We start from the raw sequence: 115343 nt of genomic DNA on the forward strand, positions 1-115343 counted from the left end.
AAGATGATGATGGTCAGCGCACTGTTCGCTGCAATCATCGGGATACTTGCACAAGTCGTCATTAAAATTCCACCAGTGCCGATTACCGGCCAAACATTCGCCATCGGACTGGCAGCTACGATTTTAGGGAAACGCTATGGCACCCTTTCTGTTCTTGTCTATATCTGCATGGGGACCATCGGGATTCCCGTCTTCTCTGCAATGACTGCAGGAATTGGCATCCTATTCGGACCGACCGGTGGGTATATCATCGGCTTCCTCCCTGCCGTGTTCATTATGGGTTGGTATATGGAACGATTCGGTTTCACTGCCACACATGCAATCATTGCAAATTTAATCGCGATGGTCGTGACACTTGCATTCGGGACTGCTTGGCTAAAAATTTCAGCTGAACTGACATGGACCGCCGCAATTGCCGGTGGCGTGACGCCATTTATCTTAGTTGGCATCTTGAAGGCTGTCGCTGCCGCACTGATTGGACTGAAGATCCGAAACAGCTTGATCACTGCCCGCTTGCTGAAGCCCGCAATGCCGCAACTCGGAAGTCGCTGAACAATTGAAAAAGAGGAGGAGACGGATGCTTCTGTCTTCTCCTCTTTCCTTATTATTCGACCAATCAGAACAAGCGCGGTGTCGGTGGCGTAGCCGTTTTCTTCTCCGCCTCTTCATGGAACTTGCGGTCATCACGCGGATTAGTCGAATGCTCGAAATCCGAGCGGTGGTCATCACTCATGAATTTCTTCCCATCCAGGTTGTCTCCATCGTCCACGTTCTTCAATTCACTCGTATCTTCATAATGATCGTTCTCATTGAAATCGGCATCCAATAGATGTTCTTCTTCCGAGTCCCGGCCGAATGGAGCTGGCCCAAGATTTGGATCTACGCCTGGTGATTGTTCATCCATTCGGCGATTGATGCCATCTTCCCTGTTCATTTCATCTTCTGCAAGTGGCGGCTCGTGGTCCATTTCCTTCTCGGACAAGGCAGCCTCGTTGCGGTCAATACCGTCTGTTGTCGGATGGATCGTTTCTCCGTCCATACGGGAATCCTTCAATTTTGTATTCAAGCTCGGGTACCCATGCTGATCTTCGCGCCGGACATCGCGTGTATAAATCTCATCTTCACTCGGCGTATCTGCCGAACCATACTGTGGTTGTATATCCGGATCCGTTATTTTCGGATCGTTGAATTTCTCACCGTCACGTTCCACATCCCGGCCGAACGGGACAAATGCAGTGTTCCTCGGTTCTCCACCCCGATTCAGCTCTGCAAGGTCATGGTTGCTCATTGCCTTGTCTGTATACATAAGAATTGCACCGTTCCGAATTTCATGTTCATAAGACTCAGCCGTCGTTTCACCCAGTCTAAGTGAATTCAACTGTTTCCGGATTTCTGACTCTCCGGAAAAGATCGATTTGAATTTGTCTGCGATAGAACCGCCTGCATGTGTATTCGCATTGCCTTTTCCTCCCACCGCGCCTAATGCGTCTTCATCTCTGGCGATCAGATGGATATCACCTTCACTGTAGCCCATTTCCTTCAATTCAGTCATACGTCTAGAAAGTTCTTCTGCACTGTATACCATTTCGAATTTTCGGTCTGATAATGTCATGATTTTCATCCTCCTGTGTTTGGGTGTCTTAATTTCTATGTACCCGTCCGGAGTAGAATTTAAAACACGCTACACGCGCGTAAACACTTCCTCATACTCAAGCATCTTCAATCAAGGATAATAGGCCCGCCCTAGAGCATCGATAGTCCTGTATAAAATACTAGAAAAACTCTTGTCATTATTAGGTATTTCCTCTCCTTTTTTAGAAATAACTGAAAACTATCTATTTACAGAAGTTTATTTCGAAAAATGATGCTATCATAGATGAAAACGCTTAAGGATACAGTATAATCAAGATATGGAGGCGGAAATTATCGTTCTAAGAAATTCTTTTATCCACTATCTTTCTGAGACCGATTTTACAGACGAAGCCACCTCTCCTACATGGATGGTAGATCTTCTACCAGCGCAAGATGAAAGGAGGGATGTTATGGAAACGGGGAAGCGGATAAAATATCACCGATTGAAGCAACGGATGAGCTTAGATGTACTTTCTTCCGACATCCTCCCACAAAGGGAACTCAAAAAAATCGAGGGAGGTGAAAAAGAGCCTTCGTTGGAAGTTTTGAAGGCACTGTGCAACAGACTCTCAATTTCTTTGGCACCAAAGAACAATCCTGTGGGAACCGTCCTCGTGAAGAACTTCAAAAACTCCCTTTTGCATCCACAAAACAAAGGGAAGATTATGGAACAATATGCGGACATCCACAACCACCCTCTTCTTCATGCGAATGAGGAAATTGAACTGGAATACAGCATCCAGCAAATCCGCTACTTTATCATCACTGGCGACCTTGACAGTGCAGAAGAAAAAGTGAAGGAACTGGATCGCTTCAAAGAGTTCATGAACCAGGAGCAATTTTATCTTTACCATAAATTCATCGGGAACTATCATTATTTGCTAGGTGATTATGAGAATGCCTTGAAAACATATTTAATGGCTGAGAAAATTATTCCTTCTAATTTGCAGATTCTTGAAAGAGCAGATCTGCTTTATTCGATTGGGATATCTTCAACGCAATGTTGGCAAACTGATATGGCCAATCGCTATTCAGAGCTGGCTTTAAAAATATACCAACAAGAATTTGTGCCTAAACGAATCGTTGAGTGTCACTCTAATATCGCATTAACTGAATTTCAATTCGGTAACTTTAAGACTTCTTTGGAACACTATCGAAATGCTTTTACAATTGGCAGCAAACTCGATAATGATATACTTCTATTTACAACTGAATACAACTTAGCTTACAGTAATTATATTTTACAACAGTTTGATATTTCCATTGTGCATGCGGAACATACTTTGAAAAATATACCTGCCGAATATACTTCTGATTTATTAGCTTGTTATATACTTTTGGTTAAATGCAATATAGAAATTGACCGGCTTGATGATGCACAGATTTGGATCGAGAAAGGTCGACTAATTACTAACTCTTCCAGCTTTGATGCTGATTCAATTACAAATTTGTCATTAAGAGAAGCCTACTTTGAATTCGTAGTCTTAGAGCATCTCATTGACAAAGATTACGCGATGTTTGAACAAGTTTTCAATAATAAACTTTTCCCTATATTGAATGAAAAAAATAATTTTAATGAAATTGGTTATTTCTGTTCCCATTTAGGGAATGTTTACTGTGAGTTAGGTAAGTTTGAAGAAGCTGCCGCTGCATATAAACACTCTAGAAAAGCATACCAAAAATTGCTTTCAAATATGACTAGGAGCGTGAACTCATGAAAAAGTTAGTTACTTTCACCTTTGCTACAGCATTGTTATTAGGAGGTTTTTCTTCACTAAATAATTCTTCAACTGATAATGACGTCGCTGTCGGACACCGCGTCACTGAGCCGTGGGCCGTCATCAACAGCAATGATGTCGCTGTCGGTCACCGCGTCACTGAGCCGTGGGCCGTCATCAACAGCAATGACGTCGCTGTCGGACACCGCGTCACTGAACCTTGGAACGTTATCAACAGCAATGATGTCGCTGTCGGTCACCGCGTCACTGAGCCGTGGGCCGTCATCAACAGCAATGATGTCGCTGTCGGTCACCGCGTCACTGAACCTTGGAACGTCATCAACTCAAACTTGAATGCTTAATCAATTTTCCCATAGAAAAACCCATCATTTGATGGGTTTTTCTTTTTGTTCATAGCCTGGCTTTCCAAGCAATTCGAACATATTCTGCTTATACAACTCCACGCCAGGCTGGTCGAACGGGTTCACGCCGGATAAGTAGGCGCTCATCGCACAGGCTTTCATGAAGAAGTAGATCAAGTAGCCTGTATGGAAGTCATCCATGCGCTCGACTTCGAGTGAGATAACCGGCACGCCGCCTTCCATGTGGGCAAGTGCTGATGCTTTCAATGCTTCCATATTGACTTCGTGCAAGGTCTTATCCGCCAAATAATTCAAGCCGTCGTCGTTTTCTTCATCGAATGCGATGGTGCTTTCGTATTCGTCTTCGGCGAAGCTGACCATCGTTTCAAACAGGGAACGTCTGCCATCCTGAATAAATTGGCCCAATGAATGAAGGTCCGTTGAGTAGACGACGGAAGCCGGGAAGATTCCTTTTCCTTGCTTGCCTTCACTTTCTCCGAACAGTTGCTTCCACCATTCGTGGAAGTCCGACATAGCCGGCTCATAGCTCGCCAGGATTTCCATCGAATAGCCACGCAAGTTCAAAATCTGGCGATATGCTGCATAAAGGTAGGCGTCGTTTTCTTCGAGTGAAGGATTCGCGAGCTCTTTTTCTGCCTGAACGGCCCCTCTCAATAATTCACGGATATTTACACCGGCTACCGCGAGTGGCAATAGTCCGACCGCAGTCAAGACGGAATAACGTCCGCCGATATCACGTGGGATTTCGAATGACGTATAGCTATTCTTGTCCGTCGCTTTCCGGAGGGCGCCTTCCGATTCGTCCGTCGTCACGAAAATCCGCTCCGCCGCTTGTTCTCCGTACGTATCGTACATCCATTTCCGGATCGTCCGGAAAGCGATCGCCGGCTCTGTAGTCGTCCCGGATTTTGAAATGACGTTCACTGCGACATTTTTGCCTTTGATGTAGGAAAGGAGATCTTCCATGTAGCGGCTGCTCAAGTTTTGGCCCGCATAGATGATCTGGATCTGATCCAGTCCGAATGATGGGCGCAATAATTTCTTGATTGCTTTCGCACCTAAATACGAGCCGCCGATGCCGACAACGATCAGCACATCCATCGTATTCCGGATGGATTCTGCAGTCGCTTCGATCCGCTCCAGCTCCGCTTCCGACATCTTCGATGGCCAATCAAGCCAGCCAAGGTATTCCGAACCGGCTCCGGTACGCTCATGGATCCGGTCGTGGACCACTTCGACAAAATCCTGAAACGCATGGATTTCCTCTTTTTCGATGAAGCGATTAATATAAACTGTGTTTAATTTTACAATCGCTATGGTAATCACCGTCCTCTATAGAATGAATTTAATTTTACCATATCCATCGAAATTTAGGAGATGTTGTTTGGAAGATATTTGTCGATTTCATCAGCTTCCATCATATCGAAATCGCTCCAGGTCTACTTTTCCATTCAATCCGATCACGATACCTTCACGTTCCAGTAGCTCCTTTTGCGTTTGGCCTGCTTCCATATCTTTCAGTGCGATTTCCCCTTTCGCATTGATGATCCGGTGCCACGGGAGCTGATATGCACGGCACATACTGTGAAGGATGCGTGCAACTTGCCGAGCACCACGTGCGTTCCCGGCCTCACCCGCAACCTGTCCATATGTCATGACTTTTCCTTCAGGGATGTTCTTGATGATGTTTAATACGTTCTTCGTATACTGTTCCACGTCGACCTTCCTTCACTTTCCTCCGCTGCGATGTCGTTTCCGTTCCTAACGTCAAATGTCCTACTGTCTCCACTAACTCTTCGAACAGCAGATTCTTGCTCTCCATCCTGTAATCGGCTCGCCAGGAAACGAAAATCTCACGTGCGATTCCAAGGTGTTTTGCGCCTGATGTCGCATCCATCCTTTTTTCCACACATAATTCCCGCATGATTTTACGTACGGATTTTTTATACTTTCTCTCCATTAAACCTTTATATTGCACATATTCCAAGTCATCACCCCTTTTCAAGCTATCAACCCCGTTCATCGATGCTCAATTGTTTCGATATCTACGAATCATTTCACTCTCGCTCTCAGGCACCAATCTTCTGAAAGTCGGATGATCGAAGATTTTTCGACCGATATAAAATTCCCGTGCGCTTTCAGGACTCAAGTTTTTCTTGAGGAAAGACTCTTGTAATTCATCCAGTTGATCATCGCCACCGATATGGAAGTTGTCAAAATCATTTTCTATCGCCCAGTCACTGATTGTCAGCAATAGCTGCTCCATTGCCGGCTCCCCTTCTTTCCCTAAAGAACCCTCGACAAGCAGGAATAATTTGCGATCGGATGCAAGCACGTAGCTTGCTGCCATTAATTTTTCGCCCTTATATGCCCCGAACAGATGGAGATCCGGGCCGAATGCACTGACCAATGTTTCAAAATAATCGTTCGTAAAAAAATAAAAACTATGCGTTTTTTCCCTACGCCGTATGGTGGAGTAATACAAGATGAGAAATTCAAATAGATGCCGGACCGTTCCCAGCTTTTTCACAAAAATCGTGGCGTCCTTCTTTCGCTCCGTCATTGCAGCCCCAAGGTCAAGTGTGTAAGTTTCGTAGACCGGATAAAGGTCCAGCTCTTCCGAAAAATATGCAACATTGCCGGTCAATGGATGAAACCGGATATACTCGGCGATAATCCGTTCTTGCCTGCAGTAATCCACAAAGGCCGCACGGAAACTCGCTGTCAACTCTGCCAGGTCATTTCTGTTGTTCATTAACGGACCGCCATAACCGAAAGGCGTTGTAATATCATAAAATTCAAGGTCCTCGTCATCTTTCAGTTTCCTTTTGATGAACGGATACGCAACTTCTCCCCACTGTCCCTTGAAATAAAAGAGCAAAGCCTCTCCCGGATCCAATTTCAAGGCGCTCTGAAAATAATCAGGTGTATAGAACACATCCGCTTCCAGGAATAAACAAAGGACCTGCCGCCAGCGTTCCGCATTTTTCAAGGATACTATCTCATACATCGGCTACCCCCTGCTCTCTTTGAAAATCATTTGAACACTGTTTGCAGTTCCCCGCTTCCTTCCGGTCCTTCATCAGTCAATTTCGAATAAGTACTTCTCATTTCCAGCAGCAACAATAAAAGAACGGGGAACAAGACTGCTATGAAAACGGCCACTGCCATAGAAACTAAAACAAGCTCCTGGAAAATAGAAGAAAGACTCGATTTTTCAGCAGGGATGAATAAAATATTGTCCACCTTCAGTTTGCTACTAATCTCTTCCATCCCTGCAAGCGCGACCGTATCGGCAATCTCCACCGAGAGCCGTTCATCAGGATGACGGACCTTGATCTTCAATAGATGCGAGGACTCCTGATAGTTTACATCTATTCGTCCATACAATTCTGTGACAGTGAAAGGAAGGGCCAGCTGTGAAATCGTCTTCTCCAGCACTTGCTTGCTTTTCATCAATAAGGTGTAAGCTTCAGCGACTTTCGGATCCTTCTTCTCGAACGGCAGCAGTCGATCGTGTTCATCAGCATTTCCAACCAAATGCAATTGGCTTATTGCTTCGTAATCACTCACAGTAATCAAAAACAATGGCAGTCCCATCAGCAGCAATGACAATAACATGGAAGCCAAGGCGACTTTCTTCTTGCTGATCAGCGCTTTTTTTAATCGCTGAAGAAAACATGTCTTCTGCATAACTCATTCACCCTTTGTTTAGTTTTTAAAAATTCTGATAATAGTTAGTTCATTTATATCACACTTAAATGGTTCTTTCTACACTTTTCAATGAATATTTAAATTATTTTTTTATTTTCTAATAGTCATTAAGTCCTTTCTACTAAATAAAATAAATGTATAGTCTCCCTATCTTGATTTTTCGCACAAAAAAACTCCCCATCAAGAGGAGTCAGTTTCATTATTTTATAATTCTACTAATCCGATAATGCCATTTCTTCTATAAATGATTTGTTTTTTCTCCATGGTTTTCAAAACTTTTGTCAAGGTCTGGTGGGGAATATTAAGATCTTCCGTGATTTCACGGATCGTTTTAAAAAGAACCCCCTCATCAGAAGCATGTTCTAAAAAGTAATGGATGAAATTCTCAGCTGTTACATAAAGTTTTTGATTTCCTTCTGCAAAACATTCCGTGCATTCACTGATTATTTTCTGTTCCGTGAATGGACGAAGTTGTTCTTCAGGTCCTTTTTTCAAAGATAGCATATGTCTCCACCTCCGATATGCACGCATATTTGAAGTTCTATTCACTTTATACCCTTTTTGCAGGACATTATACCGCCAAAATGTAAATTTATACGAGTATTTTCTTCACAATCCCCAAAACAACTAACTTTTCGGAAACTTTCTCCACGAACCATTTTGAATGGCTGCATTGATGGGTATACTAAGAGCGATGAAGTTTTTTTAAACAGAGGAGGAATTCATGTTGGACGGCAAACATTACATTAATGGTGAATGGTTATCAAGCGGCGATGGCGTGATTGAAGTGAAAAATCCGGCGACCGGCGAATTATTCGGTACGGTTCCGAACGGCGGAAAGGATGAAGCGACACGTGCAGTGGAAGCCGCTGCTGCAGCATTTCCCGAATGGAGCCGCAAGACGGTGTATGAGCGTAGCGCCCTGTTGATGAAATGGCACGATTTGCTGCTTGAACAGAAAGAGGAAATCGGCCGGATCTTGACGATGGAGATGGGAAAACCGCTCTCTGAAGCAATCGGCGAAGTTGAATATTCCGCTTCGTTCGTCCATTGGTTCGCTGAAGAAGCGAAACGGATGTACGGCCGCACAATCCCGGCAAGTAAAGAAGGAAAACGTATTCAAGTGAACAAGCAGCCTGTTGGCGTTGTCGCATCGATTACGCCTTGGAACTTCCCTGCTGCGATGATCGCGCGGAAGATTGCCCCTGCTCTCGCGACTGGTTGTACATTTGTTGCGAAACCAGCAAAATTAACGCCACTTACGGCAGTGAAAATGGTCGAGCTTGCTGAACAAGCAGGATTCCCGAAAGGTGTTATTAACCTTGTCACGGGAAGTGCGAGCGCAATCGGCGAAGTGTTCACGACACATCCAGATATCCGCAAGCTGACATTCACCGGCTCGACTGAAATCGGAAAAGAGCTGATGAAGCAGTCTTCCGAGCGGATGTTGAACTTGTCTCTTGAACTTGGTGGCCATGCGCCGATTATCGTCTTGGAGGATGCCGATCTTGATTTGGCAGTCGCTGGCACGATGGCTTCGAAATTCCGCAACGCCGGACAAACGTGCGTCTGTGGGAACCGTATTTATGTACAGGAAAGCATTTTGGATGAATTTACAGAGAAGCTTGCACAAGCAGCTGGGAAATTGAAGGTCGGGAACGGTTTGGATGAAGGTGTCGAAATCGGGCCATTAGTTGACCAAGGCGGCTACGAGAAAGTCGATCAGCATGTACGCGATGCAGTCGACAAAGGCGCGAAAATTGTCGTCGGTGGCGAAGGGAAGGCGGAGAACGGCTCTTACTTCTACAACCCGACCGTCTTGAGCGGCGCAAGCTCAGACATGCTCGTAATGAACGAAGAAACATTCGGCCCTGTTGCTCCTGTCATGCCGTTCAAGACAGATGAAGAAGCAGTGAAGTTAGCCAATGATACGAGATTCGGTCTTGCTGCTTACTTCTTTACGGAAAGCATGTCACGTGGCACGTACCTTGCGGAGAATCTCGAGTATGGAATCGTCGGCTGGAACGACGGTGCTCCTTCCACTGCACAAGCACCATTTGGCGGGATGAAGGAAAGCGGCATCGGCAGAGAAGGCGGACAAGAAGGGCTCGAAGCTTTTCTGGAGACCAAATATATTTCGATCCAAGTTTAATCTAAAAGAGAACGAGCCGCTGCTCGTTCTCTTTTTTTGCATTGCACTTATCCTATTTTCTCAGATACTTGAACGCCTTCATCTGATGGCGACAAAGCAAGCGAGTGGTACGCCGGAAAAAGAAGCATTAATTTTTCCGCCAATGACTTCCCTTCGCCTTCTCTACACAACACGAAAATCGACGGGCCTGCTCCGCTGATGGCACTGCCATATGCACCGTATTCACGACAAGCATTCCTGATTTCATCAAAGTTCGAGAATTGGACGCTCCGGTACGGCTCATGGAATGCATCACACTCCATCATTTCGCCTGCAAGCTCCCAATCATTCAGTGCAGCTGCTGTACAAAACATATTCGCTGCAGCGCTGCTTTGGATCGCATCAGCATAAACCAACTTTTCTGGCAGTAAGTCTCTCGATTCTTTCGTCGATAGCACCGTCTGCGGGACGAGTAGCACCGCTTCGACACCCTTCACGGGGACGCGGATAACTGACACTTCTTCCCCTTGTCCGATCGACACCGTCAAGCCGCCCATGATGGAAGCCGAGACATTGTCCGGGTGGCCTTCCAGCATGCAACCGATCTGGGTCTTTTCATCCGCAGAAAGCTTCAAGTCAAGCACGTAATCTGCGAGTTCGATCCCTCCGGCAATTGCGGAAGCACTGCTACCAAGCCCCCGACCAAGTGGAATATCCGTCTCGACGACGAGCTGGACAGGCGGTAGTTCCTTACCGTACTGTACAGCCGTCGTACGCGCCGCCTTGAAAATCAAATTGCTCTCTACATCATCAAACTGCTTGTAGTCTTGATGCTCATAGCTGATTGCGGATATTTCCGCAGCCCTCACATGAATCGTCATGTACAAGCCGAGCGCTAGTCCGAGTGAATCGAAACCAGGGCCAAGATTCGCTGTCGAAGCCGGTACTTTTATGGAGAATTCGTTCACACTCATGATTTCGCTGTTTCCTTCAACGATTCCCAAAACGCAGCCAAATCTTCCGGTGCAATTTGTTTGACGTCTTTATTGACCGAAATTGCTGTATCAGGATCTTTCAATCCATTCCCTGTCAGGACAGCAACAACCGTCGCGCCTTTTTGGATCGACCCGTTCTTCACTCCATCATGGACACCTGCAATCGATGCACATGAAGCAGGCTCTGCGAAGATCCCTTCTCTGCTCGCAAGCAGTTGGTAAGCAGCAAGCAACTCATCATCGGTGCGGGACAAGATGTTCCCTTTCGATTCTTCCAGCGCAGTAAGAGCCGTCTTCCAGCTTGCTGGGTTCCCGATGCGGATTGCCGTTGCAACTGTCTCAGGCTCTTCAAATACGCGGCCTTCAACGATCGGTGCAGCACCAGCTGCTTGAACACCTAATAGTTCGGGCTTATCAGCACCTTGCTTTTCAGCGTACTCTTTGAAGCCTTTCCAAGCTGCTGAAATGTTCCCGGCGTTTCCGACCGGTAAAGCAAACAGATCCGGCACGCGGCCTAATTGTGAAATGACTTCCAGGGCAATCGTCTTCTGGCCTTCGATGCGGTATGGATTGACCGAGTTGACGAGCGCGACGCCCGGTTCTTCTCCAATTTCACGGACCATCCGGAGTGCTTCGTCGAAGTTCCCTGGAATCTCCACGATTTCCGCTCCGTACATTTTCGCCTGCGCTAGCTTTCCGAGGGCGATGCGGCCTTCCGGAATGACAACGACTGTACGCATCCCAGCACGTGCGCCGTATGCAGCTGCTGAAGCGGATGTGTTCCCTGTCGAAGCACAGACAAGTACTTTCTTGCCTTCTTCTTTCGCTTTTGCGACAGCCATGACCATTCCACGGTCTTTGAACGATCCGGTCGGATTAGCCCCTTCCACTTTCACGTACAAGTCGATCCCCCACTCTTCCGACAAGTTCTCTAGACGAATCAGTGGTGTATTCCCCTCTTGTAGTGTCAGTGCAGGTGTCTCTTCCGTCACCGGTAACCATTCTTTGAATTCCTCGATTAGTCCTTGCCATCTCATAATGTGTCCTCTCCTTCGATGCGATAGTGGCTGAGTACTTCAGCGTGCTGTTCAAGCTGTTCCATAATGTCTAAATGTTGTTTCCGTGAAATCGAATGCGTCAGTAAAATCAGTTCCGCTTTGCCTGCTTGTTCCGCCGGCTCCTGGATCACTGATCTCAAGCTCGCACCGCTTCCACTGTAAATTGCCGTCAGCTTCGTCAATACGCCTACTTCGTCTTCTACTAGCAGACGGTGGAAGTACTGTGAATAACGAAGCTCCGGCGATTTCACGCGGTAGTCATACTGCAAATCGTGCGGGCGTTTGCCGCTGACGCCGAGAAGCAGACTACGGCAAGCTTCGATGATATCTGAAACGACAGATGTCGCTGTCGGTAGTGATCCAGCACCTGGTCCGTAAAGCATTGTCTCACCGACTGCATCTCCGTGGATGTACACTGCGTTGTATTCATTATGTACTCCGGCAAGCGGATGGCTTTGCTTCATGAACACTGGCTCAACACTCATCTCGATGCCTTCTTCATCTGCTTTCGATGTTCCGAGCATTTTGATCGTATAGCCAAGTCGCGATGCGATCTCCATATCTCCGTTGCGGATTTCTTTCATCCCCCGGACAAAGACATCTTCAAGACGGGCCGCAGACGAATATGCCAGCGACGACAAGATCGTGATCTTTCTCGCTGCGTCCAGTCCATCGACGTCCGCACTCGGATCTGCTTCTGCATATCCGAGTTCTGTCGCTTTCGCCAGCGCTTCGTCGTAAGTCATGCCTTCCTGGTCCATCTTCGTCAATATGTAGTTGGTCGTGCCGTTGACGATGCCCATCAATGCAGAGATGCGATCGGACGCCAATCCGTCTTCCAATGTACGGATGATCGGAATGCCGCCTGCAACACTTGCTTCATAGAAGAGATCACATTGCTTTTCATCTGCCAGCTTCAGTAGCGGCTGACCGTACATCGCCATGACATCTTTGTTTGCAGTGACGACTTGCTTCCCTGCTTTTAAGGCACGTTCTATAGCGTCATGTGCTTCCTCAATGCCCCCCATCACTTCAACAATGATCTGAATAGAAGGATCATCGAGAATTTCTTCCATGCTTGTCGTGAAAACGGATGGATCCAAATCGGTATCGCGTTGCTTGTCCAAGTTTTTCACCAATACTTTACTGATCGATACTTTTGCACCGAGTTTATGCTGCATACTTTCCCGATGATTCTCAATGATTTTCGCTACACCGCTTCCTACTGTACCTAAGCCTAGCAGCCCGATTGATATTTCTCGATTCATTCAAAAACGCCTCCAGTAAATGTTCTCTCTAAAAAAACAGTTGTATTTCCAATAAAGACATTATAGTATTATATTAGTTCCGAAACAAGTGAAAAGCGAAAATATTCGAAAGATGGGATTTGATTATTTTATGAAGGTAAGCAAATTTGGCGGCACTTCCGTTTCGAATGCCCAGCAGATTCGGAAAGTGGCAAAAATTATTCAAAGCGATGCCAGGCGCAAGATCATTGTCGTGTCAGCTCCAGGTAAACGATTCAAAGAAGATTTTAAAGTGACGGACCTTCTCATTGACTTAGCTTCACGTTCCTTACAGAGTGAGTCAGTAGAAGAAACATTCGGACTCGTCATCGGCCGCTTCAGCGAAATCGCTGCAGAACTCGGTCTCCGTGATGCAGTCATGGATGAAATCAAGCAAGACTTTATAAGACGATTGCAGGAAGATAAAACGTCGCCTGCATTTTATACCGATCAAATGAAAGCAGGCGGCGAAGACAACTCGGCACGGCTGATCGCTGCTTACTTGAACCAGACCGGGACCTCGGCTGTGTACGGCGATCCGAAAGGCGGCTTGATCGTCTGCGAAAGTCCTGCACGTGTACAAGCACTTCCGGAAGCATACGAAGCGCTCGGTAAGCTAGCGGACGCATCAGCTGTCCACGTATTCCCAGGATTTTTCGGCTATACGAAAAGCGGTGTCCTGCGCACATTCGAGCGCGGCGGCTCAGATATCACGGGCTCTATTCTTGCGGCTGCAGTAAAAGCTGAGCTATACGAGAACTTTACGGATGTCGACAGTGTCTTTGCAGCGAATCCCACTGTCATCGATCAGCCGATTGCGATTGAGGAAATGACGTACCGTGAAATGCGCGAGCTTTCATACGCGGGATTTGCAGTCCTGCACGACGAAGCACTGATGCCGGCATTCCGTGCATCTGTCCCCGTCTGCATCCGCAATACGAACAACCCGGAAGCACCAGGTACGATGATTATCAAAGAGCGGACGAAGCGTTCCGAGCGTCCGGTCGTCGGGATTTCTGCCGACAGCGGCTTCTCGACGTTATACGTCAGTAAATACTTGATGAACCGCGAACTCGGATTCGGCCGTAAGCTGCTGCAAATGCTTGAAGAGGAAGATGTTTCTTATGAACACATCCCTTCCGGCATCGATAATTTATCGGTCATCATCCGCAGCCACCAGTTGACTGGCGGGAAAGAGCGCCGTATCATCGAGCGCATCCAAAACGAACTACACGTCGACGATGTCCATATCCGAAGCGATTTCTCGATGGTCGTCCTTGTCGGAGAAGGCATGAATCATATGATCGGCCTCGCTTCCCGCGCGACTGCGGCGATTTCAAGAACCGGTGCCAACATCGAAATGATCAACCAAGGTTCTTCTGAGGTCAGTTTGTCGTTCGGTGTGAAAAAACAGGACGAGACAAAGATTCTCCAAGAACTATACAAAGAATTTTTCCAGCCGTCTCTCGCATCGACTTGCTGAATAGGCGTGTACGAAAAAGACGATTCCCCTCTGAACTGTTCAGAAGGAAATCGTCTTTTTCAAGTTTTCCACTTTGCATGCACCGGACCTGCATCCCCTTGGACTGGATCCGTCAAAGGCTTCGGCACATCCGCGATTTCTTCCAGCACAAACGGCCGCTCGCCATCTTTCCCTGTCTTGATATTCGGTGAAAGACCTCCGGGGTATGCACCGACGATTTGGAAATCTTCACTGCTGTTCAATTTCTTATGGCCGGTTCCCGCAGGCAAAAGTGCGACATCACCAGTCTTGACAGTCAACGTTTCCCCGTTTTCCCCGCCAAGCTGTATCGTCGCTTCACCGGAACGGACGCCCAGCACTTCGTGTGTATTACTATGGTAATGATGATACGTGAAGACATCCCCTTGCCAGCTGTTGGTCCAGCCGTTCATATTAAATGTCTTCTCGATTTCTTCAGGATGTTCCGCGAAACAAGCAGGATAAAGAATGACAGGCAAATCCGGATTGTTCGGAATATGTCCGTCATCCGTAAAGGTCATGGGACGTATTTTCTCCATTGCCGACAGCTCCTTTTCCCATCTGTACCCTCAGAAACTGTCTCATAATCACGAAATTTTGGAGAGAAATGCTTCCAGACGATCCAATCCTTGCTCAAGTACCGGCATGCTGTAGGCATAGGAAATGCGTAAGAATCCTTCGCCGTATGCGGTAAATGCAGATCCTGGTACAGCCGCCACGCCGCCTTCTTTTAACAAACGGCTCGCGAAATCAAACGAACTCATTCCGAATTTTTCAATCGAAGGGAACATGTAAAACGCTCCTTCTGGCTTCACGACGTCAATCCCCATCGTAACAAGACGGCCGTACACGTAATCACGGCGCTTTACATATTCCCCATTCATCTCACCCGGAATATGTCGCTGATTCGTCAATGCTTCCAGTGCACCGTACTGGCCTGGAACAGAGGCACACACCGTATTGTATTGATGCACTTTCAAGACGTGTTGCATAACCGCTTCCGGCCCGAGAACGAAGCCAATGCGCCACCCTGTCATCGAATGTGACTTCGAGACTCCGTGGACAAGGATTGTCCGGTCTTTAAGCGACGCGTGCTTCGCAAACGTCGCGTGCTGTCCGTTAAATGTATTTTCACTATAAATTTCGTCCGTCACGATGAAAATTTCGTGGCGTTCCAATACTTCTGCCAGTGCCCCGACTTGTTCAGCGGAAAGCGTGACACCTGTCGGATTCGACGGGAAGTTCAGCAAGATCGCTTTTGTCCGGTCCGTAATGAGCGCTTCAAGCCGCTCCGGATCTGGTCGGAATTCCGTATCACTCATATCTAAGTACACCGTCTTTGCTCCGCATAGTTCGAAAATCGGTGCATAGCCCGCATACGTCGGCGCTGGCAAGATGACCTCATCGCCTTCTTCCAAAATCGTTCGGAAGACGGAATCCAATCCTTCACTCGCCCCGTTCGTGACGATTATATCTGTTGCTGCTTCGTATGTAAGTCCATAGCTGTCTTTAAAGAAATTCGCAATCGCGTCGCGCAGTTCGATGATGCCTGCGTTATGCGAATAATTCGTCCGGTTCTCCTCGATGGCTCGGATGCCCGCCTGCTTCACTTCTTCCGGCGTCGGAAAGTCCGGCTGTCCGACCGTCAAATTGATCGCCTCCGGATAGTTAGCCATCTGGTTGAAAAATTGCCGGATCCCCGAAATCTGGATCGACTGTGCGCGTGGATTAATCGAAATGCTCATGGAACAACAACCTCTTCCCCAAAATTTTGACGCATCTATCCCCGTCAGTTATCCATAAGTTTACTGCAAGTTCAGCAGTGCGACAAATATTCCCTTCGCTTAAAATTCCAAGCGCTTCCGGACGGCTGAGACAAAACTTTGACTAACCGGCAGGACCGCTCCGTCTTCCATCGTCACCAAGTACCCGGCACCGATGTCTTTTGAAATCTCTACTATAGAGTGGAGATTTACGATATACGAACGGTGGACCTGCAAAAACTGATGCGGAAGACGCGGCATCAATTCTTTCAACGTTTGTGTGGCACAGTAGCTTTCATCTCCTGCATAAAACCACGTCTTCTTTTGGTTACTTTCTATATAAGCAATGTTTTCGACATGCACAGGCCGCCATACATCTTCCGATCGTCCAGTCAGGAAATGAAGCGGTTCACACGAGACGTTCACAACAACCGCTTCCTGTTCCGTGATGATTTCGAGCGCTTTCGAGCCTTCCACCTTGATAATCGTCCCTTCTGGCAACCAATCTTCAAGCTGTTTCCCGATTCTTTGCAGCAATGTGTTTTGCATATCCAATCCCCTCTCCAGTCGCTTATCGTGAAATAATAGCGTTCATCCCGTCTTAAAACCCTTTTGTCAGAATTTAAAGACAGTCAAAATAATCTGTTATATAGTAATATACATCAACTACAACTGTATTAATACAGTTAAATCAAATTTTTTCGGAAAGGGATGGATAAAATGGTCAGCAAACAGCAGCAAATCGAGGAATTGCAAAAGAGTTGGGAAGAGGATAGTCGTTGGAATGGAATTGAACGCCCGTACGGTGCAGAAGAGGTCGTGAAGCTGAGAGGCTCTGTTCTAATCGAACATACATTGGCGAAGCGAGGGGCTGAACGACTGTTCCGATCCATTCATGAAACCGATTTTGTCAACGCACTTGGCGCTCTTACCGGGAACCAGGCAGTCCAACAAGTGAAAGCCGGACTTCAGGCAATCTACTTGAGCGGCTGGCAAGTTGCCGCTGATGCCAACTCAGCTGGCCAAATGTATCCGGACCAGAGCTTATACCCGGTCGACTCGGTACCCGCGGTCGTCAAGAAAATCAACCAGGCGCTGACACGCGCTGACCAGATCGACCAATTGGAAGGCCGCGAAGGATTCGATTGGTTCGCACCGATCGTGGCAGATGCTGAAGCAGGATTCGGCGGTCCGTTGAACGTCTTCGAACTGATGAAGTCGATGATCGAAGCCGGCGCTTCAGGCGTCCACTTCGAAGACCAGCTTGCTTCCGAGAAAAAATGCGGCCACTTAGGCGGGAAAGTTTTACTGCCGACACAAAACGCGGTCCGCAATCTCGTATCCGCTCGTCTCGCTTCCGATGTACTCGGCGTACCGACACTGCTGATCGCCCGGACAGACGCAGACGCTGCTGACTTGATCACGAGCGACATCGATCCGGTCGATCATGAATTCATTACAGGCGAACGCACACCGGAAGGTTTTTACCGGACGCGCTCAGGAATCGATCAAGCAATCGCACGCGGTCTTGCTTATGCACCATATGCAGACCTTGTCTGGTGTGAAACTTCCCACCCGAACTTGGAGGAAGCACAAGCATTCGCCGATGCGATCCATGAGAAATTCCCTGGGAAGCTGCTTGCTTACAACTGCTCTCCTTCCTTCAACTGGAAAGCGAAGCTGGACGACGAAACGATCGCAAATTACCAGCGCGAGTTAGGGAAAATGGGCTACAAGTTCCAGTTCGTTACACTGGCCGGCTTCCATGCGCTGAACCACTCGATGTTCGAACTTGCGCATGACTATAAAGATAATGGCATGGCTGCTTACTCGAAACTGCAAGAAGCAGAGTTCGCAAGCGAATCAAAAGGCTACACTGCGACACGCCACCAGCGCGAAGTCGGCACAGGCTACTTCGATGAAGTTTCACAAGTGATTTCAGGAGGGACCAGCTCGACGACTGCAATGCAAGGATCGACTGAAACAGCTCAATTCCAGACAGTGAAAGGATGAAGGAATTTGATCACTGAATCGAACATCCGCATCCAGGCGGAAGAGCTTCCTGGAATGGATAAGATTTTGACACCTGAAGCACTCGCATTTATCGAAAAACTGCATGAACAATTCAACTCACGAAGATTGGAGCTGCTCGACAAACGGCAGCTCCGCCAAAAAGAACTCGATCAAGGCGGCACACTCGACTTCCTGTCAGAGACGGAGCACATCCGGAACGGCGATTGGACGATTGCCCCCTTACCGGACGACTTAAAAGACCGACGCGTAGAAATCACAGGCCCGACCAACCGGAAAATGCTCATCAATGCATTGAATTCCGGTGCGAAAACGTTCATGGCAGACTTGGAAGATGCCACTGCCCCGAACTGGCACAACGTCATCGACGGCCAGATTAATTTGTACGATGCCGTCCGGCGCGAAATCGATTTCAGTGTCCCGGAGACAGGCAAAGCATATAAGCTGAACGACGAGACCGCTGTCTTGATGGTCCGTCCGCGCGGCTGGCACTTACCGGAAGAGCACATCGAAATTGGTGACACGATCGCCTCTGGAAGCCTCGTCGATTTCGGTCTCTACTTCTTCCACAATGCGAAGGAATTGATCAAGCGTGGCAGCGGCCCTTACTTCTACTTGCCGAAGCTCGAAAGCCATCTAGAAGCACGCCTCTGGAATGATGTCTTCAACTTTGCGCAGGACGAACTCGGAATCCCACGCGGGACGATCCGGGCGACCGTCCTCATCGAGACCATTCTAGCCGCATTCGAAATGGATGAGATCCTTTACGAACTGCGCGATCACTCAGCTGGTCTGAATTGCGGCCGTTGGGATTACATTTTCAGCTTCATCAAACGGATGCGCAATAAGCCGGAATTCATCGTTCCGGACCGTGCACAAGTGACGATGACCGTGCCATTCATGCGTGCTTATACACTCCTTTGCATTCAGACGTGCCATAAGCGGAACGCACCGGCGATCGGCGGCATGGCCGCACAGATCCCAGTCAAGAACGATCCGGAAGCGAACGATGCAGCGTTCCAGAAAGTCGCCGAAGACAAACGGCGTGAAGCGACGGATGGCCACGATGGCACATGGGTTGCGCACCCTGCACTCGTTCCGGTCGCGATGGAACAGTTCGATGCGGTCATGAAAACACCGAACCAAATCAATCGGAAACGTGAAGACGTCCAGTCTACTGCCGAACAGCTCGTGGAAATTCCGACGGGTACCATTACCGAAGACGGACTCCGCGGCAACATTTCTGTCGGCATCCAGTACATCGCCTCCTGGCTATCAGGAAACGGTGCAGCACCGATCAACAACTTGATGGAAGATGCGGCAACAGCCGAAATCTCCCGCTCCCAAGTTTGGCACTGGATCCGCCACTCAGAAGGGAAACTGGTGGATGGACGTGACATCGACTTACCTCTCGTTGAGCAGATTATGGAAGAAGAAGACAATGTAATCAAACAAACAGTCGGTGAAAATTACGAACGCGGCAACTTCGCAGAAGCCCGTGAATTGCTTTCGAACTTGATTGTGAATGATGAATTTGCTGAGTTTCTGACATTGCCTGGTTATGAAAAACTAAAATGAGAGTGGAGGAGATTGTAATGAAAACGACAACTAATACGATCAAACGCCATAAGAAAGAGTGCTGTGAGTGTGGAGCTGAAATCAAAGAACAACGCGAGTCGATCATCTACGAATGTGAGCGGTGCATGACGCAGAAAGCTGAATAAGAGAACAAGAAAGAAACTGGCGGGACGTCCCAAATGAGACGTCCCGCCAGCTTCTTCTTATGCACCTTCATTATTCTGCTACTTCTTTCTTCGATTGATCGGATGAACGGATCCGGTAGCGTGAATCCTCTTCCAGCTTATTGAAAATCTCGATGTAGCGGTCCCCTTCACCGATCTCCTCACGCGGCGCTTCGTCCACGACTCCTGCGAGTGGCTGGTTCACAGGCTCGATGACACGTGAATCGAAATCGTTCATCAATCCTTGCAAGGCATCGTAATCCGTTACTTCTTTATCCTTCTCCACTTGCTTGAACAAGCGCTTCGATTCTTCTTCGGTCAACTCGACATAGCCAACAGTAATCCGTTGCGACATACGTTCGTCCTCCTTCTGGAATCTATATTAAGTTGAGATTAAGAAACAGGATACCCGATATTCCGCAAAACAGCTCCGCATCCAGTGGGCTGGCACCAGGCTAATTCTGTATCGCTTCGCTCTCCAGAATGGATCTCGGCACTGCGCTAGCCCACAGGAGTCTCTGCTATTTTGCTCCATATCTCTTCATCAATGATGAGGAGCGATACTTTTCATCACTACACTCCATTTAGAAGAAAGAGCGGAATAAGTCCGCCCTGAGCGGTTTCTTCCAACCTTTTTTGTAATGTCCATTCCTTATTTCAACTTATCTAGTTAGTCTTCTATACCCCAGCTGCGGAGAAAAACGCACTCACTTCTCGGTTTCGGCTGTTTTTCCGGCTTCCCAGAAAAGCGGTGCTTGTTTCGGCAATTTCCCGAACATGAAGCTTGCCCCTGGAATGAAGCGGTGGAACCACCAAATAACGAAGTAACAAATAATGACGACCAATGCATACTGCAGCGCAATCATCACATGCCACGACAAGCCAAATGTCTTAATCGGGAAGTAAATGTTCACTTGTGTAATCAAGTAAGGGTGCATCAAATAAAAGCCGAATGAATACGATGCGATCGCTTTGATCCGGTCCGTCGTCCGGACTTTGAAGCGCGTCACGAACTGCTCGCACAAGTACAGGAAGAATAAGCCACCGATGACGATGAAGAAAATGCCCATGCTTTTATACAGCTCTTCCGGAATCGCTACACGCGTATCCGTGAAGGCGTTTTGGTAACGGATCGAGACGTAGATCGTTCCGGCCGTCAAGAACAACACGCCGAGAACAGCTGTCTTCTTCCCCGTCACTTTCGCTTTGATTTCCTCGTAATGCAAGCCGATCCACGCGCCTAACAAGAATGCTGACAAGTTACTGACGAAGAACGGTCCGGTCACGACTTGATACTTCCAATTCCACATATAATACACGAGTTCAATGACGACTCCGAACGCCCATAGGTACTTTCTCAGGAACGCCGATGTCTGGACGATGTACATCAAGACCGGGAACACGAGATATAGCTGCACGACAAGCATGATGAAGTGCAGTTGATATTTACTGCCACCTGTCAGAATGTTCTCGACGATGCCACCGAGGTCGAACAGTTTATGTCCGTAGTGGATCACATCCATCTCATAGATGATCGACCAGATGACGAACGGGACGAGTATGTAGACGACGCGTTTGCGGAAGTAATCGAACAACACTTTACCTGTCCACTCACGGTCTCTATAGTTATAGAAAAAGACGATTCCGACAAGCATGATGAACAGGCCGGCCTCGATACGGACGATATTATTGAAATAATGATACACTTCATGCTGAATTGTGAATGGCTGGAATAAGTGCGTATATGGCGCAGTGACGTGTACGAAAACAACCATCAGCATGGCGAAGATACGGATATAATAAATCGAGCGGATTTCTTTTTTCACTTGGTCACACCTCTAATCTCATGAACCTGGCTCTCTTGTTAACCTACAGATTATGCTATCACATATCGCAAATTCTTGTTTAGTTGGCACTAGTGCTCTTGCCCTTTTTCCGTTACGATAGATGGAGATAGATTAAACAGATAGGCGGAGTGATTTGAATGCGCATAGCAATTTTCGATTTTGACGGTACTTTGTATTCGAAAGAAACATTCCAATTGATGATGGACCATTTAAAGGAGCACCCGGTGCACGGTTACCGCTACCGGATCTTCTTCAAGAAGATCATGCCTTCCTACCTTGGATCAAAAATCAAGGTCGTGCCTATGCATGTCATGCGCGCACGTTCTGTAGAGGCTTACTTAGCAGCACTGAACACGCTGTCCCGCTCAGAAATGGAAGAGTACTTCTCCGACATCGCTGCGAAAATGACGGATGACTTCAACCAGTCGGTCGTGGACAGATTGAAGAAGCATCACGAAGACGGCGATCACGTCATGGTCGTTTCGGGTGCGTTCACACCACTTCTCAATACGGTAACGGCCGGATTGCCGATCGATACAATCATCGGCACCGACATCCCATATACGAATGATAAGTACGATGCGGCACAAAAAGTCGCGCACGTACAAGGCCGTATGAAAGTCGAGAAGATCACAGAATCCCTCGGCGAACAACCCATCGACTGGGACAACAGCTTTGCTTATGGCGACAGCCACTCGGATCTCCCCGTCCTTGAGCTCGTCGGACAGCCGGTTGCCGTCCAACCTGAGCAGAAGCTACGCACCATCGCAGATAAGCGCAGCTGGGAGATCCTATAATACGGCTCCGACAAAAAAGGAACTGTCCATCACTGTCATATAGATGACAACTAGGATAGTTCCTTTTCATTTTCTTCACTCCATCATTTCGGCTAGTAGCTTGTAAGAATGGAGACGGTCTTCCTGATTGAAGACAGGTGTCGTGACGATCACTTCATTCGCTCGTGTATGATCGATGAATGCTTGAAGTTTCTCTTGCACGACTTCCGGCGTTCCGATGATGAAAGATTGTCCTTGCATCTTCTCTTTGAACTTCGCCACTTCGTACGATGGCCACGCATCCTCCCAGTCTTCCACCGGCGCTTGGAATTGTTCCGGCATGCCGCGCATCAAACTGTTCATCTGCAATTGACTCGACGTGGCAAGCATTTCCGCTCGTTCCTGCGTATCCGCTACGATGAGCGTCACACCGACCATTGCATACGGCTCAGCGAGCGCTTTCGATGGCTTGAAGTTTTGATGATACAGCTGAAGCGCCTGCAAGACAAAGTCCGGTGCGAAATGGCTCGCGAACGAAAAAGGCAACCCTTTAAGCGCAGCCAACTGTGCACTGAAGCCACTCGAACCAAGTAGCCAAAGCGGAACATCCGCGCCGGTACCCGGAAATGCCTTCACACGTCCAGATCCTTCAAAGTACGATTCCAGTTCCGCAACCAATTGCGGGAACTCATCGCCAGTCGTATGTAATGTCCGGCGAAGTGCGTACGCTGTCGCCTGGTCACTCCCTGGCGCTCTCCCAAGTCCTAGATCGATACGTCCCGGATACATCGCTTCGAGCGTACCGAACTGCTCCGCAATGACCAGTGGCGCATGGTTCGGCAGCATGATACCTCCTGAACCGACCCGGATTTTCTCAGTTGCGCCGGCGATGTGGCCGATCAATACAGACGTTGCTGAACTCGCAATGCCCGGCATACTATGATGTTCAGCTAGCCAAAAGCGGTGGAAGCCGAGCTTTTCGACCGTCTGCGCCAGCTCCACGCTACGGCTGATTGCTGCTGTCATGGTCGTTCCTTCGTTCACTGGTGTCAAATCCAATACTGAAACAGGGACTCCCCTGAAATGTTTTGTCTTCATGTCCTCACTCCTCCTGTCCATTTTAGCGCGACGGATGCAGAAACACATGTTTCCTGCTCAACTTCGAGCCATCAGAAAGAGGACGGCACAATCCTCCGTCCTCACGACTGGCACAATATGTTATTCAATCGATTCCAAAGCAGATGTGACGATGAAGTCCATCTCTCCTTCCTCCGTATCCATGATGAATTCACGTTTCACTTCACCATAGCCTTCCACGAAGTAATACCGGTTGATGGAACCTTCTTGCTCTTCAGATTCGAAGATTACCACTTCCTCGAATGTGCGGTAAGGAGTTTCCACCGTGCCATCCGTCTCCATGATTTCCCCTAAACTACTCGTCTGACCGACTTCAAGCGGGAACTTCAAGTAAGTGCCGATGACATCCAGTCCAGTAGGATCGTCTTCATACATTTCATAAAACTCCGGCTGCTCCAGAACAAGATCAATTTGCTGTTCTGAAATTCGGTAAATCCGCAACACGCGCGTTCCGCCGTTGTCTTCGTACATGGCAATATGTTTTTCATCCAAGTGTTCGACCTCGATGGTCAGCTCAGCATATTCATTTCCTTCTCCTTTGAAATTCTTCACTGCACCGTCTTCAGGTAAGTATGCCATCGGATCAGCTTCCGGTGTTTCCTGCGGCTCTTCCACTTCTTGCTCATCCACTTCGGCCGGCTCTTCTTCTACTCCGTCAATTTCTTCTTCCATCACTTCCGGATCAAGCTCAGGAACTTCCACTTCAGGCTCTACCGGTTCATCGTTACAGCCCGTCAATAAAAAGAATAAAGCGAAACAAGCACCAACTAGCTTTGTATTCATCGTTCCGCCCTCCCCTTATTTTTCCTATTTCTTTTCTTTACCCGCCATTCTAAAGCGGAAAACAACAACTGGCGGTTTAGAAATTAGCTCTTGACGAATTTATAACCAAAGCCCCTGACCGTCTGGATATACTTCGGAGTCGCCGGGTCTTTTTCGATTTTCCTTCTTAAATTACTGACATGCACTTTCACGGTCTGAATATCGCCTTCCGCGTAATACCCCCAAATGCGATCGTATAATTGCTCGGAAGTCCAGACGCGGTTCGGGTTCTCTGCCAGCAATAATAAGAGCTGAAATTCTTTGTGGAACAGCCGCACTTCCTTGTCGCCCACATACAATTCACACGCATCGACATGAATCGTCAAGTTATCGAACCGTAATACTTCCAACGGTTTTTCTTCACCGCTCACCCATCCAACTCTTCGCAGTGCAGACCGGATGCGCGCTTCCAGTTCACTGAAATCGAACGGCTTCGTAATGTAATCATCTCCTCCGACCTCAAGTCCTCGAACCTTGAACCTCGGTTCTTTCTTTCCACTGACAAAAAGAATCGGGACTTTTTTATGGAGGCGAATCTGCTTGCACAGTTCGAAGCCATCCATCTCCGGCATCTCGACATCCAGCAAAATGAGATCCGGGTTATGATGGTTCAATTTGGAAAGTGCATCCATTCCATTCGTTGCTTCCATCACTTCATAACCTTTTTTCTGTAAAAATAACCGCGTCATCTCACGGATTCCAGATTCATCTTCAACGATCATGACATTGGCAACTTTCATCTTTAGCTCCTCCTTGGATCATACTTTCTTGACGAGCGGCAATGCAACATGGAATACGCTTCCTTTATTCGGTTCACTTTCAGCCCAAATACGCCCCTTATGCGCTTCTACAATTTCTTTCGCAATCGCCAGTCCGAGTCCACTTCCCTTTTTTGCAGTATTTTTTTCGAATTTATAGAACCGGTCGAAGATGAACGGCAACACTTCCGGATCGATCCCGTCGCCTGCGTCTTCCACTTGGACGATGAGAAAGGCTTCAGTAGAACTTTCCTGCATGGAGTTCGAAAGGGAAATCGCCTGATCACCAGCTGGTGTATGCTTTACGGCGTTCAATAGGATATTTGAAAAAACTTGATCCAGCCTATCCGAATCTGCTATCAAGTCGTACCGTTGAAGTGGTTCCCAATTGATTTGAGTATTCAAAGCCGCCTTCCTTCCGCTTTTCTCTGCGTCCTGAAGAAGCGATTCGAGCAAGTATTGGAGCCACTGCGCCGCATCCAGCTGCTCGAACTTCAAGGTAATGTTACCAGATCTGTACTTCGCAAGATCTACAAGATCTTCAGTCAGCCTTTCAAGCAGCATCAATTTATTATGGATCATCGATAAATAGTGCGGATTCCTTTCTTCGATCAGATTTTCCTGAACAGCTTGAATGTATTGGTGAATCAACGTAATCGGTGTGTTCAATTCATGGGAAATGACCGATAGCATCTCATTACGGATTTGTTCGATTTCCTTGATCTCGTCCGTCAGTGTCGTCAATGTATGGTTTGAAATCTCAAGGGCTTCCGCTTGTTCCTGTAAATTCTTCTCGAGGAACTGGTTCATATTTACGATTTCCGTCGTCAGTCCACTCAGGCGCGATAAAATCGAGACCCTTAGCAGGAATTCCTCCTTCTCGCAAGGCGTGACAAGGTAATCATTCGCTCCCGCGGTGAACGCGGCTTTCTTCGATTCCAAATCATCATTTGCCGAAAGGAGAAGAATCGGCAATTCCGTCATCGAATACTTCACACGGATCCATCTGCAAAGCTCCACTGTATCCAAGTCCGACAATCCGGATTCGATAATCAGTAAAGCGACCTGCTGCTTAGCAAGCCTAATCGAAATTTCCGAGCTGTTTGAAGCCGCTCCTACCTTATAGGGCGCCGTATCTAATTGTTCCATAAGTGCCTGACGGTTCAGTCCTTCCGCCCCCGCGACCAATAGATTCAGCGCCCCACGACCAGCCACCGAATCTTGCGGCAATATCGACAGATTTAAATTCCGGATTAACGGCTCATCCGCTTTCATTGCATCAACACCCCCATCTTCCAGTGCCAGCGTCAACGGTTCACTGATTTCACCCGATGTCAACTCCAATAATTCGTCTTTTTGTCTGATGGCTTCCCTTAAGCTGACGAGCATCTTATCTTGTCGCCACTTCTCTTCTAAAATCCTCTCGCTTGTTTGCTGATTCTCCATATGTTCTTCAGACTGGAGGGCCAGCATAAATAAGATGAGTCCCGCTATCGCCAAAATAATGGCGCTAAACCGCAACATATTCAAGTAAGGTAAATAGCCTAATATAATCAGTGCATATCCTGCAGTTCCGCTGAATAACATCAGTTGAGCGGCTGTATGGAAATGAAGCCGCTTCCCTGTCTTCCTAGCGCTGTACAACGTCGCAGCAAGGGTACTGAAAGAAACTGACAGAAAAGACCACGGAAGTAGGTACCTGGCAACATCATAGTAAATCTGCGAATAAATAAGAAATAGAACTTGAATCGCGACAAGCCATCGGAACAATGTCGACACCCATGGAATCGTGTTCCAGAAGTTCAGCGCATGACTCGTATAGGCGAGTAGCAATAAACTTGAAACACCGATGAAGAACAAGACCGAGTAATTGTTCCAGACCGGAAATGGTCTCCATACATAAGCAAATGTAAGTCCTGACATAGACGCCAATGTAATGAGGATTGAAACATTCAGTCCAGCCAGATAAAGGTACTTCCGTTGTTTCAAATATAGTCCTCGGTACAACAAATACCCGACGAAAATCAAAGCCGCTCCCGTCAACAACCCGAGAATAGCGGTGACCCCTCTCGTCCTCTGTTCGAAAGCTTTTTCTTCCCACAGATGAAGTGGAATCTGAAGAGGCCCTTCTGTCGAAATACGAAGAAGTATTTCCGCGCCCTCTTCGTCAGGCAAATCTAGTGGGAGCACATAATTCCAATGGAAGTAGGGACGCTCTTCCATCGGTTGGATGTGCATCACTTTCGTTTCCTTGAATCCTCCTCCTGCAACCGGCTCGTATAAGACGACTTCATCCAGGATCGGTGCCGCCAATTCCAGCAGCCAATTGCGTGTTGCATCCGCATTTAGAAGATTCATCTTCACCCAATAAACGGAAGACGAATATCCGATGTTCGGTGCACCCACTTCGATGGGTAAAAAATCCCATGACCATGGAGGCGATGTGACGTCTTCAATTCCGAGCTTCCCTTCTTGATCTTCCAATATCTCTGATTGTGCTGATATTTTCAGATGATTGGAACGGGCCGACAATACAATCGGTTCTCCACTACTTGGTTCAGAAGCTTGTTCGGAAACTGAACAGGCAACCAGCATACAAGTTAAACAAAGAAAAAGCAGTATCCCAACTGAATATCTCAAGATATGGCTTCCCAAAAAGGACACCTTCTTCCGAATATTCTGAATTTTGCATTTAGAGGAATCTCTTGTCTTTATAGGATAGAGCTTATGTCAGCTCATTTGTTCCAAATCTTAGGTTATACCGTGCCGTTTGGATCATTTTTAATCATACCATTTTAAGGAGAAAAGTAAAACCTTTTGAATTCTGAAAATTCAACCAAAACTATTGACCTATCTTTTTTTATAATATAGTATGGAGTTATAAACAATATAACTTTATGCCTACTCCATAGAAATGCAATTACTATTTTAAGGAGGATTCTCATGCGAAGGTGGTCTCGTCCGTCTCTGTTGCTGAAGAAGAAATGGCTCATGGTGAAAATCGTATTGATAATTTTTGCAGTTGCGCTCACTTATCCACTTCTCCTCGTCCCGAAAACCATTCAGACGTATGAAGCAGTCCATGAACCCCTTGTCAGAGAAACGGCACAAAAACGTTCCGAAACGGTTTATTTAGCGAAGCAGGATCCTGTCTCCTTTCTTCTGCTCGGCGTAGATCAGCGTGAGAATGACCGTGGCAGATCCGATACGATGATTGTCCTGACCATTAATCCCGGACTGGATTCAGCGTTAATGCTCAGCATCCCCCGGGATACGTATGCGGAAATCGTCGGCTACGGATTCAGCGATAAATTGAATCACGCTTATGCTTTTGGTGGTGTTACGACAGCTGTCAGCTCAGTGGAACAGCTGCTTGATATCCCGATCGATTATTTCGTCCAAGTGAACATGGAGGGGTTCAAGGATGTCGTCGATCTGATCGGTCCGGTCGAAGTCGATAATCCATTCGCATTCGATGAGTTCCCGGAAGGTCCACAAACGCTGAACGGAAACCAAGCGCTTGAATTCGTCCGGATGCGCTATGAAGATCCGGACGGTGATTTTGGCAGACAGGAACGCCAGAAGCAGGTCGTCAAGAATTTGATTTCCCGGGCTTCCGATTTATCTTCTGTGCCCCACTATTCCAGTTTGCTCCAATCACTCGGCAACAATGTCAAAACCAATCTTGACTATGAATCCATTCTTCCCTTGCAACGGCATTACCGGAGCGCTGCAGAGTCACTCGAGTCATTGAGATTCTACTCCGGATATGGAGAAATAATGGGTGGGGTCTGGTATTACCGCGTCGATCCGGAAGAACTCGATAAGATTTCGGCACAGCTGAAGAATCACCTAGAAATTTCGCCTTGAAAAATAACCCGTTAAGCCGGTGCTTCCAGCTTAACGGGTCACAATAATTTCATGAATTCAACATCCTGCTTTTCGGTGCTTCCAAGTATTTCTCTTCGAACAAGTTCGGCAGCATCGGTTTGTCATAAAAGTATCCTTGGAACAGCGAGCATTGATGCTTTAGAAGGAAGTCTACTTCCACTTGCCGCTCCACCCCTTCTGCAAGCACGTCACATTCGATGCTCTTCGCCAAATTGATGATGGAAATCAGCAGTGCTTCCGCTTTTTTATCCTCCCCAATTTGACGCAGGAAGAACTTATCGATCTTGATTTTGTCAATCGGAAAGCTCGTCAAATAGGAGAGCATAGAAAATCCAGTTCCAAAGTCGTCGATTGCAACACAAATCCCTTTACTTTGGCACGCTTGCAGATTTTCCAGCACATGTTCCGAGTATGCAAGTTCGACTTGCTCCGTCACTTCCACTTCCAACAGTTTTGTCGGGATTTGATGCAGATCGATCAAGTCGAAGAAATTCCTGAAGAAAACCGGACTTTCAAGCAACGCCGGAGAGATATTGATCGCCACTGTGAAATCCCAGGCATAGCGGCGTCTCCATTCGCTGATCTGCGTGAATAACCGATCCAATAAATGAAGAGTCAGCGGCGCAATGGTTCCGGAACGTTCTGAGATGGCAATGAACTCTTCCGGTGAAATGAATCCGATTTCCGGATGATTCCATCTTGCCAGCATCTCTACCCCTTTGACTTCATTTGTCGCACCATCGATTTGCGGCTGCAGATGGTAATGAATTCCACTATCCTCCGATAAATCCCTCAAACCCGATTCGATGATCGAATGGCGGTTTTGGGACACACGCATTTGAGGTCGGAAGAAAGCATAGCTGAAGCCCGGTAACTTCTTCGCTTCCGTCATGGCATTTTCCGCAAACGACAGCAAATTATCTAAACTTGTCGTATCGTAAGGGAAACAACTGATCCCGACGCTCGCAGTGATGTGAACTGACTGGAAGTCATTGATCCACACTTGCTCTTCAAAGATTTTCTCGAGCTTCTCGGCAAAGAGATGCAACTTATCGGAAGGTGCAGGCTGCAGTACAATCAGGAATTCATCTCCAACCAACCTGCCGACCTGTATTTTGTCCCCTTCGAGGAGACGAAGCTGTCCGCTAATATTTTTCAGTACTTCATCGCCTATTTTGTAATGATAGATGGAATTGATCGTTTTCATATTGTCCAGATTCAGGAAATACACTGTGAACTTCTTTTCCTTCGCGATGAGTTCTTGACACACCTCAAGCATCTTCTGCCTATTCGGCAGCCCTGTCAAGGAGTCGTAATAGGCGAGTTCCTTCAATTTCTTCTCGTTCTCGATCGATGCTGTAATATCCCGGAAATAAACAGCCAGTCCTCCTTCTGTGATAGGATAGACGCTCACATGGAACCAGCGTCCGAGCGGCTCATAATATTCCTCGAAAAAACATTCTTCTTTCGAGGTTAAGGCGATTTTGTATTCGGCAAAAAACCTTGATTCTTCAAATCCTGGGAAAGCGTTCGTAACTTTTCTTCCGATGACATCCCGACGCTTGATTTCCAATATTTTTTCACCGTTCAGATTCATATAGACGAAGCGCAACTGGCTGTCCAATTGATAGAAGCCATCCCCCATCGTCTCCAGCACGCTTTCCGCAGTGGACTGCTCGACCGTATCGAGTGTCACAGCATGAAGGTAAACAAGTGCCACCGCCCCTTCTCCTCCATCTAACTCAAGGCTCTTCACTTTCGCAGAAAACCATTGAACGTCGCCGTCAGGCAGTGTGAACGGATACACTTGTGAATATTCATGCATTTGTCTGAGCGCAACTTGACGAATCGTTTCCATTTCCCGTATCCGGCCTCTGTCTCTGAATTGATTGAAGAAGTTTCCACCGACTACGTATAAATCAGGATCGATTTTGTGCTCTCTGCAAAAGATTTCCCACCTCTTATTCACTTGAAGGATACGGCCGGAACTATCCACGACAATCGCATTTTCTTCGATCATATTTATCCAACTCCGCATCCCCATCTCCCCTTTCGAATCTCCTGGTCTTTAGTTTATCATAACTGATCGGCTTTTGATTTTCCTCCCCATTTTCCATTCTCCTTGCACCACGCTTATCCAATCAAGTGACTTTCCTTCCCTCACAGCACGCATTCGCTATAATGGAAAACAAAGGGGGCATTACGATGTGTTTGATCGCTTTTCGATTTCAGGATCACCCGAAATATAAATTGATTCTAGCAGCCAACCGGGATGAGTTTTACGCACGTCCGACCGCGCCTGCCGATTTCTGGACAGACGAACCTACAATCTTGGCAGGACGTGATTTACAGGGCCACGGAACATGGCTCGGCGTCTCGAAGGAAGGACGGATCGCTGCATTGACCAACTACCGGGCGCCCGCCCATATGGCCGCCGGGAAAAAGACGCGTGGCGCCATTGTGCGCGATTTCCTCATGAGCTCGGATTCACCCGCTGAATATATGGCCAAACTTGTGCCAGAAGATTATGCAGGCTTCAATTTCCTCTGCGGCAGTGCCGACGAGCTATTCTATTTCAACAACGTGGATGGGCATTCCGAAACGGTCAGCCCAGGAGTCCACGCCCTCAGCAACGCCTTCCTGAATACACCGTGGCCGAAAGTCGAAAAGGCGAAAGTCTCAATGAAGACAATCACGGAACAGAACGGTCAGATTAATCCGGATGAACTGTTCGGCATCATGGCTGACGCAGACCAAGCACACGAAACCACATTACCTGATACCGGTGTCGGACTGGAGCTTGAACGTTCACTCTCTTCCTTATTCATACGCTTGCCTGATTACGGCACGCGTTGCAGCACTGTTCTTCTCGTCGAAAACGATGGCACGCTTCATTTCGCGGAACGGCGATATGAGGAAGGCGAGAAGGTCGGAGAGAATCACTATATGCTCCAAACACCATCCATTTAAGCGAACCTGCTTATTCCGAGTGATCTTGTCCCTTCTCTATTCCCTTTTGAAGGAAAAACATTCATTGTAAAGGAGCGTATTTTATGAGACTCGGCTATGCATGTATGAACACTGAATTAAAAACCGTCTTTCGCACAGCCCGGCTTGCGAAGATCGAAAACGAAGGCAATCAGAAAATCAAAGAATTGACCCTTCAAAACATGAGGACGACATACGAGATCCTTAAGTGGAATCTGCAACACGACATTTATTTCTACAGAGCTTCCAGTTCAATCATTCCACTCGCTACACATCCGATAAATGACTGGATTTACTGGGAAGACCCGGACTTTTTGGCAATCGCTTCAACAATCCGTGCTTTTGTCGAAAAACATCGGATGCGCATATCGGTTCATCCTGGACAATACACGGTATTGAACTCACCGAAAGCCGAAGTCGTCCGTAAATCCATTTTGGACTTAACGTACCATGACCGTCTCATCCGCTTGCTTGGTGGAAGGGATATCATCGTTCATACCGGAGGGGCTTACGGAGATAAGGAAGAAGCGAAGAAGCGGTTTGCTGCAACTTATTTGACGCTGCCAGAAAGCATCCGGGAAGGGCTCCGCCTTGAAAACGATGATAAAACCTTTACCGTTCGGGATGTACTTGATATACATGCACTTTGCGGTGTCCCGATCTGTTTCGACATTCACCACCACCGCTGTAACTCCGGTGGCGATGCAGTTGATATTTCAGAAGTACTAGCGACTTGGGACGGCTTCGGAATCCCTAAAATACACATCTCTTCTGGCAAGGAATTTTCGACCGATTTGCGTCACCATTCGCTGATCACAGAAGAGGATTTCGACGAATTGATCCAATTGTTGGCTGGTGAAGATGCGGATATTATGTTCGAAGCAAAATTAAAGGAGCAGTCTGTACTCCCGTTCCTCAACAGGATAAAATAAAATAACATCCCATTCCATTTAAACAGACGGTCCGGCAAGTGCTATTCAATAGCTCTTGCCGGACCGCCTGTTTTCACTTTATCCAGTTAATCATAAAAAGCCGGGAAGATGAGCCGGAAACACGTTCCTTTATTCAACTCGGACTCAATTTCGATCTCTCCGTCCATTTGGCGGATGATGCTATAAGTGACCATCATGCCAAGACCGGTCCCCTTGATTTTGTTGGAGAAATACGGTTCCCCTATCCGCTTCACTTGTTCTTTCGTCATGCCTACGCCTTCATCCTTCAGCTCGATCCTGATATTTCCTAAAACGAGCGCCGTGGTAATCCGGAACACACCACCTGAAGGCATCGCCTCAATTCCGTTGCGTAAAATATTGATGATCGCCTGGTGAAACTTTCTCGGATCGCCTTTGATGATCAATTCCGTATGCGATTTATCCACATGGAAATCGACATTTTGCCAACTTGCAAATGGATTCATGACTTTCAATACTTGGTCGATTTCGGAATCGACATCGATTTTCTCCACTTCGCCGTACGTCGGTTTTGCGAATAAGAGATAATCATCGATGAGCCGCTCTGCTGCCTCGACTTCCTCCAAGATAGTCTCATAGAATTCCAGTTGCTTCTCACGTGGATAATCTTTCGTCTCCAGCAACTGGACGAATCCTTTGATACTTTGCAGCGGATTACGCAATTCGTGTGACACAGATGCCGCAAAGTGGCTAACGGTCTCGAGCTTCTCGTGTTTCATGACAGTGTTCAACAACATTTCCTGCCTGCCGAAATGCTCGATCAAAAGGGCCGTCACAATGATCAGCACCCCTTGATTCAAGATGATCATCGTCCAGATCCCCATCATTTCATGAAGCTCATGACCAAAGAAAATATATCCGCTCAACATATTGAACAGTAAGGAAAAAATGGAAATGACAAATACTAGAACCGCCTTATTTAAGCGGTTAATCCGCATGTATAGCGGGCGAAGAAATGGTACGATCAATGCAATCAGGAATAGATTGGCGATCGCGATATACATTCCATCCCCGCCAATGAGGATTCGGACCATTGCTGAAACAATGAACAAAGTGGCGCTGACCGCAAAGCCGCCGTATAGTGCACCGACGATCATCGGCACTTGGCGCAAGTCGAATATATATTCCTCTGCAAGGATTTGATATGGAAACAATAGGCACAGAACGATGGAGATCGAAAACATGATCGTCAGCTTGATGCGGTGACTGACGAAATAATTTCGGGTTCCTGCTGTCGAGAACACTTGATAGATAATGATCGGAAATATAATGAAGAAGATATTATTGATCATTCCAGTAACCATCACTTGCACCCAGCTCACTCCTTCTATCCATTCATTTCCATTATACAGAAATCATCTTGAACAACTAGAGTTATTTTCCAATTCCTTTCTAATTTTGTTCAAAAGTCTTTCTCGCCGCTTTTTCATTCCAGCCAATGTCAAAGAACTTTCCTGTGCCAATTCTGCGACCGACACACCATCGATAAAAAGCGACTCGAGCAAACTTTGTTCATGCTGACTCAACTGACACTCGTCGAGCCAATCCGGCAGATGATCCTCTACAGGTTCTTTCGCAGCGAACGCTTCCAACACATCATCCCCAACACCTACCATCTTTTCACTGACCTTCGCCTCTTTTTTCAAATCGTCGAGCATTGCGCCATACATGCTTCGATAAGCGAATGGCGCGAATGACCCTCGCTCTTCCTCATAACGGAGCCATGCCTGCCAAAGAGCAATCGCCGCTGTCTGCCGGAAGCATGCAAAGTCACGGTAAATATGGAGCTTCCGGATGATCGCTGACGCCATCGGTTCATATTGCTTCCAAACTTGTTCAAACTGATCCATCGTTAGTCCTTCTGAACGTTCGTTGTATTCCCGGGTACAGCCATCATAGCGAGCCAGAAAAAATTTCTCAGAATCCATTTGAAGGACTTCCCATACAAATGCTGTAAGTTCAGACCTCCCATTTCATCAGCAAACCCATATGCAGCAAAGTTTCGGCCATAATTCCAAGTACCGTCCCACCTGTCTTCAGGATGTAATCTTTCCACCTTTTTCTCGCTGATTCCATCGCCACGAAACTGACACAAAATGTGAGCACCAACAAATTGACAACGTCGGGGCGAAAGACGTAAAGTAAGCTCGTGACCAAGTGTCCACTATTAATGACCGACCAGTTCGCAGGAGGAGGAAGAATGGACAAAAAGCAACAATTACTGTATGAAGCGATGCAACTGTTCTCTTCCAAAGGCTTTCACCAAACATCGGTTCAGGAAATCGCTGCAAGTGCCGGCATTTCGAAAGGTGCTTTCTATAAGCATTTCCAATCGAAAGAACAGCTATTCATCGAAATCCTGAAATTTTGCCAATCGGAGATTTCCCATATTCTCCTTCATCCGGAATTCATCGAAGGTTTCTCGAAAAAAGAGAACTTCGTGCACGTGCTGGAAATTCAAATCCGCAAAACGTTAGCAAATAAAGAATTTTTCATCATGGCTTTCATGGATCATCCGAAAGAGCTGTTGAAAGAAACCGAAGAATTGATGCACGACATGCGAGAGATGCAAAAGATCTTTTACAGGGAAAATTTAGAAGCGATCTACGGCCCGCGTATCCAGCCGTTTTTGGCAGATTTAGTCGTCTTGTTCGAAGGCATGCTGAACGGATACATTGGACATCTTATCTTAGAGGACTACAACCTGGAGCCGAAACGCCTGGCAACATCGCTCGTTGAATATATCGAAGCGGTCGTCGCAAGGCTCGATTCATTGGAGCCGTTATTGCAGCCGATTACTAGTGAAGTCTCAAAATCCACGCAGTTGTTCGATTTACTCGAAATGAGATTGAGCCACGCCGGTTTTTCAGAGAACACGAAGCAATCCATCAGCCTATTAAAAGAGGAAGCGGAGCAATCACAGCCGCGCATCTTTTTATTGGAAGCATTATTTACTTATTTGCACCAGGAGGACCGCCTCCAACCAGAACTCGGACAGCTAAAGAACATCATTTTAAAAGGAGTGTAACCAGTGAAACAAATCATCAACTTTTCCTTGAACAATAAATTCGCAGTTTGGATATTGACGTTCATGGTTGTCGTAGCAGGATTATTCTCAGGTTTGACGATGAAGCAAGAGTCGATCCCGAACATCACATTACCTGCATTGACAGTCATCACCGTTTATCCAGGAGCCGCGCCTGAAGAAGTCGCGGATGAAGTGACGATTCCACAAGAAGCAAGATTACAGAACCTTGCCGGACTGGAGACGATCACCTCTTCTTCCATGGCGAATGCCTCCTCATTGCAGCTCCAATTCTCATTTGAAACGGATATGGATGAAGCAGCAAGTGAAGTGGAAGACGCACTCGGTGAAGTCGGCTTGCCTGATAGCGCACAAGAGCCGAGCGTCATGCGTATCAGCCTTGACGCACTTCCCGTCTTGACATTGAGCGCCAGCAGCGCGGGCAACTCGATCGAAGAATTGACGGAAATCGTCGAAACTGAAGTATTGCCTGAATTCCAAAGCATCGATGGCATGCAGGACGTCCAGATCACTGGGCAACAAGTCCAAAGCGTGTCCATGCAGTTGAACGAAGAGCAAATGGCCCAATACGGCCTAACGGAAGAAACGATCACTCAATTGATCCAAGCTTCCAATATCACGTTCCCTCTTGGCTTGACGAATTTCGACGGAGAACTGAAGAACCTCGTCATCGACGGGAACTTCGCAACAATCGATGACCTGCGCAACCTGCAGATCCCAGCTGTACCTGCTGGAGCACCTGGAGCTGACGCTGGCGCACCGGGGGGACAATCACCTGGCGCTGGCATGGAAGCACCTGAAGGAACTCCGCCTGGCGGAGAACTCGCTGCTCCGGCACTGCCGACCGTTCCACTGAGCGACTTGGCAGAAATCGAAGTGGTCAGTGAAGCAGAGTCCATTTCACGAACAGACGGCGAACAATCGATCGGGATCCAGATCATCAAAGCTCCCGATGCCAACACGGTTGAAGTCGTCAACAAAGTGAAAGATGCAGCAACACAGCTTGAAGAAGACTTCGGCATCACGCTCACATCAACATTCGACCAGGCTGAACCAATCGAACAATCGGTTGAGACGATGCTGTCAAAAGCATTGTTCGGTATTTTGTTTGCGATCGTCATCATTCTCTTGTTCTTGAGAAGCTTTAAAACGACATTCATCGCAGCGATCTCGATCCCGTTGTCGCTTCTCATGGCGATTTTCCTGTTGGATCAGCTTGATATCACACTCAACATCATGACGCTCGGCGCGTTGACGGTCGCGATCGGCCGGGTCATCGATGACTCGATCGTCGTCATTGAAAACATTTATCGCCGAATGTCATTGCCTGGCGAAAAACTGCGCGGCAAAGAATTGGTTCGCGAATCAACACGCCAAATGTTCATCCCGATCTTCTCATCTACGATTGTCACGATCGCAGTATTCCTACCGCTAGCACTTGTCAGCGGACAGATCGGCGAATTGTTCCTGCCATTCGCACTTGCTGTTGTCTTTGCATTGTCCGCTTCCCTTCTTGTCGCGATCACGATCGTACCGCTTCTAGCGCATACGATGTTCGGCAAGAAATTGCAGGCACTTGATGAAAAAACACAGAAGAATGCTGAACACAAACCTGGCAAACTGGCTGCTTCATACGAACGTATTCTTGAATGGGCGTTGAACCATAAGGTCATTACATTCGGTAGCGCAACAGTTCTTCTCGCAGCCAGCTTCTTCCTTCTTCCGGTGATCGGCGTTTCCTTCCTGCCTGAAGAAGAGCAAAAAGTCGTCATTGCGACGTACAGCCCGGATCCGGGTCAATTGCTTGAAGATGTAGAACAAACTGCTCTTGATGCAGAAACGATGATTAGTGAACGCGAAGGCGTCACAAGCTATCAATACTCACTCGGCGGCGACAATCCGATGAGTGCAATGGGCGGCGGCGGAGACAATTCTGCATTGTTCTTCATTGAATATGATAGTGAATACGAAAACTTCGATGGCGAAAGCAAGCGCCTGATTGAAGAATTGAACGCTTCAGCCGAAGCTGGCGAGTGGGGGTCACTCGATTTCACTTCGATGGGCGGCAACAACATGGAGCTCTTCGTATACGGCAACAACCTTGAAGATCTGCAAACAGCAATCGACCAGATCCAGCCGGTACTTGAACAGCACGAAGAACTTGAAAACATCGAATCCGGTTTGAACGAAGCCTACGATCAATACACGTTGGTTGCAAATCAAGAAGCACTTAGCCAAAACGGACTAACGCCTGCCCAGATCGGCATGGCCCTCAGCAGTCAAAGTGAAGCGCCTGTCTTGACGACGGTCCGCAACGATAACAAAGACTTGGATGTTTACATTGAAGTCGAAGAAGCGGAATATGCCAGCATCGACGAAGTAACGGATGTCCAAATTCCGACGGCTCTTGGTACAACTGTTTCCATCGGTGACGTCGTCGACATCGAAGAGGGGAAATCGCCAGACACGATTACACGTCGTGACGGCAAGATCTACACTTCCCTATCTGCTGAAATTCTTGGCAACGACCCGACGACTGTCACAAGCGAAATCGACAAAGAAATCCAAGAACTCGATCTCCCTAGCGGTGTCACTGTCGATTATGGCGGAATCACTGAACAGATCAACGAGTCCTTCACTCAACTCGGACTTGCGATGCTCGCAGCGATTGCGATTGTCTACTTTGTCCTAGTGGTTACATTCGGCGGAGCACTTGCTCCATTCTCGATCCTGTTCTCCTTACCGTTCACGGTCATCGGGGTACTGGTCGCACTATGGATCACAGGTGAATCATTGAGTGTCAACGCATTGATCGGAGTATTGATGCTGATCGGTATCGTAGTCACGAACGCCATCGTACTGATCGACCGCGTCATCCACAAGGAAAAAGAAGGCATGACGACGCGCGCTGCTTTGATTGAAGCTGGCGGTACACGTCTACGCCCGATCTTGATGACGGCTCTTGCAACAATCGGGGCATTGATCCCGCTTGCGATCGGAGCAGAAGGTGGCGGCGGTCTTATCTCGAAAGGCCTCGGCATCACAGTTATCGGCGGTCTCATCAGCTCAACGTTGTTGACGTTGCTGATTGTGCCGATTGTCTATGAAGTCACTGCGAAGTTCCGCAAAAAAGAATTGAAATAAAATCAAGCCGCCCAACAAGTCTACCTTGACTTGTTGGGCGGCTTTTTCTTTTGGATTTTGTTTCTCGAAGGGATGGCGAAAATTGGAGTCCGGCTGACCTGCATTCCAGAGATCGCGAGCTAGAGGCGCGGTACCGAGCCTCCTCGGTATCGCTTTAACCCTCCAGCACGCTCACTCTTCCATTCCGGCTCAGCTCGTTCGATAAAAGGAGTGATGTAGAATGCTGGTGATTTGGATAATCAAGCATAGTAGCCATCTTCACATTCTATTAGAAGGTGTTGGGTGGTAGTTGGGGATTTCATTTTTAATGCGAATTCTGGATTTAGTCGCGACTCGCATTTTCTTCAAATCCTAAAAATAAGAAAAAGGCGGCCTACGCAGTCAGTCGCCCATACATTTAACTCAACACTAACAGTAGAAAGAATTGAAAATTGCATCTCGCCCCTACTTCTCCCACACCCACAGCGAAGGAGGTGGTTTGGACTGGGCGGAGGAAGAAGACAAGCGCCCTTCAGCTTGGATTCTTCCGGGAGCCCTGTCCGAAGCGACGAAGCGGACTCCCACGCGGCACCCGATCTTTCTCTTTCTCTCACTAAATTAAAACCACAGCGGCCCACGCAGTCAGCCGCCCGAACATTTAACTCAACACCAACAGTAGAAAGAAATGAAAGTTGGAACTCATCCCTACTTCACCCACACCCAAAGCGGAAGGGATGGTTTGGACTGGGCGGAGGAGGAAGACGAGCGTTCCCCAGCTCGGCTTCTTCTGGGAGCCCTGTCCGAATCACCGAAGCGGATACTCACGCAACACCCGAACTCCCTCACTATGTCACCCCTCTACCCAACCAGCACAAACGCCCCGCTCAAAATCAGCAACACACCGATGATTTTGCGCATGCCGATCCGCTCCTTCAATAGCCAGAACGACAACAGCATCGTCCAAATATACGTAATCGCTGTCAGCGGGAAAACCGTCGTATACGGCAAATACTGCAGCGCAATAATATTCAAAATCGCGCCGAGCCCGTATAACCCCACACCAAGCAGAAGGCGGATAATCACCGCCCGCCGCTCTGTCTCGAAACTGAATTCGGATACTTTTTTCAAGAAAAAGCCGCCAAGCGCCCCGAGCCACGTCATCGTAATCAGCAATAATACAAGTAACCCGTTAATTGCGATCACCTCCGATGATAACGACGCCGATCAAAATCAAGAGCGTTCCGAGTGTAACATTCATCGTCATTGCTTCATTCAAAAAAGCAGCGCCATAAAAAACTGCGATGACATAACCGATACTAAGTAACGGGTGTAACACAGACAGTTTGCCGAAACGGAAGGCGACCGTCATCAGGACCGCCCCCATGCCATATAGCATGAATCCGAGCCACAATTCCCAATCCCAGACCGAATCCGTTAGCTTCCAGAACAACTGGCCGGTTGCCGTAGATCCCGCGGCGGCAATCATCAAAATGATGCCGATCCAGGAAGTTCCTTGTTCCTGCTTCATACCGCATCCCTTCCTTTTTCCTGCCTGAATGACAGCAATGCAATGAAGATGGCGGCATAAAAGAATAAACTATTTCCGAATAGATAACGGAAGTCTTGTGCCGGAATCGCCGCCATTACAGCAGCAGTATTCAGTGCAACTGGAAGCAGCAGGAGCCAAACACGCCAATTGTTACGTAAATAAGCAACATAGATCAGAAGAACTGCAAAAAATGTATACACGGCTGGACGCCAAATGTACTCCTCAGCCGGCGTATCCACTTGTAGATAGTCGAGTGAAAATTGTTTCAGATCCGGGGCGATGATCGTATTGACGAGACCGAATTCGTTGCCGAGATAAATATTTGTGACAAAGCGGTTCATTTTATAATCTTCCGGCATCGTCATTTGCCAGACGATCGATGTTTCGTCCAAGAATGCTTCAATGGCGAGTCCAGGATTTTGAACGACCAGTGAACCCCATGTTTTGAAATACAGCGGCCAATCATTATAGATGACCCATCTGTCGTAATCACCCCATGAAAACTTGATCGGGTCGACAGCATATGGATTGTATTTCTCTTCCCATAATTCGAGTGCCATCAGATTGTCGACATACTTACGTTGGTCGTCCGTCATGTCCCCGTCACTCACCACGATATTCGCGATTTGCTGTGTCGGGATGCTGAGGGCTTCTTGCGGATCCGAATCCACTATTTCGAGCGCTGTAAAAACAGGGCCCGTGACGACTTCATGTAAGATGATGACTGCCAAGAACAGTGGTAATAGCCGCTTCCACATATGCCGGTACATGATCAGGACCGCAATCATCGAAATGACGAAGACTGGGAAGCCATTATGCCGGAAGAAAACGAGTACGAAGGAGCCCAGGAGGAACAACGCGACAAACGTCCATTTCCGCATTTCTTCTCCGCCTGTCTTGACAATTACCACAAGGAGCAGCGTGAAGAACAGAAGCGAAATGCTGTAAATGACATCCTTCCAAATGATGATTGCATACACGGCATTGACTGGCATGATGGCGAAGAAGATGAGCACGCCCCAGATGATTGCCTTGTGGACGCGGAAACGTTCCATTACATATCCCATATAGCCTATAACAAGTGCAAAGAGAAGCATCTGGAACAAGACGATGATGCCCGGGCTATCCCAAATCTGCGTCAGTCCCATGATCGTCCATGTGAACATGACCGGATGCCAGTTCGTGAATTCCTGTGTCTTCGACTGCTCCCACTGCTGGAGCGAGTCGGGCGTCATGGCACCCGGGAAGAATGCGATGAACATCAACGTCGTCGTCATGACGATCGGTAAACTGTATAAGAGTATTTTCCAAGCGGAAGTTTTCCGTTCTCCCACTTTTGCAGGAACCATCAATAAAAGACGGATAAGAACGATCACAAGAAGCGCGATTGCAGCTGACATGCCGAGGAACACCCCCGCGATGACAAACCAGTGGTTATCCATCAGGAAATGCTGTTCCGACCGGATCGAAAAAGCTGTCAATACGGAAAACAGCGGTAAGAAAATGAACAAACTCACTTTCTTCCCTTTCGTCCAGTGTTTGATTTCATCCAGAAAAGGAAGAGCTGCATAAAACAAACCGAACAAAATCAACGCCACCAAAAAGATTACGGGGATTCCGGCATTCCGGACCGGATAAAAGAAGAAGATCACCGGTAAACTCAACAAGAGGGCTGCCACGATCAGCAGCCCCATTCTCAAAAATGTATTTTTCATCATAAGGTCTCCTGCTTTGCACGTGCTCCAGCAGATTTCTCATGATTGATGCGGTCCATGATGGCGTTCAGTTCCAATTCATAATGCTTGCGGTGCGTTCCGGCTACCGTATCAAGGATCAGGCCACTCGCGAAGGATAACATCGAGAGCATAACGAGTCCGACCGCAAGAATCGCTGACGGAACTTTGGTGATGAAAGTCGATTGCACATACTCGACGATGACCGGGGTTCCAACTGCGAGACCGAGCACGAAGAAAATTGCGGCCCATGTCGTGAAGAACAGGAGTGGCTTATAATCTTTAAACAAAGTGAAGATCATCTTCAGTACTTTTATCCCGTCCTGGACTGTATTCAGCTTTGATTCGCTGCCTTCCGGGCGGTCGCGGTAATCGATTGCGACTTCCTTGATCAAGAATTTGTGATCGAGCGCATGGATGCTCATTTCCGTCTCGATTTCGAAGCCCGGGCTCGTCACCGGCATCGACTTGACGAATAGGCGGTCGAACGCCCGGTAGCCTGTCATGATGTCGGTGATGTTGCTTTTATACAACCTGTTGATCAAGTTTTTGACAAGTGTGTTGCCGAAACCGTGGAATTGGCGTTTGTTTTCGTTGAAATAGGTCCCATTGGATAAGCGATCACCAATGACGAGGTTGGCCTTCCCTTCCACCACAGGGCGAATGATCTCGTGGACGAACTCCGCAGGGTATGTATCGTCTCCATCAGCCATGACGTAGACGTCCGCATCAATGTGACGGAACATCGAACGGACGACGTTCCCTTTCCCTTGTCTCGGTTCAAAGCGGACGATTGCGCCATGCTCCCGTGCCACTTCGGACGTCCGGTCACTCGAGTTATTGTCGTACACGTAAATATCGGCTGTCGGCAATTCGCGCCGAAAATCATTGATGACTTTGCCGATTGTTAATTCTTCATTATAGCAAGGCAGTAAAACTGCAATTTTCATTCGTATGGCTCCTTCGATATAGAAATCTTTTCCTATCATAGCATATTAAATCAGACGTGAACGCTTATCAAAAGGTTACATACATAATATTTACAAAAAAATACCTTACCAAACTTTCGGCAAGGCAATTCAAGGTTCATTCCATATCCGTTTGTTCGAACGTCGCTTTGACAACACGCGTCAAAATTTCCACACCTGCCATCAAACTTTTTTGATCGAAAGACATTTTCGGGTGATGGAGCCCCGGTCCGAGATCGCAACCAAGCCCCAGCATGGTCGCTTTGATGTGCGGTCGTTTCAGCGTGTAATAGTGGAAGTCTTCTCCGCCTGGTGTCACCGAGCGCGGTAAGATCCGCTCAGCTCCCAGCGTTTGTCCAATCGCTTCAGCCATCCGCTCGACTGCACCTTCATCCACTTGCGCAGCTGCAATTTCTGCAGTTAATGTTGTTTCGATTTCAACTTTGAAATAAGAAGCGACAGACTGGATCGCCCCTTGCACTTCTCCGTAAAGCCGGTCCATCACTCGATTCGTCTGCCCGCGCATATCCACTGAGAACACGCCAGTTCCGGGGATGATGTTCGCCGATTCCCCGCCCGCTTGGAACATCGTCACTTTCGCGGAATGTGGAATCATCGGATCAAGGTGAATCGAGTGGATTGCCTGGACGAGCATCGCCATCACTTCGATTGCATTTTGCCCTTGATGCGGCCGTGCGCCGTGTGCATCCGTACCTTTGATTTTCCCGTTCATCAGCTTGGCTGCCCCGTTCAGGATGGCTGGTGTCGCATAACCCGTGCGTGCTTCTTCTTGCGGGCGAAGATGAACGCCGTACAAATGATCGATGTCATCCACCACACCTTGATCGATGAAGGAAAGCGCGCCGCTCCCTTTTTCCTCGGCCGGCTGGTAAAGCACTTTCAGTGTTCCTTTTTTCGGGATCCCAAGTTCCTTCAGCATCAGCAAGGCGCCTGTCACCATCGCCATATGTGCATCGTGTCCGCACGAATGGTTCGCTTGATACACACCGTCAACTTCCTGCCAAAGCGCATCGATGTCTGTACGCAAGCCAACACAAGGGCTGCCGCTTCCGACCGTCACAACGAGCCCTGTCGTATCCGGGAACGTCTCGACCATAAAACCTTCGTTCTCAAGAAATGCTTTCAAATAGGCGGTCGTCCCGATTTCCTTCCAACTGACTTCCGGGTGTGCATGAAGATACGCAAATAATCCCTCTACAACCGGCTGAACTTTTCCAACGATCGCTTCCATGACATCGCCCTCCATCTTCTATCTGTAGAATAATCCAATTATTCCGCTTTCCCGACAGTTTGGCAAGCTCGTGTAAAAAAAAAGACCTCCTGGAGAAGTCATCAACTTCCACAGTAGGTCCGTTTCATTCACTGAAGGCCGAGTACGTCCGCCAACGCACGCCACATCACAGCATGTCCCTGTTCGGTCGGATTCGCATTTTCGGTATTCATCAACTGTTCATAAGGGAGGCCCTGTTCAGCCAGTTCTTGATTGATTGCATCGAACTGGGAAAGGAATAAATAATCATTGTCCATCGCGATTTCCTTCAATACCATATCCGCTTCCGCCATCGTGTAATTGTAATCATACAATTCCTGTGTGGATGGTGGCGGCGATACGAGGATCAACTGGTTTGTGCGCTCAGCGATCGATGAAGTCAATTCACGCATCGTCACTTCGAACTCCTCGATCGAGCTGTTGATCCGGTCGTCAGTCCCGATCATCAAGATGACCACATCCTCCTGCTGATCGATCAAATGCGGCAAATAGTTCAGCACCCAAGCAGCTGTCTTGTCGGTAATGCCAGCGTTGATCAGTTCAACTTCGCCGAATGCTGGATCACTGAGATAATCACGGAGCTGATTCGCCCATGACGGTGACTCACGCCCTGCTTCCCGGTGCACTTCTCCGTAAGCATCGAATATGACGTCTCCCCCTTGTGTCGTGTAGCCAGGCAGCCCAGCGCCAGCTGTGATGTTATCACCGACCAGTTTGATGCGCGAGATTTCCTGGTTGCTCAAGCGCTGATAAAAATCGGTCATCTCGATATTCTCATCAGTCACTTCAGTGTCGGTGGACATCCCATCCTTCTGTTCTTTCGGTTGTGGCACAGTAGCCTCGCTATCTGCACGTGCGTGTTTTGCAATATTTTCATTCCATGTTCCTCTCGCCATGATAAGGATGACCATGCCGGCGATCAAGATCATGACCATTACAATCCGCAATAATTTCACTACATTTGCCTCCTGAATAGGGTTATTTCTTCCATTTTACCTTATTTCAGAGTCTTTTGGTGTAAAAATCTCCACTTAAATATAGGAAAGAAGCCATCCTCCGACTGCACCGATAACGACGATCATCCACGGTGGCAACTTCCAGTAGACCAACAAGCTGAATAATACCGCTGCCAGCGCGAAGTCATGCACTTCGATGATGCTGCTCGTCCAGATTGGTGTGTAGAAAGCGGAAATCAAAATGCCGAGAACCGCAGCGTTAATCCCCATGATTGCGCCTTTCACTTTCCGGTTCATCCGGAGTGCGTTCCAAAATGGCAATGCCCCGAGAATCAGGAGCATCGCAGGCAAGAAAATTGAGGCAGTCGCGAACAAGCCGCCTTGCCAGCCTTCCATCACCGCTCCTAAGTAAGCCGCAAACGTGAAGAGCGGTCCCGGCACCGCTTGTGTCGCACCGTATCCTGCAAGAAACGCCTCTTCCGTCAGCCAGCCTGTCGGAACGAATTCCTGTTCCAATAGTGGCAAGACGACATGTCCTCCACCAAACACAAGCGCACCTGCGCGGTAAAAGCTATCGAACATCGCGACCCAATTAGAGCCTGTCAACTCGCGAAGTAATGGCAGTAATGCAAGAAGTCCGAAGAACAATGTCAGGCAGATTACCCCGAACCGCTTCGACACCGGAAACTCCATCCCGGCTTCCTGTGTATCCGCTTCGTTCCGGTACAATAAAAATCCAATGACCGCTGCGATTAAAATGACACCTGCATGGGTAAAAGGTGCTTGCCAAAAGAGTGTCAACGTCAGCGCGAATAATACAATCGCTTTCCGCTTCAAATCCGGTGCCAAATTTTTCGCCATCCCTAAAATCGCATGTGCGACAACAGCTACAGCGACAATTTTCAATCCTTGGATCCATCCAGCGTCCGCCACGTCGAATGTCTCGACGAACAGCGCAAAGATGATTAACGCAATAACTGATGGCAAAGTAAAACCAAGAAATGACACGATGCCCCCAGCGACGCCGCCTCTTAACGCGCCGATTCCGATGCCGACTTGGCTACTTGCAGGTCCCGGCAAGAATTGTGCAAGCGCGACGAGATCTGCGTAACTCTTTTCATCGAGCCACTTCTTCCGTTTCACGTACTCTTCATGAAAATAGCCAAGATGCGCGACCGGTCCTCCGAATGAAGTCAAACCAAGACGCGTTGACACAATTAAGATTTCCAGTAATGTTTTGAAGCTACTTTTATTCTTCATGGAATGCCCCTTTAAATTCAGTCTTTTATTTCCTTGAACAGTTCATATGCCTTATCACGTGCTTCCCGCAAAATGACTTCCCCTTTTTCGGTAGCACTATAATACTTCCGGATTTTCCCGTCCACATTCCGATCTTCCCTTACGAGGAGTCCATCGCTTTCCATCCCGTGCAAGATCGGATATAATGTGCCTGGCCCAATGGTATAGCCATGCTCGCGTAATTCTTCGAGCATCCATGCACCGAAGATAGCTTCTTCCTTCGCATGATGCAATATATGGATATGTATGAATCCTGAAAACAACTTGCGCAGCACTTTATCGTCCATCCAGCTTCTCCTTTCATTTTTGATATTGGAAATCGATATCGACTTCCGTTATGAACAGTCTACCATAATGATTCTCATGAATCCCCCACTTTACACACTCTTTACAAACATGTAAAAAACCTTCCGCTCCTTTTTGTAAGGCAAAACGGAAGGCTTCCTAATCAATATGCATTTTTCGACCCAAACAAGACCAACACCGTTCTTAAAATTAATGATACATCGAGCCAAAACGTACGGTCCCGAATATAGCTCAAGTCCATTTCGACCCATTCGGCGAAACTGACCATCCCTCTTCCACTTACTTGCCAATAGCACGTCAACCCTGGGACAACAAAGATGCGTTGCCGTTCATAAAGCGTGTATTGCGCCACTTCATCCGGAAGTGCAGGTCTCGGCCCGACAAGGCTCATCTGGCCCTTCAGCACGTTGATGAGTTGTGGAAATTCGTCAATGCTCGTCCGCCTGATAAAGCTTCCGACTCTTGTCACACGTGGATCATGGCGCATTTTGAACACTGGTCCTGACGCTTCATTTTTCTGTATTAAACAAGCTTTCAACTCTTCTGCATTACACACCATGGAACGGAACTTGAACATGTCGAACCGTTCACCATCCTTCCCGACACGTTGCTGCTGGAAAAAGACACTGCCTTTTGGGTCTTCCAATTTGATGCAGATACCGACGATAAGGAAGATCGGCATCAAAACGATCAATCCGATCAATGCACTGACAATATCCAACGTTCGTTTCGCAGCTAAATAGCGCCGTGTTGAATTCGGATCGACGATGCTTTTGACTGGATATTTCACTTCTTGAGTCAAAATTTGTTCCTCTTTCTTTGGAGCAGAGATTGTCAAGAGAATCACCACTTTCTTACCAGTATTTGAATGATCATAGCGGAATTGTTTCAGCTGCCACCAAGGCAGTTCTTCCAATCGAATGATACGTAATACCGTGTCCTTGCATTACTGCTGGTTCATAACAATTCCGGCCATCGATGACAAGCGGCCGTTTCATGCTTAGGAAAACATCTGGTTTCAACTGCCGGATTTCCGGCCACTCCGTCAAGATCAAGACTGCATCGGATGCAACGATTGCTTCTTCGGCATTTCGTGCATAAGTGATGGATGAATCCAATAGAATCCGTGCATTCCCCATCGCAATCGGATCATACGCCACGACTCGCGCGCCTCTACTCACTAGCTCGTTCGTCACGAGGATGGAAGCCGCTTCGCGCATATCATCAGTTCCTGGCTTGAATGCAAGGCCAAGCACCGCGATTCGTTTATGTGCAAGTGACGGGAAACAGGCGTTCAGTTTTTTCAAGAGAATGCCTTGTTGTTGCTGGTTCACACTGATGACACCTTTCAGTAGACGGAAATCGTACGCAACATTCCCTGCGATCTGAATCAGCGCTTTTGTATCTTTCGGAAAGCAGGAACCCCCATAGCCGATACCAGCCTTCAAGAAATCAGCGCCGATCCGCTTGTCCATTCCCATGCCGACTGCGACATTCTCGACGTCCGCTCCGAGCAGCTCACAAATATTCGAAATTTCATTGATGAAACTGATTTTTGTCGCCAGAAAGGCGTTCGATGCGTATTTGATCATTTCTGCACTTTTTCGGTCCGTCTTATAAACCGGCAGGCCGAATGGTTGATTGATCCGTTCCACTATACGTGCGGCACGTTCATTCTCTGCGCCGATGATGATCCTGTCTCCATTGAAGGAATCCTTGATGGCGTCTCCCTCCTTTAAAAACTCAGGGTTCGAGACCACATCGACTGTGAATTGCCCGGCCGTGTTCTCCCTGATGATTTTCTCCACTCGTTCATTCGTTCCGACCGGCACGGTGCTCTTCATTACCACTACCGTATCGCAATCGACGTTCTTTGCAATTTCAAAGGCTGCACTGTCCACATACGTCAAATCCGCCGAACCGTCATGCCGCTCCGGTGTACCGACAGCGATGTACGTCACCGAACTGCGGTGTAAAGCTTCAGCCGGATCGCTTGTGAAGAAAAGCCGACCACGCTTCATATTATCCTTCATCATTTCTTCGAGGCCAGGCTCATAAATCGGTGATTTCCCGGTCTTCAGCATTTCGACCTTGAGCGGATCGATGTCCAGACAAATCACTTTATGGCCAATTTCCGCCAAACAAACGCCCGTTACAAGTCCAACATATCCAACTCCTATGATTGAAATCTTCAACTGGATCCCTCCTGCTAAATGACCTTTTCTCTTCCCAACAAAACTAATGCATAAAACAAATACTTTGTACCCAGATTTAATGGGTATTATTCAAAATTCAATAAAAAAACTATACAATTACATGACTTTAAAACCATTATATTTTCCTTAGGTTAAAGTAAAGTTAAATTATTAGTAAATTCTATCTATTTAGAAGAAACATCCCCGGGATAAAAGCGCGTAAATAAAAAAGCCACCTTTTTTAGCAAGGAGGCTTCATAGCGGCAAGTCTTTTTTGCCGATTCCAATATTCGAATTGAATTTATACTTCGCAATGTGCTTGAAGAAGACGATGTTTCCCCACAAGTAACGCTTCCACATCCGCTTCGGCTCTACCAGCAGTCGAAATATCCACTCCGCTCGCGCTTTCCGGAAAAGCATTGGTGCACGCGGAACTTTTCCCGCAGTAAAATCCAGGAACGCGCCGACAGCCATGACCGTCTGGACGTCCAGCCTGTCGAGGTAATCCGTGATCCACTTCTCCTGAAGCGGCACGCCGAGCCCGACAATGAGCAAGTTTGATTTACTACTATTAATCCGGTCGACCAACTCCTTGTCATCCGAGAAAAACCCATCGCTTACGCCCGTCACTTGAATTCCTGGATAGGTGCCCTCGATGTTCTTGCCAGCAGTTTGCGCAATGCCAGGTTCTCCGCCAAGTAAATACACACGGCCTCCCAGCTTCGCTAACGACTTCAACACTTCCGGTGTAAAATCCGTGCCGTTCAAATTCTCTTCCAGCGGGACGCCGAGTATTTTCGCTCCGATCTCCACCCCGACCCCGTCATTCAAGACCAATTCCGCATGCTGCAAACTACGCGCATAGACCGCATCTTTTTGTGCCGTATTGAAGCAGTGGGCATTCAAAAAGAATATCCGCGTCTTCTCCCCCCTCACAGCACGTTCAGCGAGCTTCTTCAACACTCGTTCTTTTGCAATTCCATGAAGAGGTACATTGCCGAACATCCGATTCTGCATGTTTCAGCCCTCCTTTACTTTGCGCGGTACATTGCTTCCACTTTCTCGAAATACAATTGCTCATCGAATTTCTGTTTTGCCAGTTCTCTAGAAACCGCTCCCATTTTCTCGAGATTCGATTCATCGAGACAACTCACCAATGATTCCGTAAGTGCTTCCCGGTCACCTGGTTGGATCAAGTAGCCATTTACGCCATCGATGACCGCTTCATCCACACTCCCCACATCTGTCGAGATGATCGGAATGCCGAAGCTCATCGCCTCAAGTATGGATAGCGGCAGCCCTTCGTTATAAGACGGCAAGACGAACAAGTCAGCCTGTCTCAACAATTCTTCCTTCTTCTCTGGGCCAATCCATCCGTGGAACGCAAATTTCTCTCCGATCCCTAACGTTTCAGTTAACCGCTTCGCTTGCTCCATCAGTTCTCCGTCTCCCGCAATATTGAACTGAACCTCTTTTCCGGCACGTTCCGCTTCTGGCAAGAATTCCACTGCTGCTTCAATCAAATCTAAAATCCCCTTGCGCTCGATCAACACTGCTAGAAAAAGAATCGATAGGACAGCTTTATCCGTTACATTCCTCAGATGAACCGGTATCGGGACAGCGTTCATCAAGATCTCAGTATTGGTAGCAGGTTCGATTTCCTGCAAAATGCGTTCCCAGCTTTCGCCTAGGACAATGACGCGATCAGCTTCTTTCAACAATCGAAGGATCTGCTTTTTCCTATTTAACGACGCTTCCAAATAATATTGCTTAAACTCAGCGCCATGCGTATGCACGACGACCTGGCTATCTGCGCTCTTCCCAAGATGGAATAAAATATATTTTCGGATGAAGCTTCCCCGTTCGGACATATGGAGATGAACGTATGCCGGCTGTCTCAAAACAAGGTGCGCTGCCACCGCAAATAATTTCACCCCGAAATAGAATGAGTTGAACACTTTTCCTTTTTCCGTGTGCGTCGGGATGTAAGTCAGCCGGATTGCACTGTTGAATTCATGTCGGAGGAATGATTCGACGACAGTAGTAATCCCCCCCTTGACCGAAGTTCTCGATCCACACATCAACACTTCGATTGGTCGCTCCACTTTGTCCACCTCACTTCATCAATGAATGTTTTTCGTATTCCGGAAACAATTCCCAAATGATTTCTTTTACCTGTTCTCCGTAAATCGGGCTGTTGACCGCAAAGTCGATTGTCGTCCGGATGAATCCGAGCATCTCTCCGACGTCGTAACGCTTCCCGACAAAATCATAGGCAAAGACAGATTGGATTTCATTCAACTTCTGGATTGCATCCGTCAGTTGGATTTCCCCGCCCGCTCCTACTTCATGCTCGCCAAGGAAGCCGAATATTTCAGGTGTCAAAATGTAGCGTCCCATGATCGCCAAATTGGAAGGAGCCGTTCCAAGTGACGGCTTCTCGATGAAATCACCGACTTTGTAAAGCCTCCCATCTTGTTGAATAGGATCAATAATGCCATAGCGAGGGGTCTCTTCGTCCGGAACGGATTGGACACCGATGACTGAATTCCCGGTTTCCTCATATTGCTTGATCAACTGCCGTAACGAAGGTTCTGGCGACTGTACAATATCGTCGCCGAGCAGGACAGCGAACGGTTCATTTCCGATGAATTTGCGTGCGCTCCAAACGGCGTGGCCAAGCCCACGTGGCTCTTTTTGACGGATGTAATGGATTTCGACTTTCGAGCAGCTTTGCACTTTTTTCAGCAGCTCGTACTTCTCCTTCTTGATTAAGTTCTCTTCCAGCTCGAAATTCGTATCGAAATGATCTTCGATTGCCCGCTTTCCTTTCCCGGTTACGATGATCAAATCTTCTATCCCTGACTCGATCGCTTCCTCGACAATATATTGGATCGTCGGCTTATCCAATATCGGCAGCATCTCCTTCGGCATCGCTTTTGTCACTGGCAAAAAACGGGTTCCAAGGCCAGCCGCCGGAATGATTGCTTTCGTCACTCTTTTCATTCAAATCTCGTCCTTTCCATCTCAGATTCTTGTTTCAGCGCATCTGCTTTTTATAAGATTCGAAATAGGATTTGTTCTGCTGCTGCATTAATTTGTTCATGACCACCCCAAGAAGCGAACAGCCTGACAATAAAATCATTTCTTTCGCTTTGATCGCATCATCTCTTACGGTTCTGCCGGAATGGACAACAAGCAATGCATTTTTGCATTTGTTTCCGATGATCTGGGCATCTGAAAAGGAAAGGATCGGCGGCGCATCAACGATGACAAGATCGTAGCCGACTGTCAATTCTTCGATTAATCGGTCCATAACCGGTTGTGTCAGCAATTCTGCCGGATTCGGTGGAATCGGACCAGCAGGAAGGAGGTCCAAATTCGGAATAGCGGTTCCTTTAATCGTATTCTTCAAGGCCGAATGTCCACTTAGTATAGTCGAGAGCCCTAAATTATTTCTGACCGGAAAGATATAGTGCATCGTCGGCTTCCGCATATCTGAATCGATGAGCAATACCTTTTTCCCTTCCTGCGCATAAATTGAAGCCAGATTGGATGCCACGGTCGACTTTCCTTCTGCTGGTCCTGCCGATGTAATCATAATGGTCGACAATTCTCCTTCTATGGCCGAGAAACTGAGATTGGTCCGCAATGCACGAAATTGTTCTGCTGCAAATGATTGAGGCTGATCGATATTGATGACCATCCGCTTGGTGCCACTCGGTTTTTGTTTACGGAATTGCGTCATTGCGCTTCCCTCCTCTTCAACGCAGGATGTACGACTTGCCCAGCCTCTTTTTCCATAACAAATGGAGAAATGACCCCAAGCACAGGAACGCCGAGCGCCAGTTCCACATCTTCTTCACTCTTCAACGATTGATCCAGGAACTCCATCAAGAATGCGATGATTGTGCCGAATATGAAGGAGACGAACCCGGCAAGGGCGATATTTAAAATTGGATTCACATTGATCGGTTCCAAGTCACTCCTCACAACAGCTGGAGACAGAATATTGACGTTATTTGTATTCATCAGCGTTTGGATCTCCTCCTGGAACGTTTCTGTGATTGTATTCGCGATTTCTACAGCCCGTGACTGATTCTCATCGACGATGAAAATATTCACCACCTGGGAGTTATCGTTCGTGCGAATCGTGACTTTATCGAAAAGCGCTTCAGGCGTCATGTTCAAGTTTTCCTTGTCGATCACTTTTTCCAGGATTACAGTGCTTTTGATGATGTCCCGATACGTATCGATCAAACCTAGATCCAGCTGAATATCCCTCTCTTCCCGGTCGCCGGGGATTGTGCGCTCTTGATTGACCAGGATCTGGGTAGACACTTCGTAGACCGGTACAATCGCATAAGAAGAAATGATCGCAGCTGTAATGACCGCTAAAAATACAAAGCTGATTACGAAACTGATTCTTTTCCTAAATATTTTGAACATTTTCTTCAGTTTTTTAGAATCCTCCACGTCCATCACTCCTTTCGTCTGGTTGTCTGTAAATCGAAGCCATCGCTGATAAATATAAGCAGAATGGAACGATGAAATGAATTGTCGATAACGTATTGTCTACAAACGAATAAACAAATACACCTGCGATCAATGCGAAATGGTAATAGCGTAAAGCACCCGGTATACTCCTCCCAATTCTTGAAAATACTAGGATCAATGCTAGGAAGAACAGAAGCGCCCCGACGACCCCCGTGTCGAAATAGAAACGGATGTATTCATTATGGGGTACGGTAAATCCTGAGAATAAAGAACCATCATTGACGACAAGTGAAGCTCCTAGCCCTTGACCGAACACTTCAGACCCATCTGCTTCTGTCAAGAAAAATCCCCAAGCTACTTCCCTGCCTGATAGATTCACTCCAAGTTCACTGCTTGCATGTTCGTTGAATGTCCGTTCCAAGATGTTTTCCCACTGGCTCACCATGACAGCAGTCCCGACAGACAGGAGCAGGACGAGCGGCACAATCGCCAAAATACGCCCTTTCAAATAATCCTTCAAATAATCCAGGACGAACAAGACAATCAGAAAGAGACAAGAAATCAATGCTCCGCGGGTACCGGTAGCGAACATGACAGTAAAATTGATGCCCGCCAGCATAAGAAAGAAAATCCGCATCTCCGGTCGTCTTTTCATTTCAATCAGACTCACGGCAAATCCCATGAAGGCAAGCATCGCCAAGTGCGCCCCCATATTAGCACCCTGCAGCCGGTTGGCGCCCAAATACTCTTGGTGGAAAATGGTATGCATCCCTAGCAACTCCAATAAAAAGCCGGTACCGATACTGACAAGTGACAGAAGTGGGATAAGCAGCAGAAAAAGGTTGGCGATTTTTGCGTCCCATTTGACTGTGAGCAGGAGGAATGGTGCACCGACTCCGAGCAAGACGACCAGTGGGCTGATACTGCTCAAGTTCGGGTGGAAATCGGATAGTGTATAACTGATCACCATCGCTCCCCCCAACACGATGAGTGGTTCAATGTTTATCAGTGTATAGCCATACAGCCGAATGGAAAGTGCCACCGTCAACAAGATGCCGATTTTATAAAAGGTGACTGCATCAAAACCGGCGACCGTAAAGTTGATCACGACATCCAATGAAATGGCCGATAACAATAAAAGGACGAGCGGCACCATTTCAGGCTTCAGCAACAAAGCTCCTCCAAACAGCAGCACGCCGCACAATAATAAAACCAGCGCCGATTCGTAGCTTACTACAGCTCCGATTGCAACAGCGCCTATGATGACCGGCAAGGCACCCCACCTCAAGTGTTTCCTTTCCAAGCTTTGTAATTCATTCATCCGCCACACCTTCTTTTCAGTCGATGTCTATCTACCCTCTTCAGGAAGCTGAGCCAAAGAATTGGAGCATCCCTTTCGCCCGTTTCTTACTGAATACGTACAGCATGTTCAATAAGGCAAGATGAACGAACGTGGAACCGTAAAGCAATAGATGTTTCGGAGAGTAGCCACCAGTCACCAACGCTTCTTTCAGCACTTCCCGCGATAGTTTAACGGTTTTTTTATCGCGGCTGATCATGCCATTTTTCAGTAGGATTTTCCCGACGGTCAAATTGAATTTCCCGAAGACATACTTTCCACGCTCTCGTGCGAGTTGCTTATGCTTATCGTACATTAATAAGTGTCCTCTGATGACAGCCGAGTTGTTGGTCGTAATCCGTTCTCCTGGGTGCTGTTGGAAAAGGACGAGCGGCTCTTTCACGAAATCGATCCGTGTTCGTCCCGCGAGCCGAATGTAGAGATCCCAATCTTGACAGCTCGGCAAGCTCTCATCGAACCCCTCGATCTCACAAAGCAGTTCCTTCTTTACAATGATGGAAGATGTCGTATCGATACAGTTATACGCCATTAACCGATCGATCAATTGCCCGCGATGAACCGGAATAGATTTCCATAGAAGAAGATCTCCATTCATTGCATTGAATCCGGCATAGACCGCGCCGATTCCAGAATCTCTGGAAAATACTTGAAGCTGCTTCTCAAGTTTCTCAGGGCACCACTGATCATCGGAGTCCAAAAAGGCGATGAATTCACCTGTAGCTGCGCAAATCCCTGTATTACGCGCGCTTGCACCACCACTATTCTTATCGTGACGGATATAAAGAAGTCGGGAATCCGCGATTTCTTCTATTACTGATTTCGTATCATCTTCCGAGCAATCGTCCACTACAATGATTTCGAAATCTTGGATTGTCTGCATCTGCAAGCTTTTCAAGGCTTCTCTGACCATCGCTGCCCGATTATATGTTGGAATGACAATACTCACACGGTAACCTCTGGTTGCGGCAAAGCCCACATTGAGCCCGTTGTTTGTTCGTGAGTCCATCATCTGATTCCTCCTCCCGCTTGCTGGTCAACCGTTTTCTTTCTGACCAGCCCTTTTATATCCCCCACCAGATCTTTTTCGAAGAATAGGAGCAAGACGCTATAAATCACTGCGCCGCTCACGATGGTGATCAATAACAACTGTATATTTCCTGTCTCCGGCATCAACCAAAGCATGCCGGAGAGCGAGATCGCCATGATACATGCATGCAGTAATGGCATTGCGATTGTTCGCGACAGTTCCCCTAAGCAATCCCCGATGATCAAGCGGATCCGGATCGCATAATTGAGATAGAACAGGAAAATCCGCAATGCGGCCATTGCGACTGCTACGACCGCGATATCACCTGTCAACGCTGATACGTAGACAACTGCAGGGACGACGACCAACAACGACAGTTGCCAATAGAAGCTCCAACGAACTTTTCCCACCGCGATGAACAAGCTTCCACTTGGATTGCCGAGCGAACGGAATAGCGCGTAAATGCAGAGGATCTGTACAAGCCCGATGATACTCGTCCACTCTTCTCCCAATAACAGCGGGACAGCAAATGGCGCAAGAAGCGCAAGCCCTGCATATAACGGCGCATTCAAGACCATCAGCAGATGGATGACGAACAAATACCATTTCTTCAACCGTTTTTTATCATTTTGGATTTGGGAAAAAATCGGTAACGATAATTTGGTGATGACAGGGTTCAACTTTTGGACCGGCTGCATGACCAAGTTGATTGCCATGCTGTAAAATGCCAGCAATTGCGGTCCCAGCATCACACCGATGACAATTTGGTCGATTTTCGTGTTGACCGTATTTGCAGCTGTCGCGCCGAGACGATACATCCCGAACGACACGAGTTCTTTTATTGCACTCCAGGAGAATTCAATATCCGGCTTCGATTCTATATCCCGGAAGCCGATGATGATCCATGGAATTGTCTTGGTCACCACCATCGCCAAGTATCCCCAGACGACCGCCCACACCCCGATGTGGAAAAAGATGACGAGTGACAGCGTGACAACCGTGCCACATACAGCCGCAAAGACTTCAACTTTCGTCAAGTCCTTGAATTCCATCCTTTTGACGGCAAGCGTCTGAAATTGGAGTCCGAATGGGATGATGATAAAGCTGATGCCCACGACCTGGATCATCATCGTCAGTTCCGGCGCCCGAAAAGCACCAGCGATGAACGGCGCAGCCGCCAGCAATAAGCAAAATAGGACGACCCCCGCTACGATCGAAAACCAGTACAGGCTCGATAAAGAAGTACGGCTGATCTTTTTCTTGTGGACGATCGCATCCGTGATGCCCATGTCCATAAGCAACTGGGAAAACTGGATGACGATTTGAATCAATGCAATCAAACCGAATATTTCCGGTCCGAGCAGTCGGCCAAGAACAATCAACTGGATTATCTGCAAAAGACTGACTGATGCAACTGATAATGAAGTGAACTTCACTCCCGCTGATGCTTTTGTTTTTAATTCAGACATGGCGCACCCTCATCACGAAGTTAGTATAGGATTTTCCTCCACATTTTTACTCGCTGCCTTCCTTCGATTCCAAATGGCCGATCTTCCGGGAAGTCTTCCGGAAACCCAAGAAGGTCGAACGATTCGCTGCTGTTTTCAGGAAGCTGTTCATATTGGTAAAGAAATTCGAAGTCGATCACTTTCAGTCCTTCATCCGTAAGAAGCAAGTTACCCGGGTGAAAATCGATGAGCGCATAGCCCCGCTCATAAAAGAATTCCGTGATTGCGAGCACATCCTTCTTAAACCGCAGTTTCAGTGCCAACTTCTTCAGCTTTTCCACCTTCGTCCATCTCCGTGTTTCGTAGTATGGAGTGATGATGTAATTCGCACCTTCATCAAGAAGAGGCGGAATGTAAGGACTCTCCCCGCCCAGTTCGCCGTATACAAGCTTCTCGCGCATCAGAAAACGTTCATTTCCTGCTTTGTACGTTTTCTTCACTGCCTTGATGCCGTCAAAGTCGATCAGTTCGACTTTCGCCCTTCGGCGGAGTTCGGACAAGTCCCCCAGTACCGTTTCTTCCGTTTCATAGTCTTGGTCCCACTGCATGATTTTGGTTATTATTTGCGGCATCAGTTCTGGTGCGACAGCATCAATGTATTCAAGTGCTTCTGTTTCGTCGTCCGAACTGTGGATTGCATTCGCCCGCTGCTCTGGTGCAAATTGATGATTGATTTCATCGCGTAATCCGAACTTCAAAAAGTAATTGGCATTCGTCACATACGGATGTTCCATCCTTCGCTTCGCCACGTGTTTCTGCGGATGATAATCATACAAGACGAGTAAAACCGCAGGTTCTCCGCCGCTCACTTTCCACGGACCACTTCCCCAGTTTCCCCCGCGGATGTTTTGCTTCGCTTCCTTACGCTGTCGCTCATCCAGATGAACAGCTTCCACAAGCTTCAGTCCCGCCTTGTCCAGCCAGTCCATGATGAACTCTTCTTTTCCGTTTTGCACAGCCCAGTCCCGGATGACAAACGTCATCAGCTCCCCACTTTTTACGAACTGACGTGTCTGCTCAGGCTCGAGCGTTTTCAACCACGTGTTCCGGACACTTAGTTTTCGAATCGTATCCGTCGCTGGCGCCCACCCTTCCGCTTTTAAGAAGCGGTGCAAATAAGGCAGATTCAGCTGCTCGAACTCCATACTATTCATGATCGACAGCTCATACAACAACGTCGGATAATCATGGTCCGCCTTCTCGATCGACGGCTTGTCCCGTTCTGTCAGCGGAAAGCCTGATTTGAGCCCCTTATGATAAACCGCATGGTACAGCAAACTCAGGAAATAGTTCCTTAAATCCGGAATCGGAAATGCACTTTTCCACTGCACAGGATTCTCCAGAATCTTCTCAGCCAAATGCGGTGGATAGTAAGCCATCTGTTCGTAGCCACTTCCTTCCATGCCGCTGACGCTGTAAAGGTCGAATGGTACGATTCCGACTTTTTCATCCAACGCATTCCGGATCGCTTCCAAATCACAGTCAGCCACAAGCAGATCGATATCTTCATCTAAGCTAGTGAATGGAATCTCTTCATGCCAGCGCAGGACTACAAAGGAAAGCTCAGCATCCAACAGTTCTGCCAGGAAAGGCTTCACCGGGACGAACGGAGACAAATAAGAGCGTGGCGCTTTTTGCACCTCATGCTCCCTTATCAAGACGATGAAATTCTGTGAACGACCTTCGTGTACAAGGTTTCTATATTGAAATCCCCAGTTTTTCCTCCGCCCCCTTTTATACGCCACCAAGCCTAGGAAATTCACGTAATCAAATGGCAAGGTCGGATGAAAAAGAATGAACGTTGCTCCCGAATTCATCGCTTGTCGCACTTCCTCGATTCGCGCGTTCTCTAGTACAATCACTTCGGCATTGTTCGCGCGAATGACTCCTGAATCTTCCGTATGGTAAAACTTATCGGACCGCTCCGTTTCGATCTCTTCCGTTACTGTCCCCAAGTAGTTTTGATTCCCTTTCTGCTCCAACTCATCGCACAACCGATCAGAAACAGCACCAACGTGTAAGACTCTTGGCGACTTCCGTTCCACATAAAGCCCTTCGATAAAAGCCGCAACCGTTGCCCCCTGTCCCATCGTTCCCGCTCCCTTCTTCAACTATACGATGACTCAAGTCCGAACCGATCGCCAGGTAACAGCGCGTCATCTTGCGTCAGCACATTCCGCCACCAATCTTCGTTCTCCTGATACCATTCCACCGTCTGCTTCAGCCCTTCCTCGAAAGCGTAGCGTGGTTTCCAGCCAAGTGCTTCGATTTTGGTCGGATCAATCGCATACCGCTGATCATGTCCCGGTCGGTCCTTGACGAATTCAATCATCTCCTGCACATTCCCGAGCAATGCCAAGACCGAATTGACTACTTCCAGATTGGAACGTTCATTTCGGCCACCAATATTGTAGACTTCACCAGCCTCACCCTTTCGCAGTACTAAATCCAATGCAGCACAATGATCGAATACATGAAGCCAGTCACGGATGTTGCGTCCGTCACCGTAGACCGGAATCTTCTCCGCATGTACAGCCTTTGAAATAGTGAGCGGAATCAATTTCTCCGGAAAATGATACGGACCATAATTATTTGAGCAGCGCGTGATGCACACAGGCATCCCGTACGTCTCATAATAAGATCGCGTCAACAGATCGGAAGCGGCCTTGCTCGCGCTGTACGGACTATTCGGATTGATGGGCGTTTGTTCCGTAAACAGCTCATCACCTTCAAGCGACAACTCCCCATATACTTCATCTGTCGACACATGAACAAATTTCGCCACGCCGTTGATTCTCGAAGCTTCTAATAACACTTGCGTCCCGACTACGTTCGTACGTACAAACGATTGCGGGTCAGCGATCGAGCGGTCTACATGGCTTTCTGCCGCAAAATGAACGACCGCATCGAACGATTCCCGCGCAAACAACGCTTCGATCTCATAACGATCTGCGATATCCCTCTGAAAAAACCGGTAACGCCTGTCGCCTGCCAAATGTGCATGCTTCGTGAGATCCCCCGCATATGTCAGCAAATCCAGATTACACACTTGGACATCCGGATCATTCGCCAAAAGATGATGGATGAAGTTCCCTCCGATGAAACCCGCTCCGCCTGTGACAAGAATCTTTTTCATAATCTCGCTCCTCTATATTTGCATTTGCAGTCCAACGATACTTCGGTCAACGGCGATCTCGACCAAGTACTGTCCGTACCCCGTTTTCTTCAATGGTGCCGCCAGTTGGAGCAACTCATGTTTCCCAATGTAGCCACGCCTGTAGGCGATCTCTTCTATACAAGCCACATACAGACCTTGCCGCTTTTGGATCGCCTCCACAAAATTAGATGCTTCAAGCAGCGCTTCGTGCGTTCCCGTATCGAGCCACGCCAAGCCTCTCCCCATGATGTTAACCTTCAGCTCCCCTCGCTTCCGGTACACTTCGATTACATCTGTAATCTCCTTCTCACCACGTGCGGAAGGTTCGATCGAACGCGCAATCTCTACAACATCCGGTCCAAAGAAATACAAACCTGGAACGGCATAGGACGATTTTGGATCCTTCGGTTTTTCTTCGATGGACACGATGTTCATATCTTCATCCACTTCGACCACTCCATAGGCACGCGGATCTGCGACATGGCAACCGAAAATGATTCCGCCTTCTTTCAATTCCGCCGACTCCTTCAAGCGGTTCCCGAAATCCGAGCCGTAAAAGATATTATCTCCAAGCACAAGTGCCACAGGTGAATCCCCGATGAATTGCTCCCCGATGGTAAAAGCTTCTGCCAGTCCATCCGGCTTTTCCTGAATGGCGTATTCCAACTTGATCCCGAGCTGCTGTCCGTTGCCGAGCAATTCGAGAAAACCGGCAATATCCCGCGGAGTCGAGATGATCAGGATTTCTTTGATTCCTGCCAGCATTAGCACCGAAAGTGGATAATAAATCATCGGCTTATCGTACACTGGAAGCATTTGCTTCGAGATCGACTTAGTTAATGGATACAGACGCGTACCGGAACCACCAGCCAAAATGATGCCTTTCATTTTTTACTCCTCCTCATTGTGCAATCAACGCCTGCGCATTTAGTTGTTTCAAGAAAGAACAAATCCGCTCGACCTCCCACTCGCCCAGCGCTCCGTAAAAGGGAAGTGCAAGCGTCCGGTCGACTGCCATATGGGCGTTCGGCAAATGTTCCGGTCTGCTGGACTGCAATCCGGAATACCACTCGAAACCGCTGCACAGCGGATAAAAGTATTTGCGGGCACTGACATTTCTTTTCAGCAGCTTATCGTGGACGTCATTACGCGAACAGCCGAAACCTGCTTCATCTATTTCGATGACGAAATATTGATAGCTGCTTTCCTCACCCTCCAGATTTGTGATAATCCGGAGACCAGGCACCCCGGTCAACTCCCGCTCATAAAGCTCTTTCAGCCGTTGTCTTTTCTTCCGTTCTCTTTCGACTAGTGGCAGCACTTCAAGTCCGACTGCCGCCTGAAGCTCATTCATCTTGCCATTCAATCCCGACAGCGCTACTTGATCCGGTCCAGTGATACCGAAGTTCCTTAGCATTCGCAGTACTTCCGTGATCCGCTCATCCTTGAAGGCCAGCGCTCCGCCTTCCACCGTATGGAAAAGCTTTGTCGCATGAAAACTGAACATCGTCATATCCCCGTAATTAGCTACCGGTACTCCGCCCGATTTGGTGCCGAAGACATGCGCACCGTCATAGATGACTTTCAAGTTGTATTTGTCGGCGATTTCCTGGATCCGCTCCACATCGCATAAATTCCCGAACACATGAACTCCGAGAATCGCTGTCGTCTTCTCCGTGATCAATGCTTCGATTTTTTTCGGGTCGATATTGAGCGTATCCGGCCGGATATCACAGAAGACCGGGGTCAGTCCATTCCAGTCAAGTGCCTGTACAGTCGCTGGAAACGTGAAAGGAGTCGTAATCACTTCACCTGACAGGCCAAGCGCTTTCAACCCAAGCAATAGTGCTATCGTTCCGTTATTGAACAATTCAAGACGGTCAATTCCTAAAAACAGCTTCAATTCCTTCTGCAGCAACTCATGCTGTCCACCTTGATTGGTCATTTGACCACTTTCCCAAATATCTTCGAGACGCTGGACTATCCCGTCCAACGCTGGAAGCAAAGGCTTCGTCACATATACAGGCTTCGTCAATCCTTCCATTTGCCATCCTCCTGAAGAAGTCAGCCCAAACGAGCCAGCCTCCATTTTTTCATGATCGGGAGTAATAATTTCCATAAGATGTGGAACTCCTCTCTTTTCGCCCATTTAGCCATTCCACTGTAACAAGCGATACCCACAACCACTTGGATGATCAATGTCAATGAATCCGCCGAATCGAGCAAGTGGCCGACTATATACGTAAGTGTCCCCATTCCCACAGCCAGCAGGAATGACGGGAAGAGATCCTCCAGCTGGCGGCGTACGGTATAGTTGATTTCCTTTCCTGAAAAATACATATTCAACAGTAATGCACTGTAGGAATCAACAACGATCAATGCAACCAAACCGATCATCCCGAGGTCCAACCAAATTGCGAGGAACACGAGTCCAAGCGTCATCGAAAACTTTCCGACCTCCAAATACAGAAATATATCGGACCGCCCTTTCACTTGAAGGATATTTAAGTTCAATGCATGAATCGGATAGAGCATGCCGGCGATACAAAGCAACTGAAAATAAATGGTCATTGGTTCCCATTGGCTGCCGAAGACAATCCGCACCATCGGCTCTGCAATCGCTGCAAGGCCGAGCATCATCGGGAAGATGAGAAAAGCGGATAACTTAACGAGTGTCCGGTAATTATTCTTCAGCCGTTCATCTTCATCCTGGATTCTGCTGAGAACAGGATATGTCACGCGCTGGATTGCAGCTGTCAGACTCTGTGTCACCACGTCACTGAACTTCGAAGCATTCATATAATAGCCAAGCTGCCCGGCCGAGTAATTTCTACCAATCAAGACGGCGAATAGATTCTGCCCAAGCGTATCGATCAATCCCGACACAAGGAGCTTCCAGCCGAAATGATACAGTCGGCGGAAGGAGCGAAAACTGAATGTCCATGAAGGGAGCCACTTCTTCATGACAAAGAACAAAATCGATTGACTGGCATTCATCACTAACAAGCGAACGATCAAGCTCCAAATTCCGAATCCGCTGAATGCCATGAAAATCGCGATCAAACCTGAAAAGAGACTAGCAATCACATTGACTGTCGCTTGCGTCTTGAAATCGATTTCCTTCGATAAAATCGCGCGCGGCACAAGCTCGAATGACTTGATGATGATTGAAATCGCCATCACCCGGATGAGCATCGTCAATTGTTCTTCACCGAAGAAAGCGCCGATTGCCGGAGCCGTTAAATAAATGCACCCATACAATACGAGTGACATGGCCAGATTGAAGTGGAATACAGTAGAATAATCGACTTGCGTCGGTTTCCTTTCCCGGATTAGCGCTTGTGTAAAGCCACTGTCAACGAGTGAATTCGATAACGCTACAAAAATCAGGACGATTCCGATCAAGCCAAAATGTTCCGGTAGGAGCAGTCGCGCCAAAATGATCTGGATGAGGAATTGCACCCCTTGATTCCCTGCGAGGTCCCCAAAACTCCAAAGTAACCCGTTGATTGTCTTTCCCTTTAATCCTCTTTTCTTTTGCATCTCCTGACTCCTCAATGTCCTTTGATGAACTTCTTGTAATCTACGTTTTATTATCAAACCCAAGAAATCAAGAATTATAGACTAAAGTCACTTTCCATTTAAATTAACCCATCATACAACACCACCTTTTTTACTACTATGAATATTTAGTCTGTACTTTTTTGATAGTATAGCATACAATATACCTATTAGACAGATTTTTTAGAAAACTTTTATTTTTTATTTACCTATTCTTATTTGAAAACACTTTTTATCGACTAAAAAATAGAGGTATTTATACCCATTAGGAGGAAACTCGATATGACAGACGTCTTCTTTTCCCCGCATTATGGTAAATTGTATGAAGAAATTGAAAATGGCACATGCGAACAATTCGAGTTTCGCCATCCCTTTGGGAAAATTCGGCATGTATTCATTAAACGGCCGCTCCCATTCCGGACAAACGGTCAAATTTTCTATGAAATTCTCACTCCTTATGGCTATGGAGGTCCCGTGATCGAAAAAGTCGTCCAAGGGCGAGAAAAAGACTTGGTCCGTTTGTATGACGCAGCGTTCAGTGACTACTGTGAAAAGCATGCAATCATCCGTGAGTTCATCCGTTTCCATCCATTGGTAGGCAATGCAGACCATTTTAAAGATGTGTATAACATACAGTTCAGACGGATGACCATCGGGACCGATTTGACCAAGTCAGCGGATCCTTTCCAAACAGAGTTCTCCAAGTCAGCACGGCGCAACGTACGGAATGCGTTAAAGCAAGGTGTGACGTTCCGCGTAATCGTCAATCCGTCTTCGCTTGGCGCATTTCCTTCTATATATTATCAAACAATGAAACGCAACCAAGCCTCATCCCTTTATTACTTTGATGATCGATATTTTGCTGAATGTTTAACCTCTCTCGGGAAAGCAATTGTTTTCGTAGAAGTGTTATACGAAGGAAAAGTGATCGGAGCGGGAATTAATTTTTCTTCCAACGAATGGATCCACACACATTTGTCAGGTACGCTTGCAGAGTTTCATCATCTTTCACCCGCATACATTCTGCAGTATGCACTTGTGCTTTGGGGCAAAGAAAATAATAAAGAACTCATCCACGATGGTGGGGGACGGACTGCCGATGAAGATGACCTTCTTTATTTGTTCAAAAAGCAATTCAGCAAGAATACGGACTTCCGCTACGAAATTGGTTACAAGGTCCGAAATGCTGAAGTGAATGCGAAAGCACTCCAGCAGGACGAAACGGAAGACGCGTTGTTCCGCATGTTCAGTGCGACTTCGTAGCCAAAAGACGGACCCAATTCGAAAAGGTGAAGGAGAGATCTTCAATCTCTCCTTCACCTTTTCGAATTATTCTTGGAGACATTTACTCCTCTGTCTCCTGTGCCGTTTCTTCGGCTTCTTCTTTTTTCCTGGCCAAAAGCTCTTCCCTATGAGCTTCAGCTTCGCTTTCGGCTCTCGAAGAAGCCTTTGCCAACGCTAGGAATACACCCGTTACAGCGAGTATGCCCCCGGAAATGATCATCCACATAAGATTCCCCTTTTTCCTTTTTCATGTGTCACTTTGTTTGAATCGATCTCAAGTTGATCTCATCATACCACATGCTTGGGGCACGGAAATGCATCTTCACGCTCGAGAAACCCCAGCAATTCCCCTCTAATCGACGGCAAAAAAGAAGACGGGACTTTTTATGCGGACGAACTGCAAATATTTTTCAACTAAAAGGCCTTTAGTCGCAAGAACACATTCTTCCGACTGTGGATTGGTCTTCAATTCCTTCAAAAAATCGTTCATTACGCGTTCTTCTCCTTGTTACCTTCCAACCCTTTTTGTTAATTATATTGCAAAAATTTTTATTCATTTGTACACTAATCCATGTAACTGATCATCAAACCATACACACCGGAGGGAATTTATTTTTATGCTCAAACAGTTTACAACACTCATTAAGAAACCCGCATTGGCGGTAACTGCTACTGTTCTGGCTGCAAGTGTCTTTCTCTATGATTTCTCGCATGCCGAAGCAGCTTCGGATGTCCGTTATGCTCATCTTCAGCCGTTCAGCCCAGAGTCCATCTGGAACACGGCAATGGGCAGCGGAGCGAAGTTCGACCCAGCTGACAGTTCACGGATGAAAAACTTCTTCAATGAAAGTGCTTATATCAATTCAAATAACGGATATGGCATTGCACTCAATATTGCAGAGCCGAGTGATCCCGTACGTTCTGTAACATTCCAAGGAAAAACGTATACACACCGGATTCCGGCAGAAGCAACAGTCATCTCAGGAACCGATGGAAACTTGAATGTAATCGACGGTCAATACGTTTATGAATACTGGCAAGTGAAAAAGAAGTCTGATGGGAATTACACAGCGGGATACGGCGTGAAAACCGACTTGCTCGATTCTGGCATCGAAGGCGGAATTCGCGCTGGCCAATTCAGTACGAACGGCGGCTTGATCCGCAAGCATGAATTGGAGAACTTGCATATGCCGCACGCACTTGTCATGGCTTTGTCTGCACAGCAGCTGAAGTCCGGATGGGTTTTCCCTGCAATCTCTGAAGATGGTGGGAACAACGGCTATTCTGGTACAATCCCGATGGGCAGCCTATTTGCGATTCCACCTGAAGTGGATATCGACAAACTCGGACTGAGCCCGGAAGGTCATATGCTCGCTGAAGCAATGCAGGATTATGGAGTGTATGTAGGAGATCGCGCTTCACAAATCACACTTTATGCGTCAAACGATGTCGAACGAGAACTTCCCGATGCGTTCAAACGGATGGTGAAAGATTTTCAATCCATCCTGAAAAACGAGCTGCGCTATGTCACGAATAGCTCAAAGAACTCGATCGGTGGCGGCGGTGAGCCACGTCAGCCGAAGCAAGCGGAAGTTGTCATTGCAGACAACCCGAATAAAATCGAAAATCCTGCAAATGTTGCAGGAAAACCGAATGAAGGGGAAAAAGAGCGTGTCGAAGAGCCAACCCCGAAGCCTAAAGGGGTATTCACGGACGTTCCAAACAACCACCGATTCTCAAAAGAAATCAAATCGATGGTGGAGCAAGGATTGATTCACGGTTATACCGATAGAAGCTATCGTCCCGATGCTTCCATCGAACGCCGTCATGTCGCGGAAATCATCTCACGCTCCAATGCAGACTTGACGCCTGTCCGTCCCGGTAAAGATTTCCAGGATGTCCCAAAAAGCCATCCGAACTACGATGGCATCCAAAAATTATACCGTGCAAAGATCATCGATGGATCGAACGGCAACTTCCATCCGTCCGCTCGATTGACACGTGCGGAGTCTGCGAAAATATTCGTCCAGACTTTTAACTTGAAGGAAAAACCCGGTGCTGCCAATATATTCTCGGATGTGTCCGGATCTTATTGGGCAGCTGACTATATCCGCGTGCTTTCATCGCATGGTGTCACACTCGGATCAAATGGTGCATATATGCCGCACCAAAGCTTGACGCGCGGTCAATATGCAGCATTCCTCTCCAGACTCTTGGATTGAGTGAATGGACACATACAGACAGGAAGAGAAAATGATCCAATTTTCTCTTCCTGTTTTTTTACTTGTCCAAATCCTGGAATCACTCCATCACCTGTGCCAATTCCACCACACGCGGCTGCAAGGCCGGGATAGGGACTCCATATCCTCCAGGGTTGCGGGTTTGCCAATTCCAGGAGTCCCGGCAAATGTCGATTAGCCCTCTTCGCACTTCCCAACCAAGGACCGCTCTTGCTTTCGTCGAGTCTGCACAATAGATGGCCACATCACCTGCTCTTCTTGGAACGATCTCGTATGAAATGTTTTTTCGTGTGACAAGACTGAATGCGTGCAGGATTTCGAGGACGCTGTAGCCTCTTCCTGTCCCGAGGTTGAAAATCTCCACGCCTTGCTGGAATGGTAAATGATTCAACGCTTTAATATGACCATCCGCTAGATCCATGACGTGCACATAATCGCGGACTCCTGTTCCATCAACCGTGTCGTAATCCGCTCCGAACACAGATAGCGACTCCCTTCTTCCGATTGCCACTTGTGTAATATAAGGCATCAAATTATCCGGGATTCCTTCAGGATCTTCACCGATCCGTCCACTTTCATGCGCTCCTGCAGGATTGAAATACCTGAGAATCGAAATTCTCCATGACGGATCGGAGGCATGGACGTCCTCCAGCACTTGTTCCACCATACTTTTAGTCCGGCCATAGGGGTTGCAGGCGTTCCGCACACACGTCTCGGAAATCGGTACTTGTTCTGTCTCTCCGTAAACAGTCGCAGAAGAGCTGAATACAAGGTTTTTGACGTGATGCCTCTTCATGATCTCGCACAAGTAAAGCGTTGCAGAAATATTATTGCGGTAATACAGCAACGGGTTGTCACTCGACTCCCCCACTGCCTTCAGCCCGGCAAAATGCATGACCGCTTCGATTTCATGATTTTTGAACACCTCGTCCAAAGACTTCTGATCCAGCAAATTGATTTGGTAGAAAGGAAAGTCTTTGCCTGTTAGCTCGTTGATCCGAAAAATCACTTCCAATCGACTATTGCAGAGATTGTCGATGATGACGATATCCCGCCCTTGCTGAAGCAAGGCAACCGCCACATGACTGCCAATAAACCCTGCTCCTCCAGTAACAAGAATCATTTGAACTACCTCCCGCTTTCTTTAGGTGGCTTTTAGACTATATGTCTAAGGTTAAAGTTAGGTTAAATATCTAAATATATCGAAAATTTAATTTTATGTTTTGATTAAAAATGGAGTATTCCCTCTAACGACCAGGAAATACTCCATTTTTTATATTATTTCTTTCGCTTAAAAGCTTAACTAGAAGCGCATACAATAAAAGCCCCGCAGCCGCTCCCGCACTATCAATCGCGACATCGCGCACTTCTCCGCTACGCCCTTCGATAAACAACTGGTGGATTTCATCCGACATCGCGTACACCACTGAGCCCATAAAAGCTAAAGCGAAACTCTGCCAGCCTGTCACACCACTCCTGCGAAGTGCATTCGTCAGCAAGATCCCAAGCAGCAAGTATGCGAAGAAATGGGCATTCTTCCGGACGATCGTGTGAAATTGCTCGACGCCCCCGCCGGAGTCCGGTACGATCGTCTCGATTGCTTGGATGATCACCTCCGTTACGCTCGAACTTAACTGGCTCGACTGCGAACCGGGCTGATGGGACAGCATGAAAATGACAGCCATCCAGAGGATAGCTGCCCCCCAAGCAATCTTTGCTCCATTCTTCATGAACATCTATTCCTTTATCTGCGTTTTTTCACTTTCCATCCGGTCGCTCAAACGTTTCGCATGCTCGATCACTTCATTGATCGTATAAGCGATAGCATCAGCCGATTTGACGAGAAACAAATTGGTCGCTTCTTGATGCGGATCGAAGATGATGACAGGTTTCCCTGCTTTAGACATCCAGCCGATTTCCACATACGTGCCTGGGTCATCGTTCAATAATACGGCGATCAACATGGACGTCTCTTCAAGAAGCCGGACATCGTTATCGAAAATTTCCTGGCGCTGTTCGTCGGTCTCATTCCCTGTGAACAAACCATTCTCCTGAATCGGTCTCCTGGACACGAAACCTTCCTGATTAAGCCGGTCGTGCAATTCGTCAATCCACTTGGTGTCGATATGTGGAAAGTCAGGTCCTGCTAGATACACTTGAATTTTTCCTTTCACAAACAATCTCTCCTTTACGTTCGATTGCTCACGTTCAGCTTGATTCCATTTTACCTTACTGGAAATTAATTGCATAGTCCTGCAACAATTCGGGAATAGAAAAGAAAATTCGAATAAGATGATAAGTCTCTCAAAAATAGATAGAATATATAATAGAGAGAAAGAATGAATGGACCGCATTATGGCATCTGACATGGACGCATCATATACCTAGAAAGGAAGATAGCCAGTGCAGAGTCGAGAAGATCTTCCTTTACAGACAATTTTAATGCATACAATTAAAGACATGGTCTTCGTGGTCCGCTCAGATGATGCAGACTTCCGCTATGCCTTTATCAACGAAGCGGTAGTTGCCAATACAGGACTAGACCAATCTGTTATCGGTAAAACGTTGGAAGAGACGCTACCCGATGCCCAAGCCCGCTTCTTCAAGAGCATGTACAGCAAAACGAAACTATTGAAGCAGAAAGTCACGTATGAAGATTCCTACTTAACTACAACAGGCGAATGGCATTACGCCAAAAGCGAAATGAATCCGCTGTTCGATGATGCGGGGAACTGCAATTTCATCGTCTGCGTGACCAAAGATTTGACGACCGAAAAGCTCGCACTGCTTGAGAAGAAAACAACCGCCAGACATCTTCAAGAAAAACAAGCACATTATCATTCCTTGTTTGAAAATAATACGGATGCCGTCTTCACGCTCGATCTCGACGGCTTAATCCAGGAAGGAAATATGACTGTCACGAATTTGAGCGGCTACCCGATCGATGCGATTATCGGCAAGCACCTGTCGTATTTCATCGATATAGACGCTGAAGAACTACTGGAATTTCTTCATCAATCCGCAAACCATATTTACACGAGCGACAAGCGCGTGATGTTCCTCCACCGCTTAGGAATGAAATTCGGCGTGTTATTGAAAGTCATCCCGATCAAGGTCGAGTCTCGCCTCGTCGGACTGTTTGCGGTATTGAAGGATATGCGCGAATTGGATAAGCTCGCAAGCTTGCTTATCGATACCGAAGAGAAGTTCCGGCTCATCGCGGAGTATCTCAACGATACGATCTTGCTCACGGATGAAACCGGAAAAGTTTCCTACGTAGCCCCGTCGGTAGAGAAGACATTCGGATATAAACCAGAGGAAATCGTTGGAAAGTCAGCCATTCCGATCATCCCTCAAGACGTTCTTCCGATCGTCTTCAATGAGTTCGAACGGGCTTCGGTGGACAGGACAACCACGACATTCCAAGTACCGCTTTATCATCAAAAAGGGCATCTCGTTTGGTCCGAAGTCAGCATTACGCCAGTATTCGATAAGCAGAATCATACACTGATCATCGCAAGAGACTTCACATTGCAGAAAGACCGGGAAACACAGCTGCATCATTTTGCATACAACGATTATTTGACCGGCATCCCGAACAGACGCCTATTTACGGAGCGTCTGACGCAACGGATCCTTCAGCACGACGAACGGCAATCCCCTTTTGCCATCGCGCTTTTTGATGTCGATCATTTCAAAAATATCAATGACGAGTTCGGACATGAAGTCGGGGATTATGTCATCACTGAACTTGCCGACCGGCTGCAAAGTCAGATCGGCGATGACAATCTCGTGGCGCGCCTAGGCGGGGACGAGTTCGTCATCATGCTGGAAGCGGTCGATGATGCCGATCAAGTACTGGCGATGTATGAAAAAATAAAAGTTGCATTGAAAGAACCATGGATCTTCAACGACCAACTGCTTACAGTCTCTGTAAGTGCCGGCTTCACCTTGATCGGCGAAGGGAAAAAACCGACTGTCTCGGAAGCGCTACACGACGCAGACAGAGCGATGTACCGCGCGAAGAAAATTGGGCAGGACGGCATGACCATCAGGCACTATAAATGAAAAAAGTGGCGGAAATCACTATTGATTTCCGCCACTTTTTTATTGTTTTTACAAATACTCTTTCTCGATCGTTTTCGTGCTGCGTACAGTATCAATCGGTCGTACCATGCTTTCGATCGATTCGCGTTTCGGCTCCAAGAATGGCGGCAGCGATAGTTTTTCACCAACCGTCTCATATGGCTCGTCACCCATGAAACCAGGACCATCAGTCGCCCACTCGAAGAGGATCCCTGGTGCAACGCGTGCGTACAATGACTCGAAGAAGAAACGGTCGACGTAACCGGACGTACCGAATCCGAAGCTTTGCATCCGGTCGATCCACTCATGCAAGACTTCCGTATCAGCTACGCGGAATGCTGCGTGGTGAACGGTACCGAACCCTTGTCGTCCATCCGGCATCAACGTATTGTGCTCGACAATTACTGACGCACCGTTCCCGCCTTCCCCCACTTCGAATAAGTGCAGTGAGCCTTCCTTCGCAACTTCACGCATGATCATTACTTTTTCTAGCATTTCTTTAAAGTAGTCGAATTCTTTGATGCGGATGTGGATCGGCCCGAGTCCTGTGATTGCGAACTCCAATGGTACTGGACCGTTTTGCCAAGGCCTACCGGATGCAACGCCTTCGTTTCCTTCATCTGAAATCAGCATGTACTGCTGATCATCGAAATCAGTGAATGAAATCGTATTTTTTCCGAACAATGACTTGATGCCCGAATGCTTCACATCGTATTTATCGAAACGTTTCACCCAATAGTCTAGTGCAGCATTGTCCGGTACGCGGAATGCTGTTTTGTAGATTTCATTTGTCCCGTGTGTTCCTTTAGGGATGTTCGGGAAGTCGAAAAACGTCATGTCTGTTCCTGCAGACCCTTTGTCGTCTGCGAAAAACAGGTGATAAGTTTGAATATCATCTTGGTTGACCGTTTTCTTGACGAGTCGCATCCCGAGGACATATGTGAAAAACTCATAGTTTTTTTCTGCACTGCTTGTGATTGCCGTTACGTGATGAATCCCTTTTAGTTCATTCATGATCGATTCCTCCATTTTTCTCTTTTGGTTTCGGACAGTTCTTTGAAAGGTCCTTCGCCCGGTACCCGATTTTTTTCATCAGCTCTTGCACTGTTAGTTGTTCTTCCTCCGACAACTCCTCAAAAACTTCCTGGATTAACGCTTCATGCGGCGGAAAAATCCGCTCCATCAATTCCTGCCCTGTTTCGGTCAATGCGGCGTAAATGACGCGGCGATCTTCCGGTGAAGCGGTCCGCTTCAAATACTTTTTATCTTCTAACTTGTCTACCACATAAGTCGTGCTGCCACTTGAAATGAGCGTCTTTTTCCCAATCGTCTGGATCGGCTGTTCCCCGCGGTGATAAAGAAGCTCCAATACCGAGAATTCAGTAGGATTCAGCCCATAACACGCGACATCTCGACGAATGATATCTTGAATGGCTTGGGAAGCACGTAAGATGATGGTCCATGTCTTCAATTCCCTGCTAAGCTCTTCCACTCGGTTCTCCTCCAAACTTTTACTTCAAAACTATTAATCTTTAATTCAAGATAATAATAACACAGATAAATATTCGCGTCAAAAGATAAACTTTGAATTCGAGATATAATAGATAAAAGAAAACCGCCCATAATGGACGGTCTTTTTAGAAATCGTTTTAAGCAAGAGAATCAGAAAATGGTTTCGTGACATCCATCGCATAGATGGCGATGCGGTTCATGAGTAAATCTCCTAGCGCATAGATTGGACGCTCTGCTTGTTGCACTTGTGCGATACGATCATTCATTGCTGCCAGAACGGAATCCGCTGAGAATTCCCCGCCTGCTGCTTGCGTTTTAAACGTTTCTTTAAAGAATAGGTTGGTGACTTCAAGTGCCTTCACCTTGTCCCCGTCCTTTTGCACCGCAAGCACTTCATAATAATTGCCGTACTCGTCGTGCAGGATATCCTGTTCTTTGATCTGTTGCATACTCAAAATCAATCCTCTCCTCTCTCTTAATCCTTTCTGCAAATATCAGAAAGTTCCTGCTAAACAATTGTGTTGAACCCTTCCACATGGCGGTGCTATAATGGTGCAGCTTGCTTCATTTCATTCAAACGGGAGCGCTTTACGTTAAAACCGAGTAAACAACCCTGATTTGTTTTGTTTGTTTCAATTTTCATGAATAGGGTATTTTATATCGATTGCATAACGGGCTTTCCGGCAGCACATGAACACGGAAGTAAAGACAAAAATATATAGACAGAAGGGAAGTGTGAGTCGGCATCATTCCATGCCGATTCGAAAAACATGAAAAAACTACATTTATTCCTATTATTGATGATCGGGGCGCTCATTTTGGCAGCGTGTACCGGCTCACCCGAAGAAGATCCGACAACGGACGACGCAGTGGAAGATAGCGGTGAACAAGATCTTCTTGCAAAAGTAAAAGATGAAGGAACATTGGTTGTCGGAACTGAAGGAACTTACCCTCCATTCACGTTCCATGATGAAACTGGCACATTAACTGGCTTTGACGTAGAAATCGCGCGCGAAGTCGGCGAACGTCTCGGCGTTGAAGTCGAATTCCTTGAAACACAGTGGGATGCCATTTTCGCAGGTCTTGATGCCAGCCGTTTCGATATGGTCGCAAACCAAGTCGGGATCAACCCTGAACGTGAAGAAAGCTACGACTTCTCGGATCCGTACATTACTTCTACAGCAGTTCTTGTCGTAGGTGCTGACGAGACGGAAATCGCTTCATTCGACGATCTTGAAGGAAAGCTTTCCGCACAATCTTTGACAAGTAACTACGGCGAGATTGCGCGTTCATACGGCGCTGAGCTTGAAGGCGTCGAAGGCTTCAACCAAGCAATCGAGCTTTTGAACTCTGGCCGCGTCGATGCGACGATCAACGATAACTTGACGGTTCTCGACTTCTTGAAGCAACGCCCTGACGCAAACATCGAAATCGTCGATGAGTCTTCAGACGCAGCGCAAAGTGCGCTCTTGTTCCGTAAAGGCAGCGGCGCAATCGTCGAAGAAGCAAACAAAGCACTTGCCGACATGATTGAAGACGGCACGTACGATGAAATTTCCGAAAGATGGTTCGGAGAAAATGTACTTGAATAGTATTTTCACCGATCCGGTCCAACAGGAGCGCCTCTGGAATATTTCACAGACTTCCTGGATGCCTTTATTGGAAGGTTTGATCCAATTCACGATCCCGTTATCGATCATTTCGTTCATCATCGGACTCGTGCTTGCCGTCTTGACGGCACTTGCACGCATCTCGACGATCAAGCCGCTGCAGATCATCGCACGGGTTTATGTTTCGATCATTCGCGGTACGCCGCTGCTCGTCCAGCTGTTCATCCTGTTCTACGGACTTCCGGCATTAGATATCGTCATTGATCCATTCCCAGCTGCTATCGTTGGATTTTCATTGAACGTCGGAGCTTACGCATCCGAAGTCATCCGTGCATCGATCCTGTCGATTCCGAAAGGCCAGTGGGAAGCTGCAGATACAATCGGAATGACGTATGCGCAGTCGTTGCGGCGCGTCATTTTGCCGCAGGCTGCCCGCGTATCGGTCCCACCCCTTTCGAACACGTTCATCAGCTTGGTGAAGGATACGTCCCTCGCCTCCATGATTCTCGTGACGGAAATGTTCCGGATCGCTCAGCAGATCGCCGCGACGAACTATGAATTCCTGCTGCTGTATACGCAAGCTGCACTAATTTATTGGGTCGTCTGCTTCCTGCTATCGATCGGACAAGGACGGCTTGAACACCGCTTCGACCGCTATGTCTCACGATGATTCGGACTATCGACCAATTGGAGGAATACGAAACGATGATTTCAATCAAAAATTTGCATAAACGCTTTGGTGACTTGGAAGTGCTGAAAGGCATCGATCTTGATGTGCAAAAAGGACAGGCGATTGTCGTGATCGGTCCATCCGGTTCCGGTAAGACGACGTTCCTGCGGTGCATCAACATTCTCGAAACACCTTCAGCAGGTACGGTGACGATCGACGGCCAAACAGCAGACTTCTCGAAGCCGATGCCAAAAAAACAAATCACATCATTCCGGAAGCAATCCGCGATGGTGTTCCAGCATTACAATCTGTTCCCTCACATGACAGCACTCGAAAACGTCATGGAAGGACCTATCACTGTCCAAGGACGAAAAAAGGATGTCGCGAAAAAGCAGGCGCTTGAGCTCTTGGCAAAAGTTGGCCTCGCAGAAAAAGCGGACGAATATCCTTTCCAGCTGTCAGGCGGTCAGCAGCAGCGTGTCGGCATTGCCCGTGCACTTGCACTTGAACCGAAAGTGATGCTGTTCGATGAGCCGACTTCGGCACTCGACCCAGAATTGGTCGGAGAAGTACTGCAAGTCATGAAAGATTTGGCTGCAGAAGGTATGACAATGGTCGTCGTGACGCATGAAATGCGCTTTGCAAAAGGTGTCGCAGACGAAGTATTGTTCATGGACGGCGGCGTCATCGTCGAACGCGGTACACCGGAAGAAGTGTTCAACTCACCAAAAGAAGCACGTACGCAGCGTTTCTTGAACTTGATTTCGGAAAAAGAAGAAATTTAAATAGAAACAGGCCATCTACCCGCATATTCATGCGAATGGATGGCCTGTTTTTTTATGCGTTCATCGCGAGTGGCTATTGGGCTGCCGACTCAGTTTCTTTCACGAAGTATTGATCGTACCAAAGAAGGAACATATACATCGTCCAAATTTTCCGGGCGTTGTTCACTTTCCCGCTCCGGTGCTCTTCTAGAAGACGACACATTTCTTCTGTCTCAAAAAACTGTGCAGCCATGTCACTTTTGAACATCGCCAAGATTTCATTGAAGTATCCATCTTCTCTTATCCAGTTGCGGATCGGGACCGGGAAACCGATTTTCTTCCGGTTCGCGGAAACTTCCGGCAATGCTTTTCGTGAAGCAAGGCGGAACGCATATTTCGTCGCTTTCGGATTGACCCGGTAGCGGACAGGTACTTTCGCTGCGACTTCCATGACTTTTTTATCGAGGAACGGCACGCGCAGTTCGATGGAATGGCTCATGCTCATCTTGTCAGCCTTCAATAAAATATCGTCCGTGAGCCAAAGCTGCAAGTCGAGCAATTGCATCCGGTTGAGTGGATCTTGCCCTTTCGTCTTCTTATAAAATGGCGCCACGACTGTCGCAATACCTGGGCCGCCTCTGTAAGGCTTCCGCACAAGTGCACGCGCGTCTCGCTCTTCGAAAATTTTTGCCTGTCCGATAAACCATTCATCGACCGGCAAGCCACCTTTGATCATCAGTTGGCGCCCGCGCATATCTGGAAGCTTGAGTGCTGCACGGCCAAGTGGTTTCCGAATGAACGATGGTAGCTTGCGGTATTTCTGAAGTGCCGGTGACGCTGTGTATTCATCGTAGCCGCCGAACAGCTCGTCCGCCCCTTCTCCTGACAGGACGACTGTCACTTGTTCACTCGCCAGTCTCGATAGGAAATAGAGCGGAACGATCGACGGATTCGAATGCGGCTCATCCATCATGTATTGGATTTTCCCAAGCTCACGGAAGCATTCCACGGAGTCGAGCACTTCGCTGACATTCTCAATTCCAAGCTCGTTCGAAAGAATCTGGGCATGATCGATTTCCGAGAAATTCGCGTCTGAGAAGCCGACTGTAAATGTTTGGTGCGGCTTCAGGACCGAGGCGACATAGCTTGAATCGACGCCGCTCGAGAGAAATGAGCCGACCTTCACATCACTGATTCGGTGCGCATGGATCGACTCCTTCACCACTTCATCGATTTCCTCAACGAGCTGGGTAAGCGGTGCATCCGTTTCATTGAATTCTGGTGTCCAATAGCGAGTAGTTGTCAGCCGACCCTTGTCATATTCCATATAATGCGCTGCCGGCAATTTGAAGACACCTTTGAAGAACGTTTCATTCGAAACCGGATATTGGAACGTCAAATACGGCAATAAAGCATGTTCATTCAATTCCTTCTTGAAAGCCGGATGCGGGAGGAAGCTCTTGATTTCCGAACCGAACAACAAAGTCCCATCCATTCCTGCATAATAAAATGGCTTGATGCCGAATGGATCCCGCGCTGCAAACATCTTACGCGCCGTCCGGTCATAGATGACGAATGCGAACATGCCGCGGAGGCGATGGACGATGTCTTTGCCATATTCTTCAAATCCGTGAAGGATCACTTCACTGTCCGTTGCAGTTTTGAAGAGATGCCCTTTTTCAACTAGTTCTTCTCGCAACTCTTGAAAGTTATAGATTTCCCCGTTAAAAATCAGTACGAGCCCTTCGTCTTCATTGAACATTGGCTGAGTTCCTGCCTCGAGGTCGATAATGCTCAAACGCCGAAAGCCAAGCGCTGCACCGTGTTCAACGAATTGCCCCTCGGAATCCGGTCCGCGGTGGACGATCCGGTCCATCATCTCTTCAAGTACTTGCGCTGCATTTTCTGTTTCCCCGATAAATCCTGTAAATCCACACATTCATTTATTCCCCCATGTTTTGATGAACTTCTTCTCTTTTCAAGTTCCAGCAGCCTTATTGTTTTTACTTCATGAAGGAATTACTTTGGGACTTTAGACATGAGCCTTTGTCTTCGACATTTCCTTGTACCAATTAGACGTACGTTTCTCCAAAAAGTGCCCGGTTTGAAAAAAAAATTTAAAAAAGAATTCTCTCCTACAACGCAAAAGAAAGTCCTATGTGTTGTTATGAATGCGTGTAATTACTTGATCGCATGCGGTGAAGTTTCATTGAGGAACGACTCTAACAGTGGATCTGCTGCAGCCATTGCGAGCAATTGCTCTCCTTCATCGAATGCTTCAAGTTGCGACAGCATGTCCCGCGCAGCAAGGTGATTGCCGAAAACCATCTCTGCACGCGCCATTTCGTAATAGGCTGGTGCATAGCCCGGTTCTTCCTGCAGAAGGACCGCCAGCGATTCACGGGCAGCTAAGCCTTCGCCAATACCGGTATGCATCATGCCGATCGATAGCCGAACGAGCGGCATGTCTGCAATTTCCTGTGGTAAGGAAGCAGCCGTCTTACGCGCTTGATCCGGTAGATGCTCCACCATTTGGAGAAGACGTACATAGGCCGTCCTCACTAAGCGGCGCACACGCAATCGCCTGTTCATACCGCTCCACTGCCCCGTCAAACTGGCTGAGTGCTGCCTGTGCATCCCCACTGATGAGTAGAAGCTGAATATCACCCGGTTCTTCTTTTAGCAACTTCTCTGCCAGTTCTGCTGCAACTTCATACCATTTCTCGTCACCCGTTTGACTCGCCTGAAATAGCTGGATTTGCAAGAGCATTTTCCCGGCATCCTGGCTGCCCGTTCGTTCGACGAACGGTTCCAGCTCTTTTAGTGCATCCTTTGCAAGCTCCCGGTTCATGTAGAAATCGGCAAGGCGCATCGGCGGCATTTCGCTCTCCGGCATGCGACGCGCCGCATGTTCATAGAGAGCGATGATTCCTGCAGTTGCAAAGAAACGTGAAGACCCGGAACGGATTTTGCGAAAGAACGACTGTTGTTCTTGTTCTTCATTCTCAGTGATCAGCTCCAGCCACGCGTCTGCGCAATACAGCATTGCCATTCCGAGCTCTTCCCCAGCCATCATTTTCTTCAAGCGCTTATGCACTTCGATCGGTTTCTTCTGATCTATGAGAAGCTGCATGAAGTGTGGATACAAATCCTGTTCACCAGGTTGTTCTACAATTAGCTCTTCCAACAAACGGAGAGCGCGCTTAAAATCTCCACGCCGGCGCCAATAGTGGACGAACTGATAGCGAGACGGGAATGCCCCGTTTTCCTCGCCAGCCCGGACAAACAAACTTTCTGCAGCACGGAAATCTCCGCGAGCTTCCGCGATTCGTGCTTGCACCACGTATAACCACTCAACTGGGACATGTTCCGATACCGCTTCGACACGCCGCTCAATTTCCCGTAATTGTTGTTCCGCATCGATCAGCCCGAACACTTCGTCGAGTTGGATTGTCAGTGGCTCCAGCTCCAACAAGTGCATTGCAGCAGTGAAAGCTGCTTCATTCTCTCCAAGTTCTTTATACGTTACGTAGAGACTTGCGAATGCATCCGCATGTCCTGGATCGAGTGCAGCACAGTTGCTGAAGCAATGCGCTGCCTCCTCGTACTGCTCCTTCTCCTCTGCCAAAATCCCGAGTCGATACCAAGCTCCAGGTAGCTGTTTCATTTCGAGTGCTTTCGTATAAAGCTGCGTGGCAAAGGCTTGGTTCATTTCCTGTTCATAAAGCATTCCTTCCAGGACAAGCAACTCTGCTTCCGGCTCATACTCCCGTAAAGTGCGGAACAATTTCATGACACGTCCTCTGTAATTGATTTCTTCTCCGAAATCAGCATACCGATCGCACGCATCATAAAAGCCTTCTTCTGTACGTTTGTTGATTCTTTCTTCCAGAAGTTTTAGCGCTAGTTCCTTCTCAGCCGCCGTATCCCCTTCATCCCACAGCATCGATGCCGTCCGGATGAAGAATGACGCATCGTCAGCGTCTTCATATCCGCTGATGACCGCTTCCGCTTCCTTCATTTTTCCTTGCTTGATAAGCGAATGTGCGATTTGTGTGACGGTGTACAAGTCGGCTGGATCTGTCGCGAGTGCTAAGCGATACGCCTGCTCCGCCTCTTCGTATCGATCTTGAGCGGTCATAATGTGTCCGTTGTAAAGATGCAGGACATCCTTCTGATCTGAAACGGTTAGTCCTTCAGTGATGATTGCTTCCGCTTCCTCCCATGACTCTTCCGCCATTTTCCGGTCTGCCAGTCTTAAGTATGCGTAAGGCTGTTTCGGATTCAGCTCGATTGTCCGGCGGAATACTCCTTCCGCTTCAGCAAACCGGCCGAGTACGTCAAGACAGCGTCCGATTTCATAATGGAAGTATGGATCTTCCGGCTCACTGTCCGAAAGCTTCTGGAACCGCTCCAATGCACTGGCGATCGCTCCGCTCTCAAATTGGATCAAACCGTGCGTAATCTGGACAAAATGATCCGTTGGCAGCTGGGAAAGTGCCACAGAAGACCATTTGAACGCTTGTGTCTCACGTCCCATCTCCTGATAACACTTCGCCAAATAGCTGTAGGCGACGGGCTGGTAATGGTCGAGTTCAATCGATTGCTTGAGCAGTGGCACCGCTTCTTCCATGCGTCCCGTGTTCTGCAGCGAGACGGCTTTCAAGAACAAGGCATACGGCGTTTTCAGATTCGCTTCTTTCAGACAAGCAAGCACTTTTTCATGTTCATCTTTATGGTAATGTGTGTGGGCAGCGAGCAGCGCCAGGTTCGAATCATCTTTCCCGAGGTCCTCTTCGAGCTGCGCGATCCACTGGCCATGAAGCTCTTTCGCCCCGTCTGTGAACATCGAAAACAGACCGATAATCGCTGCATAGCGCTCATGCACGTTCGCTTGTAAAAATGCAAGGAATGCTTCATTCTCTTCCTGCTGCTCCTCGGTGCGTTCCAGGAATTCGAAAAATTGGTGAAAAAATTTGTGCTGCGTGGAATCGAGCAACTCCAATAATTCATGCCGTTGTTCATCAATGAACACCATGCTGAGATTGTCACTCATCTTATATGCGTTCTCTACTTCTGCATACGGCAGCATGAACGGACCGAGGTCGTTCGGATCATGGATGAGCAGCACTTGAAGACGGTCGTCATAGCCGACAACGACTTGAACGTGTGCATTGTTCTCAATCAGCATCGATAACAGGATCGGAACATCCGCATCAAGCAGCTGTTTATACGTGTCCACCGTTCCTTTGAAATAACGCGCTGTTAAACCGAGCGACTCCATGTATTCCATTGTCGTCTTCAATTTCGAGCCGGTGACGTCGAATACGTGAGTTGCGATTTCGTCTTGTCCGATTCTCTTCCCGAATGCCTGCACTATTAAAGAGAGTGACGCCGGGACGCAGTAATTGAGCTTCTGCACATCTGGTTTCATCTCAAGCCGTTTGCATTTTGCAGTCGGCTGAAGTTCTACTTTACCGAAAATGGTTTCCCCAAGCTCTTTTTTGTTAGCCGCTAGCCAAGCCTGCAGCTCTCCCCATCGTTCCAGCCGGTAGTAGCAATCGGCGATGACGTAAATGAACATGTCCTTGTTCGCATGGAACGGGTTCGTCTCGACGACTTCTTGCGCCTTGGCAATCGCGTCTTCATACCGGCCAAGATAGAACAGTCGCTTCACTTGTTCCGACTGGAAAGCGCGATAGCCAGAGCGTGCATCACCCGCTAGCAGAGCTTCGAGTGACTGCTCGTGGCGGCCATCGAGCTCTAAAATGTCTGCATAGATAAGCTGTGCGTAATCAAGACGATCTGACGTCCCTTCCGCAATCGTTCCTTCCAGCAGGCGTTCAGCTTGCTCCCGCTCCCCTGCAGACAGGAGGTAGTAGGCCTCCAAATCCGGTTGTACGTGCCCTTTCGCTTCTTCAATCCGGTTCAACTGCTTCTTCGCTTCGTCGATTCGGTTGAGCTGGCAAAACACTTTCAACAAAAGTGCATGTGCAGCAGCTAAATCATCCGGACTGTGTGTACCGCCTACTTGTTTCAGTCGGCTTGACATCCGCTCCTCTGCTTCGAGGCTGCGTCCCGTTTCAAGCAAACGCGTACAGTGCCAGGAAAATGTCCGCAATGTGCCGAACCGTTTATACGCCTGTGTAGAAAGTAGATTGCTGTAACTATACAATTCCGCTTCATCCGCTAGACGGATCAGGCGGTAAAATTCCGTTTCCGTTTGAATGGTTTGCAGCCATTTTTGCAGGTTCTTCACCGAACGTCCTTGCCATAATTCTTCTATAAGATCAATCAACTGTTGTGTTGTTTGAATTGCTGTTGGTGCCATCATGTGCGTCATTTCTCCCCTTTCCGCATTTGCGGTTGATTCATTATATAGCGGAAGAATTTTAGGAGCAATAAGAATTTTTGCAAATGAAATCGCTTTTTTTCTATTTATGAGCCGCTGAAATATTTCCATAAAAAAACAGCGAGGAAATTCTTCCCCGCTGGCTCATCGTTTTTGAAGCTGAATTTATTCCGTTACTGTGATTCGACCTTCTTCTTCGATGTCGATGACACCAAGTTCTCTAACATAGTTAATCAATAATTCCACGTCTGTGATGGCATTGTCTTCAGAGACAAGCAACTCATCATTGGCGAACATCGTGAAGCCGTCTCCTCCATTGAAGAGGAAGTTCGGCATGACGACTGTATAAATCTGTGCGTCATCAAGCGGCTCTCCTGCAATTTTGATGTCACTGACTCGATCGCCCACTGGTTTGCCCAGCGAGTAAGAGTATGCCATTCCCGACACGTGCAAGAACGCGTTGTAGTTTGGCTGCGAAACACCGTTCTCGAGCGCTGCACGGATATTCTCACCCTTTACGTTGGCAAGAATCGGCTTGTTGCCGAATGGCAAGATTGCGTAAGCACTCTTCATCGTGAAGTCTCCCGCTTTCGCTTCTTCACGAATGCCTCCGCCGTTCATGAACGCAATGTCCGCTTCGTAGTGAGCCCGGTAGCTGTCGGTGATCAAGTTCCCGATTGCTTGTTCATGCGACAAGCGATTGTCGCGGCTCAAGTCATTCGGCAAATCAGCAATCTTCTCCCCGAGCCGTTCTTCAAGCTCTACTTCATAACTTTCTGCTAGCTTCTGAAGCTCTGGGTTGCTCTCGACATCTTCACCTAACTTGATCACGGAAGTATTCAATTCTACTTCTCCAGCGATTTTCTTCACATCAAGGCGGATAACAGAACCAATATTCCCTTCAGGCTTCGCGATGAAGCGACCTTCGTTGTTGTAAATCGTCGAGTTGTCTTCATATTCTTCTTCCGAGAAGATGTAGCCAATTTCCGGAACATCCATCAGAAGCTTTTTGTCTTTATCAAGTGACTGCTGTGTCAGTGCAACGAACAGATCTACTTTTCCTTCAGCTGCAAGAGCTTCTGCAACGATCGCTTTCGCCGACTCCGTAATGTCATTCTGCGTCACTTCATCCGTCGCAGATGTCGTCACCATTTGATCCGTCAATCCAAGGAAAACGATTTTTAGTCCATCTTTTTCTTCCACCGAATATGTCGGTAGATTCGCGAATGCTGAACCATCTGGTCCTTTTAGATTCGAAGTAAGCCACTGGAACTCTGATGCTTCGACAAGTGCGCGTGTATTGTCAGGTCCATGGTCGAAATCATGCTGACCGAAATTCGCATAGTCAATGCCGATTTTGTTGAAGGCTTCGACTTGAGGGAATCCTTTGAACACCGCTTCGAAAATCGAACCGCCTCCCAAGTCCCCACCGAATGTCACAATCGTATTTTCTTGATTCGTTCTCACCTCGTCAACGACTGTCGCCAATCTTGCCACACCCCCACGAGGCTTGACCGGGCTGACATTGTGAGCATCATTGAAGTAAAGAATCGATGCATCCGCTTCGCTTGTATTAGGCTCCGTGGTCATGATGCGCGTCACAAACCCCGCAAGCTGTCCACGCGTAACCGCGTCATTTGGCCGGAATGTACCGTCTAGGTGATTTTGGACGATTCCACGTGCAATCAAATTCTGGATGAATGGATAGGCGCTCATCCCTTCATGAATGTCGCTCGCTGTCGCGGTAGATGCCGCTTCTTCTGGGAAAGCTTTTGCTAGCATGATTGCCATCTGGTCACGTGTCACGTGTTCAGCAGGACGGAACTTGCCATCTTTATGTCCAGAAAGAATTCCAATTTGTGTGGCTGCTGCAATGTAAGGCGCAGCTGCACTATCATTCGCAACGTCCTCAAATACTGAGTCCGCCTCAGCCACTTCGAGTCCAAGCGCATTAACGAGCATAATCGCCGTTTCTCCGCGTGTTACCGGTGCATCCGGGCGGAATGATCCATCCTTATAACCATTGACGATTCCTTCCCCGCTTACAAATGCGATATCTTCTGCAAAGCGATGACTATCAGGTACATCGCTGAATCCTGCTGCGGCTGCTTGCAGTCCAGCAGATAAGAATACGAGACAAACCACTATCAAGCCGATCCATTTTTTCATCGTATGTATTCCTCCATTCATTTTGTTCCTCTTCAACTATTGCAATAATCACGTAGCAGGTCAATGCGTGCAGAGGAAACATTACTGAAACTTAACATACCGGAAATATCGGAGAGCTTAATACACAGCACGTGCTTTTATCAACATTCTAAAGTCGAATAGAGCTATACCTACTTTCTTTGGACTTCCTACTGGCGAATAAGATGGCTATGAAGGATTTCTTCCTATCACTGTGTAATAAATAGGGCAGTACCTATTTCTGAGATGGAGGAGATTCAATTGACAAACAATCGATTCATCGAAGTCGCACCAGGTGTCGAATTGTTCGTGCGTGACATCGGAAGCGGCGACCCGCTTGTGCTGATTCCGGGCTGGACGTTCGGCGCAGCCGCTTTCAACCACCAGATCGAGCATTTCTCGAAAACACACCGCGTCATCGCGATTGATCCGAGAAGCCAAGGGAAATCCACTGTTTCGCTGCAAGGCAATGATTACGTAACGCACGGGAAGGATCTCGCGAAAGTGATCGAAACGCTTGCCCTCGAAAACATCACATTACTCGGTTGGTCGTTCGGCTGCCTGACGGTGTGGGAATATGTCCGCCAACATGGACTCGACAAGATCCAATCAGCTGTGCTGGTCGATTTATCGCCGAAGCCACTTTCGACCGATGATGAGAACGATTGGGTGGAAGGTCCGCTTGATGACATCGCTGGCGCTTACACTTCTTCGCTCCGGAATCCTGCTGGCCAGCGCTCATTCATCACGGAATATGCAACCGAGGTGATGGTGCAGCGAAAACTGGAAGCGGACGAGCTTGCGTGGATTGTCGACGAGTCGCTGAATACCCCTTATTATGTGGCAGCCAATTTGTTTGCAGCCGGCATGTTTTCCGATTACCGTGTGGAAGCAAAATTGCTGAACGAGGCTCTTCCGGTATTGACTGTTGCTGCTGAACATTGGGGCAAAACTGCACATGCTTTCATGGAACGCATTGCACCGGGCTCACAATTCGAAGTATTCGGCGGTCACCTCATGTTTTGGGAACACAGCAAGAAATTCAATGAAGTGCTGGAAGGTTTTTTGGAAGAGAATTGACACTTTTCTATACAGTCGATTAAAGAGATACGACTTACTTTCTTTAGCGTTAAGACAATAAAAAAGCTTTGATTGAGAAACTCAATCAAAGCTTTTTTATGTAATGCTTACTATCCAATTGCTCAGATTCAGAATGATCTTGGCAAGCCCAATACATGCTGTCCTACAAAGCTAAGGACAAGGTTATTCGAAATTGGTGCAACCATGAACAAGCGGGCTTCTTTGAATTTTCGCTCGATATGATACTCTTTCGCATAACCATAGCCGCCATAAGTATCCATTGCCGCATTAGCGGCCTTCCAAGCGGCAGTTGAAGCAAGGTATTTAGCAATATTGGCTTCTGCACCTGCCTTTTCGTTATTATCAAACAGTTCAGCCGCTTGATCCCGCATTAATTTTGCAGCTTCGATATCCATATAAGCGCTCGAAATCGGGAATTGAACTCCTTGATTTTGACCGATTGGACGGTTGAATACGATACGCTCATTTGCATATTGCACAGATTTATCTATGAAATAATAGCCATCCCCGATACTTTCGGATGCAACAAGCACCCTTTCTGCATTCATCCCACTTAGCACGTACTTGAACCCTTTTCCTTCTTCCCCAATTCTGTTTTCCACTGGAATCTCTACGTTATTGAAGAAGACTTCAGTCGTTGCATGGTTAACCATCGTTTCAATAGGAACGATATTTAAGTTATCCTTTTGTTCTTGCATATCCAGCAAAAACAGGCTGAGTCCTTCCGTTTTTTTCTTTACTTGTTCTTTCGGGGTTGTCCTAGCGAGCAATAGCATCAAATCAGAATGTTCAGCTCTTGAAGTCCAGATCTTCTGTCCATTGACGATGTATTTATCTCCTTCTCGAACAGCCATTGTTTCAATATTTGTCGTATCACTTCCTGCAGTCGGTTCTGTCACGCCGAAAGCTTGTAAGCGTAGTTCTCCACTTGCAATTCTTGGCAGGAAGCGTTGTTTTTGTTCTTCACTTCCATGATTCAGCAATGCGCCCATCGTATACATTTGAGCATGGCCTGCTCCTGCATTTCCTCCAGAGCGATTGATTTCTTCCAAAATTGCACTGGCTTCAGCAAGACCTAGGCCTGCTCCACCATACTCTTCAGGAATCATGATTGATAGCCATCCTTCATCTGTTAGAGCTTGAATAAACTCTTCTGGATATGCTTCTTCTTTATCGACCTTTCTCCAATAGTCTTCCGGGAACCGCTGACAAAATGCGCGAATACTTTTTCTGATCAAGTCTACTTCTTCTCGTGTACTTTTCATTTGAACCATTTCAATCGCCCTCCGAATTTTTTTATTATTTTGCAATTGGCACTGGATACCGTCTGGATGACGGTCCAGCTTTAGTAAGGTAGCTTGCAGTCTCGTGTCCGATTATTTTAGCTAGCTCCCCTGACGCCTCAAGTAAGCCCGTGAGATCTGTGCCAGTTTTCATGCCCATCGACTCCACCATATGCACCACATCTTCTGTGCATACATTTCCCGTTGCACCTGGTGCAAACGGACAGCCACCAATCCCGCCAAGTGCTGTATCGAATTCATAGATGCCTGCTTCGATTCCTGCTAAGATATTCGTCAATCCCATCCCTCTTGTATTATGAAAATGAAGCCGGAATCTTTGTTCAGGAAATTGCTTTACCACTTTTCGAACCAAATCCTCAACCTGCTTGGGATTTGCCATCCCAGTAGTATCAGCTAACGTGATTGATGCAATATCCAATTCACTGAGCTGTCCAATTAGCTCCAACACTCTTTCTGCTGCAATTTCACCTTCAAAAGGACAGCCGAATGTTGTGGCGAAAGAAACATGCAGCGCAATTCCTTTCCCTTTACAGTAATGATGAATTCCGATCAAATCTTCCATCGATTTATTAGTCGGTTGCTGAACGTTTTGGAGATTATGCGTATCACTCACTGAAAGCACATAATTGACTTCTTTCACTCCTGCAGCAGCAGCCCTTTCTGCTCCTCTCATATTCGGGATGAGTCCAATGAGCGCAATCTGTTCAGCATCGGAAATCACCTCTTCGTAGAAAGCATCTGAATTGGCCATTTGGGGTACTCGTTTCGGATGAACAAATGCTCCAAATTCAAATGACTCAACCCCAGCCCTTTTAATCATTTCATATAAGAGCTTCTTATCTTGTACGGTAACAATAACCTCTTCTAACTGAAGTCCGTCTCTTAAACCCACTTCATTCAGTTTAATTCTGTGATTAGTCAATTGCATCTAATTAACTCCTCCTCTTACAGCCGTATTCTATACCTTGACTTGTTCGACATTCATTCCAAGCTCTCTCAAAATTGCTTCAGTATGCTCTCCCAATTCAGGTACAGATGTCATTTTAAAAGAAATTTCTGCTGAAGTTACGGGAGGAATCAACGTTTGGATCAAGCCAACAGGAGATTCAGTCTCTCTCCATCTATTACGGTGATGCAATTGGGGGTGTTCAAGAACTGCTTCAATGTTCTTCATCTCGCCATTCGCGATTCCCGAATCGTTCAGCCTCGTCATCACTTCTTCAAATCCGATTTCATCAAACTCTCTTTCGATTAACTTGCGAAGTTCTGTGCTATTGGCTACACGATCAGAATTTGTTGCAAAGCGAGAATCTGCTTTTACTCCTTCATCTTTTAAGACATTTTCACAAAAGCGATTCCATTCACGATCATTCTGGATAGCGAGAAAAACTGCCGGACCTTCTGATAATTCAAAAATGCCATATGGATAAATGCCAGCATGGGAGGAACCTGTGCGCTGAAGCTCTGTCTCTCCGTAAGCTGTATACAATAGCGGATAACTCATCCATTCACTTAAAGCTTCGAGCATGGAGATTTCAAGAGTTACTCCTTTGCTCGTCTTGGAGCGTTGGATCAAGGCAGTCAAAACGCCGGTATAGGCATACATTCCTGCTGCAATATCAGCAATGGAAATACCGGCACGTGATGGTGTGTCTTTCGTCCCTGTGATGGACATTAAACCTGCCTCTCCTTGAATCAGCATATCGTATGCTTTTTTATCTTTGTATGGCCCATCGTTTCCATAGCCTGAAATCGAACAGGAAATCAATTGCGGATGATTCTTTTCTAATATTTCCTGCCCGAAGCCCAAACGATCTACCGCTCCAGGTGCAAGATTATGGACAAAAACATCCGCTTTTTCTAGCAGCTTGCTTAATGCTTTCTTTCCCTCTTCTTGCTTCAAGTCCAGAACAATCGATTCTTTCGAGCGGTTAAGCCAAACAAAAATACTCGACATTCCTTTTACTTTCGAATCATATTTTCGGGCAAAGTCACCTTCAGGGCGTTCCACTTTGATAACTCTTGCACCGAGGTCTGCCAATTGTCTTGTAGCAAAAGGAGCAGCTACTGCTTGTTCCAGCGAAACGACTGTAATTCCTTCTAGTGGTAACATGCGGATTCCTCCTTCCCATTATTGAATATAGAATCTGCTCCTAAATACCTGACCAAGCCGGTTGTCTTTTTTCATTGAATGCATCGACTCCTTCCTGACGATCAGCTGAATTCGCACATTTATAGTATTGGTCTAATTCAATAGCTAATGCAGAATACAAATCTGTCTGTAAACCTCTATCCACAGATTGTTTGATGGCTTGCAACGAGAGCGGTGCGTTTTTAGCAATTTCCTTCGCTCTATTAATTCCTTCTTCCAGAAGTTGCTCGACCGGATATATACCGTTAGAAAGACCTAAAGAAACCGCTTTTTCTGCTTCAATTTGTTTTCCAGAGAACAGATATTCCTTCGCAATGGCCTGAGGGATTTTTCTTGGCAATAATTGCGTTCCACCCGCTCCTGGAATAATTCCAATTTTCACTTCAGGTAACCCAAGCTTCACGTGATTTGCAAGATAATTCATATCGCAGCTTAATACCATCTCCATACCACCACCAAGCGCGTAGCCGTTCACAAGAGCAATAACCGGGAACGGAAATTCCCTAATCTCTTTATATGCATCTTCGAAAATATCATGCTGAAGTTTCCATTTCTCTTTTGTCATCCCTTTCCGTTCTTTCAAGTCTCCTCCTACACAGAAACTCTTACTGCCAGTCCCAGTCAAAATCAGCACCCGGAGGTCTGGCATTTTTTTGAGCTTGCCAAGACACTCGATGAGCTCCTCACCCATTTTCGTATTCAATGCATTCATTGCTTCTGGCCGATTCAATTTAAGAATGTAAACATTTTCATGTGCATATGATTCATCGAGTTTTAATGTTTCCCATTGATCCATATCAATTCCTCCATTAACTTTATTGGATTATTCTATTATTTAAAGTACAAACAAAATCAGTTCCGGGAAGACCCAGCTTAGAACTAGAACTGAAACGATGATGAGTCCAAAGGGTAAGACACTTTTTATAATGGTCCCCATCGATTCTTTCGGAACTAGCGACTTGATGGCAAATAAATTCATTCCGACTGGCGGTGTAATAACTGCCAACTCCATATTCAAGACCATGATGATACCAAACCAGACCGGATCGAATCCAAGACTCATGGCAATTGGAAAGAAAATCGGCGTTGTGATCAACAAGATGGAAACAACTTCCAGGAAGAAGCCCATCAACAGCCAAACTAGTGACATGATCAAGATGACTACCCATGGTGAGACAGCCAATTCAGTGATAAATGCTGACAAGTATTGAGGCAGCCCCAGTAACGTTAGCGCCGAACCGAACACGACCGCACCGATAACAACAGTTAACAACATAGCGCTTGTTTTTACTGCTTCCACAAATACAAGTGGCAGGCCTTTTACAGCCAATGTCCGGTGGATAAGGACCGACACAATCAGGGCATAGATGACGCCGACTGCTGCTGCTTCTGTCGGTGTAAAGATTCCGAGATAAATCCCACCAAGAACTATGACTGGCAAAAGCAAATCCGGAATGCCTCGCTTAAAAATTGCAGATGCTTTTTCTTTAGAGATTTCCGGTTCACCAACAACTATTTCAGTAAGTTTCACATCTTTTAATGCAGGAGCTTTAAACGAAACATAGATCGCTAATAAAATTGCAATCATCATTCCTGGTACGATTCCTGCTAAAAACAAGTCTCCAGGAGAAGTACCACTTAATGAAGCGTATAAAATCAATGGAATACTCGGAGGAATAAGAATTCCGAGTGAGCCACCGAGTGCAGAAAGTCCGTAAGTCAGTTTTTTCGAGTATGATTGCTTCAACATTTCCGGGATCGCAATGCGTCCGATTGTCAAAACCGAAGTCATACTGGATCCTACAATCGCAGCGAACACTGTATAAGCGGCAACACTTGCTACTCCAGTTCCACCTTTCACTTTTTGAAGCAATTGAAAGGCTACTGAGAAGATTCTTTCGCCACTTTTCCCGTGATACATAATATTCCCCATAATGATATACAAAGGTATGGCTACAAAAATAAACTCAGAGAGTGTATTCCGTAGAGAAATTGGCACTTGTGTTAAATATTGCGGATCAGCTGTGAATAGAATCGTAACAACACCAGATAGACCAAGAGCAAAACCGATTGGCACGCCGAGGAATAAAGCGGTAAACAATACTAGTAATAATATCAATATCGCGCTTGTACTAATCATAAAGTTCGCCCCCCACTTCCTCTAGTTCCACTGGCTCCTCGATAATGATTTTTAAAATCCCACAAAGTGCACCGATAATTAATAGTGCTCCACCTAAAAAAATGAAAGAATTCGGAATCCATAAGGGAACCGCTAACAAAGTTGGCGAGGTAGCTTCTCTTTCCCAAGTGCTCGAAGTGATTGCAAAGCCATAAATCATCAAAATCACTGCATATGGCAAAATCAATATATTATTTAATATCCTCACTGCTTTTTTAGCTCGACCCTTTAATTTATCTAAAACGAATGTAACCTTAAGGTGCTCATCTTTAATCAATAAATAACCCATTGAGAAAAAAACGATAAATTGTAGCAGGTACGTAGAAATTTCGCTGACCCAAATAGTCGGTGAACCAAAAACGTATCTGGCGATTACTTCATAGAAGACGATGGCAGATAGAAGTCCCAGAAAGATTCCTGACAAGTAAATGAAGATTTTCTCAAACCTTTCGACAAATACAACGGTCGTTTTCATCGATTTCCCCACCTTTCATAGACTAGTTAGAGAAAAAGCAGAGGCGGGGAACCCCCGTCCGCCCCTCTTATTCAGCATTATATTCTTGCACAAGATTATAAAGTTTTTGTCCAACTTCTCCTGATTCTTCGAGATAAGCTTGGTGACGATTCTCTGCTGCTTGGCGCCACTGCTCACTTTCTCCATCAGTAGGAACATGAAGTTTTACGCCATTTTCGATCAGCTCAGCTTTGTATCTTTCATCTCCCTCTCTAGCTGTCTTCCGAGAAGCTTCTTGGGCTACTTCCGATGCTTCGACAACCGCTTGTTTCACGTCATCGGGCAGTCCGTCCCACCACTGTGAATTCGCTGCGCCTTGGAAAGAAATAAGCGCAAGCATCATATCAGTTCCGTGATTAGCCACTTCATGCAAACCTCTTTCCATTACAGAAGAAGGTCCAGTAGCAAAACCATCGATCGTTCCATGCTCGACTGCCTGGTAAATTTCTTGAGAACTCATGGAAACCGGGGAAGCACCAAGCTCTTCAAGCATAAGGGAAGCCCCTTGTCCAAAGCCGCGCATAATCAGGCCTTCTACATCTCCCGGCACCTTGACCTCTGTTGTGCCATATAATTCAACCGAACCATAACCTGGCCAGCCGACTAGTTCCATTCCCATCTTATTGAATTGCTCGTTAAAGATATCACCATATTCCCCGTCTTCAGCAGCCCACATTGCTTCCCATGAATCAAATAAGAATGGAAGATCCGTAATCTGCAATGGTGTTGCAGCTCCACCTGCTAAGAATCCTGTAGTGATTTGTCCGATTTGAGTACCTCCTGTGGATATAGCATCCGGTAATTGGCTATCGTTGTATAATTGTCCGTTAGGGAATGTACTTGGATTTAATTGAATAGATGTGTCTTTTGTTCGTTCTTCAATTTCCGTTGCCAATGTTTCAAAATAAACACCCGTGGCATGTTCTGCAGGCAAATTATAAGCTATCCGAATATCTTGCACAGAACCAGATGCATTAGCCTCTGCACCATCTTCCGTTGACCCACAAGCTGCTACTAAAAGCGAACTTGCCATAAGACCTGCTAATAAAAATCCCCGCTTGCTCATTTCTATTCCCCCTCTTTTGTAATCGCTTACATTCCAATACAAGCTACAATGATATTTTTTCTTCAATTTGTTCAAACAACTGGCTAAGTCCGATAATCCATGCACCTATATCTGCAAACTCTTCTAGATTTACTGCTTGCTCGAAGAGGTATTCTGAAAACCGTTTTTGCTCTGTTGAAAGTGGTTCGCTAGCTGAATAATTTAAGCAATCATGCCACTTGTCCTTGTACTCTTCTATAGTCATTGGTTTTTCTTTGGACCCTGGAGCATGAAAAATTTCTTTTTCTACTGATTTCCCTTGGCGAGTAGTGATTCGTACATGCACGGGTAAATTTTCTAATTCCCTGGCATCGACCATTTTACCTTTGCCTTCCTTCCTAATGACTCGATGGAGATTTTGCTGGATCACCGTTCGCTGCACTTCCTCATCAGTGAACGTCTGCAATTGAATCACTCCATCTTCCAACGCCGCTAGACAAGCATACTCAGCGCTGAATTTCCCTTGCAGCCCTGTCTGAGGATTTGAATGGATCAAAGCAGTATATCCGCCAGGCGGAACAGTGATTTGAATCTCTTCTACATCATCGATGGTCAAAGAGTTCTCATTTCTCAATTCCAGTACTCCCGCCGTAAAGCGGTGCATGAAGTAACAGCACGCAAACTTCTTCACACTCAGCCCATTTTCCTCAAAATCATGTAAACCGCCGAACTTCACTTCTTTTATCTTCTGATTCAAAGTCTCATCATGCATTTCTCCAGTGAAAGCTTGGAAAAACCCTCTTTCTTCAAAAATCTTATGGTTTGCTTCAAATCCTTCAATTGCTAACAGTACTGCTTGAACGGAGTTTTGTGCTGCCAGTCCGACATGCAATGGCTTGGTCATCGTACCAAAATTCTTCTGCAATCCACTGGACATCGAAGCAGAGATTGCTATAGCATTTTTTGTCTTCTCTTCTGAAAGCTCTGCCAGATAAGCGCATGCTGCCGCTCCTCCGATAGCTCCTAAAGTACTTGTTGCATGCCATCCTTGGTCGTAATGACGAAAACCCATCAATTTTCCGATCTTTGTCATGACTTCTGTTCCAATTACAAAAGCTGCAATCACTTCTTTACCTGATTTTCCATACTCTTCTGCAAAAGGTAAAATCACTGCTGTGAGTGGTGCGCTTGGATGGGCTAAAATTGAAGGAGCCACATCATCGTAATCCAAAGCGTGTGTCGCAACACCATTAATCAGTGCAGCATGCTCCAATCGTACTTTATTGCCGCCTCTCCAAACGGATGCCCCTTCTCCATCCTTTATACTTTTCGAAAAAACTGTTTCTACTTTGAGTACCGCTGGTTCATTAAAACCTGCAATTGCAGAACCGACTGTATCAATAATTGCCATTTTGGAAAGTTGAAACATTTTTTCTGAAATCGATTCATATTCAAAATTCGTGATATAATCTGAAATTTTATTCATGAAATCAGACAAATTTTTACCCCTTTCTATTTAAAAAATATTTTGAATAATTTATTTATTTATAACATTGAAATTTCTATTGGTCTAATATATAATTTCAATGTTAACGATAGAAAAATTCTATAGCGAAGGGAGAGAGTGAATATCGAACCAAAAATTCTCGAATATATTCTTACTTTAGTCGCTGAGAAAAATTTTACAAAAGCCGCCAAAAAGCTACACTTGTCACAACCTTCGTTAAGCTATCAAATCTCAAAATTGGAACGAGACCTTGGCGTGCAATTGTTCGTACGTGAATATAACGAGGTGGTTCCCACCTATGCTGGAAGTATAGTCGTCGACTATGCAAAAAGTATTTCGCATCAATTCCAGCAATTGAATAATGAGCTGGCAGATATTGACGACATGAAAAAAGGAAAGCTTTCCATTGGGAGTATTACTTCCACAGGTGCTCACCTTCTGCCTAAGGCAATCTCAGAGTTCCGCAGCTTTTTTCCAGGAATTGAACTTAAACTAGTAGAAGGTGCTTCCCCTGAACTTCAAGACATGGTTGCTTCTGGAGAAGTCGAAATTGCTATCTTGTCTACACCTCTGAAAAACTCCCAATTGGAAACAGAAGTTGTTCGGATCGAAGAAATTTTACTGGCAGTTCCTCCCGATCATTGGCTGACAATGTATTCAGAAGTTGATTTAGCTCTTTGCAATAACGAGCCATTTATCGGGATTAAACCAATAAATAATTTTCGTTACCACACCGATGATTTATGTGAAAAAGCAGGATTCCAACCTAATATCGTGTTCGAAAGCATTAATATCAATACATGCCAATCACTCGTCCTGGCAGGGATTGGCATCACTTTTGTCCCAAAAATGTTTGTAAATGAAATTGAGTTGCATGAAAAACCGGTTTACCTTCCATTAGTCATCAATGGACAAACCCCAAAACGGGCCATTGTTACCGCTTTTAAAAACATAGGCTATTTATCTAAAGCCGCACGTGCTTTTATCGATATTTTAAAAATTGAATAGTTAAAAGTGGTGCCGCACACTCGAGTGTGCGGCACCACTTTTACTAAGAAAAAAAGACCAGAGAATCCATCTCGGTCTTTTCACAATTTATTTTTAGTTGCCTTCATCTTCGCCCACCTCTTCTTCTCCGCTTCCGTCAATGGCGCCGGGTCCGTCAGTTCGGGCAAGGCGCCGCCAGCGATTTCCCATAGGTAGAGGCTCGCGACGCTGCCATACGGGGAATAGCGTCTTTTGTATTTTGCAAAGAGAGCCGGCGTGATCTTCCGGTGGCGGTAGAGCATACGGAGTCCGCGCTGAATCGCCAAATCGCCGTAGCTCAACACGTCCTGCCGTTGCATCGAGAACAGCATGAGCATTTCTGCTGTCCATAGGCCGATTCCGCTCAGCTTCACCAGCTCTTCCGTAATCTCTTCATCAGAAGAGTGTGCGAGGCGCGACAAGTCGAGCTCGCCTGTGATGATTTTCTCCGCGGCCCCACGGATATAAGAAACTTTCCGGTGGGACAATCCGGCTTTTTGGATTTCTTCCGCAGTGTGCCGAAGCACGTTTTCCGGCGTGACTTCGCCTAGTAGCGCAATCAATCGCAACCAGACCGTTTCTTTCGCTTTCGAGGAAATTTGCTGGCCGACGATGCTGTGCGTGAGTGCGGTGAAAAGATCCGGAATAACAGTTCGCTTGATGTCTCCGATCCGTTCAATCGCCTCACCCAGCTTCCTGTCTTTGTTCTTCAAAAAATCAAGTGACGCAGAACTGTATTCGAAATACATCGTCTGCTCCTTCATTGCTTAATGCAATCCGTAGGCGATCATCGCATCCGCCACTTTTTTGAAACCGGCAATGTTGGCACCGGCAATCAAGTTGCCCGGCTGGCCATACTGCTCGGCTGTTTCGATACAGCTTCTATAAATGGATTTCATAACCGTCTGGAGCTTTTCATCCACTTCTTCCGCCGTCCAAGAATAACGCATGCTGTTTTGGGACATTTCCATCGCGGAAACCGCTACCCCGCCAGCATTTGCAGCTTTGGCAGGTGCGAACAGGACGCCATTATTCGTCAGCACACGGACCGCTTCTTCGTCACACGGCATATTCGCCCCTTCACCAAGCGCTTTGAGCCCGTTGTCGACAAGTGCATGTGCACTTTCACGGCTGATTTCGTTTTGCGTTGCACATGGCAAAGCGATATCACATGGAATTGTCCAGATTTCTGTATTGTCGTTGCCAAACCGCGCATTCGGATGGCTCTCTAAATAATGATAGATGCGCTTGCGTTCGACCTCTTTCAATTGTTTGACCGTTTCGACATCGATGCCAGATGGGTCGTAAATATACCCTTCAGAATCACTGCAGGCAATGACGGTCGCACCGAATTCGATCGCTTTCTCCATTGCATAAATGGAAACGTTTCCTGAACCCGAGACAATTACTTTACTGCCGGCAAATGTCTTTCCTTCGCCTTTCAGCATTTCTTCCACGAAGTAAACTGTGCCATAGCCGGTCGCTTCCTTCCGGACCAGTGATCCTCCGTTATCCGGGTTCTTCCCTGTTACCACACCTGCTTCATATGCGTTACGGATTCGCTTATACTGCCCGAACATGTAGCCGATTTCCCGCTTGCCGACGCCGATGTCCCCTGCTGGCACATCGATATCCGGTCCAATATGGCGGCTTAGTTCGGTCATGAAGCTTTGGCAAAAACGCATGATTTCCCGGTCTGATTTTCCTTTCGGATCAAAATCCGAGCCGCCCTTCCCACCGCCGATCGGTAATCCAGTCAGTGCATTTTTGAAAATCTGTTCGAAGCCAAGGAATTTCACGACACTGCTCGTCAATGATGGATGGAAACGGAGTCCGCCCTTATATGGTCCAAGCGTACTATTAAACTGGACGCGGAACCCTCTGTTCACATGAACTTTCCCCTCGTCGTCTTCCCATGCAACACGAAATATGATCAGTCGCTCCGGTTCTGCTAAACGCTCCAAGATACCATGGTCAATATATTCCGGATGTTGTTCGATGACCGGCTTTAAAGAGGAAAACACTTCCCAAGTAGCTTGCAGGAATTCGGACTCCCCCGCATTGCGCTCTGCTATTTTCTTATGTACAGCTTTTATATATTCAGATGAAGATTGGCGCCTGATTTCAGTTACTTCTGGTGTTGTATACCGCAATGTATTTCAATCCTCTCGGTTCGATGTATGAATAATTATTCCGCTGAATGTAGAGATATTTCTTATTATATCAAAGCATATATTTTAGAAGCAAACAGTAAATATATGATATCCGAATGTAAACGCTGTCATTTATCTCTTTTCGATCGTTTTCTTCTTCGATCTTCACTCGTAAAACAGCATGAAATAGCGGAACCACCCATTTTCCACACGCTCCGTATTGTATAAGGAATGAATAAAAAGAAAAATTGAATTTTTAAGACATCAACATCCAGAAGAATGGAATTCTTACGTTTTGCCCCCTTCCCTTTAATAAAGATAAGGAAATAAACGAGCCCGTTTTTGCATCCACTGTTCATATTCAGGTCCGAACTTTTCAATCAAGAGCTGCTCTTCGTAATCGATCCGGTTTAGGAGTGTCCACACGAGAAGCGAGCCGCCGATAACAGCTGCCATTACGCTCGCTAAATAAAGCGCCATGCCCACACCGATGAACAATAATGCCGTATACAAGGGATGACGTAAAATGCGATATGGACCTGTACTGACGATTTCATCCCCTTCTTGGACCGTGACATTGCGTGTGAATTGTGATTTCAAATGCCGGATGCCCCAAAAGCGCAGGAAAACGCCTAAAGCGAACAAAATGATTCCTACGCCCTGCATTGCTTGTACAAACAGGCCGTCCCCCTCGAACTCCCGAAGCAGCAATGCTGCCACGATTGTCGAACCGAGTGCCAAAAAAATAGAGATGAAACTCCTCTTTTCCATCGTCTCTCCGCCATTTCCTTGCCGATTCGGAAAGAGAAAGAATTCACTTATCCAAATGACACAAATAGCGACAAATACCCAATCCAACCAACTCATTCATTTTCCTCCTCGTATCATTTGATGTTTTTCACCTGGCAATTCTCTTCTGCATGTTTTTCATTCCCAATCTAGAGGTACTTTATTATTAACATACACGATATGCGTTGGAGGTGACCACCGATGTTCATTGAATACGGGATTTATTTAGCTTTTTCCCTATTTAAGCTTTTTTCATTCAGCCTCTATACCCAAACCGACTTTGCATTCAGCTTTTTGCTGTTGAACCTTTCCTCTATTCTCGTCCTCTCTGCCTGGACGCTTCTTTTGAAAAGAAAAAACCAGCGCATCGTCTGGCTGACACTACTGTTCTTGCATAGCACGTTACTTGTTTCAGACATTTGGTATTACCGCTATTTCGGTGACTTATTATCCGTCTCCCTGGTCGCCGATATCCCGCAAATGACGAGCGTGGGCGGCGGATTCATGACATTGGTTCGCACGTATGACTTCTTATTCTTCACTGACCTTCTTATATTCGGGCTTAGCCTGTTCATTTTAAGGAAGCGTTCAAGCTCTCTTACTCAGCGGAGGAAGCGGAAAACAGCATTCCTTTTATCTAGTATCGGCATCCTTCTTTTCACAGCACCACTCGCTTGGAGCTACATCCAAAAAGAAGAGTGGCTCGTCGGCAATTCCGTTTCGAACATGCGGGAATATTACCAGCTTGGCTTTTGGGGCTATCACGGGGCCGACATTGTTGAACATGGCACTAAACTCATCGGAATCAGAAGTCGATTAACAGATGAGGAACAATCACTTCTAGAGTCACTCCAGTCGGCCAGTGTCTCTGCTGAAGGGATCGAAGTGAAGATGACACCGAATATCGTAATGGTCCAGCTCGAATCCTTTCAAACCCACCTCATCGGCCATCGAGTAAATGGCCAGGAGCTTACGCCTCATTTAAACCAGCTTCAGGAGGAAATGTTCTATTATCCGAACTTCTATCACCAAACACATGAAGGCAGAACATCGGATGCCGAATTCAGTGCATTGACTTCGCTCTATCCGATCAAGTCCGGATCCGTTTACACCCGTTACGGAGAAAACGAATTTCATGCACTGCCCGAACAGCTGCATTTGCTCGGATACGAAACCGCGGCCATGCATGCGTATGATAAAACCTTTTGGAATCGTGACGGCTTTTATGAAAATGCCGGAATCGACCACTTCTTTAGTGAAGAAGATTTCCCTCCCGGTGAAGTCATCGGCATGGCACTTAACGATAAAGAATTCTTGCTTTCTTCTATTGAAATGATGGAGAGCGTACAAGAACCTTATTTTGCTTATATGGTTGCGCTGACGAGCCATACTCCTTATGAGATGCCGGAAGAATCCCCACAGCTCGACCTGCAAGGCATCGAAGATCCGCTCCTGCGAGGCTATTATGAAACGGTGCATTATGTAGATGACGCTATAGCTGCATTTATTGATGAAATGAAGCAGCGTGAACTCTGGGATTCAGCCCTCGTCATTTTCTATGGCGATCATGACAGCGGTCTTGCTTTTGACGGAAGTGAAATGGCTAAAGAGCTAAAGGTGGAAACCGCTGTCGATTTGTTCGAGCTCAAAAAGCGTGTACCTCTTTGGATCAAGCCACCCCAAACTGCAGCAGGAGGAATTGTCGAAAGTTTGGGAGGCCAGGTTGATCTTGCGCCGACGATTCTCGATCTTCTTGGTGTCGAAGCTCACTTTATGTTGGGACAATCGCTATTTGATGAGCAACCGAATACAGTCGTCTTCCGTGACGGCTCCTTCCGCTACGAAGACCTTTATTATAAGCCCGACCTGACAGGAGCAATCGGGGACGGCAGTTGTTTTTCCATCTCAAGCGGGGAGGAACTGCCAGCTAACGACTGTGAACCTTATATCGGACATGCTGCAGCACAGCTCCAGTTATCCGACTTGATCATCGAGCAAAATGCCTTGCAAAGTTTGAACGGTCAATAGAGAAAGTACGGTCCCCCTTGGCCGCTACTATAGTAGAAAAAAGCTGTCTTCCAAAGTCATGATCCATGATTTCGGGAGACAGCTTCCTTGTTAATCGACCATTCGCTTACGGTAAACAATGATTGTTGCTGCAATAGCAACGGCAATCCAGATGGCAATCACTGCAAATTGAGGCCAAACTGTGGACAGGGCAGCACCTTCTTCCACCTTCCTAGCAAGTTCAATCAATTGGCTGCTTGGCAAATACTCCAAGGCTTGAAGAATCGGATATTTCTCTGCGAATGCCAGACCGAATGAACCGAACGAAAAGATTCCAAGCACCGGCAAGACGATGACAGATGCTTCCATGACAGAATTCGCAAGCAAACCGAGCAAAGTTCCAACTGCAATATAAAATAATGTGGATAACCCTAACGCTGCGGTAATGATAAACATATTCGTCGGCTCATATCCCGCAATCCATGCAGTGAGCCCCAACGCAATCACCGTGACTGTGAACGTCAATAAGCTTTTACCCGCCAGGATTTCAGTTGTACTGGCAGGTGACAGCATAAGGCCGCGCAGCGTGTTCTTCTCTTTTTCTTCTGCAATCAGGCAGCATTGAATAAAAGTGGCGATAATGGCAAAACTCATATTGAACAGTAAATAATACGTATCGAGTGTAACAGTATCCATATTCTTATAGATGAAAGCCATAATCAAAGGAAAAAGGATTGTGACTGAAACAGCCGAATTCCGTGAGAAGTCTTTGAAGTCCTTTTGAAAAATCGCGTTGATTCGTTTGATTGACATGTTCATGCTAATACCCTCCCAGTCACTTGTACAAAAATATCTCCTAATGATGGTTCATTTGAATGAATCGTTGCAATCTGTCCGGTCTTCATCCACTCATGCAATCGTTCGGCACCTTCAGCTCCTGCAGGCAATACCACTTTCTCTTCCGTCAGCAACTCTACTGTAATGGTTTGATCTGAGTGCTGTTTTTTCAAGCGATCCGGCGCATCGAGCAATTGAATATGCCCTTTGTTTAAAAATGCGACACGGTCACATAATAAATCCGCTTCTTCCATATCATGTGTTGTCAGGAAAATCGTCGTTCCTTTTGCGTTAAGCGCACGGAGCCCATCATAAATATGACGCGTATTGACTGGATCGAGCGCTGATGTCGGTTCATCTAAAAATAAGAGATCCGGTGCATGTAAGAGTGTTCTCGCTAAAGTCACACGTTGCGTCATACCTTTTGATAGAGCCGACACTTTCTTCTTTTTCTCATTTTGCAGATTGACCGCAGCAAGCACTTCTTCAATTGTAGATTCAGGTACATCATACAGGTTGCAATACAATTTCAGATTTTCATGAATGGAGAGTCTTCCATATAAGCCGCTATTATCCGTCAGTACGCCAAAACGTTTTTTGGCAGATGGCTTTTTCAGATTGGCGAGATCTTCGCCGAAGACATTTGCTGTACCGCTCGTCGGCTTTAATTGACCAGTCAGCATTTTAATCATCGTTGTCTTCCCTGATCCGCTCGGTCCGAGGAATCCGAAGATTTCCCCTTTCTTTATATGGAAGGAAACTCCCTCAACCGCTGTTTGATTGCCGTACACTTTTGTGATGTCTTTCACTTCGATGATGTTTTCCATTTTCATCCTCCTCATTGGTCGTTTCGTTTGCTTGACCTAAGATTAATGGGATTTTCGGGAAAACACAGCTGTTTTTCGATGAAAAGAGCTATTTCACGGTTGAATGGAGCCTATTTGAGGCCCAACATCTCCTTCAAACTTGCCATTTTCGTTTTGGAGAGCGGGATTTGGGTCTTGTTTGCATCATCAAGAACAAGACTATAACTATTTTTCGTCCATGTGATCACTTCACGCACTTTTTGCAGATTGACGATATATGAGCGGTGACAGCGGAAAAAGCCGAATAATAAAAGCCGCTCCTCCAAATCGGTTAACGTGAAAAAGCTTGGGAAAGCTTCTCCTTTTATATGTAAGAGTGATTGGCCGTCTGTACTTTCTATGTAGTCGATTTCCGGCGGATCGAACAAGACGATTTTTTCATTGACGCGCGTCGGAATTTTTTCGAAGCGAATCGGTTGGGCGCTAACCTGCTCGACTTCCTTCTCCTCAGTTTGAACTTCTTCTTGTTCTTCAGAAACATCCATTTCCTGCAGCCCTTTGTCATCCAATCGGTAAACCTTCGTCCCTAACGTAACGGCAGACTCCAAATTCCCTGTCAAAAGAAGAATGCTCTTGCCATGATTTTGAAGCTCTTCAAGAGCGTGTAGATAAATGCGCTTGGACTCATTGTCCAAATTCTGATCAGGTTCTTCCAGGATAAACACTTTAGGATCTTTCAGGAGTATGCAAGCCATTTGAAGACGTTTTTTCTCCGAATGGTTCAGCTTCATCACTTTTACGCGCTGTCTTCCTTCCAATTGCATCAATTCAAGTGCGTGCTGCGGGGAAATTCCGCTTGTGAACAAGCCGTGATAAAAACGTAGTGTCTCTCCTACCGTCAAACGTTCGTACATGCCGCCTTCAAGAAATAAGAATCCGAGAAGATCCATCTTTTTGGAAAGACGCTTTTCGGAAACTTTAATGTCTCCTGCCGATAATGTTGAGCGGCATGTTAAGATCTCCATCAATTGCTGCCGTATATTGACGGAACAATGGATGGCAATCGTTTGTCCTTGCGTAAGTGTAAGATCGAATGCTGGAAAGACGATTACATCCGAAAATTGCTTTTCTGCCTTATTGAAAATTAAAGTCATAATTCCCGCCTCTTTTTCTATTTCTTATTGTGATTATACCAAATTTTCCTAACAGGAATTCTCCTTTCTTGTTTTCGATTTTCTTCGAAAGGGAAAAGATATAAAAACAATGAAAAGGAGTTTTGAGATGGAGGACCGTACTTTACACGAAGGAGAAATTTCAAAAGAACTGAGCGGAGTCGACGAAGCGCCTTTCCATGTTGAACAAGGAGAAGATTCGAGCTGGGTTGTCTGGAGGAAAGGGTCCGACTTGCCCGAAACCGTCTTCGCATCAAAGCAAGACGCCCTGGATCAGGCGGAAATATGGGCTGAAGAAGCGGGAACTTCGGTTTTGGTGAATGGAAATGCAGGAGAAAATCAACCAGAATAATAAAAAGAGTGCCTTGACACGTCAGTCAACGACGTTCCAAGGCACTTCTTATGTCATTTTCTATTTTTGACCGCAAGGCCCTTCAAGAAGTTACGCGTAATTTGATCGCCGCATTCCTTGTAGTTTTTCTGGCCTTCTTTGCGGAGAAACGCACTGATTTCCCCTTTCGAGACGATGAACTTCGCAGCCTTGAACGTCTCGAGCATGTCTTCGCCCGTCATCGCCATGGCAATCTTCACTTTCTTCAACAGTAAGTTGTTAGGATGTTCGAACGTCGGCTCCGGGAATTCCGGCTGTCCTGGCAGCGGGTCACGCTTGCCGCGCTTATATGACACAAGGCCATTCAAGAACGCCTCATACACTGACGTATCGGCAGTGATGTGTTTTCCAGCATCGTCCGCCACTTCCTCATCCGACTCCGGCGATTTCGTCATCACACCTTGCACTTCGTCCCGGCTCATTTCCATGCCGCCGAGCTTGAAAATCGCCAACATGTCCCTGTCTTTCAAATCCAGCGCATAGCGCAAACGGATCAAACGGTCGTTGTTATCCATTCGAGGACCTCCTTCTATTTCTTTAAGTTTAGTCTAAAAGCGCAAGTTCATCATCAATCCTGCATATATAAACAGGACAAATCCTGTAATCAATAATAACAAAAGCCACATGAGCCGACTTTGGCGAGCCGAAAAGAATGCCAGGAAGAAACAGCATAAGCTGATTGCGACCATAAGCAGCCCTTCAATCGACAAAGTGAACTGTGCCCGGATCGGTAAGTAGGATGCACCTGAAAGCCATTCGCTGAAAGGTGCCGTTCCCTCCCGCCGAAACGTCTGGTTGATATCGTGCGGCGGAGCGAGCTTACTCATGAAGGCGGTCAGGAAAAACACCGTCAAAAGAGCAATACTTTCGATCTTCAGCCATTTGTCATCGGGTCCGAGTTTGCTACTCCGCCGTTTATTGATCCAAGCGGCTGCGAACAGTGGGATGATGCTCAAATGTTTCAAGAGCAAAAGCTGTCCATACGGCAAGATCCACGAATCGACATAGTCCGCCGGTTTGACGAACAGCAGCATGACCAACACACCACTGATAAGCAAAATCGCGACCATGGCCATGGCGAATGGCGTGAACCACTTCGTAAACCGCTCCCAGTGGTCAGCGGTTCCCCGAAACCAAGCAACTTGCAGTAGCACTCCCGCCCATAAGGAAAGGGCAAGCAGGTGGATCGTGTGGCTCAAGAAACCAGTCAGTCCGTCAATTGAGGCAGCGTGGCTCCCGTAACCGATATTGACGATCGTCATCACCAGCAACATCGTGAAAATTGCGCGATGCGCCTTCAGCCGGAGCGCAATCAGCCAAAGGAGGGTGATTGCAACTCCCGCCATATACACATTGCCGCTCCGGAATCCGGTCAGCACTTCCGCTACCGCCGTCATGAACGGGCGGCTATCCGCCAAGAAAAGGACGAGCTGCATGATCGGTGCTGCCGTGAGCAACGGCATCGACAACACAGCGAACACAACTGCCTTGTCAGAAACCCGTGTCACAGGCTTCCGGGCTTCCGGTACGAATTGAAACACTACAATCCCTGCCAAAAAGGAAACTGTGATGTACAACAGAAAATCCGAAAGCCCGGTCAGCCACATCATCTGTTTCTACGCAGAACCAAGATCGCTCCGATCAGTCCTGCCAGTGCGATGACCGCGATGATGATAAACGGTGAAAAAGCTGTCGGTTCATTTGAGGCAGTCTCATTCGCTGCGAATGGTGATGGCGTTGCATCTTCGGTTACAATTTCAGCCGCTTCTTCCTCTTCTTCCGATTCCACTTCTTCTTGTGCTTCTTGTTCTTCAGCGGCTATATCCGCATCAAGTTCGAATGTATACGACCCTTCGAGCGGATGGCCATCTTCACTGAGGACCGTCCATTCTACAAGGTACGCGCCGTCCGCCAATTCTGCCGGCAGCGTCCCGGTCATTTCTGTATCAGTAAGGATGATTTCAATAAACTCGATTGTTTCTTCTTGTTGCGTCAAGACCATCGTACTGCCTTGCTCGATTCCCGCACCGAATGTCAAATGGACTTCCGTCAGCGGCTCTGTCACTGTTTCCCCTTCTGCAGGAAACGACGCCGTTAAAGTTGAATGTGCCGAAGCGAAATTTGGGATCATAAGCAATAGGATGAATAAGAATGATATTTTTTTCAAAGTGCTCCTCCTTCTCAGAATCGATTATGGATTCCACCCTTAAGCTTATGGGATTCAAGGTCCATAAACAAGGCAGAAGACTAATTGTTCACGGATTTTTCCAGATTTCAAAGGAGGCGTTCACAGAATTAATTCAGGTATCATTTCAAGAAGCGGTTTTGATTCACGGAAAAAAGCACCTTCCGCAACCGGGAAGGTGCTTTTCCTGTTCATTAAGATGGACGATAAGAAGTAAGCGGGATGTCTTCGTATTCTTCCGGATCCAAGTCGTATACCGATCCGTTCGCAACACCTTCAACTACTGCTTCCAATCCGCGCTCAACTGTTTTCACGAGCTGACCTTTCTGTTTCTGACCAAAGCTCTGCGTCTGTCCTTTCACTTCGAATAGGACCGTTCCACTTCCATTCAATGCATATGTTCCCAAGGCGGTACCTGGAAGATCAAGCCCTTGGGAATAAAGGGAGATATGACCGAATGGCGAGTTGCCGTATGATTGCAGCTCGTCGTAGATCGCTACGTTCAACTGGCGGGAGAAGTCGTAGTTGTAGTTATCCGCATATTGCGCATAATCCGCCCCTTCAGGTGAAGATGGATCTGGTACGAACTGCGCGGAAAGTGACAGCGACACTTCATCCGAAGTTCCATCTACGTAATAGATTCCTTGGTGGTGAAGATCGACGAAGACATCGACATTCCCGAATTCCGCTTGAAGTCCTTTGTACACATCACGGGAAACTTTCGATTCGTCCGTAATGAACCAGCCTGGATCAGCGGATGTACCTGGGAAGTCAGCCGCTTGTGGGACATAATCCAAGTCTGGGTTGAAGTCACGGTTCACATCGAACCCTGGATTTGCACCATAGTCATATCCTTGACTGATGCCGCGATCCAAGTAGTTCCATGAAGGTGATGCGTCAGCCAATTGTGGATAAGCCTCGACCACATCCGACCAAAGCATGCTGTTTCTACGTTTGTCCCCTTCAGATGCATCCGGGTTCATCATCGGCATGAAGACGATCGTCACTTGCTCTCGCAGTTCCCGGGAAGCTTTCGAGTTGTTTGATAAAGTTTTCAACATGTTCAAGATTGCGACTGTGCCAGTTTTCTCGTTTCCATGAATCTCACTTTGGACCAGAATCACTTTATCCCCTGAACCGACACGTGCCGTGAAGATATCCCGTCCTTCGAATGATTGGCCGGCGACGTCCACTTGTACGGTGCCTTTACTGTTCTGCTCGATTTTCTGGAGCGTTTGCTTCATCTCTGCATAATCGATGAATCCCTCAATACTGTAATCATGATGGTGTTCAGCTTGCACATTCACTGGCTCTGCCGCAAAAGTCGGTAAGACGAGCATTGTGCATAAACCTGCCGTTCCTAGTACATGTGCCCATTTTCTCAAAGATATCCACTCCTAGATCGATTTTGTATTTCAAAAATAGCTTAGCAAACCGAAATATTATTGTACATCTATTTTGAATATTTAAATATTTAGATACCTTCATTGTTATAATTATCCAGTATCCAACGAACTTTCGACATATAAGCACTTGTGTGAATATCCCCTCCTTCCAACTACTACGTCGGGAAGTTTCACACAGGCGAAAAAGGGAATGGATAGGGTGATTGACCAAAATCAAAAGGAGCGATGTGGAAATGATCGATTTCAATGGCAAAGCCGTCATCGTAACAGGCGGTGGATCAGGGCTCGGACGTGCAGCTGCCCTGTCCGTCGCGAAGGCAGGCGGCGACCTCGTGCTCGTCGACATGAATAAAGACTCCCTGGAAGAAAGTAAAAAAGAAATCCAAGATGCGGTTTCGGATGCGAAAGTGGAAGTGTTCGAAGCGAACGTCACCGATGAAGAGCAAGTGAAGAAATATGTGCAATTCACGATGGATAAGTTCGGCAAGATCGACGGCTTCTTCAATAATGCCGGAATCGAAGGAAAGCAAAACCTGACCGAAGAATACGGTTCGGACGAATTTTCCAAAGTGGTTGCCGTCAACTTGAACGGCGTGTTCTTCGGGATGAAGCATGTGCTGAAGATCATGAAAGAACAAGGCAATGGCTCGATCGTCAATACTGCTTCCGTTGGTGGTATCCGTGGCGTCGGAAACCAGTCCGGCTATGCGGCAAGTAAGCACGGTGTGGCCGGCTTGACGAAAAACTCCGGCATCGAATACGGACAATACGGAATCAGCATCAACGCCATCGCACCAGGCGCCATCATGACCGCGATGGTCGAAGGGTCTCTTCGCCAAATGGCTGGTGAGGACTGGGAAGCGGCAGGCAAGGAGTTCGTCAGCGTCAATCCGATGAAGCGCTTCGGGAAACCCGAAGAAGTCGGAAATCTTGTCGCCTTCCTCCTGTCCGATGCAGCTAAATTCATCAATGCGACCGTCGTTCCGATCGACGGCGGGCAATCGAATAAATATTAAGGCTCTACATGCAAAAAGACCGTTGTGACATCAAGTCACAGCGGTCTTTTGTCTATTTATTTTACTCACAATGGATAGCGGATATTCGTCCGTTGCTCCAGTACTTGGCGGTCGTTCAGCTTCCGGTTATGGGCCAGGTTCAGCTGTTCCATCTTGCCAAGGTTGTCGTGGACGATCAAGCCCAAGTCATCCAAGTTCTTCGATAAATTGCTGGTATTCTGCAAGAGCCCGGCCAAAAACTCCCGCTCATTTCTTCTCCACTTCGTATAGACAGGAAGCGTCTTCAAGTAGTCGACAAACGCTTGAAGGGAGTGTTGCTGTTCGATCAGCAGCTTCAATGTCCGGTATTGCAGCAAGTTGGCACGGTTCGCCTGCTTCTGCGTATAGCGGATATCCCGCTCCTCCAGCAAGCCTCTCGTCAAGGCGTCACTGTGGTAATACGTGATATATTCCTGTGCAAGCTTTTCGTATTGCTGTTGAATGTCCCACAGCTTTGCGAACGCCTCCCTTCCCTCCTTCGCCTCTTGCTGCGAAAGTGGTACTTCGACTTCCAGCGGTTTTTGGAAAAACACATGTGGTACGCGCATTCTTGCTTTCCCAGCAGCCAATAAGTTGTTGCTGATATCGCTGTAGAGTGACAGCCAGCGCTGCGCTTCGAGTGCTTCTTCCCGCACTTCGTCGCCTGACAATGTCAAATAGGCGGTGGCGATGACCCGCTTGCGGAGCGTGAAGCCGGCCATGTAATACTGCTTGCCGTTCACTTCCCAGGAAACCGGGTTGACGAAAACTCCTTCTGTCCATTTGCTTAAGCTCTTCACTCTCTTCAATAACAGTTTCGATGTTCTTTTATCCACGATAGCACCTCTAAACGTGTTGGATTTTTTCCGGGCTCCTCGTCATCGTAAAGAAAATAATCAGCCCTGCTAATGACGTCACGAACAAAATCGCTCCCATCGGTAAAGCAGACGCGCCTTGGATCCCGACAAGCGGTGACACAAGGGATCCGATGACGAGCGGAAGCATTCCGATGATGGCACTCGCGCTTCCCGCACGTTTACCCTGCCCTTTCATCGCGAGTGTAAAAGAACTCGTCAAAATCATTCCGACGGCGATCATGTAAATGAAAATTGAAATGACGAGTGATGCAAGCGGTCCTTGGATGATCGACATCGCGAGCAACACCGCCGTCGCGCTCGTCGCTGTGACGACCGCATACTGGAGTAGGCGTCTTTCGGAGATGACATCCCCGAACTTGCCGATGATGGCACTCCCTGTAATCAAGGCGATGCCGTTAATTCCGAACAGCAAGCTGAACAGTTGAGGAGACACGCCGTACAAGTCTTGGTAGACGAACGGCGTCCCTGCTACATACGCAAAGCTTCCACCGTGGATTAATCCGACGACAAGTGCATAGCCGACGAACGGACGTGTTTTGAACAGACTGCCCATCGTCTTCAGCGAATTGCCAATTGAACTCGGCTGCCGATTTTCGACAGGCAGGCTTTCTTTCAAGCGCCAGACGACGATGAGGACCATCAAGAATCCAAGGAGCGCTAAGAAATAAAATACCGTTTCCCAACCCGCAAAGCTGAGGGCAAGAATGCCTCCGCCAGCGATCGGAGCGGCCATTGGAGCCACGGAGTTGATGACCATGAGGAGTGCAAAGAATTTGGTCATTTCTCTTCCCGTAAAGACGTCACTGACAACTGCGCGGGAAATGACGACACCCGCTGCAGCTGTGAAGCCTTGCAGGAAACGTGCCGTGATGAACCATTCGATGGACGGTGCAACCGCACAAAGAATAGAAGATAACGCGAAGAGCAAAGTCGCAATGATCAGCGGCTTGCGTCTCCCGTATGTATCGCTCAGCGGACCGACGACAAGCTGTCCGACTGCGAGGCCGATCAAGCAAGTGGTCAAACTAAGCTGTACAAGTGAAACGTGTGCATTCAAGTTGTCTGCGATCAGTGGAAATGCAGGCAAGTACATATCAATATTGAGTGGGCCCAGGACTCCGAGCATTGCGAGTACTAATGCAAGCTCCATACGTCTGATACCGGTCGGGTTTTTTATCATGGTCATTACGCACCTTTCGTACAATACGTCTTTAACTATAGCGTATCCAACGCACAAGGAGCTATTTTTTTGTAAAAAAACAGAACAACCATTGGCGGTTGCCCTGTTTCACGTATCAAATTTCGCGTTCATTCATTTTCTTGTAATTATCATCTTTCCTGAAATTGCCGACGACTTCCATCGTTTCCGAAATGGAGACGAATGCATTCGGGTCGATTTCTTTGATGAGCGGGCGCAAATACGCCAGCTCATAACGTGTGATGACGGTATAGAGCACTTTCACTTTGTTGCCAGAATATGCACCCTCGCCGTCCGTGATCGTAATCCCGCGGTAAATACTGTCGATCAGTTTCTTCCGCATTGCGTCTCCTTGCGACGTGACGACCATCAAGCTCAGTTTCACGTGACGCGTATGGATCCGGTCGACGACAATACCGGTGATGTAAATCGAAGCCATCGTGTACATGGCAAGTTCCCAAGAGAAAATAAAACCGGAAACGAAGACAACTACGCTGTTCAGGACGAACACGAGAAACCCGAGCGGAATATCGCGTTTCAGCGTCAGCATCAAACCGACCAAGTCAAAGCCGCCTGTCGAACCGTAAAAGCGGATGATGAAACCAACTCCGACTCCGACAAGTACGCCGCCGAAGACAGCAGACAATAATGCATCATCCGTCACTGTCTCGACCGGAATATAGAGCATCGCAATCGAAGTGACCAGCACCGAGAAGATACTATTGAGGACAAATCGTTTCCCTAGTTTCATCCAAGCAAGGATAACGATTGGAATGTTCAAAACGATGAGCCAGTATCCCGAGTTGGTCGATGTCAGCAGACCGAAGATCATCGCAATCCCCGTCACTCCTCCCGACAGCATTTCGTGAGGCAGCAAGAACATATTAAAGGCCACTGCCAAAAGCAGTGAGCCGGCAAAAATCACAAGTGAACCATAAATCTTATCCATTCTCATTCTCCTTTCCTATTATTTTTGGCTATCCAAAAAAAAAGGGCAGCGTCAATCCGCTTTGCCCTTTCAAAACTTGCACAATGCTTCAAATTATAGAGCGCATGCAAGGATAATTGCAAGCAATACCGTTCAGCGTCTAATGTTGTTTTCATGTGAGCTTTTGTCCACAGTTCGGGCAGAACTTACTGCCTTCATTCTTCTGCCCACAGTTCGGACAGAATTTCGGTGCTCGTCCGTCCCCTGTCTCCGCTCCATTACCCGTCGGTGAAGATGATCTTTTTTGTTCTTTTTGCCCATCCATCATTTCTTTCGCGATGTTCATTCCCATCATCATGCCTGCCATGTCAGATGCGGTATTCGATCCGCCAGATTTGCCCATCGCATCCGCAACGGAAATCTGCTGGTACTTCCCGACATCGCCGACCATGCCGTGAGAAGCGCTTTTGTTAATCATATCCTGAATCTCTTTCGGATAATTGAAGCTCATCACTTGGAAGCCGGTCACTTTCATGCCATCGTCCATGAGCTGCATGTTCAGGTCATCCTGAATGCCTTTACCGATGTCACCGGCATTGGCTTGCAAGTTGAACATATCCTTCCCTTCCCGTGTGATCCACTTCATTAATAATTGATCGAGGATCGATGTGATCCGGATCTTCACTTCTTCGACCAGGTAGCTTTCACGTACGCCTGCGATTTTGTCGATCAAGCGGACGTAATCGTCAACCTTGAATTGGAAGGTTCCATTTGCACGGATCGGCATGCCGCCTGGAAGCTGCGGTGCCGGGATATTGATCGGGTTTTGCGTCCCCCAACGGACCGTGAACTCCTTCGTGTTAACGAACAGCACTTCGACCCGCATGCCGCTGTTGAAGCCGAAGCGGAAGCCTTTCAATGTCGACAGGAAAGGAACGATTTCCGACACAATGTCGTATTCTCCTTCATCCTCGAAGATCCCTTCGATTTTCCCGTTGTTCATGAACACAGCATCTTGCCCTGGCCGGATGATCAGCCGGCTGCCTTTTTTGATTTCGTCATTATTCCATTTCCAGAAAATCATATCTTCCCGGAATTCTTTCCATTCCACTACATCTGAAAACTGATTGCCGAAAAACACCATTCCCTTCAGTCCTCTCGTTAAAATTTACGACCTCCGCCGCTGAATGAACGTCCGCCGCCGGTACTTCCTCCGCCACCGAAGCCTCCGCCACCCCCGCCGCTACTTTGCTGCGGCTTTTTGCGGCGCGTGACCGTCTTGTTTCGGAATCGATCCTGGCTCACGCGTACACGTGTCCGGTTGTCATCGAAGTACGTGCGTGGCGTCGTCGTGACACGACCACCCGTATTGAAGAGCATGACGCCGACCACTACCGCTCCGAACAAGACCGCAAGCGCTGCCTGGAACCAGTTCTTGAAAAAGATATTTTCAGGATTGACGCCCGGACGGAATTCCATGTAGCGGCTCGCTGTCGTCACCGTGTCATGGAAAGCCCCGCCGTAATCGCCGGCGCTCATTTCAGGCATGATGCGGTCGAGCACCAGCTCGATCCGCTGACTGTCCAGCGTACGCTGTGCCGTACCGAACCCTGCCAAGTAGACGTCCCGGTTGCCGATATCGATTGTCAAAAGGACCGCATTTTCCTGTCCATTCGTGTCTGCCCAGTCATCAAAGAAATCTCCCATATATGTGACGATCGATGAACCCCCTGTACTTTCCGTCGTCAAAAATAGAAAGTCCGTATCATGCTTACGGCTATGTTCTTCCGCCAGTGCCTCGAGCTCCTGTACTTCCGGTTCACTTAATAGTCCCGCTCCGTCATAAATGTGCTGCTCGGCGGCAAATGCACTGCTGCTGAAGCACAAGAGTACCAGGAGCAGGAGAGTCGTCAAAGCTGAAACCTTGAACGTTCTCACCAGAGGACACCTCCTACCGCCCACGCAGCGATTTTCACCACTGAGAAGGTCGAAGCGGCGATTCCCGCAAACCATAGCGCGACTTTCCCGCCGCTGATCGGCGGCTTCCCGACCACTTTTCCAGTTTGCCCGTTCATGGCGAAAGTATGCTCCGTGTTTTCGAAATCATAATACACCATCCAGACCGGAAGCAGCGTGTAGTACACGCTCCGGCTGCCAGCATCAATCTGTTTGTTCGTGTAGGAGACCGTCGAGTACCCCGAAATCGTCCTATGTATATATGCATCGATATACGGCACGACCTTCGATTGCACCCGTGAAAAAAGCGCTTTGTCATCGTAATCGTATTTCTCCGCAAGATACCCTGCCAAATAGGGCATTTTGAATTCCTTCAAGTTCCCGTAATCGTACGGCTCCAGCTTATCCATCAATTCATCGTCCATCTTCTCGGACGCATCCGCCGGCACTTTCAAGTAGCTGAGGTCGATTTCCCGCCGGACGTCATAAAAATCCGTCTCCGTATAGATCGTGTCGCCACGTGTATACGTCCGGACTTTCGTGGCAAGCGCCGAGACGTCTGCAGTTCCATCGATGTCATATAGCCAAAACGGCACATACATGCCCGTCATTTTCTTGATGCGGTCGCCGTTCATGAAGCCGCGCGGAGTCAGGCGGCCGTTCTTCGTCCATTTCCGGAACGCCACCACCGCCTCTTCCTTGCCGATCGAAAACGGAATGACCAAAGCAGGCGCGAGGTCCCCCGACAGCCGGTCTGCGAGGACGACCGGCGCCCCGCAGAAGCTGCAGTGGGTTGCAGTCGTCTCCGCTTCGGTCAAAATCACGGCACCGCAATTTTCACAGTGGTATTCCTTCGCTTCATCCGGATCGAATTTCCGTTCGATGTTCGATTCGGGAAACGTTTCGATATCATCCTGCCTGCCGCAGCTCGGACAGGATAATTTCCCCGTTTCCGCATCGAACGCCATGTCCGAACCACAATTTGGACATTCGTAGTGGATGACCACATCTTTCACTCTCCTTTATCCCGAGCCCGCTCCGCGTTATTCGTTCTTTCCGAGCTGCGATTTCAGCGCTTCCAACTCATCGTCTACGTTGATGCCGCCTTTGAGTGAGTCCAACTCTGCATCCACATTCGTATCGCCATCGTATTTTTTTGCAAGATCGTTGATATCCGTCTTCGAACTTTGGTTCAGCTCTGTCATGGCTTGCGCTTCGTCCAATTCCTGGTTGATCTTCTGTTCCATCCGGTCAAATGCCGATAGACGGTCGCCCGCACCGCTCATCGATGATGTGAATTCGTTCATGCGCTTCTGCGTCTTCGCGACTGCCGCTTTGCCTTTCAATTCC

Annotated in this window: 107 protein-coding genes (2 of these 107 only partly in view); 25 read left to right on the plus strand and 82 right to left on the minus strand. The window is 47.2% G+C overall.

Annotation, left to right across the window (positions count from 1 at the left end; all coding sequences use genetic code 11):
• Positions 1–552, plus strand: partial view of a biotin transporter BioY gene (locus tag GIW82_RS05510; RefSeq protein ID WP_154748874.1) — the 3' portion only. 18 nt of this gene lie to the left of the window's left edge; 552 of the gene's 570 nt are visible here — the last part of the coding sequence; the start codon falls outside the window, past its left edge; it ends in the stop codon at positions 550–552.
• A 64-nt stretch (positions 553–616) separates the two neighbouring features.
• Here GIW82_RS05510 and GIW82_RS05515 read toward each other — a convergent pair whose 3' ends face one another.
• Positions 617–1612, minus strand: a complete 996-nt coding sequence (locus GIW82_RS05515) for a general stress protein (RefSeq protein WP_195913946.1) — start codon at positions 1610–1612, stop codon at positions 617–619.
• Between the two features lie 430 nt (positions 1613–2042).
• On the opposite strand from GIW82_RS05515, the gene GIW82_RS05520 reads away from it, so the two are divergent.
• Positions 2043–3350 (plus strand): helix-turn-helix domain-containing protein, encoded by a 1308-nt coding sequence (locus GIW82_RS05520; RefSeq protein ID WP_154748876.1) that lies wholly within the window; start codon positions 2043–2045, stop codon positions 3348–3350.
• Entirely contained in the window at positions 3347–3712 is a 366-nt protein-coding gene (locus tag GIW82_RS05525; protein ID WP_154748877.1) for a hypothetical protein, read from the plus strand. The genes GIW82_RS05520 and GIW82_RS05525 overlap by 4 nt, the downstream gene beginning before the upstream one ends.
• Before the next feature lie 24 nt (positions 3713–3736).
• On the opposite strand, the gene GIW82_RS05530 is transcribed toward GIW82_RS05525, so the two are convergent.
• From GIW82_RS05530 to GIW82_RS05555, 6 genes are all read right to left on the minus strand, one after another.
• Positions 3737–5050 carry a glucose-6-phosphate isomerase gene (locus GIW82_RS05530; RefSeq protein ID WP_370456168.1) on the minus strand — a complete coding sequence of 438 codons (1314 nt, stop codon included), beginning with the start codon at positions 5048–5050 and terminating at the stop codon, positions 3737–3739.
• 90 nt (positions 5051–5140) lie between these two features.
• Complete coding sequence (locus GIW82_RS05535) at positions 5141–5449, minus strand: MGMT family protein (RefSeq protein ID WP_370456015.1); 309 nt, start codon at positions 5447–5449, stop codon at positions 5141–5143.
• Positions 5400–5642 (minus strand): hypothetical protein, encoded by a 243-nt coding sequence (locus GIW82_RS14680; RefSeq protein ID WP_195913947.1) that lies wholly within the window; start codon positions 5640–5642, stop codon positions 5400–5402. The genes GIW82_RS05535 and GIW82_RS14680 overlap by 50 nt, the downstream gene beginning before the upstream one ends.
• A gap of 120 nt (positions 5643–5762) precedes the next feature.
• Positions 5763–6743: a GNAT family N-acetyltransferase gene (locus GIW82_RS05545; protein ID WP_154748878.1), complete on the minus strand. Its 981-nt coding sequence runs from the start codon at positions 6741–6743 to the stop codon at positions 5763–5765.
• A 26-nt stretch (positions 6744–6769) separates the two neighbouring features.
• A complete protein-coding gene (locus GIW82_RS05550) occupies positions 6770–7426 on the minus strand; it encodes a YveK family protein (protein ID WP_154748879.1) in 657 nt (218 codons plus the stop codon).
• A gap of 225 nt (positions 7427–7651) precedes the next feature.
• Positions 7652–7951: a replication/maintenance protein RepL gene (locus GIW82_RS05555; protein WP_154748880.1), complete on the minus strand. Its 300-nt coding sequence runs from the start codon at positions 7949–7951 to the stop codon at positions 7652–7654.
• 223 nt (positions 7952–8174) lie between these two features.
• Between GIW82_RS05555 and GIW82_RS05560 the strand changes: the two genes are divergently transcribed.
• Positions 8175–9599 (plus strand): NAD-dependent succinate-semialdehyde dehydrogenase, encoded by a 1425-nt coding sequence (locus GIW82_RS05560; protein WP_154749615.1) that lies wholly within the window; start codon positions 8175–8177, stop codon positions 9597–9599.
• A gap of 47 nt (positions 9600–9646) precedes the next feature.
• Here the strand turns inward: GIW82_RS05560 and thrB are convergent, their stop codons facing one another.
• The 3 genes from thrB to GIW82_RS05575 are packed head-to-tail and all read right to left on the minus strand — an operon-like array spanning position 9647 to position 12899.
• On the minus strand, positions 9647–10552 hold the full coding sequence (gene thrB / locus GIW82_RS05565) for a homoserine kinase (protein WP_154748881.1): 906 nt from the start codon (positions 10550–10552) through the stop codon (positions 9647–9649).
• Positions 10549–11610, minus strand: a complete 1062-nt coding sequence (gene thrC / locus GIW82_RS05570) for a threonine synthase (RefSeq protein WP_154748882.1) — start codon at positions 11608–11610, stop codon at positions 10549–10551. Before thrC ends, thrB begins: the two co-directional genes overlap by 4 nt.
• Positions 11607–12899 carry a homoserine dehydrogenase gene (locus GIW82_RS05575; RefSeq protein WP_154748883.1) on the minus strand — a complete coding sequence of 431 codons (1293 nt, stop codon included), beginning with the start codon at positions 12897–12899 and terminating at the stop codon, positions 11607–11609. Before GIW82_RS05575 ends, thrC begins: the two co-directional genes overlap by 4 nt.
• A 130-nt stretch (positions 12900–13029) precedes the next feature.
• Between GIW82_RS05575 and GIW82_RS05580 the strand changes: the two genes are divergently transcribed.
• On the plus strand, positions 13030–14400 hold the full coding sequence (locus tag GIW82_RS05580; protein WP_154748884.1) for an aspartate kinase: 1371 nt from the start codon (positions 13030–13032) through the stop codon (positions 14398–14400).
• 59 nt (positions 14401–14459) lie between these two features.
• Here the strand turns inward: GIW82_RS05580 and GIW82_RS05585 are convergent, their stop codons facing one another.
• From GIW82_RS05585 to GIW82_RS05595, 3 genes are all read right to left on the minus strand, one after another.
• On the minus strand, positions 14460–14957 hold the full coding sequence (locus tag GIW82_RS05585; protein WP_154748885.1) for a cupin domain-containing protein: 498 nt from the start codon (positions 14955–14957) through the stop codon (positions 14460–14462).
• Between the two features lie 48 nt (positions 14958–15005).
• A complete protein-coding gene (locus GIW82_RS05590) occupies positions 15006–16163 on the minus strand; it encodes an aminotransferase class I/II-fold pyridoxal phosphate-dependent enzyme (RefSeq protein ID WP_154748886.1) in 1158 nt (385 codons plus the stop codon).
• Between the two features lie 99 nt (positions 16164–16262).
• Positions 16263–16730, minus strand: a complete 468-nt coding sequence (locus GIW82_RS05595) for a LytR/AlgR family response regulator transcription factor (RefSeq protein WP_154748887.1) — start codon at positions 16728–16730, stop codon at positions 16263–16265.
• Positions 16731–16901: 171 nt separating this feature from the next.
• Between GIW82_RS05595 and aceA the strand changes: the two genes are divergently transcribed.
• Genes aceA through GIW82_RS05610 form a run of 3 tightly spaced genes read left to right on the plus strand, consistent with a single transcriptional unit; the run spans position 16902 to position 19936 of the window.
• Positions 16902–18194, plus strand: coding sequence for an isocitrate lyase (gene aceA / locus GIW82_RS05600; RefSeq protein WP_154748888.1), 1293 nt, complete (start codon positions 16902–16904; stop codon positions 18192–18194).
• A gap of 6 nt (positions 18195–18200) precedes the next feature.
• The gene (gene aceB, locus GIW82_RS05605; RefSeq protein WP_154748889.1) at positions 18201–19790 is read left to right on the plus strand and encodes a malate synthase A; all 1590 of its coding nucleotides are present in this window, start codon (positions 18201–18203) and stop codon (positions 19788–19790) included.
• A gap of 17 nt (positions 19791–19807) precedes the next feature.
• A complete protein-coding gene (locus tag GIW82_RS05610; RefSeq protein ID WP_154748890.1) occupies positions 19808–19936 on the plus strand; it encodes a protein YhfH in 129 nt (42 codons plus the stop codon).
• A 70-nt stretch (positions 19937–20006) separates the two neighbouring features.
• Here the strand turns inward: GIW82_RS05610 and GIW82_RS05615 are convergent, their stop codons facing one another.
• Both GIW82_RS05615 and GIW82_RS05620 read right to left on the minus strand, forming a co-directional pair.
• A complete protein-coding gene (locus GIW82_RS05615) occupies positions 20007–20309 on the minus strand; it encodes a hypothetical protein (protein WP_154748891.1) in 303 nt (100 codons plus the stop codon).
• A 352-nt stretch (positions 20310–20661) separates the two neighbouring features.
• Positions 20662–21780, minus strand: a complete 1119-nt coding sequence (locus GIW82_RS05620; protein WP_154748892.1) for an acyltransferase — start codon at positions 21778–21780, stop codon at positions 20662–20664.
• Between the two features lie 158 nt (positions 21781–21938).
• Here GIW82_RS05620 and GIW82_RS05625 point away from each other — a divergent pair, with 158 nt between their 5' ends.
• A complete protein-coding gene (locus GIW82_RS05625; protein ID WP_154748893.1) occupies positions 21939–22598 on the plus strand; it encodes an HAD family hydrolase in 660 nt (219 codons plus the stop codon).
• Between the two features lie 75 nt (positions 22599–22673).
• Here the strand turns inward: GIW82_RS05625 and GIW82_RS05630 are convergent, their stop codons facing one another.
• From GIW82_RS05630 to GIW82_RS05645, 4 genes are all read right to left on the minus strand, one after another.
• Positions 22674–23675 carry an LLM class flavin-dependent oxidoreductase gene (locus GIW82_RS05630; protein ID WP_154748894.1) on the minus strand — a complete coding sequence of 334 codons (1002 nt, stop codon included), beginning with the start codon at positions 23673–23675 and terminating at the stop codon, positions 22674–22676.
• Between the two features lie 120 nt (positions 23676–23795).
• A complete protein-coding gene (locus GIW82_RS05635; protein ID WP_154748895.1) occupies positions 23796–24497 on the minus strand; it encodes a hypothetical protein in 702 nt (233 codons plus the stop codon).
• A gap of 83 nt (positions 24498–24580) precedes the next feature.
• Positions 24581–25276, minus strand: a complete 696-nt coding sequence (locus tag GIW82_RS05640; protein WP_154748896.1) for a response regulator transcription factor — start codon at positions 25274–25276, stop codon at positions 24581–24583.
• Between the two features lie 18 nt (positions 25277–25294).
• Positions 25295–27778, minus strand: coding sequence for a 7TM-DISM domain-containing protein (locus GIW82_RS05645; RefSeq protein WP_195913949.1), 2484 nt, complete (start codon positions 27776–27778; stop codon positions 25295–25297).
• A 459-nt stretch (positions 27779–28237) separates the two neighbouring features.
• On the opposite strand from GIW82_RS05645, the gene GIW82_RS05650 reads away from it, so the two are divergent.
• Positions 28238–29164, plus strand: coding sequence for an LCP family glycopolymer transferase (locus GIW82_RS05650; RefSeq protein WP_230309169.1), 927 nt, complete (start codon positions 28238–28240; stop codon positions 29162–29164).
• A gap of 49 nt (positions 29165–29213) precedes the next feature.
• On the opposite strand, the gene GIW82_RS05655 is transcribed toward GIW82_RS05650, so the two are convergent.
• Positions 29214–31205 (minus strand): putative bifunctional diguanylate cyclase/phosphodiesterase, encoded by a 1992-nt coding sequence (locus GIW82_RS05655; RefSeq protein ID WP_195913950.1) that lies wholly within the window; start codon positions 31203–31205, stop codon positions 29214–29216.
• Between the two features lie 185 nt (positions 31206–31390).
• Between GIW82_RS05655 and GIW82_RS05660 the strand changes: the two genes are divergently transcribed.
• Both GIW82_RS05660 and uvsE read left to right on the plus strand, forming a co-directional pair.
• A complete protein-coding gene (locus GIW82_RS05660; RefSeq protein WP_154748899.1) occupies positions 31391–32155 on the plus strand; it encodes an NRDE family protein in 765 nt (254 codons plus the stop codon).
• Between the two features lie 83 nt (positions 32156–32238).
• Positions 32239–33105: a UV DNA damage repair endonuclease UvsE gene (uvsE, locus tag GIW82_RS05665; RefSeq protein WP_154748900.1), complete on the plus strand. Its 867-nt coding sequence runs from the start codon at positions 32239–32241 to the stop codon at positions 33103–33105.
• Between the two features lie 86 nt (positions 33106–33191).
• Here the strand turns inward: uvsE and GIW82_RS05670 are convergent, their stop codons facing one another.
• On the minus strand, positions 33192–34448 hold the full coding sequence (locus GIW82_RS05670; protein WP_154749617.1) for an ATP-binding protein: 1257 nt from the start codon (positions 34446–34448) through the stop codon (positions 33192–33194).
• 51 nt (positions 34449–34499) lie between these two features.
• Positions 34500–35072 (minus strand): sigma-70 family RNA polymerase sigma factor, encoded by a 573-nt coding sequence (locus GIW82_RS05675; protein ID WP_230309170.1) that lies wholly within the window; start codon positions 35070–35072, stop codon positions 34500–34502.
• A 272-nt stretch (positions 35073–35344) separates the two neighbouring features.
• Between GIW82_RS05675 and GIW82_RS05680 the strand changes: the two genes are divergently transcribed.
• Complete coding sequence (locus tag GIW82_RS05680; RefSeq protein WP_195913951.1) at positions 35345–36172, plus strand: TetR/AcrR family transcriptional regulator; 828 nt, start codon at positions 35345–35347, stop codon at positions 36170–36172.
• A 3-nt stretch (positions 36173–36175) separates the two neighbouring features.
• Positions 36176–39334 (plus strand): efflux RND transporter permease subunit, encoded by a 3159-nt coding sequence (locus tag GIW82_RS05685; RefSeq protein ID WP_370456016.1) that lies wholly within the window; start codon positions 36176–36178, stop codon positions 39332–39334.
• 837 nt (positions 39335–40171) lie between these two features.
• On the opposite strand, the gene GIW82_RS05690 is transcribed toward GIW82_RS05685, so the two are convergent.
• The 23 genes from GIW82_RS05690 to GIW82_RS05800 all read right to left on the minus strand — a co-directional run bounded on the left by GIW82_RS05690 (position 40172) and on the right by GIW82_RS05800 (position 64702).
• On the minus strand, positions 40172–40516 hold the full coding sequence (locus tag GIW82_RS05690; protein WP_370456017.1) for an EamA family transporter: 345 nt from the start codon (positions 40514–40516) through the stop codon (positions 40172–40174).
• The gene (locus GIW82_RS05695; protein ID WP_154748902.1) at positions 40503–40841 is read right to left on the minus strand and encodes a DMT family transporter; all 339 of its coding nucleotides are present in this window, start codon (positions 40839–40841) and stop codon (positions 40503–40505) included. Before GIW82_RS05695 ends, GIW82_RS05690 begins: the two co-directional genes overlap by 14 nt.
• A complete protein-coding gene (locus GIW82_RS05700; RefSeq protein ID WP_154748903.1) occupies positions 40838–42577 on the minus strand; it encodes a DUF6020 family protein in 1740 nt (579 codons plus the stop codon). Before GIW82_RS05700 ends, GIW82_RS05695 begins: the two co-directional genes overlap by 4 nt.
• A complete protein-coding gene (locus GIW82_RS05705) occupies positions 42577–43545 on the minus strand; it encodes a glycosyltransferase family 2 protein (RefSeq protein WP_154748904.1) in 969 nt (322 codons plus the stop codon). The genes GIW82_RS05700 and GIW82_RS05705 overlap by 1 nt, the downstream gene beginning before the upstream one ends.
• A gap of 136 nt (positions 43546–43681) precedes the next feature.
• The gene (locus GIW82_RS05710) at positions 43682–44815 is read right to left on the minus strand and encodes a M20 peptidase aminoacylase family protein (RefSeq protein WP_154748905.1); all 1134 of its coding nucleotides are present in this window, start codon (positions 44813–44815) and stop codon (positions 43682–43684) included.
• 128 nt (positions 44816–44943) lie between these two features.
• Entirely contained in the window at positions 44944–45810 is an 867-nt protein-coding gene (locus GIW82_RS05715) for an SGNH/GDSL hydrolase family protein (protein WP_154748906.1), read from the minus strand.
• A gap of 75 nt (positions 45811–45885) precedes the next feature.
• On the minus strand, positions 45886–47070 hold the full coding sequence (gene chrA, locus GIW82_RS05720; RefSeq protein WP_154748907.1) for a chromate efflux transporter: 1185 nt from the start codon (positions 47068–47070) through the stop codon (positions 45886–45888).
• A gap of 17 nt (positions 47071–47087) precedes the next feature.
• Positions 47088–47396, minus strand: coding sequence for a PadR family transcriptional regulator (locus GIW82_RS05725; protein ID WP_154748908.1), 309 nt, complete (start codon positions 47394–47396; stop codon positions 47088–47090).
• A 161-nt stretch (positions 47397–47557) separates the two neighbouring features.
• Positions 47558–48205, minus strand: coding sequence for a sugar transferase (locus GIW82_RS05730; protein WP_370456018.1), 648 nt, complete (start codon positions 48203–48205; stop codon positions 47558–47560).
• Between the two features lie 82 nt (positions 48206–48287).
• Complete coding sequence (locus tag GIW82_RS05735; RefSeq protein ID WP_154748909.1) at positions 48288–49610, minus strand: UDP-glucose dehydrogenase family protein; 1323 nt, start codon at positions 49608–49610, stop codon at positions 48288–48290.
• A 255-nt stretch (positions 49611–49865) separates the two neighbouring features.
• Entirely contained in the window at positions 49866–50627 is a 762-nt protein-coding gene (locus GIW82_RS05740; RefSeq protein ID WP_154748910.1) for a WecB/TagA/CpsF family glycosyltransferase, read from the minus strand.
• Between the two features lie 14 nt (positions 50628–50641).
• On the minus strand, positions 50642–51715 hold the full coding sequence (locus tag GIW82_RS15025) for a glycosyltransferase family 4 protein (RefSeq protein ID WP_154748911.1): 1074 nt from the start codon (positions 51713–51715) through the stop codon (positions 50642–50644).
• 10 nt (positions 51716–51725) lie between these two features.
• The gene (gene galU, locus GIW82_RS05750) at positions 51726–52616 is read right to left on the minus strand and encodes a UTP--glucose-1-phosphate uridylyltransferase GalU (protein ID WP_154748912.1); all 891 of its coding nucleotides are present in this window, start codon (positions 52614–52616) and stop codon (positions 51726–51728) included.
• Positions 52617–52650: 34 nt separating this feature from the next.
• Complete coding sequence (locus GIW82_RS05755; protein WP_154748913.1) at positions 52651–53358, minus strand: CpsD/CapB family tyrosine-protein kinase; 708 nt, start codon at positions 53356–53358, stop codon at positions 52651–52653.
• Positions 53355–54086, minus strand: coding sequence for a YveK family protein (locus tag GIW82_RS05760; RefSeq protein ID WP_195913953.1), 732 nt, complete (start codon positions 54084–54086; stop codon positions 53355–53357). The genes GIW82_RS05755 and GIW82_RS05760 overlap by 4 nt, the downstream gene beginning before the upstream one ends.
• Positions 54073–55428, minus strand: a complete 1356-nt coding sequence (locus GIW82_RS05765; protein WP_154748915.1) for an O-antigen ligase family protein — start codon at positions 55426–55428, stop codon at positions 54073–54075. Before GIW82_RS05765 ends, GIW82_RS05760 begins: the two co-directional genes overlap by 14 nt.
• Positions 55429–55468: 40 nt before the next feature.
• Positions 55469–56473: a glycosyltransferase family 2 protein gene (locus tag GIW82_RS05770; RefSeq protein ID WP_154748916.1), complete on the minus strand. Its 1005-nt coding sequence runs from the start codon at positions 56471–56473 to the stop codon at positions 55469–55471.
• A complete protein-coding gene (locus GIW82_RS05775; RefSeq protein ID WP_154748917.1) occupies positions 56473–57963 on the minus strand; it encodes an MOP flippase family protein in 1491 nt (496 codons plus the stop codon). The genes GIW82_RS05770 and GIW82_RS05775 overlap by 1 nt, the downstream gene beginning before the upstream one ends.
• A 20-nt stretch (positions 57964–57983) precedes the next feature.
• The gene (locus GIW82_RS05780) at positions 57984–60092 is read right to left on the minus strand and encodes a hypothetical protein (protein ID WP_154748918.1); all 2109 of its coding nucleotides are present in this window, start codon (positions 60090–60092) and stop codon (positions 57984–57986) included.
• Between the two features lie 17 nt (positions 60093–60109).
• Entirely contained in the window at positions 60110–61138 is a 1029-nt protein-coding gene (gene rfbB, locus GIW82_RS05785) for a dTDP-glucose 4,6-dehydratase (RefSeq protein ID WP_154748919.1), read from the minus strand.
• Between the two features lie 12 nt (positions 61139–61150).
• On the minus strand, positions 61151–62047 hold the full coding sequence (gene rfbA / locus GIW82_RS05790) for a glucose-1-phosphate thymidylyltransferase RfbA (protein WP_154748920.1): 897 nt from the start codon (positions 62045–62047) through the stop codon (positions 61151–61153).
• A 13-nt stretch (positions 62048–62060) separates the two neighbouring features.
• A complete protein-coding gene (locus GIW82_RS05795) occupies positions 62061–63203 on the minus strand; it encodes a DegT/DnrJ/EryC1/StrS family aminotransferase (RefSeq protein WP_154748921.1) in 1143 nt (380 codons plus the stop codon).
• A 20-nt stretch (positions 63204–63223) separates the two neighbouring features.
• The gene (locus GIW82_RS05800; protein WP_154748922.1) at positions 63224–64702 is read right to left on the minus strand and encodes a lipopolysaccharide biosynthesis protein; all 1479 of its coding nucleotides are present in this window, start codon (positions 64700–64702) and stop codon (positions 63224–63226) included.
• A gap of 300 nt (positions 64703–65002) precedes the next feature.
• Between GIW82_RS05800 and GIW82_RS05805 the strand changes: the two genes are divergently transcribed.
• Positions 65003–65983, plus strand: a complete 981-nt coding sequence (locus GIW82_RS05805; protein ID WP_154748923.1) for a GNAT family N-acetyltransferase — start codon at positions 65003–65005, stop codon at positions 65981–65983.
• An 82-nt stretch (positions 65984–66065) separates the two neighbouring features.
• Here GIW82_RS05805 and GIW82_RS05810 read toward each other — a convergent pair whose 3' ends face one another.
• Both GIW82_RS05810 and GIW82_RS05815 read right to left on the minus strand, forming a co-directional pair.
• Positions 66066–66224, minus strand: a complete 159-nt coding sequence (locus GIW82_RS05810; RefSeq protein ID WP_230309174.1) for a hypothetical protein — start codon at positions 66222–66224, stop codon at positions 66066–66068.
• Between the two features lie 132 nt (positions 66225–66356).
• Positions 66357–66494, minus strand: coding sequence for a hypothetical protein (locus GIW82_RS05815; protein ID WP_154748925.1), 138 nt, complete (start codon positions 66492–66494; stop codon positions 66357–66359).
• A gap of 127 nt (positions 66495–66621) precedes the next feature.
• Between GIW82_RS05815 and GIW82_RS05820 the strand changes: the two genes are divergently transcribed.
• Complete coding sequence (locus GIW82_RS05820) at positions 66622–68226, plus strand: S-layer homology domain-containing protein (protein ID WP_154748926.1); 1605 nt, start codon at positions 66622–66624, stop codon at positions 68224–68226.
• A gap of 79 nt (positions 68227–68305) precedes the next feature.
• Here the strand turns inward: GIW82_RS05820 and galE are convergent, their stop codons facing one another.
• From galE to GIW82_RS05835, 3 genes are all read right to left on the minus strand, one after another.
• A complete protein-coding gene (gene galE, locus GIW82_RS05825) occupies positions 68306–69367 on the minus strand; it encodes a UDP-glucose 4-epimerase GalE (protein WP_154748927.1) in 1062 nt (353 codons plus the stop codon).
• Between the two features lie 124 nt (positions 69368–69491).
• Positions 69492–69974: a VanZ family protein gene (locus GIW82_RS05830; RefSeq protein WP_154748928.1), complete on the minus strand. Its 483-nt coding sequence runs from the start codon at positions 69972–69974 to the stop codon at positions 69492–69494.
• A gap of 6 nt (positions 69975–69980) precedes the next feature.
• Complete coding sequence (locus tag GIW82_RS05835; RefSeq protein WP_195913954.1) at positions 69981–70418, minus strand: nucleoside 2-deoxyribosyltransferase; 438 nt, start codon at positions 70416–70418, stop codon at positions 69981–69983.
• Positions 70419–70686: 268 nt separating this feature from the next.
• Between GIW82_RS05835 and GIW82_RS05840 the strand changes: the two genes are divergently transcribed.
• Positions 70687–72312, plus strand: coding sequence for a sensor domain-containing protein (locus tag GIW82_RS05840; RefSeq protein WP_195913955.1), 1626 nt, complete (start codon positions 70687–70689; stop codon positions 72310–72312).
• 48 nt (positions 72313–72360) lie between these two features.
• On the opposite strand, the gene GIW82_RS05845 is transcribed toward GIW82_RS05840, so the two are convergent.
• The 3 genes from GIW82_RS05845 to GIW82_RS05855 form a co-directional block, all read right to left on the minus strand.
• Positions 72361–73344 carry a ring-cleaving dioxygenase gene (locus GIW82_RS05845; protein WP_154748931.1) on the minus strand — a complete coding sequence of 328 codons (984 nt, stop codon included), beginning with the start codon at positions 73342–73344 and terminating at the stop codon, positions 72361–72363.
• Complete coding sequence (locus tag GIW82_RS05850; RefSeq protein WP_370456105.1) at positions 73337–73822, minus strand: MarR family winged helix-turn-helix transcriptional regulator; 486 nt, start codon at positions 73820–73822, stop codon at positions 73337–73339. Before GIW82_RS05850 ends, GIW82_RS05845 begins: the two co-directional genes overlap by 8 nt.
• 157 nt (positions 73823–73979) lie before the next feature.
• Positions 73980–74291: a hypothetical protein gene (locus tag GIW82_RS05855; RefSeq protein WP_195913956.1), complete on the minus strand. Its 312-nt coding sequence runs from the start codon at positions 74289–74291 to the stop codon at positions 73980–73982.
• Between the two features lie 321 nt (positions 74292–74612).
• On the opposite strand from GIW82_RS05855, the gene GIW82_RS05860 reads away from it, so the two are divergent.
• From GIW82_RS05860 to GIW82_RS05870, 3 genes are read left to right on the plus strand one after another with little or no spacing between them, the layout of a single operon-like run.
• Positions 74613–75434 carry an amino acid ABC transporter substrate-binding protein gene (locus GIW82_RS05860; protein ID WP_154748934.1) on the plus strand — a complete coding sequence of 274 codons (822 nt, stop codon included), beginning with the start codon at positions 74613–74615 and terminating at the stop codon, positions 75432–75434.
• Entirely contained in the window at positions 75421–76122 is a 702-nt protein-coding gene (locus GIW82_RS05865; protein WP_154749621.1) for an amino acid ABC transporter permease, read from the plus strand. Before GIW82_RS05860 ends, GIW82_RS05865 begins: the two co-directional genes overlap by 14 nt.
• Positions 76123–76157: 35 nt before the next feature.
• Positions 76158–76907, plus strand: coding sequence for an amino acid ABC transporter ATP-binding protein (locus GIW82_RS05870; protein WP_154748935.1), 750 nt, complete (start codon positions 76158–76160; stop codon positions 76905–76907).
• 73 nt (positions 76908–76980) lie between these two features.
• Here the strand turns inward: GIW82_RS05870 and asnB are convergent, their stop codons facing one another.
• The 4 genes from asnB to GIW82_RS05890 all read right to left on the minus strand — a co-directional run bounded on the left by asnB (position 76981) and on the right by GIW82_RS05890 (position 85407).
• A complete protein-coding gene (asnB, locus tag GIW82_RS05875) occupies positions 76981–78825 on the minus strand; it encodes an asparagine synthase (glutamine-hydrolyzing) (protein ID WP_154748936.1) in 1845 nt (614 codons plus the stop codon).
• 242 nt (positions 78826–79067) lie between these two features.
• A complete protein-coding gene (locus GIW82_RS05880) occupies positions 79068–79418 on the minus strand; it encodes a hypothetical protein (RefSeq protein WP_195913957.1) in 351 nt (116 codons plus the stop codon).
• Positions 79387–83229, minus strand: a complete 3843-nt coding sequence (locus tag GIW82_RS05885; protein WP_195913958.1) for a tetratricopeptide repeat protein — start codon at positions 83227–83229, stop codon at positions 79387–79389. Before GIW82_RS05885 ends, GIW82_RS05880 begins: the two co-directional genes overlap by 32 nt.
• 174 nt (positions 83230–83403) lie before the next feature.
• Complete coding sequence (locus GIW82_RS05890) at positions 83404–85407, minus strand: 5'-nucleotidase C-terminal domain-containing protein (RefSeq protein ID WP_195913959.1); 2004 nt, start codon at positions 85405–85407, stop codon at positions 83404–83406.
• Between the two features lie 279 nt (positions 85408–85686).
• Here GIW82_RS05890 and GIW82_RS05895 point away from each other — a divergent pair, with 279 nt between their 5' ends.
• Entirely contained in the window at positions 85687–86505 is an 819-nt protein-coding gene (locus GIW82_RS05895; protein ID WP_370456106.1) for an alpha/beta fold hydrolase, read from the plus strand.
• Between the two features lie 128 nt (positions 86506–86633).
• Here GIW82_RS05895 and GIW82_RS05900 read toward each other — a convergent pair whose 3' ends face one another.
• From GIW82_RS05900 to GIW82_RS05935, 8 genes are all read right to left on the minus strand, one after another.
• Positions 86634–87791, minus strand: a complete 1158-nt coding sequence (locus GIW82_RS05900) for an acyl-CoA dehydrogenase family protein (RefSeq protein WP_154749622.1) — start codon at positions 87789–87791, stop codon at positions 86634–86636.
• A gap of 34 nt (positions 87792–87825) precedes the next feature.
• A complete protein-coding gene (locus GIW82_RS05905) occupies positions 87826–88758 on the minus strand; it encodes a hydroxymethylglutaryl-CoA lyase (RefSeq protein WP_154748941.1) in 933 nt (310 codons plus the stop codon).
• Between the two features lie 30 nt (positions 88759–88788).
• Positions 88789–89943, minus strand: coding sequence for a CaiB/BaiF CoA transferase family protein (locus tag GIW82_RS05910; protein ID WP_154748942.1), 1155 nt, complete (start codon positions 89941–89943; stop codon positions 88789–88791).
• 40 nt (positions 89944–89983) lie between these two features.
• Positions 89984–90778, minus strand: coding sequence for an enoyl-CoA hydratase/isomerase family protein (locus GIW82_RS05915; protein WP_154748943.1), 795 nt, complete (start codon positions 90776–90778; stop codon positions 89984–89986).
• 39 nt (positions 90779–90817) lie between these two features.
• Positions 90818–92122, minus strand: a complete 1305-nt coding sequence (locus GIW82_RS05920; RefSeq protein WP_154748944.1) for a TRAP transporter large permease — start codon at positions 92120–92122, stop codon at positions 90818–90820.
• Positions 92115–92636, minus strand: a complete 522-nt coding sequence (locus tag GIW82_RS05925; protein ID WP_154748945.1) for a TRAP transporter small permease — start codon at positions 92634–92636, stop codon at positions 92115–92117. The genes GIW82_RS05920 and GIW82_RS05925 overlap by 8 nt, the downstream gene beginning before the upstream one ends.
• Before the next feature lie 67 nt (positions 92637–92703).
• Positions 92704–93816, minus strand: a complete 1113-nt coding sequence (locus GIW82_RS05930; protein WP_230309179.1) for a TRAP transporter substrate-binding protein — start codon at positions 93814–93816, stop codon at positions 92704–92706.
• Positions 93785–95206: an MmgE/PrpD family protein gene (locus GIW82_RS05935; RefSeq protein WP_195913960.1), complete on the minus strand. Its 1422-nt coding sequence runs from the start codon at positions 95204–95206 to the stop codon at positions 93785–93787. Before GIW82_RS05935 ends, GIW82_RS05930 begins: the two co-directional genes overlap by 32 nt.
• Positions 95207–95344: 138 nt before the next feature.
• Between GIW82_RS05935 and GIW82_RS05940 the strand changes: the two genes are divergently transcribed.
• Entirely contained in the window at positions 95345–96235 is an 891-nt protein-coding gene (locus GIW82_RS05940) for a LysR family transcriptional regulator (RefSeq protein ID WP_154748948.1), read from the plus strand.
• 80 nt (positions 96236–96315) lie between these two features.
• Here the strand turns inward: GIW82_RS05940 and GIW82_RS05945 are convergent, their stop codons facing one another.
• The 3 genes from GIW82_RS05945 to GIW82_RS05955 form a co-directional block, all read right to left on the minus strand.
• Entirely contained in the window at positions 96316–97002 is a 687-nt protein-coding gene (locus GIW82_RS05945) for a DNA-3-methyladenine glycosylase family protein (RefSeq protein WP_230309185.1), read from the minus strand.
• 18 nt (positions 97003–97020) lie between these two features.
• On the minus strand, positions 97021–98406 hold the full coding sequence (gene gdhA, locus GIW82_RS05950; protein ID WP_154748950.1) for an NADP-specific glutamate dehydrogenase: 1386 nt from the start codon (positions 98404–98406) through the stop codon (positions 97021–97023).
• A 309-nt stretch (positions 98407–98715) separates the two neighbouring features.
• On the minus strand, positions 98716–99273 hold the full coding sequence (locus GIW82_RS05955) for a methyltransferase family protein (RefSeq protein ID WP_154748951.1): 558 nt from the start codon (positions 99271–99273) through the stop codon (positions 98716–98718).
• 267 nt (positions 99274–99540) lie between these two features.
• Between GIW82_RS05955 and GIW82_RS05960 the strand changes: the two genes are divergently transcribed.
• Positions 99541–101223 (plus strand): LTA synthase family protein, encoded by a 1683-nt coding sequence (locus GIW82_RS05960; protein ID WP_230309187.1) that lies wholly within the window; start codon positions 99541–99543, stop codon positions 101221–101223.
• A gap of 90 nt (positions 101224–101313) precedes the next feature.
• On the opposite strand, the gene GIW82_RS05965 is transcribed toward GIW82_RS05960, so the two are convergent.
• The 3 genes from GIW82_RS05965 to GIW82_RS05975 form a co-directional block, all read right to left on the minus strand.
• A complete protein-coding gene (locus GIW82_RS05965) occupies positions 101314–102021 on the minus strand; it encodes an ABC transporter permease (protein ID WP_154748953.1) in 708 nt (235 codons plus the stop codon).
• Positions 102018–102866 carry an ABC transporter ATP-binding protein gene (locus GIW82_RS05970; RefSeq protein WP_154748954.1) on the minus strand — a complete coding sequence of 283 codons (849 nt, stop codon included), beginning with the start codon at positions 102864–102866 and terminating at the stop codon, positions 102018–102020. The genes GIW82_RS05965 and GIW82_RS05970 overlap by 4 nt, the downstream gene beginning before the upstream one ends.
• A gap of 110 nt (positions 102867–102976) precedes the next feature.
• Positions 102977–103999 (minus strand): LytTR family transcriptional regulator DNA-binding domain-containing protein, encoded by a 1023-nt coding sequence (locus GIW82_RS05975; RefSeq protein ID WP_154748955.1) that lies wholly within the window; start codon positions 103997–103999, stop codon positions 102977–102979.
• Between the two features lie 127 nt (positions 104000–104126).
• Here GIW82_RS05975 and GIW82_RS05980 point away from each other — a divergent pair, with 127 nt between their 5' ends.
• Positions 104127–104369: a DUF2188 domain-containing protein gene (locus GIW82_RS05980; RefSeq protein WP_195913961.1), complete on the plus strand. Its 243-nt coding sequence runs from the start codon at positions 104127–104129 to the stop codon at positions 104367–104369.
• Positions 104370–104422: 53 nt separating this feature from the next.
• Here the strand turns inward: GIW82_RS05980 and GIW82_RS05985 are convergent, their stop codons facing one another.
• The 4 genes from GIW82_RS05985 to GIW82_RS06000 all read right to left on the minus strand — a co-directional run bounded on the left by GIW82_RS05985 (position 104423) and on the right by GIW82_RS06000 (position 107933).
• On the minus strand, positions 104423–104923 hold the full coding sequence (locus GIW82_RS05985) for a YehS family protein (protein ID WP_154748957.1): 501 nt from the start codon (positions 104921–104923) through the stop codon (positions 104423–104425).
• Positions 104924–104956: 33 nt separating this feature from the next.
• Positions 104957–105949, minus strand: coding sequence for a copper resistance D family protein (locus tag GIW82_RS14840; RefSeq protein ID WP_195913962.1), 993 nt, complete (start codon positions 105947–105949; stop codon positions 104957–104959).
• Between the two features lie 65 nt (positions 105950–106014).
• A complete protein-coding gene (locus GIW82_RS05995; protein WP_154748959.1) occupies positions 106015–106575 on the minus strand; it encodes a copper resistance CopC family protein in 561 nt (186 codons plus the stop codon).
• A 212-nt stretch (positions 106576–106787) separates the two neighbouring features.
• Positions 106788–107933 carry a M14 family zinc carboxypeptidase gene (locus tag GIW82_RS06000; RefSeq protein ID WP_154749623.1) on the minus strand — a complete coding sequence of 382 codons (1146 nt, stop codon included), beginning with the start codon at positions 107931–107933 and terminating at the stop codon, positions 106788–106790.
• Positions 107934–108232: 299 nt separating this feature from the next.
• Between GIW82_RS06000 and GIW82_RS06005 the strand changes: the two genes are divergently transcribed.
• Entirely contained in the window at positions 108233–109015 is a 783-nt protein-coding gene (locus tag GIW82_RS06005) for a glucose 1-dehydrogenase (protein WP_154748960.1), read from the plus strand.
• A gap of 65 nt (positions 109016–109080) precedes the next feature.
• Here GIW82_RS06005 and GIW82_RS06010 read toward each other — a convergent pair whose 3' ends face one another.
• The 7 genes from GIW82_RS06010 to GIW82_RS06040 form a co-directional block, all read right to left on the minus strand.
• A complete protein-coding gene (locus tag GIW82_RS06010; protein ID WP_154748961.1) occupies positions 109081–109869 on the minus strand; it encodes a hypothetical protein in 789 nt (262 codons plus the stop codon).
• A gap of 10 nt (positions 109870–109879) precedes the next feature.
• Positions 109880–111091, minus strand: a complete 1212-nt coding sequence (locus GIW82_RS06015; RefSeq protein ID WP_154749624.1) for a Bcr/CflA family efflux MFS transporter — start codon at positions 111089–111091, stop codon at positions 109880–109882.
• Between the two features lie 115 nt (positions 111092–111206).
• Positions 111207–112058 carry a YitT family protein gene (locus GIW82_RS06020; protein WP_154748962.1) on the minus strand — a complete coding sequence of 284 codons (852 nt, stop codon included), beginning with the start codon at positions 112056–112058 and terminating at the stop codon, positions 111207–111209.
• Positions 112059–112209: 151 nt separating this feature from the next.
• The gene (locus GIW82_RS06025; protein WP_154748963.1) at positions 112210–113181 is read right to left on the minus strand and encodes an SPFH domain-containing protein; all 972 of its coding nucleotides are present in this window, start codon (positions 113179–113181) and stop codon (positions 112210–112212) included.
• 17 nt (positions 113182–113198) lie between these two features.
• Positions 113199–113975, minus strand: a complete 777-nt coding sequence (locus tag GIW82_RS06030; RefSeq protein ID WP_370456108.1) for a TPM domain-containing protein — start codon at positions 113973–113975, stop codon at positions 113199–113201.
• Entirely contained in the window at positions 113972–115000 is a 1029-nt protein-coding gene (locus GIW82_RS06035) for a TFIIB-type zinc ribbon-containing protein (RefSeq protein WP_370456169.1), read from the minus strand. Before GIW82_RS06035 ends, GIW82_RS06030 begins: the two co-directional genes overlap by 4 nt.
• Before the next feature lie 36 nt (positions 115001–115036).
• Positions 115037–115343: the end of a PspA/IM30 family protein gene (locus tag GIW82_RS06040; RefSeq protein WP_154748965.1), read on the minus strand. Its footprint extends 410 nt past the window's final position; only the last 307 of its 717 coding nucleotides appear in the window; its start codon lies off the right edge, out of view; its stop codon occupies positions 115037–115039.

It is taken from the genome of Planomicrobium sp. YIM 101495, assembly GCF_009707665.1.
Lineage (GTDB): Bacteria > Bacillota > Bacilli > Bacillales_A > Planococcaceae > Planococcus.

Bases quoted from the DNA above. Each gene is read 5' to 3' on its own strand.
- GIW82_RS05905 (WP_154748941.1), bottom strand. From the start codon at position 88,758: ATGCAATTGACTAATCACAGAATTAAACTGAATGAAGTGGGTTTAAGA.
- GIW82_RS05805 (WP_154748923.1), top strand. From the start codon at position 65,003: ATGACAGACGTCTTCTTTTCCCCGCATTATGGTAAATTGTATGAAGAA.
- GIW82_RS05830 (WP_154748928.1), bottom strand. From the start codon at position 69,974: ATGAAGAATGGAGCAAAGATTGCTTGGGGGGCAGCTATCCTCTGGATG.
- GIW82_RS05890 (WP_195913959.1), bottom strand. From the start codon at position 85,407: ATGAAAAAATGGATCGGCTTGATAGTGGTTTGTCTCGTATTCTTATCT.
- GIW82_RS05915 (WP_154748943.1), bottom strand. From the start codon at position 90,778: ATGGATCAATGGGAAACATTAAAACTCGATGAATCATATGCACATGAA.
- rfbB (WP_154748919.1), bottom strand. From the start codon at position 61,138: ATGAAAAAGATTCTTGTCACAGGCGGAGCGGGTTTCATCGGAGGGAAC.
- GIW82_RS05520 (WP_154748876.1), top strand. From the start codon at position 2,043: ATGGAAACGGGGAAGCGGATAAAATATCACCGATTGAAGCAACGGATG.
- GIW82_RS05525 (WP_154748877.1), top strand. From the start codon at position 3,347: ATGAAAAAGTTAGTTACTTTCACCTTTGCTACAGCATTGTTATTAGGA.
- GIW82_RS05710 (WP_154748905.1), bottom strand. From the start codon at position 44,815: ATGGAAGCGATCGTTGGAAAAGTTCAGCCGGTTGTAGAGGGATTATTT.
- GIW82_RS05985 (WP_154748957.1), bottom strand. From the start codon at position 104,923: ATGGATAACAACGACCGTTTGATCCGTTTGCGCTATGCGCTGGATTTG.
- GIW82_RS05780 (WP_154748918.1), bottom strand. From the start codon at position 60,092: ATGGGACAGGGGGCAACGGTTGCGGCTTTTATCGAAGGGCTTTATGTG.
- GIW82_RS05880 (WP_195913957.1), bottom strand. From the start codon at position 79,418: ATGGTGGAGCATCTACCGGATCAAGCGCGTAAGACGGCTGCTTCCTTA.
- uvsE (WP_154748900.1), top strand. From the start codon at position 32,239: ATGAGACTCGGCTATGCATGTATGAACACTGAATTAAAAACCGTCTTT.
- GIW82_RS05545 (WP_154748878.1), bottom strand. From the start codon at position 6,743: ATGTATGAGATAGTATCCTTGAAAAATGCGGAACGCTGGCGGCAGGTC.
- GIW82_RS05770 (WP_154748916.1), bottom strand. From the start codon at position 56,473: ATGGACTCACGAACAAACAACGGGCTCAATGTGGGCTTTGCCGCAACC.
- GIW82_RS05920 (WP_154748944.1), bottom strand. From the start codon at position 92,122: ATGATTAGTACAAGCGCGATATTGATATTATTACTAGTATTGTTTACC.
- GIW82_RS05740 (WP_154748910.1), bottom strand. From the start codon at position 50,627: ATGCAGAATCGGATGTTCGGCAATGTACCTCTTCATGGAATTGCAAAA.
- GIW82_RS05980 (WP_195913961.1), top strand. From the start codon at position 104,127: ATGGAGGACCGTACTTTACACGAAGGAGAAATTTCAAAAGAACTGAGC.
- GIW82_RS05725 (WP_154748908.1), bottom strand. From the start codon at position 47,396: ATGGACGATAAAGTGCTGCGCAAGTTGTTTTCAGGATTCATACATATC.
- GIW82_RS05675 (WP_230309170.1), bottom strand. From the start codon at position 35,072: ATGGATTCTGAGAAATTTTTTCTGGCTCGCTATGATGGCTGTACCCGG.
- thrC (WP_154748882.1), bottom strand. From the start codon at position 11,610: ATGAGATGGCAAGGACTAATCGAGGAATTCAAAGAATGGTTACCGGTG.
- GIW82_RS05945 (WP_230309185.1), bottom strand. From the start codon at position 97,002: ATGTATTTCGAATACAGTTCTGCGTCACTTGATTTTTTGAAGAACAAA.
- GIW82_RS05575 (WP_154748883.1), bottom strand. From the start codon at position 12,899: ATGAATCGAGAAATATCAATCGGGCTGCTAGGCTTAGGTACAGTAGGA.
- GIW82_RS05585 (WP_154748885.1), bottom strand. From the start codon at position 14,957: ATGGAGAAAATACGTCCCATGACCTTTACGGATGACGGACATATTCCG.
- GIW82_RS05590 (WP_154748886.1), bottom strand. From the start codon at position 16,163: ATGAGCATTTCGATTAATCCACGCGCACAGTCGATCCAGATTTCGGGG.
- GIW82_RS06000 (WP_154749623.1), bottom strand. From the start codon at position 107,933: ATGCTCGTCTTACCGACTTTTGCGGCAGAGCCAGTGAATGTGCAAGCT.
- GIW82_RS05925 (WP_154748945.1), bottom strand. From the start codon at position 92,636: ATGAAAACGACCGTTGTATTTGTCGAAAGGTTTGAGAAAATCTTCATT.
- GIW82_RS05555 (WP_154748880.1), bottom strand. From the start codon at position 7,951: ATGCTATCTTTGAAAAAAGGACCTGAAGAACAACTTCGTCCATTCACG.
- GIW82_RS05625 (WP_154748893.1), top strand. From the start codon at position 21,939: ATGCGCATAGCAATTTTCGATTTTGACGGTACTTTGTATTCGAAAGAA.
- rfbA (WP_154748920.1), bottom strand. From the start codon at position 62,047: ATGAAAGGCATCATTTTGGCTGGTGGTTCCGGTACGCGTCTGTATCCA.
- GIW82_RS05610 (WP_154748890.1), top strand. From the start codon at position 19,808: ATGAAAACGACAACTAATACGATCAAACGCCATAAGAAAGAGTGCTGT.
- GIW82_RS05660 (WP_154748899.1), top strand. From the start codon at position 31,391: ATGTGTTTGATCGCTTTTCGATTTCAGGATCACCCGAAATATAAATTG.
- thrB (WP_154748881.1), bottom strand. From the start codon at position 10,552: ATGAGTGTGAACGAATTCTCCATAAAAGTACCGGCTTCGACAGCGAAT.
- GIW82_RS05820 (WP_154748926.1), top strand. From the start codon at position 66,622: ATGCTCAAACAGTTTACAACACTCATTAAGAAACCCGCATTGGCGGTA.
- GIW82_RS05860 (WP_154748934.1), top strand. From the start codon at position 74,613: ATGAAAAAACTACATTTATTCCTATTATTGATGATCGGGGCGCTCATT.
- GIW82_RS05765 (WP_154748915.1), bottom strand. From the start codon at position 55,428: ATGAATGAATTACAAAGCTTGGAAAGGAAACACTTGAGGTGGGGTGCC.
- GIW82_RS05680 (WP_195913951.1), top strand. From the start codon at position 35,345: ATGGACAAAAAGCAACAATTACTGTATGAAGCGATGCAACTGTTCTCT.
- galU (WP_154748912.1), bottom strand. From the start codon at position 52,616: ATGAAAAGAGTGACGAAAGCAATCATTCCGGCGGCTGGCCTTGGAACC.
- GIW82_RS05550 (WP_154748879.1), bottom strand. From the start codon at position 7,426: ATGCAGAAGACATGTTTTCTTCAGCGATTAAAAAAAGCGCTGATCAGC.
- GIW82_RS05640 (WP_154748896.1), bottom strand. From the start codon at position 25,276: ATGAAAGTTGCCAATGTCATGATCGTTGAAGATGAATCTGGAATCCGT.
- GIW82_RS05755 (WP_154748913.1), bottom strand. From the start codon at position 53,358: ATGACGCAATTCCGTAAACAAAAACCGAGTGGCACCAAGCGGATGGTC.
- chrA (WP_154748907.1), bottom strand. From the start codon at position 47,070: ATGAAGAATAAAAGTAGCTTCAAAACATTACTGGAAATCTTAATTGTG.
- GIW82_RS05900 (WP_154749622.1), bottom strand. From the start codon at position 87,791: ATGAAAAGTACACGAGAAGAAGTAGACTTGATCAGAAAAAGTATTCGC.
- GIW82_RS05955 (WP_154748951.1), bottom strand. From the start codon at position 99,273: ATGAGTTGGTTGGATTGGGTATTTGTCGCTATTTGTGTCATTTGGATA.
- GIW82_RS05775 (WP_154748917.1), bottom strand. From the start codon at position 57,963: ATGTCTGAATTAAAAACAAAAGCATCAGCGGGAGTGAAGTTCACTTCA.
- GIW82_RS05795 (WP_154748921.1), bottom strand. From the start codon at position 63,203: ATGGAAGGATTGACGAAGCCTGTATATGTGACGAAGCCTTTGCTTCCA.
- GIW82_RS05670 (WP_154749617.1), bottom strand. From the start codon at position 34,448: ATGGTTACTGGAATGATCAATAATATCTTCTTCATTATATTTCCGATC.
- GIW82_RS05870 (WP_154748935.1), top strand. From the start codon at position 76,158: ATGATTTCAATCAAAAATTTGCATAAACGCTTTGGTGACTTGGAAGTG.
- GIW82_RS05855 (WP_195913956.1), bottom strand. From the start codon at position 74,291: ATGCAACAGATCAAAGAACAGGATATCCTGCACGACGAGTACGGCAAT.
- GIW82_RS05615 (WP_154748891.1), bottom strand. From the start codon at position 20,309: ATGTCGCAACGGATTACTGTTGGCTATGTCGAGTTGACCGAAGAAGAA.
- GIW82_RS05580 (WP_154748884.1), top strand. From the start codon at position 13,030: ATGAAGGTAAGCAAATTTGGCGGCACTTCCGTTTCGAATGCCCAGCAG.
- GIW82_RS05840 (WP_195913955.1), top strand. From the start codon at position 70,687: ATGCATACAATTAAAGACATGGTCTTCGTGGTCCGCTCAGATGATGCA.
- GIW82_RS05815 (WP_154748925.1), bottom strand. From the start codon at position 66,494: ATGAACGATTTTTTGAAGGAATTGAAGACCAATCCACAGTCGGAAGAA.
- GIW82_RS05635 (WP_154748895.1), bottom strand. From the start codon at position 24,497: ATGAATACAAAGCTAGTTGGTGCTTGTTTCGCTTTATTCTTTTTATTG.
- GIW82_RS05810 (WP_230309174.1), bottom strand. From the start codon at position 66,224: ATGATCATTTCCGGGGGCATACTCGCTGTAACGGGTGTATTCCTAGCG.
- GIW82_RS05965 (WP_154748953.1), bottom strand. From the start codon at position 102,021: ATGAACATGTCAATCAAACGAATCAACGCGATTTTTCAAAAGGACTTC.
- GIW82_RS05975 (WP_154748955.1), bottom strand. From the start codon at position 103,999: ATGACTTTAATTTTCAATAAGGCAGAAAAGCAATTTTCGGATGTAATC.
- GIW82_RS05885 (WP_195913958.1), bottom strand. From the start codon at position 83,229: ATGACGCACATGATGGCACCAACAGCAATTCAAACAACACAACAGTTG.
- GIW82_RS05515 (WP_195913946.1), bottom strand. From the start codon at position 1,612: ATGACATTATCAGACCGAAAATTCGAAATGGTATACAGTGCAGAAGAA.
- GIW82_RS05655 (WP_195913950.1), bottom strand. From the start codon at position 31,205: ATGATCGAAGAAAATGCGATTGTCGTGGATAGTTCCGGCCGTATCCTT.
- galE (WP_154748927.1), bottom strand. From the start codon at position 69,367: ATGATTCTTGTTACTGGAGGAGCAGGGTTTATTGGCAGTCATGTGGCG.
- GIW82_RS05595 (WP_154748887.1), bottom strand. From the start codon at position 16,730: ATGCAAAACACATTGCTGCAAAGAATCGGGAAACAGCTTGAAGATTGG.
- GIW82_RS05935 (WP_195913960.1), bottom strand. From the start codon at position 95,206: ATGAATAAAATTTCAGATTATATCACGAATTTTGAATATGAATCGATT.
- GIW82_RS05845 (WP_154748931.1), bottom strand. From the start codon at position 73,344: ATGAATGAACTAAAAGGGATTCATCACGTAACGGCAATCACAAGCAGT.
- GIW82_RS06025 (WP_154748963.1), bottom strand. From the start codon at position 113,181: ATGGTGTTTTTCGGCAATCAGTTTTCAGATGTAGTGGAATGGAAAGAA.
- GIW82_RS05970 (WP_154748954.1), bottom strand. From the start codon at position 102,866: ATGGAAAACATCATCGAAGTGAAAGACATCACAAAAGTGTACGGCAAT.
- aceA (WP_154748888.1), top strand. From the start codon at position 16,902: ATGGTCAGCAAACAGCAGCAAATCGAGGAATTGCAAAAGAGTTGGGAA.
- asnB (WP_154748936.1), bottom strand. From the start codon at position 78,825: ATGTGTGGATTTACAGGATTTATCGGGGAAACAGAAAATGCAGCGCAA.
- GIW82_RS05705 (WP_154748904.1), bottom strand. From the start codon at position 43,545: ATGAAAATTGCAGTTTTACTGCCTTGCTATAATGAAGAATTAACAATC.
- GIW82_RS06005 (WP_154748960.1), top strand. From the start codon at position 108,233: ATGATCGATTTCAATGGCAAAGCCGTCATCGTAACAGGCGGTGGATCA.
- GIW82_RS06015 (WP_154749624.1), bottom strand. From the start codon at position 111,091: ATGATAAAAAACCCGACCGGTATCAGACGTATGGAGCTTGCATTAGTA.
- GIW82_RS05865 (WP_154749621.1), top strand. From the start codon at position 75,421: ATGTACTTGAATAGTATTTTCACCGATCCGGTCCAACAGGAGCGCCTC.
- GIW82_RS06020 (WP_154748962.1), bottom strand. From the start codon at position 112,058: ATGGATAAGATTTATGGTTCACTTGTGATTTTTGCCGGCTCACTGCTT.
- GIW82_RS05700 (WP_154748903.1), bottom strand. From the start codon at position 42,577: ATGAAAAATACATTTTTGAGAATGGGGCTGCTGATCGTGGCAGCCCTC.
- GIW82_RS05910 (WP_154748942.1), bottom strand. From the start codon at position 89,943: ATGTTACCACTAGAAGGAATTACAGTCGTTTCGCTGGAACAAGCAGTA.
- GIW82_RS05800 (WP_154748922.1), bottom strand. From the start codon at position 64,702: ATGCAAAAGAAAAGAGGATTAAAGGGAAAGACAATCAACGGGTTACTT.
- GIW82_RS05695 (WP_154748902.1), bottom strand. From the start codon at position 40,841: ATGAAGCAGGAACAAGGAACTTCCTGGATCGGCATCATTTTGATGATT.
- GIW82_RS05630 (WP_154748894.1), bottom strand. From the start codon at position 23,675: ATGAAGACAAAACATTTCAGGGGAGTCCCTGTTTCAGTATTGGATTTG.
- GIW82_RS05650 (WP_230309169.1), top strand. From the start codon at position 28,238: ATGCGAAGGTGGTCTCGTCCGTCTCTGTTGCTGAAGAAGAAATGGCTC.